General features: G+C 63.8%; 103 protein-coding genes, 1 tRNA gene and 2 pseudogenes (1 of these 106 running past the window's edge). 50 read left to right on the top strand and 56 right to left on the bottom strand.

The window, feature by feature from the left end; genetic code table 11:
- From ABD923_RS11995 to ABD923_RS11975, 5 genes are all read left to right on the top strand, one after another.
- Positions 1–1,329: the 3' portion of a glycosyltransferase gene (locus tag ABD923_RS11995; protein WP_345229487.1), read on the top strand. Its footprint begins 225 nt before the window's first position; 1,329 of the gene's 1,554 nt are visible here — the last part of the coding sequence; the start codon falls outside the window, past its left edge; its stop codon occupies positions 1,327–1,329.
- 8 nt (positions 1,330–1,337) lie between these two features.
- Positions 1,338–2,660 carry an HlyD family secretion protein gene (locus tag ABD923_RS11990; RefSeq protein ID WP_259548813.1) on the top strand — a complete coding sequence of 441 codons (1,323 nt, stop codon included), beginning with the start codon at positions 1,338–1,340 and terminating at the stop codon, positions 2,658–2,660.
- A complete protein-coding gene (locus ABD923_RS11985; RefSeq protein ID WP_259548820.1) occupies positions 2,657–3,844 on the top strand; it encodes an alginate lyase family protein in 1,188 nt (395 codons plus the stop codon). Before ABD923_RS11990 ends, ABD923_RS11985 begins: the two co-directional genes overlap by 4 nt.
- 223 nt (positions 3,845–4,067) lie before the next feature.
- On the top strand, positions 4,068–6,371 hold the full coding sequence (locus ABD923_RS11980) for a right-handed parallel beta-helix repeat-containing protein (RefSeq protein WP_259548823.1): 2,304 nt from the start codon (positions 4,068–4,070) through the stop codon (positions 6,369–6,371).
- Between the two features lie 179 nt (positions 6,372–6,550).
- Positions 6,551–7,459 carry a hypothetical protein gene (locus ABD923_RS11975; RefSeq protein ID WP_259548825.1) on the top strand — a complete coding sequence of 303 codons (909 nt, stop codon included), beginning with the start codon at positions 6,551–6,553 and terminating at the stop codon, positions 7,457–7,459.
- Positions 7,460–7,552: 93 nt separating this feature from the next.
- Here the strand turns inward: ABD923_RS11975 and ABD923_RS11970 are convergent, their stop codons facing one another.
- From ABD923_RS11970 to galE, 7 genes are all read right to left on the bottom strand, one after another.
- Positions 7,553–7,804 (bottom strand): hypothetical protein, encoded by a 252-nt coding sequence (locus ABD923_RS11970; RefSeq protein WP_259548827.1) that lies wholly within the window; start codon positions 7,802–7,804, stop codon positions 7,553–7,555.
- A 302-nt stretch (positions 7,805–8,106) separates the two neighbouring features.
- A complete protein-coding gene (locus tag ABD923_RS11965) occupies positions 8,107–12,717 on the bottom strand; it encodes an alginate lyase family protein (RefSeq protein ID WP_259548840.1) in 4,611 nt (1,536 codons plus the stop codon).
- On the bottom strand, positions 12,714–14,849 hold the full coding sequence (locus tag ABD923_RS11960) for a glycosyltransferase (protein WP_259548841.1): 2,136 nt from the start codon (positions 14,847–14,849) through the stop codon (positions 12,714–12,716). The genes ABD923_RS11965 and ABD923_RS11960 overlap by 4 nt, the downstream gene beginning before the upstream one ends.
- Positions 14,850–15,040: 191 nt before the next feature.
- The gene (locus tag ABD923_RS11955; protein ID WP_345229486.1) at positions 15,041–15,502 is read right to left on the bottom strand and encodes a hypothetical protein; all 462 of its coding nucleotides are present in this window, start codon (positions 15,500–15,502) and stop codon (positions 15,041–15,043) included.
- 24 nt (positions 15,503–15,526) lie between these two features.
- The gene (locus tag ABD923_RS11950; protein ID WP_345229485.1) at positions 15,527–15,763 is read right to left on the bottom strand and encodes a hypothetical protein; all 237 of its coding nucleotides are present in this window, start codon (positions 15,761–15,763) and stop codon (positions 15,527–15,529) included.
- 224 nt (positions 15,764–15,987) lie between these two features.
- Positions 15,988–17,010 (bottom strand): NAD-dependent epimerase/dehydratase family protein, encoded by a 1,023-nt coding sequence (locus ABD923_RS11945; protein ID WP_259548849.1) that lies wholly within the window; start codon positions 17,008–17,010, stop codon positions 15,988–15,990.
- Positions 17,007–18,029 (bottom strand): UDP-glucose 4-epimerase GalE, encoded by a 1,023-nt coding sequence (gene galE, locus ABD923_RS11940; protein WP_259549154.1) that lies wholly within the window; start codon positions 18,027–18,029, stop codon positions 17,007–17,009. Before galE ends, ABD923_RS11945 begins: the two co-directional genes overlap by 4 nt.
- A gap of 155 nt (positions 18,030–18,184) precedes the next feature.
- On the opposite strand from galE, the gene ABD923_RS11935 reads away from it, so the two are divergent.
- On the top strand, positions 18,185–19,342 hold the full coding sequence (locus ABD923_RS11935; protein WP_345229484.1) for a polysaccharide biosynthesis/export family protein: 1,158 nt from the start codon (positions 18,185–18,187) through the stop codon (positions 19,340–19,342).
- Between the two features lie 6 nt (positions 19,343–19,348).
- Here the strand turns inward: ABD923_RS11935 and ABD923_RS11930 are convergent, their stop codons facing one another.
- The gene (locus tag ABD923_RS11930) at positions 19,349–20,596 is read right to left on the bottom strand and encodes a glycosyltransferase family 4 protein (RefSeq protein WP_259548854.1); all 1,248 of its coding nucleotides are present in this window, start codon (positions 20,594–20,596) and stop codon (positions 19,349–19,351) included.
- Between the two features lie 152 nt (positions 20,597–20,748).
- Here ABD923_RS11930 and hslO point away from each other — a divergent pair, with 152 nt between their 5' ends.
- From hslO to ABD923_RS11885, 9 genes are all read left to right on the top strand, one after another.
- Positions 20,749–21,768, top strand: a complete 1,020-nt coding sequence (hslO, locus tag ABD923_RS11925) for an Hsp33 family molecular chaperone HslO (RefSeq protein ID WP_259548874.1) — start codon at positions 20,749–20,751, stop codon at positions 21,766–21,768.
- Positions 21,752–22,345 (top strand): CoA pyrophosphatase, encoded by a 594-nt coding sequence (locus ABD923_RS11920; RefSeq protein ID WP_259548876.1) that lies wholly within the window; start codon positions 21,752–21,754, stop codon positions 22,343–22,345. The genes hslO and ABD923_RS11920 overlap by 17 nt, the downstream gene beginning before the upstream one ends.
- Positions 22,342–23,490, top strand: coding sequence for a CCA tRNA nucleotidyltransferase (locus tag ABD923_RS11915; protein WP_259548878.1), 1,149 nt, complete (start codon positions 22,342–22,344; stop codon positions 23,488–23,490). Before ABD923_RS11920 ends, ABD923_RS11915 begins: the two co-directional genes overlap by 4 nt.
- A 94-nt stretch (positions 23,491–23,584) precedes the next feature.
- Positions 23,585–24,172 (top strand): LysE family translocator, encoded by a 588-nt coding sequence (locus ABD923_RS11910; protein WP_259548882.1) that lies wholly within the window; start codon positions 23,585–23,587, stop codon positions 24,170–24,172.
- Positions 24,173–24,214: 42 nt separating this feature from the next.
- Positions 24,215–26,065 carry an ABC transporter ATP-binding protein gene (locus ABD923_RS11905; protein ID WP_259548884.1) on the top strand — a complete coding sequence of 617 codons (1,851 nt, stop codon included), beginning with the start codon at positions 24,215–24,217 and terminating at the stop codon, positions 26,063–26,065.
- Positions 26,062–27,924, top strand: coding sequence for an ABC transporter ATP-binding protein (locus ABD923_RS11900; RefSeq protein WP_259548885.1), 1,863 nt, complete (start codon positions 26,062–26,064; stop codon positions 27,922–27,924). The genes ABD923_RS11905 and ABD923_RS11900 overlap by 4 nt, the downstream gene beginning before the upstream one ends.
- Before the next feature lie 58 nt (positions 27,925–27,982).
- Positions 27,983–28,408: a VOC family protein gene (locus tag ABD923_RS11895; RefSeq protein WP_259549156.1), complete on the top strand. Its 426-nt coding sequence runs from the start codon at positions 27,983–27,985 to the stop codon at positions 28,406–28,408.
- On the top strand, positions 28,398–29,633 hold the full coding sequence (locus tag ABD923_RS11890; protein WP_259548888.1) for a class I SAM-dependent RNA methyltransferase: 1,236 nt from the start codon (positions 28,398–28,400) through the stop codon (positions 29,631–29,633). Before ABD923_RS11895 ends, ABD923_RS11890 begins: the two co-directional genes overlap by 11 nt.
- 72 nt (positions 29,634–29,705) lie before the next feature.
- The gene (locus ABD923_RS11885) at positions 29,706–30,437 is read left to right on the top strand and encodes an ion transporter (RefSeq protein ID WP_405048300.1); all 732 of its coding nucleotides are present in this window, start codon (positions 29,706–29,708) and stop codon (positions 30,435–30,437) included.
- 36 nt (positions 30,438–30,473) lie between these two features.
- Here ABD923_RS11885 and dxs read toward each other — a convergent pair whose 3' ends face one another.
- Genes dxs through ABD923_RS11855 form a run of 6 tightly spaced genes read right to left on the bottom strand, consistent with a single transcriptional unit; the run spans position 30,474 to position 35,716 of the window.
- Entirely contained in the window at positions 30,474–32,393 is a 1,920-nt protein-coding gene (dxs, locus tag ABD923_RS11880; protein ID WP_259548906.1) for a 1-deoxy-D-xylulose-5-phosphate synthase, read from the bottom strand.
- 36 nt (positions 32,394–32,429) lie between these two features.
- Positions 32,430–33,296: a polyprenyl synthetase family protein gene (locus ABD923_RS11875; protein WP_259548911.1), complete on the bottom strand. Its 867-nt coding sequence runs from the start codon at positions 33,294–33,296 to the stop codon at positions 32,430–32,432.
- A 6-nt stretch (positions 33,297–33,302) separates the two neighbouring features.
- Complete coding sequence (locus tag ABD923_RS11870) at positions 33,303–33,548, bottom strand: exodeoxyribonuclease VII small subunit (protein WP_259548915.1); 246 nt, start codon at positions 33,546–33,548, stop codon at positions 33,303–33,305.
- The gene (locus ABD923_RS11865) at positions 33,545–34,480 is read right to left on the bottom strand and encodes a histone deacetylase family protein (RefSeq protein WP_259548917.1); all 936 of its coding nucleotides are present in this window, start codon (positions 34,478–34,480) and stop codon (positions 33,545–33,547) included. Before ABD923_RS11865 ends, ABD923_RS11870 begins: the two co-directional genes overlap by 4 nt.
- A 7-nt stretch (positions 34,481–34,487) precedes the next feature.
- Complete coding sequence (locus ABD923_RS11860) at positions 34,488–35,201, bottom strand: response regulator (protein WP_259548919.1); 714 nt, start codon at positions 35,199–35,201, stop codon at positions 34,488–34,490.
- A complete protein-coding gene (locus tag ABD923_RS11855) occupies positions 35,201–35,716 on the bottom strand; it encodes a MarR family winged helix-turn-helix transcriptional regulator (RefSeq protein WP_259548933.1) in 516 nt (171 codons plus the stop codon). Before ABD923_RS11855 ends, ABD923_RS11860 begins: the two co-directional genes overlap by 1 nt.
- 191 nt (positions 35,717–35,907) lie before the next feature.
- Between ABD923_RS11855 and ABD923_RS11850 the strand changes: the two genes are divergently transcribed.
- Both ABD923_RS11850 and ABD923_RS11845 read left to right on the top strand, forming a co-directional pair.
- Complete coding sequence (locus ABD923_RS11850; protein WP_259548940.1) at positions 35,908–36,777, top strand: branched-chain amino acid aminotransferase; 870 nt, start codon at positions 35,908–35,910, stop codon at positions 36,775–36,777.
- Between the two features lie 114 nt (positions 36,778–36,891).
- A complete protein-coding gene (locus ABD923_RS11845; RefSeq protein ID WP_259548943.1) occupies positions 36,892–37,227 on the top strand; it encodes a DUF2794 domain-containing protein in 336 nt (111 codons plus the stop codon).
- On the opposite strand, the gene ABD923_RS11840 is transcribed toward ABD923_RS11845, so the two are convergent.
- The 3 genes from ABD923_RS11840 to ABD923_RS11830 form a co-directional block, all read right to left on the bottom strand.
- A complete protein-coding gene (locus ABD923_RS11840) occupies positions 37,228–38,061 on the bottom strand; it encodes a C40 family peptidase (RefSeq protein WP_259548946.1) in 834 nt (277 codons plus the stop codon).
- The gene (locus tag ABD923_RS11835; protein ID WP_259548948.1) at positions 38,058–39,443 is read right to left on the bottom strand and encodes a leucyl aminopeptidase family protein; all 1,386 of its coding nucleotides are present in this window, start codon (positions 39,441–39,443) and stop codon (positions 38,058–38,060) included. Before ABD923_RS11835 ends, ABD923_RS11840 begins: the two co-directional genes overlap by 4 nt.
- A gap of 63 nt (positions 39,444–39,506) precedes the next feature.
- Positions 39,507–39,884, bottom strand: a complete 378-nt coding sequence (locus ABD923_RS11830) for a hypothetical protein (RefSeq protein WP_259548957.1) — start codon at positions 39,882–39,884, stop codon at positions 39,507–39,509.
- Between the two features lie 147 nt (positions 39,885–40,031).
- Here ABD923_RS11830 and ABD923_RS11825 point away from each other — a divergent pair, with 147 nt between their 5' ends.
- The 3 genes from ABD923_RS11825 (at position 40,032) to ABD923_RS11815 (ending at position 42,044) form a co-directional block, all read left to right on the top strand.
- Positions 40,032–40,682: a carbonic anhydrase gene (locus ABD923_RS11825; protein ID WP_259548966.1), complete on the top strand. Its 651-nt coding sequence runs from the start codon at positions 40,032–40,034 to the stop codon at positions 40,680–40,682.
- A 65-nt stretch (positions 40,683–40,747) separates the two neighbouring features.
- Complete coding sequence (locus ABD923_RS11820; protein WP_259548967.1) at positions 40,748–41,728, top strand: sodium-dependent bicarbonate transport family permease; 981 nt, start codon at positions 40,748–40,750, stop codon at positions 41,726–41,728.
- A 4-nt stretch (positions 41,729–41,732) separates the two neighbouring features.
- On the top strand, positions 41,733–42,044 hold the full coding sequence (locus tag ABD923_RS11815; RefSeq protein WP_259548969.1) for a P-II family nitrogen regulator: 312 nt from the start codon (positions 41,733–41,735) through the stop codon (positions 42,042–42,044).
- Between the two features lie 54 nt (positions 42,045–42,098).
- On the opposite strand, the gene ABD923_RS11810 is transcribed toward ABD923_RS11815, so the two are convergent.
- Together ABD923_RS11810 and ABD923_RS11805 are read right to left on the bottom strand one after the other, a co-directional pair.
- Positions 42,099–43,754, bottom strand: coding sequence for a DUF4139 domain-containing protein (locus ABD923_RS11810; RefSeq protein WP_259548971.1), 1,656 nt, complete (start codon positions 43,752–43,754; stop codon positions 42,099–42,101).
- 165 nt (positions 43,755–43,919) lie between these two features.
- Entirely contained in the window at positions 43,920–44,942 is a 1,023-nt protein-coding gene (locus tag ABD923_RS11805) for an aspartate-semialdehyde dehydrogenase (RefSeq protein ID WP_259548978.1), read from the bottom strand.
- 314 nt (positions 44,943–45,256) lie between these two features.
- Between ABD923_RS11805 and ABD923_RS11800 the strand changes: the two genes are divergently transcribed.
- Positions 45,257–46,552, top strand: a complete 1,296-nt coding sequence (locus ABD923_RS11800; protein ID WP_259548980.1) for a DEAD/DEAH box helicase — start codon at positions 45,257–45,259, stop codon at positions 46,550–46,552.
- A 37-nt stretch (positions 46,553–46,589) separates the two neighbouring features.
- On the opposite strand, the gene ABD923_RS11795 is transcribed toward ABD923_RS11800, so the two are convergent.
- Positions 46,590–47,765, bottom strand: coding sequence for an MFS transporter (locus ABD923_RS11795; protein WP_259548993.1), 1,176 nt, complete (start codon positions 47,763–47,765; stop codon positions 46,590–46,592).
- Positions 47,766–47,968: 203 nt separating this feature from the next.
- Here ABD923_RS11795 and ABD923_RS11790 point away from each other — a divergent pair, with 203 nt between their 5' ends.
- Positions 47,969–48,988 (top strand): extracellular solute-binding protein, encoded by a 1,020-nt coding sequence (locus tag ABD923_RS11790; RefSeq protein WP_259548995.1) that lies wholly within the window; start codon positions 47,969–47,971, stop codon positions 48,986–48,988.
- 66 nt (positions 48,989–49,054) lie between these two features.
- On the opposite strand, the gene ABD923_RS11785 is transcribed toward ABD923_RS11790, so the two are convergent.
- The 4 genes from ABD923_RS11785 to ABD923_RS11770 form a co-directional block, all read right to left on the bottom strand.
- Positions 49,055–50,743 carry an ABC transporter permease gene (locus ABD923_RS11785; RefSeq protein ID WP_259548997.1) on the bottom strand — a complete coding sequence of 563 codons (1,689 nt, stop codon included), beginning with the start codon at positions 50,741–50,743 and terminating at the stop codon, positions 49,055–49,057.
- A gap of 90 nt (positions 50,744–50,833) precedes the next feature.
- Complete coding sequence (locus ABD923_RS11780; RefSeq protein WP_259548999.1) at positions 50,834–52,138, bottom strand: mannitol dehydrogenase family protein; 1,305 nt, start codon at positions 52,136–52,138, stop codon at positions 50,834–50,836.
- Entirely contained in the window at positions 52,138–53,526 is a 1,389-nt protein-coding gene (gene uxaC / locus ABD923_RS11775; protein WP_259549000.1) for a glucuronate isomerase, read from the bottom strand. Before uxaC ends, ABD923_RS11780 begins: the two co-directional genes overlap by 1 nt.
- Positions 53,523–54,239, bottom strand: coding sequence for a GntR family transcriptional regulator (locus ABD923_RS11770; protein WP_222190194.1), 717 nt, complete (start codon positions 54,237–54,239; stop codon positions 53,523–53,525). The genes uxaC and ABD923_RS11770 overlap by 4 nt, the downstream gene beginning before the upstream one ends.
- 116 nt (positions 54,240–54,355) lie before the next feature.
- On the opposite strand from ABD923_RS11770, the gene ABD923_RS11765 reads away from it, so the two are divergent.
- From ABD923_RS11765 to uxuA, 4 genes are read left to right on the top strand one after another with little or no spacing between them, the layout of a single operon-like run.
- Entirely contained in the window at positions 54,356–55,414 is a 1,059-nt protein-coding gene (locus ABD923_RS11765) for a Gfo/Idh/MocA family protein (RefSeq protein ID WP_259549002.1), read from the top strand.
- Positions 55,411–56,418: a Gfo/Idh/MocA family protein gene (locus ABD923_RS11760; protein WP_259549004.1), complete on the top strand. Its 1,008-nt coding sequence runs from the start codon at positions 55,411–55,413 to the stop codon at positions 56,416–56,418. The genes ABD923_RS11765 and ABD923_RS11760 overlap by 4 nt, the downstream gene beginning before the upstream one ends.
- Positions 56,415–57,479: a Gfo/Idh/MocA family protein gene (locus ABD923_RS11755; RefSeq protein WP_259549010.1), complete on the top strand. Its 1,065-nt coding sequence runs from the start codon at positions 56,415–56,417 to the stop codon at positions 57,477–57,479. The genes ABD923_RS11760 and ABD923_RS11755 overlap by 4 nt, the downstream gene beginning before the upstream one ends.
- A complete protein-coding gene (gene uxuA, locus ABD923_RS11750) occupies positions 57,476–58,660 on the top strand; it encodes a mannonate dehydratase (protein WP_259549012.1) in 1,185 nt (394 codons plus the stop codon). The genes ABD923_RS11755 and uxuA overlap by 4 nt, the downstream gene beginning before the upstream one ends.
- An 11-nt stretch (positions 58,661–58,671) precedes the next feature.
- On the opposite strand, the gene ABD923_RS11745 is transcribed toward uxuA, so the two are convergent.
- The 7 genes from ABD923_RS11745 to ABD923_RS11715 all read right to left on the bottom strand — a co-directional run bounded on the left by ABD923_RS11745 (position 58,672) and on the right by ABD923_RS11715 (position 67,635).
- Positions 58,672–61,878, bottom strand: coding sequence for an efflux RND transporter permease subunit (locus ABD923_RS11745; RefSeq protein ID WP_259549014.1), 3,207 nt, complete (start codon positions 61,876–61,878; stop codon positions 58,672–58,674).
- A complete protein-coding gene (locus tag ABD923_RS11740; protein WP_259549016.1) occupies positions 61,875–62,882 on the bottom strand; it encodes an efflux RND transporter periplasmic adaptor subunit in 1,008 nt (335 codons plus the stop codon). The genes ABD923_RS11745 and ABD923_RS11740 overlap by 4 nt, the downstream gene beginning before the upstream one ends.
- 221 nt (positions 62,883–63,103) lie before the next feature.
- Positions 63,104–63,790 (bottom strand): ABC transporter ATP-binding protein, encoded by a 687-nt coding sequence (locus ABD923_RS11735; RefSeq protein WP_259549018.1) that lies wholly within the window; start codon positions 63,788–63,790, stop codon positions 63,104–63,106.
- Positions 63,787–64,536, bottom strand: a complete 750-nt coding sequence (locus ABD923_RS11730; RefSeq protein WP_259549019.1) for an ABC transporter ATP-binding protein — start codon at positions 64,534–64,536, stop codon at positions 63,787–63,789. Before ABD923_RS11730 ends, ABD923_RS11735 begins: the two co-directional genes overlap by 4 nt.
- A complete protein-coding gene (locus ABD923_RS11725; protein WP_259549020.1) occupies positions 64,529–65,512 on the bottom strand; it encodes a branched-chain amino acid ABC transporter permease in 984 nt (327 codons plus the stop codon). The genes ABD923_RS11730 and ABD923_RS11725 overlap by 8 nt, the downstream gene beginning before the upstream one ends.
- Positions 65,509–66,429 (bottom strand): branched-chain amino acid ABC transporter permease, encoded by a 921-nt coding sequence (locus ABD923_RS11720; RefSeq protein ID WP_259549021.1) that lies wholly within the window; start codon positions 66,427–66,429, stop codon positions 65,509–65,511. The genes ABD923_RS11725 and ABD923_RS11720 overlap by 4 nt, the downstream gene beginning before the upstream one ends.
- Positions 66,430–66,498: 69 nt before the next feature.
- Positions 66,499–67,635 carry an ABC transporter substrate-binding protein gene (locus tag ABD923_RS11715; protein WP_259549022.1) on the bottom strand — a complete coding sequence of 379 codons (1,137 nt, stop codon included), beginning with the start codon at positions 67,633–67,635 and terminating at the stop codon, positions 66,499–66,501.
- Between the two features lie 956 nt (positions 67,636–68,591).
- Between ABD923_RS11715 and ABD923_RS11710 the strand changes: the two genes are divergently transcribed.
- Complete coding sequence (locus ABD923_RS11710; protein WP_259549023.1) at positions 68,592–70,049, top strand: M81 family metallopeptidase; 1,458 nt, start codon at positions 68,592–68,594, stop codon at positions 70,047–70,049.
- 32 nt (positions 70,050–70,081) lie between these two features.
- Here the strand turns inward: ABD923_RS11710 and ABD923_RS11705 are convergent, their stop codons facing one another.
- Positions 70,082–70,987 carry a LysR family transcriptional regulator gene (locus tag ABD923_RS11705; RefSeq protein ID WP_259549024.1) on the bottom strand — a complete coding sequence of 302 codons (906 nt, stop codon included), beginning with the start codon at positions 70,985–70,987 and terminating at the stop codon, positions 70,082–70,084.
- A 73-nt stretch (positions 70,988–71,060) separates the two neighbouring features.
- Between ABD923_RS11705 and ABD923_RS11700 the strand changes: the two genes are divergently transcribed.
- Genes ABD923_RS11700 through ABD923_RS11685 form a run of 4 tightly spaced genes read left to right on the top strand, consistent with a single transcriptional unit; the run spans position 71,061 to position 75,486 of the window.
- Positions 71,061–72,377, top strand: coding sequence for a TRAP transporter large permease (locus tag ABD923_RS11700; RefSeq protein WP_345229483.1), 1,317 nt, complete (start codon positions 71,061–71,063; stop codon positions 72,375–72,377).
- A 26-nt stretch (positions 72,378–72,403) separates the two neighbouring features.
- The gene (locus ABD923_RS11695) at positions 72,404–73,381 is read left to right on the top strand and encodes a TRAP transporter substrate-binding protein (RefSeq protein WP_345229482.1); all 978 of its coding nucleotides are present in this window, start codon (positions 72,404–72,406) and stop codon (positions 73,379–73,381) included.
- Positions 73,382–73,435: 54 nt separating this feature from the next.
- Positions 73,436–74,032: a TRAP transporter small permease gene (locus tag ABD923_RS11690; protein WP_259549028.1), complete on the top strand. Its 597-nt coding sequence runs from the start codon at positions 73,436–73,438 to the stop codon at positions 74,030–74,032.
- Between the two features lie 29 nt (positions 74,033–74,061).
- Positions 74,062–75,486 (top strand): N-acyl-D-amino-acid deacylase family protein, encoded by a 1,425-nt coding sequence (locus ABD923_RS11685; protein WP_259549030.1) that lies wholly within the window; start codon positions 74,062–74,064, stop codon positions 75,484–75,486.
- A 256-nt stretch (positions 75,487–75,742) separates the two neighbouring features.
- Here the strand turns inward: ABD923_RS11685 and ABD923_RS11680 are convergent, their stop codons facing one another.
- The 8 genes from ABD923_RS11680 to ABD923_RS11645 form a co-directional block, all read right to left on the bottom strand.
- Complete coding sequence (locus ABD923_RS11680; protein WP_259549032.1) at positions 75,743–75,946, bottom strand: hypothetical protein; 204 nt, start codon at positions 75,944–75,946, stop codon at positions 75,743–75,745.
- A gap of 176 nt (positions 75,947–76,122) precedes the next feature.
- Positions 76,123–76,199 (bottom strand) — tRNA-Pro (locus ABD923_RS11675).
- A 55-nt stretch (positions 76,200–76,254) separates the two neighbouring features.
- Positions 76,255–77,226, bottom strand: a complete 972-nt coding sequence (locus tag ABD923_RS11670) for a DMT family transporter (RefSeq protein ID WP_259549033.1) — start codon at positions 77,224–77,226, stop codon at positions 76,255–76,257.
- Positions 77,227–77,283: 57 nt separating this feature from the next.
- A complete protein-coding gene (gene leuB / locus ABD923_RS11665) occupies positions 77,284–78,384 on the bottom strand; it encodes a 3-isopropylmalate dehydrogenase (protein WP_259549040.1) in 1,101 nt (366 codons plus the stop codon).
- A 99-nt stretch (positions 78,385–78,483) separates the two neighbouring features.
- The gene (locus ABD923_RS11660; RefSeq protein WP_345229504.1) at positions 78,484–79,392 is read right to left on the bottom strand and encodes an endonuclease/exonuclease/phosphatase family protein; all 909 of its coding nucleotides are present in this window, start codon (positions 79,390–79,392) and stop codon (positions 78,484–78,486) included.
- A gap of 110 nt (positions 79,393–79,502) precedes the next feature.
- Positions 79,503–80,249 (bottom strand): hypothetical protein, encoded by a 747-nt coding sequence (locus ABD923_RS11655; RefSeq protein WP_259549043.1) that lies wholly within the window; start codon positions 80,247–80,249, stop codon positions 79,503–79,505.
- 354 nt (positions 80,250–80,603) lie between these two features.
- Complete coding sequence (gene leuD / locus ABD923_RS11650) at positions 80,604–81,209, bottom strand: 3-isopropylmalate dehydratase small subunit (RefSeq protein WP_259549045.1); 606 nt, start codon at positions 81,207–81,209, stop codon at positions 80,604–80,606.
- Between the two features lie 69 nt (positions 81,210–81,278).
- Positions 81,279–82,076, bottom strand: coding sequence for a DUF4198 domain-containing protein (locus ABD923_RS11645; protein ID WP_259549047.1), 798 nt, complete (start codon positions 82,074–82,076; stop codon positions 81,279–81,281).
- A 55-nt stretch (positions 82,077–82,131) separates the two neighbouring features.
- Here ABD923_RS11645 and ABD923_RS11640 point away from each other — a divergent pair, with 55 nt between their 5' ends.
- Positions 82,132–83,220, top strand: coding sequence for a HupE/UreJ family protein (locus tag ABD923_RS11640; protein WP_259549050.1), 1,089 nt, complete (start codon positions 82,132–82,134; stop codon positions 83,218–83,220).
- A 53-nt stretch (positions 83,221–83,273) separates the two neighbouring features.
- A complete protein-coding gene (locus ABD923_RS11635; protein WP_259549051.1) occupies positions 83,274–84,491 on the top strand; it encodes an MFS transporter in 1,218 nt (405 codons plus the stop codon).
- Here the strand turns inward: ABD923_RS11635 and ABD923_RS11630 are convergent.
- The 3 genes from ABD923_RS11630 to ABD923_RS11620 all read right to left on the bottom strand — a co-directional run bounded on the left by ABD923_RS11630 (position 84,488) and on the right by ABD923_RS11620 (position 86,983).
- Entirely contained in the window at positions 84,488–85,285 is a 798-nt protein-coding gene (locus ABD923_RS11630; protein ID WP_259549053.1) for a hypothetical protein, read from the bottom strand. The genes ABD923_RS11635 and ABD923_RS11630 overlap by 4 nt on opposite strands.
- A gap of 104 nt (positions 85,286–85,389) precedes the next feature.
- A complete protein-coding gene (gene leuC / locus ABD923_RS11625) occupies positions 85,390–86,796 on the bottom strand; it encodes a 3-isopropylmalate dehydratase large subunit (RefSeq protein ID WP_259549058.1) in 1,407 nt (468 codons plus the stop codon).
- Between the two features lie 49 nt (positions 86,797–86,845).
- Positions 86,846–86,983, bottom strand: a complete 138-nt coding sequence (locus ABD923_RS11620) for a hypothetical protein (RefSeq protein ID WP_345229481.1) — start codon at positions 86,981–86,983, stop codon at positions 86,846–86,848.
- A gap of 57 nt (positions 86,984–87,040) precedes the next feature.
- On the opposite strand from ABD923_RS11620, the gene ABD923_RS11615 reads away from it, so the two are divergent.
- Positions 87,041–88,393, top strand: coding sequence for a mechanosensitive ion channel family protein (locus ABD923_RS11615; RefSeq protein ID WP_405048299.1), 1,353 nt, complete (start codon positions 87,041–87,043; stop codon positions 88,391–88,393).
- A gap of 93 nt (positions 88,394–88,486) precedes the next feature.
- Here ABD923_RS11615 and ABD923_RS11610 read toward each other — a convergent pair whose 3' ends face one another.
- Positions 88,487–90,112: a thiamine pyrophosphate-binding protein gene (locus ABD923_RS11610; RefSeq protein WP_259549060.1), complete on the bottom strand. Its 1,626-nt coding sequence runs from the start codon at positions 90,110–90,112 to the stop codon at positions 88,487–88,489.
- A gap of 54 nt (positions 90,113–90,166) precedes the next feature.
- On the opposite strand from ABD923_RS11610, the gene ABD923_RS11605 reads away from it, so the two are divergent.
- Positions 90,167–90,712 carry an NADPH-dependent FMN reductase gene (locus ABD923_RS11605; protein ID WP_259549061.1) on the top strand — a complete coding sequence of 182 codons (546 nt, stop codon included), beginning with the start codon at positions 90,167–90,169 and terminating at the stop codon, positions 90,710–90,712.
- Between the two features lie 11 nt (positions 90,713–90,723).
- Here ABD923_RS11605 and ABD923_RS11600 read toward each other — a convergent pair whose 3' ends face one another.
- Complete coding sequence (locus ABD923_RS11600; RefSeq protein WP_259549063.1) at positions 90,724–91,470, bottom strand: TSUP family transporter; 747 nt, start codon at positions 91,468–91,470, stop codon at positions 90,724–90,726.
- The gene (locus tag ABD923_RS11595; RefSeq protein WP_259549069.1) at positions 91,467–92,504 is read right to left on the bottom strand and encodes an NAD(P)/FAD-dependent oxidoreductase; all 1,038 of its coding nucleotides are present in this window, start codon (positions 92,502–92,504) and stop codon (positions 91,467–91,469) included. Before ABD923_RS11595 ends, ABD923_RS11600 begins: the two co-directional genes overlap by 4 nt.
- Before the next feature lie 59 nt (positions 92,505–92,563).
- On the opposite strand from ABD923_RS11595, the gene mnmC2 reads away from it, so the two are divergent.
- Both mnmC2 and ABD923_RS11585 read left to right on the top strand, forming a co-directional pair.
- Positions 92,564–93,241, top strand: coding sequence for a tRNA (5-methylaminomethyl-2-thiouridine)(34)-methyltransferase MnmC2 (gene mnmC2, locus ABD923_RS11590; RefSeq protein WP_259549071.1), 678 nt, complete (start codon positions 92,564–92,566; stop codon positions 93,239–93,241).
- Positions 93,238–94,113, top strand: coding sequence for a DMT family transporter (locus tag ABD923_RS11585; RefSeq protein WP_259549072.1), 876 nt, complete (start codon positions 93,238–93,240; stop codon positions 94,111–94,113). The genes mnmC2 and ABD923_RS11585 overlap by 4 nt, the downstream gene beginning before the upstream one ends.
- Before the next feature lie 77 nt (positions 94,114–94,190).
- Here ABD923_RS11585 and ABD923_RS11580 read toward each other — a convergent pair.
- Positions 94,191–94,876 (bottom strand): annotated as a pseudogene (locus ABD923_RS11580) (IS5 family transposase); the annotation flags it as partial.
- Positions 94,877–95,049: 173 nt separating this feature from the next.
- Complete coding sequence (locus ABD923_RS11575; RefSeq protein ID WP_259549080.1) at positions 95,050–97,002, bottom strand: lytic transglycosylase domain-containing protein; 1,953 nt, start codon at positions 97,000–97,002, stop codon at positions 95,050–95,052.
- A gap of 161 nt (positions 97,003–97,163) precedes the next feature.
- Here ABD923_RS11575 and dapA point away from each other — a divergent pair, with 161 nt between their 5' ends.
- The 8 genes from dapA to arfB all read left to right on the top strand — a co-directional run bounded on the left by dapA (position 97,164) and on the right by arfB (position 103,182).
- The gene (gene dapA / locus ABD923_RS11570) at positions 97,164–98,036 is read left to right on the top strand and encodes a 4-hydroxy-tetrahydrodipicolinate synthase (protein WP_259549082.1); all 873 of its coding nucleotides are present in this window, start codon (positions 97,164–97,166) and stop codon (positions 98,034–98,036) included.
- 1 nt (position 98,037) lies between these two features.
- A complete protein-coding gene (gene tsaA, locus ABD923_RS11565) occupies positions 98,038–98,526 on the top strand; it encodes a tRNA (N6-threonylcarbamoyladenosine(37)-N6)-methyltransferase TrmO (protein WP_259549091.1) in 489 nt (162 codons plus the stop codon).
- Positions 98,527–98,545: 19 nt separating this feature from the next.
- On the top strand, positions 98,546–99,022 hold the full coding sequence (gene smpB / locus ABD923_RS11560; RefSeq protein ID WP_259549095.1) for an SsrA-binding protein SmpB: 477 nt from the start codon (positions 98,546–98,548) through the stop codon (positions 99,020–99,022).
- Positions 99,023–99,102: 80 nt separating this feature from the next.
- On the top strand, positions 99,103–99,966 hold the full coding sequence (sseA, locus tag ABD923_RS11555; RefSeq protein ID WP_259549097.1) for a 3-mercaptopyruvate sulfurtransferase: 864 nt from the start codon (positions 99,103–99,105) through the stop codon (positions 99,964–99,966).
- Positions 99,963–100,532, top strand: coding sequence for a GNAT family N-acetyltransferase (locus tag ABD923_RS11550; protein ID WP_259549099.1), 570 nt, complete (start codon positions 99,963–99,965; stop codon positions 100,530–100,532). Before sseA ends, ABD923_RS11550 begins: the two co-directional genes overlap by 4 nt.
- 8 nt (positions 100,533–100,540) lie before the next feature.
- Positions 100,541–101,725 carry an amino acid aminotransferase gene (locus ABD923_RS11545; RefSeq protein WP_259549101.1) on the top strand — a complete coding sequence of 395 codons (1,185 nt, stop codon included), beginning with the start codon at positions 100,541–100,543 and terminating at the stop codon, positions 101,723–101,725.
- An 89-nt stretch (positions 101,726–101,814) separates the two neighbouring features.
- Positions 101,815–102,438: a queuosine precursor transporter gene (locus ABD923_RS11540; RefSeq protein ID WP_259549103.1), complete on the top strand. Its 624-nt coding sequence runs from the start codon at positions 101,815–101,817 to the stop codon at positions 102,436–102,438.
- Between the two features lie 324 nt (positions 102,439–102,762).
- Positions 102,763–103,182: an alternative ribosome rescue aminoacyl-tRNA hydrolase ArfB gene (gene arfB / locus ABD923_RS11535; RefSeq protein WP_259549106.1), complete on the top strand. Its 420-nt coding sequence runs from the start codon at positions 102,763–102,765 to the stop codon at positions 103,180–103,182.
- Between the two features lie 226 nt (positions 103,183–103,408).
- Here arfB and ABD923_RS11530 read toward each other — a convergent pair whose 3' ends face one another.
- The 4 genes from ABD923_RS11530 to ABD923_RS11515 form a co-directional block, all read right to left on the bottom strand.
- Positions 103,409–104,386: a hypothetical protein gene (locus ABD923_RS11530; RefSeq protein ID WP_259549108.1), complete on the bottom strand. Its 978-nt coding sequence runs from the start codon at positions 104,384–104,386 to the stop codon at positions 103,409–103,411.
- Positions 104,383–105,675: a nicotinate phosphoribosyltransferase gene (pncB, locus tag ABD923_RS11525; RefSeq protein ID WP_222190271.1), complete on the bottom strand. Its 1,293-nt coding sequence runs from the start codon at positions 105,673–105,675 to the stop codon at positions 104,383–104,385. Before pncB ends, ABD923_RS11530 begins: the two co-directional genes overlap by 4 nt.
- 63 nt (positions 105,676–105,738) lie before the next feature.
- On the bottom strand, positions 105,739–106,131 hold the full coding sequence (locus ABD923_RS11520; RefSeq protein WP_259549110.1) for a potassium channel family protein: 393 nt from the start codon (positions 106,129–106,131) through the stop codon (positions 105,739–105,741).
- Positions 106,128–106,757, bottom strand: coding sequence for a DUF2238 domain-containing protein (locus ABD923_RS11515; protein WP_222190273.1), 630 nt, complete (start codon positions 106,755–106,757; stop codon positions 106,128–106,130). Before ABD923_RS11515 ends, ABD923_RS11520 begins: the two co-directional genes overlap by 4 nt.
- Positions 106,758–106,857: 100 nt before the next feature.
- Between ABD923_RS11515 and ABD923_RS11510 the strand changes: the two genes are divergently transcribed.
- Positions 106,858–107,991, top strand: coding sequence for a THUMP domain-containing class I SAM-dependent RNA methyltransferase (locus tag ABD923_RS11510; protein WP_259549115.1), 1,134 nt, complete (start codon positions 106,858–106,860; stop codon positions 107,989–107,991).
- A gap of 240 nt (positions 107,992–108,231) precedes the next feature.
- Here the strand turns inward: ABD923_RS11510 and pncA are convergent, their stop codons facing one another.
- A complete protein-coding gene (gene pncA / locus ABD923_RS11505; RefSeq protein WP_259549119.1) occupies positions 108,232–108,837 on the bottom strand; it encodes a bifunctional nicotinamidase/pyrazinamidase in 606 nt (201 codons plus the stop codon).
- A 70-nt stretch (positions 108,838–108,907) separates the two neighbouring features.
- Between pncA and trhO the strand changes: the two genes are divergently transcribed.
- Positions 108,908–109,825, top strand: coding sequence for an oxygen-dependent tRNA uridine(34) hydroxylase TrhO (gene trhO, locus ABD923_RS11500; RefSeq protein WP_259549120.1), 918 nt, complete (start codon positions 108,908–108,910; stop codon positions 109,823–109,825).
- 68 nt (positions 109,826–109,893) lie between these two features.
- Positions 109,894–110,460: a hemerythrin domain-containing protein gene (locus ABD923_RS11495; protein ID WP_259549122.1), complete on the top strand. Its 567-nt coding sequence runs from the start codon at positions 109,894–109,896 to the stop codon at positions 110,458–110,460.
- Between the two features lie 9 nt (positions 110,461–110,469).
- On the opposite strand, the gene ABD923_RS11490 is transcribed toward ABD923_RS11495, so the two are convergent.
- On the bottom strand, positions 110,470–111,159 hold the full coding sequence (locus ABD923_RS11490) for a transporter substrate-binding domain-containing protein (RefSeq protein ID WP_259549124.1): 690 nt from the start codon (positions 111,157–111,159) through the stop codon (positions 110,470–110,472).
- 137 nt (positions 111,160–111,296) lie between these two features.
- On the opposite strand from ABD923_RS11490, the gene ABD923_RS11485 reads away from it, so the two are divergent.
- Positions 111,297–112,190: a DUF7946 domain-containing protein gene (locus ABD923_RS11485; RefSeq protein WP_476691408.1), complete on the top strand. Its 894-nt coding sequence runs from the start codon at positions 111,297–111,299 to the stop codon at positions 112,188–112,190.
- A gap of 5 nt (positions 112,191–112,195) precedes the next feature.
- Here the strand turns inward: ABD923_RS11485 and ABD923_RS11480 are convergent, their stop codons facing one another.
- Entirely contained in the window at positions 112,196–112,342 is a 147-nt protein-coding gene (locus ABD923_RS11480) for a hypothetical protein (RefSeq protein ID WP_259549127.1), read from the bottom strand.
- Between the two features lie 14 nt (positions 112,343–112,356).
- Between ABD923_RS11480 and ABD923_RS11475 the strand changes: the two genes are divergently transcribed.
- Positions 112,357–113,013 (top strand): DUF3800 domain-containing protein, encoded by a 657-nt coding sequence (locus tag ABD923_RS11475; protein WP_345229478.1) that lies wholly within the window; start codon positions 112,357–112,359, stop codon positions 113,011–113,013.
- 135 nt (positions 113,014–113,148) lie between these two features.
- On the opposite strand, the pseudogene ABD923_RS11470 reads toward ABD923_RS11475, so the two are convergent.
- Positions 113,149–113,327 (bottom strand): annotated as a pseudogene (locus ABD923_RS11470) (IS1595 family transposase); the annotation flags it as partial.

Genomic DNA, 113,327 nt, shown 5'->3' with positions numbered 1-113,327 from the left:
ACGCCGCTCGAGCATCTTTATGCCGTCGTTTTGTCTTACAACATCGACGAGGACGTGTTCGTGAAATGCTACACGTCGCTGATCGATGCGGCCGTCCAAAGCGGCGTGCCGACCACCATCGTGGCCTCGATCACGACCGATAGGGACAGGCGGCTTTTGTATCGGGTGTACATCGCCGCCGGGTGCCCCGATAGCGTTGAGATCGTTGCCCAATTCCAAAAGGGGGATGGTAAGCGCTCGGCAATCGGGGAAGGGCTGCGCGTCGTGGCGCGTGATGCCCCGCCGGACCGCTCTGTCACGATCCTGATGGATGGCGACACGGTGCTGGGCGATGGCGCGATCGCGCGCGTCTTGCCCTTCTTTGCCGCGGACCCCGAGCTTGCCGCGGCGACGACGAACAATGATGCGATCGTGCAGGGCACCTACCTCACGAAGAACTGGTATATCCTTCGGCTGGCGCAGCGGCATACCCTGATGGCCTCGATGGCCTTGTCGAGAACGCTGCTTGTCCTGACCGGGCGATGCTCTTTCTTTCGCACCGATATCGCCACGTCCCGCGAGTTCATCGCGCAGGTCGAGGATGACCGCATCTGGCACTGGCGTCTGGGCGAGATCAAGTTCCTGACTGGCGATGACAAGAGCACCTGGTTCCACGTGCTCAAGACCGGTGGAAAAATGCTCTACGTTCCCGACGTGGTGACCTACGGGCTGGAAGAGCTTCCGCCGCCCGGCCGGTTCTTTCCAGCCTCGACCAAGCTGATGCATCGTTGGTTCGGCAACATGCTGCGCGCGAATGGCCGGGCGATCGCGTTAGGCGCCCCGAGGCTTGGCTTCTTCGTCTGGTGGGCCCTCGTGGATCAGCGTGTTTCCATCTGGTCGTCGCTGGCGGGCCCGGTGGCAACGGTTCTGCTCGCGATCTTCCTCTCGCCGGTCTTCATCGTCTACTATTTCGCCTGGGCCATCTTCACGCGCACCGTGATGAGCCTTGCGGCTGCGTCGAATTACGGCCGGATCTCCCCGATCTGGCCTTTTCTCATGTATTACAACCAGATCTGGGGCGCGATGATGAAGAGCAAACTGCTTTTTCATCTCGACCGCCAGTGTTGGACGCGGCAATCCATCCAGCGGGGCGGCTCTGATCGGGCTGCGAAAGCGCTCAGCGGCACGCTTCTGCATGCCGCCGCGCTCTCGGTCTTCATTGTCGGAATAGGATTGTTCACCGGGCAACTTGGCGCCGCCAGCGACGCGGCGCGTTTCGATGCCCTGAGAGCTTTGGGATTTCATGCGCCGCACGGCGCGCCAGGCAGCATTACCAGGTTGGCGGAATGACATTAGAGATGAAACAGTACCAAGCGCCGGATCGCAAAGGCATCCAGACCATCAAGCGCAGTTCAACACTGTACCACGCGATACAGCTCCCTTTCTTTGTCGTGCTCAACGATGTGATCCTCGATGGCCATTCCCTGTCGCTGGAAGAATTCGACGCTCACCACGCGCCGTCGTGGCAGCGCGAGGGCGATGAATTCGCGATTGATGTCGGCACCAGGACCGAAATCCGGCTCAGGATTTCATTGTACGGGTTCGTGTGCGAGGTCACCGTGCTCGCCGAGGTGATCGAGATTATCGAGGACCAGGAAGACCGGGTCATTCGCTTCGCTTTCCGCGACATGTCGCGTCAGACGCGCGAGGCGTTGCGTCGAATTTCGCGAAGCTACCACGCCGGGTATGTGGCAAGCCCCAGCGACCTGTTGGAAAACCAGGATCCTCAGACACTGAACGAAAAGAAAGATGAACCGGCCGCCGAGGATGCAAGCCTGAAATGGCACCGCGTGGTCGGGATGGGCCTGTCTGTCGGGGTGATCGTCGGGACGTTCGCCTTCATCGGCACGGCCCTTTACGAGCGTTTCGTGCTGATCAACGCAAGTTTCGCCACCATCACGGCGCCCGAAGTCGAGATGATCAGCGCGGATATGGGGCAGGTACGCACACCGATCGAAGCCGTCGGGCAGATCCTTCAGAGGGATGACCCGATCTACGAGATCTCCTCGGCGGACCTGGCAAGTCAGGAAGCCTCTCTTGTGGCCCAGATAGATTACCTCACCGAAATCAACGAAGAGATGCAGAATGACCCCGAGATCTTGGCGCTGTCGCCCGCGGGCATTCCGTTCAGCTCGCCAGCCGAAGTGCGCCGCGCGCTGGCGCTGGCGGAGGGCGAATTGCGCGCCCTCCAGTTGCGGATTGCCGAATTGCAGGGGTTTTCGCCTTGCGACTGCATGGTGAGCTGGTTCCAGGAGGACGGCGCATGGGTCGTCCCCGGGGACACGGTTGCCGTCCTCGCGCGCACCGACAGCGAGGTGCTGAGGGTCGAGGCCCTGGTTCATGTGTCCCAGATCGAAGATGTCCATATCGGCCAGTCCGCCGTCGTGACCGACGAGGCGACGGGGCGAACCATCCCGGCCCGCGTCGAGCGGATCACACTTGACCCGCGCCAGCAGCCGCGCGTCGGATTTCCGCAGTGGCTGAGGCAGGAACCGACCGTGGCGTCGGTCATGTTGTCCATCGACGAGGCCCTTGACCCCGGGATGATCGGCCAACCCATGCAAGTCGCAATTCGCCGAGCCGACCTGTTTGGCCTTGGCATGGCTGCAGCTGACCAGTGAGCCATCTGCGCGCTTTCATATCGGCGTTCTTTGCGGTCGCTGCAGCCGTCACGGCCCAACCCGCGCGCGCGCTGACGGCCGAGGAGGCATACGCCAACTTCGTTCTCAACGATACATCCGGGTACACGGTCACCGACCCGCTTGCGGGATATTTCGACGTGGATGGCCGGCGTGACGCACTTTCCAGAACGCGCGATCCCATGCTTCTGGACTGGATCGACCGTCACCGGATGGGGGAAAGTTGCCAGGCGGCCATGGCCCTGCCCGTCCTGGATCACACGATCATCCTTCCCGGTTTCTACGTCGACAACGCCTCGTGGCGGCGCATGGTCGAGGTGTTCCTGGCATTCGAGGATACGATGAGCGGGCTGGCCGCAGCCGAAGTGGTGATTGGCGACGGGTACCATGCGAATTGCATCGTTGACGTGCTGTTGAACTGGGCAAGAGCCGATGCCTTGCTGGATTTCGACTATTCGACCGAGGACAGACAGGCGTGGTACACCACTGAAAGCACCATGTTCAGTGCATCGCTCGCCCTGATGGCCGTGCGATCGGCGGTCGCCGAAAGCCGGGCTGACGATCTTGGCGAGGTGGATGCCTGGCTGTTGGAATTTGCGCGGCTGCACTCCGGCATTTCCGGCCTTCCCGCCACATCCTGCTGCAACAACCACCTGTACCGGCGGGCTGTCTACGCCATGTCGATCGGCATCATGACCGAAGATGAAGCGTTGTTCGGTTACGCGGTCCGGGCCTTTCTTGGCGCGCTTTGGCAGGCCGAGGATGACGGGCACCTGCCGTTCGAGATCATCCGGGGCCGCCGCGCGGTGCATTACCAGAATTTCGCGGTCATGTACCTTGTCATGATTGCCGAGATGATGGAACGGCAGGGCATTGCAGCCTACGAGATCGAAGTCGATGGCGTGAGGTTGCAGCACCTGATCGATGTGGCGCTCGATATGTTGCTCGACCCGGTGCTGGTGCAGCGATACGGGGTTTTCGACGAACAGATCCTCCCCCACGAAGGGGATGGACAGTTCCTTGTGTGGCTCGAACCGTACTTTGCCCGTACCGGCGATCCCCGTGCCGCAGTGCTGATGGATGGTCGCAGGCCGTTCTACAATCGCAGCTTGGGCGGTTATCTCAGCCTCTATTTCATGGCGCCATCCGACGTGCCGCCGAGTTGAAGGCCGCAACGGGCGGATCCGGCTGCACGGCTGCGGCGATCCCGCCCTCGTTTGTAAGTCGCGACAAAAACGGGCGTTCTGCCAGCACAAGCGGCAATGCGTCGATTTTCACGTCACGCGATGCGAGCTTTCGTTGCCAGCGGGCACGCGCGTGCCACAGGTTCGGCACAGGAATTCCGCATTTCCAGACTATCACCCCTTTTGGCATTTCGGAGGGTGAAGATTGGCGCAAGAGATCTGGGTTTCTGCCGATGCGGCAGACGGTGGCGATGGGTCGCCCGAAAATCCTTACTCCAGCATCCAGGCCGCGCTTGATGTCGCCGGCCCCGGTGCCGTGATCAAGGTCGCTGCGGGCACCTACGAAGAAAACATCGAGATTTCGGTGAGCGGCCAAGACGGCGCTCCAATCACGCTGGTGTCGGCGGATGGACCGGGCGCAGCCATCATTCGCCCGGCCGATGATACCGACTCCACGATCCAGATCGACGGCAGCGATCACATCGTGATCGATGGCTTTGAAGTGCATGGCAGCGACACGGGTGATCGGCCCGTTGTCCACATCCACGCCGTCGATGGAAACACGGACCCGGCAAGCAACATCGTCATTGCCAACAATACGATCTTCAAGGGCGACGGCGACGGCATCAAGGTCAGCAAATCGAGCGATATTCAGATCCTCGGCAACACCATCGAGGGTGGGTTGGGTAACGAATCCGGGATCGATTTCGTCGGCGTCGAGAACGCGGTGATCGAGGGCAACACCCTGACCGACCTCAGCTATGTCGGCATCATGGTGAAAGGCGGCTCGAGCAACATCGCGATCCTGGAGAACGCGATTTCAGGCTCTGGCCACAATGCAATCGAGGTTGGGGGATACACCAACCTGGAGTCGTACCCTCCGGGGTTTCTCGAAGCGGGATTGGCCTATGAGGCGACCAATGTCCTTGTGTCCGGCAACACGATTACGGACTCAGGGAACTCGGCCATCCGCCTGATCGGGGCGACCCACGTTCTGGTGACCGACAACACGATCGGCGGCACCGGCGCGATCATCAAGATCGACGACTCGTCCAAGTTCCACGAGCCATGGTTCTCCGACGCGATCGGGTTCTTTGGAAACGATTTCGACCGTGACGACTGGCTTCGGGACAGGTCGGCGGAAGCCGAGTTGTTCTGGGGTGCGGATGCCCTCAGTCTTTTCGACGGGAGTTGGATGGAAGGGCTTGACCCCGAGCCGGTTCCGGACCCCATCCCTGAGCCTGAGCCTGAGCCTGAGCCTGAGCCTGAGCCTGAGCCTGAGCCTGAGCCGCAGCCCGAAAACCTGCTTGAAGGGACGGATGGTTCGGACCGCATCTACGGTTCCGCCGAAAACGATGTCATCGTCGGTTACGGAGAGAGCGACAAGCTGTTTGGCGAGGGCGGTGACGACCTGCTGGACGGAGGCTCCGGCGCGGACGAGCTCTGGGGGGGCTCCGGCAACGATAGCTTGATCGGTGGTGATGGCGACGACGACCTACGCGGCGGTGCCGGGCAGGATGAACTGTGGGGCATGGATGGTCGGGACGACCTGCGCGGCGGTGATGGCGACGACCTGCTTGTCGGCGGCTTGGGCGAGGATGACCTTGAGGGGAACGCCGGGAACGACTTGCTCGACGGCGGCGACGGCGATGACGAGCTCTCTGGCGGTCAGGACAACGATACGCTTTTGGGTGGCGACGGCGCCGATAAGCTGCGGGGCGACGACGGCTCGGACCAGATTTTTGGTGGAGCGGGCGAGGACGACGCACGCGGAGGTGAGGGCGACGACCTGATCATGGGTGGTCTGGGCGACGATGACCTTGAAGGTGAGGCCGGGAACGACGTGCTCGACGGCGGCGACGGCGATGACGACCTCTCCGGCGGTCGGGACAACGATACGCTGTTGGGTGGCGACGGTGCCGACAAGCTGGATGGCGACGAAGGCGCAGACCAGATTTTCGGCGGAGCGGGCAAAGACGACGCGCGCGGCGGCGATGGCGCTGACTGGGTCGATGGCGGTGATGGCGATGATCGTGTCAATGGCGAGGATGGCGACGACACGGTGATCGGCGGCGCCGGGAACGATGAACTGCGCGGCGACAAGGGCAACGATCTCCTGATCGATGGCGAGGGCGATGATCATCTGAAAGGAGATGACGGCCAGGATACCCTGATCGCGGGTGCCGGAGCCGACATTCTTGTCGGCGGCAATGATGAAGATGTGTTCATCTTCCGGGCGGATATCGGGTTCGATCAAGATATGATCGACGACTTCGATCAGGGTGAAGACCTTGTAGTATTTGAAGGTTTCGGATCCGACCTCTCGACGTTCGGAGACCTTGATACCAATGGCAACGGTATCCTTGACGGGGCAGATGCCCTCGTGTCCGTGACGGGTGGAAATACGACCATAGACCTCTCCGCGTTCTATGGCGCGCCGTCCGGAACGCATGCGATCGAGATCGGGGCGGATGACCTCATGGCATCGGATTTCGATTTCCTTCTGTGACTGGCAGCCGCTTTCGACTTCGGGGGGGCACTCCACATGGTCTCCTGCAACGCGAAATAGCCCCCATAGTGTTGCTGGACCACACCTGTTGAGGGAATTCACAGTGTAGCCCCAATATGTCGTGTTCTCATGAGCCTGGTTTGGTATCGAGTGGGTACCCGTCAGGAGGATTGAGACCGATGGTGAAGCAACTGTTCGTTCCTGTATCTGCGCTGGTCGTTGCAGCTGCATCTGCCACTGCGCAGGACTTCGGTAACGGAGTGGGCTATATTGGCGGTGGGCTGAGTTACGGAGAGGTTGTCGAGAACCGCTCTCCCGATAGTAATGTCTCCTACATGCCTTTCTATGTCGAAGGGCAATACTCCTTCCCGGTTTACGGTATGGGGTTCGTCGGGGCCGAAGGGTATTTCGGCTATGCTGACTGGGACGAAAGCCAAGCAGATTTCGACCAGGATAACCCGGAACGCGAGATGCGGGTTGCGTTGCACTACTCTCATATCGTCACGCCGGATCTTCGTGTCGGTGGGTTTGCCGCATATTCCCGGTCCGCGCTCGTTACCGACGATCTGCAACGGGAGCCTTACGAAACCATCTACGGCGGCATCGAGGCTCAGTACTTCTTGGGTGATGATTTCATGGTGTTCGGCCAAGCCGGGCTCGGGGATACTTTTGAGTTCCCGCCCGATCAGTCAACCGGAGACCCTGAAGGGTTCCGTGATGCGCGGTTTGTTCGCGCTGGCGTGACATGGTTCCCGCTTGATAGTACGGCGATCACCTTTGAGTACGAAAACGCTTCGGCCGACAGTTTTCTCAATGGTGGCGATGACTCGGGTAGTTTCCACTCAATCGGTCTGTCTGGCGAGACTGTCCTGCCGATGGATATTCCGCTCGAAGTCACCTATTTTGCACGCAGGGATTTCTACGAAATCAGTGTCGGCGACGTGGATCTTTCTGACCTGACCTTTGGACTTGGCGTTCGCTTCCTGTTTGGCGCCGAAACACCGCGCGACAGCTGGCAGAATGGCCGTTTGTTGACGGCGCCCAGGCTGCCGGCACGTTCCGTCGATTGGCTAGAGGCCCTGGACTGATACCGGCCCCTGCAATGGTTCGGAAGGACGAGGGTTTACAGACACAAAGGCCCCCGCACATGCGGGGGCCTTTGTGTCGTTATGCAAGCCTGCCTAGTAGGGGTCGGTAGGTGTGACCTGCGCCACCGGCGCTTCGCCAAGAATGCTGACGATGTAGTCCACACACACGTTGGCGGGATCTTCATCCAGCAATACGGAAAGCTCTGCCTGCAATGCGGCACGATCCATCCGGTCATAGATTTCACAAAACTCGGAGCCGACTTCTTGGGATTCACCGGGAATCGGTGAACTGATCGCAGCGCCCAGGACAGCCAAAGCTGTAAGCGTAGAGATTTTGCGTCCCATAATTCATCCCTGCGTCAAGCCGGATCGAAATGATTACGATCCCATGAAAAAAAAATTGATACCTGTTCACATGTAACACTGCGACATTAACGCCAATTTCAAAAAAAAGCCATAGTTTAGACACTTTCTCGCCAAGTGGTCAGATTTGGCCAGGCTATGCAACATGTAGGTGTATTGCTATTTCGCCATACCAAATATCAACAGAACGGGACGGCGCCCAGGCATGCCGCGGGCGGTCAGAAAGTTCTGTTAATGCGGGAAAACCCTACCAGAGTTGTCGAATCGGGCTCAAAAAGGAATCATCAGAGCGCGCGCCAAGAGAACTCGAAGTCGAAGACCGATTGGATCTCTTCCTTCGTCGGCATGATGCGCCGCACGCCTGTGTGGAACTCTGCCAAGTTCAGGCCGGGATCGCCCAGAACCTCGAATTCATCCACGTCGAACTCGGGCAACCCGTCGACCTGGTTATGGATGACATAGGGATTGCACAGGATAAGCCGCGATGCCGCGACGCGGGTGAACGCGCTGATCTGCGCCACCTGGCCGCCATCGACCATCTCGGCGATTTCCGGGTCCAGATCTTCGCGCCACGTGCTGTGATAGTCCGGCCAATTGAACAGCCCGACCTTCTCGCCATTGGCGACCCGCGCTGCAACGAAGGCGCGAAGCTCGTCTATGGCTGTTGCACCCTTCGAGAAATCGCCGACGAGCGCGCAATCCAGCTTTTCATCCACTGACAACGTTGGGAAAGAAATGGCAGCGGGCGGCTTCGCCTCGTCACTTTCGAACGCCAAATTGCGGGCGGCGCGCAGCAAGGCCCTCAGCCTGTCTCGACGGGGACCGTATGGAAACTCCAGATGCGTTGGGTCGTCGAAACTGGATTCTGCCACCGTCAAGATGATCGGCACGCCGGGTTGCACGGTTTCGACGGCGTCCTTGCCCTCCACATGTTTCAGGCGCCAGATGAGGTAATTCTCGGGATGAACCGCTGCATTGTCCCAGCCCCCGTAATCCCTGAGGCGCTCGGTGGACAGCATAAGGCTGTCGCGATCCGGGCCAACGAGGGAGAAATTGGGGAACCAGCCGCCCAACAGCTGCGCCTCCTTCGTCACACAGGCGCGCTGCACGACAACGGCCGGTACGTCCTCGTCCTCAAGGGCGGTCACCTGCAGTTCGAGGCGGGCCGGGTGGGCGATGTCCGTCGGGTTCTGCACGGTCACGAAGCGGCCGGTGGCATGGGTGAGGGCGATGTTCCGGGCTTCGAATGACGGGGTCGTGACTGGAAGATGAACTTGCAGGAAACGCGGGTCGTCGCCAATCGCGTCCGTGATCGCCCCTTTGACGCCGGGATCGCCGGAATGGTCGACGATAATCACCTCGATATGCGGCCAGCTTTGCAGACGCAGCGATTTGAGAGACAGGGGCAGGCTTGGTGACGGCGCATCTATCGGAACGATCACGCTGACCACCGACCCGGTTCGGCGGTGGCTGTCGGGCTGAGTGGCGCTTTGTTGCACGGTCTGACGCAGGGACAGTGCCGCGTCCGCGTCCTCCGCAAGGAAATCGGGCAGGCCGGCGTTCTTGTATGCCCTGTTGATCCAGGCCGAAAAGCCAAGGGTCCGAGCATCACCTTCCGTGGCGGTGTCGATCCCCGCCATCGCAAGGCAAAGACCGGTATCTTTCGGAAAGACACGCAAAAGTTCGCGAAGAAGTCCGGCCGCCTCGTCCGTGCGGTCCAGTTTCTGCAGGCAATAGGCCTTCAGAAGCGACCGTTCACGATCGCCGGTTGGCCCCAGCTCTCCGATCCGATCGACATTCGCGAGCGTCTCGGCGAAATCGCCATGGGTAAAATGCCATCGTGCCAGAATACGCGCTGCCCGGTTGACCTCTGCCTCGGTCGATTTCGGGTCGTCGCGAACTGTCTCCAGCGCGTCGATGGCGTTGGCCGAGAACCCGCCCCAAAGCTTCTTGTCCAATGTCGGAACGTCTCGTTCCTCGCGCGAGGCGCCTTTTGTTCCGGCGACCATCTCGAACGCCGACGGCTCCAGCCTGCGCAGCTTGCCGGCCAGAGTTTTCCACGCGCCGGTATCGCCCGTCTTGGACGGCGTTCTGCCCAGCATCCAGAACGGCTTGATCCCGTCATGCGGAAAGAACAGGGGCCGGGCCTGCATGGAGTCCGAAAGCTGCGCGCCCCCGGAACGACCGGCAGCGGCGCGCGCGGCGTAGAACAGCGGAAGAAAGCGGCCGCGATCGAAGGGCTCGATCTGTTGGTATTTCCACGTCGCTTGCGCCAAAAGCGGAAGCAGCCAGTCGAAGGCCTTTGCCATTCCTCGCCCGTCGGGGCCTTCGAACGTCCAGAGCGCGTGACCGCACGCATCGGCCAGCGACGCCAGGTTCACCCAGCTTTGCAGGTTGAAGCAGCAATAATGCGCGGTCTGGGTCCGCTTCATCTCGTGCGGTTGCTGACCATCCTTGGTGAATTGTTCGAGGATGCGTTCACGACTGGTGAAGAGGGTCTTTTGCAACAGGGCCGCATCGCCGAGGAACGCCGCGATCGATCCGACCTGCAAATCGTAGCAGGTGCCGTGGTTGTTCGACGTGTCATGTTCGGCCACGCCTTGGTCGCTGGTTTGCAGCCACTCGGCATACTCTCTCAGCCACGCGCGGAACGCCTCCTTTTCAGCATCTGCAAGTTTTCCGGCCCGTTCCACGAGGCGCACGGCATCGAGGAAATAATACAGGTCCTTCATTTCGATGAGGCCTGATTTCGACCCGATATCCCTCATCGTCTGTGATCGGATCTGCGCATACAGCAGGTGCGGGTTCATCCGCGTCGCAGGATCCAGGAACCATGTTCGGATCAGTTGTGCCGCGTGCGCGATATAGGCCTCGCGACCCGACGCCAACCAGGCCAAGCTAAGCGTGGTGGTGTCGTCGAACAGCTGCTGTAGCCGGGTGCGGTCGTATCGCGCGCTGTCGGGTTCATAGAGGCGCGTGCCGGGAATGCGCTCGCCATCCCGGAAGATGAACGGCATCCCGTTCGAGGTCGCCGGGTTGGGCCACCAGTAGGGCGCCGGGTGATAATAGTCATGCGGGTCACCGCTGGGGGCGACCGTCGTCTTTTGCGTGACCGAGTAGGGCCCGCGTTGCAGCGCCAGTTCTGCTTCGGCCAGCAACCGGTCCCGCACGCGATGCTCGGGCGCTTTCGGGTCGGCCGTGGCCAGGGCCTTCACCACCTCTTCGTCGTAGGCCACCAGGGTCGCGGGATCATAGACCAGCCGCATCGCCTCGATATCGAGGCGCTCGAGCATCTGGGAAATCGCGCTGATCCGCGCCTCGCCCCGTGATCTCAGGCCGGTGATCTTGTCGGCTTCCAACTGGGTCTGGCCCGAAAACAGTCGAGCGACCCAGCCGGCTTGTCCCGTCGTGCCGGCATCGGGCGAGCGGTCGGCGCGCGGCAGGTCCCAGGCATCGTCTGCCCATGCGTCCCATTTTCCCGGAATGGCCAGCCGATAGAAGAGTTCGACCTTGGGCCGACGTCCGTAATAGAAGGCCTCGTTGAACTCTTCCTCGCTGTCGCGCCGGAAGAGGATCTGCGGTTCTTCATCAGCTTCGGGGCTGTAGTGCGGGTCCAGCAGGTCCGCATTGTCGAGCGTGCGCGACATCGGGACGGTGAAATACTTGAGGTAGGGGCGGGTCGTCACGCCCTCGACGATCTCGTCCCAGGCCGCCTCGGTCAGGAAACAGTTTCCGTCCCAAGGAAGGACCCATTTCGCACGGTCACGCCCATCGCGCAGCGCCGCGTTTCGGGCCCCGTTGTTGTTGATAACATAGTTGTTCTTGAAGCGCTGGGCATGGGCCTCGGCGCGCTTCTGGTCATACTCGGTCATCCGGTCATATCGGCCATGCAGGAAGAAGGCCGGGTCAGGGAAACTGCACAGGTCCCAATCCGTTTCGGCATAATCCTCCAGCACGAACGGGATGTGCAGGTACGGCTGACCGTGCCGTTCCAACAGCGCGATAACCGCGGCTTCCTGGTCCGGGTCGGCGATCCTGTTCACGACCCAGCGCTTTTCGCACAGTTTCAGGGGTGGTTCGTTCTCGAGGATGAACTGGACGTTGCGCAGTGTCTGGCCAAGCTCGTGCCGGGGCGGAAGATCGTTGCCGATGATCCGGTAGAGCACGAAATTGTCTGGCTCCTGATCGAGCCCGCTGGCGCGATAGGCCGCTTGCAGCGCGATGACGTCCGTCGGCGCGGGTTTGGGCGGCGCGGGCCGGGCCTTGCGCGGGTCATAGCGGTTCTCCGGCGCCGTTTCCCGGTCGATAAGCTCTCCGTAGGTTGAAAGCCGCTGTGACAGAAAGCCTGCCTTGCTGAAATCGATGAGCATGCTCCCGCGCCATTTGCGCCACAGGCGCTGAAAGCGTGCCTCGAACAGGGCAATCCGATCCTCGCCGCCAAAGACCGATTTCGGAAAGTACTCATAGGTCAGCCCGGCGTGACGGAAGGCGGACGTGTCGGGATTGTCGGTCAGAAACAGGGGCCGGAAGTTCCGCGCGGTGCGATACCGCCGCTGGATGCTGGCGGTTGCGCCGGCGATCTGTTCGGCGTTCAGGCCGAACAGGGCCACGAACATCACACCCACGCTGCCGATCGGCTGGGGGCTGTTGTTCCCGGTTCTCGGGGTCAGGGCCTTTCTGGGATGTGGCCAGGTGGGCCAAGCGGCGGCCAGATCCTCGGGCACCGGCTCGTGGGCGCGGACGGGGGCGGGGGTGCGGGCGCTGGACCACCCGATCTCGACCACGTGCTCTTCCGACGCTTTCTCGGCCAGCTTGTAGTAGACGCCCGTGGTCTGGAAGCTGTGCGGCGATGGTTTGGCGGCGGGTGTTTTGCCCGATTTTTCTGACTTCGTCATTGGCCCAACACCATTTGCGAAAGGATGCGCGCAGCCTCGTCAGCGCCGTTTTCTGTCTCGAAGGTTCGGCTGGCCTGCCTGAGGAACGCGTTGGCCCTGGCATTCAGCATCGCTTCGCAAAGCGACGGAAAGAGGTGCATCTCGTCTTCCCGAAGGTCGAACCCAAAGCCGTTGTCTTGTGCGAACTCCGCGCGCGCGCCCTGGTCGTCCATCGACGGATGACGGTTCGCGACAAAGATGGTCGGCAACCCGAAGGCCGCGACTTCGTGATAGGTGTTGTAGCCGGCTGCGGAGACGGAGAAATCGAAGGCGTTGAAGACCTGGCTGATCGGGAATCCCCTGAGCAGCTTCGTCCCCGGCCAGTGCGGCATGCGCACGGCCGTGTTCGTCCATTCCGCGATGACGATCTGCACACCGTCGAACCGTTGCAACTCGGTGACGATACGGTCCGTAAGGTCGAGGATGTCGCGGTTCGCGCCCGCCCCGAGTTGCACCAACACCGCGGGCTTGTCGCCCGACAGGTTCAGCTTTGCGCGTGCCTCATCGCGCGACAGCAACTCTTCCTTGTCCAGAAGGCGGATCGGGGCGACCGGGACGCTTTCGTGCCGCCTGAGTGCGGTGGGGCCGGTGTCGTATTCGGTCGCCAGTTCGCCGGGTTCGATGATGCAGTCGAAAAAGCGCGAGTTTTCCAGATAGGGGGATGGCTTCTCGGGGCACATGCCACGCCTGACCCAGGCAAGCCTGCAATCTCCGCGCGCCAGCGCGGCATGCACAAGGCCGGGTGTCGGGTGGTTCCCGTCATAGATGACGGCGGCGGGGTCATGGCGCTCCAGCGCGTCGCCAAGCTCGTAGCGCAGCCACTCGTCCCAGTCGGCGATCTCCGCCCCGATATCCGAGTAGGACGGGCAATATTCGGCGGTGTAACCGAAGGACTCGAGCACTCCGGTAGCTTGGCCAAACCCCAGGAAAATCGGCTCGATCCCATCGCCCATGCGACGAGCGATGGCCAAAAGCCGGGTCGCGTGACCCAAACCGACGCCATTTGAGGGCACAAAGAGAACACGCGATTTCTTGGCTTGCGGCGTCCGCCGCGGCGCCTCGGCTGCAGGGCGCCCGATGAGGCGGGCAATGCGCCGAAGATAGGTGTCTTGCCCGAACAGCAGGGCAGCATAGCTGCGTGCCTGTTCGCTCAGGTTGCCTAGCTCATCTTCGTCTTTGAAAATCTGCTCGATCTCTGCGAGGGCGGTCTCGGGTTCGCAATACAGCACACCGGGACCGAAATGCGGGGAAAATCGGGGTGGAAGAACGACAAGCTTACCCGAAGCCATGGCTGTTGCGATCGCGGCTTCCGGGAATTCCGGGGTCAATGCGCTGGGAAAGTACAAGAAGACGTCAAGCGGCTCCAGGAACCGTGCGACCGTCGTGTCCGCCGAGCCGAGGACTGACCAATGCTTGGTGACCTTGCTTTTGGCAACGACCTCGGACGGCGGGGGGCCGATGACGCGAAAATCAAAGGATGCATCGTTGGGGTAGGTGGCGGCGATCTCTTTTGCCGTCGTGGGCCATTGAGCGCCGCCGGGGGCGCTGATCCGCCCCAGGACCCGAGTTCGCGCCGTGGGGCGGTGGTCACTTGCCGGTCGGATTGCGCGTGCGACGGAGCGCCAGTCTTCTTCCTCGATCTCGATGGGTAACTGCAACTCGTCCAGTTTTGCGCGCACCCACCGGTTGGTCGGCGCAAGGATCATCTGCCCGACATTGAAGCTCAGCCATAGCCCCATCTGGCCCAGATTTGGCGCGCGATCCAGAACCAGAACGACCTTGTCGGCCTTGAAGCCAGCAAGGTCCTTGACGGGCTCTTTTATCAGGCCAGGGGAGTAGACGACCGCCAGTTTCGCGCGAAGCTCTGCCCCTGGCGTGAGGGGGTCGGCCAGCCCTTCGCGAATGCACAAGGCAATATCCGGAAGAATGGGTTTGCGCCCGTCCGCTGGCGCAAGGTTGATCAAGCCGACGCGATACCCCTGGCTGCGCAAGGCCAGCATCTCATGGCGCAAACGCAACCCGGCATCGCTTGACCGCGCCATGTCCGCCAGCAGGACCACATCGTAATTCTGAAATTGGGCCTCGTCGGGCATTGGCGAATTGGACTTCGTTCAAAGGAAAAAAATAAGCTACCTTTCAAATGGTTGCCCGAGGTCGTGCGGACGTGTCAACGAATTTGGCATTGAACAGGCCCGCAGCCGCGACCCTGTTCCGCACATCTTGAGCGAATTACATGTACAAGATCGGCAGTTCCGCCGCCCTGCGCCACCGGCTGTGCGCGGGGTCAGCCCCGAATGTCAGCGGCTGCGTAACGGCGGCCTTCGCACGTCGGAATGAAGCGGGATGCGTAGGAATAGTCCATCCGCAACAGGCGCCGGGATAACCCACCGTGGGCCGCGATCCATGCCTGTACCCAGGACGGGTAGCGGTCCAGCATGTAGTTGGTGGCCCAGCGGTTGAAATCGGGATTCGAGCCGTAGGCCGCGTGGAAGGTGAAGGACGCGCCCGGCATGAGACAGACGTTTTGGCGTGGAGCCGACAGGTAGAGGGTGCAGGCAGATTGGCATCGGCCGGAAAACTGCACTGTTGCGCCCGTGGCGCGCACTTGAGAGGCGCGCCTGGCGTAGTCGATTACGCTTCCACCATTGCCGCTGGCGACGATCACGTAGTCACGGTTGAAGGTCACCCGGTCTGCTTCCGCAGGCACGCCGACTGCGAGGGTGAAACAAGCCGCAAGGGCGGCCAACAAGTGGCTTCTCATAAGCTCACCTCATTCAAGTTCGTATTGTTGACCGCTCCGCAGGATCCCTGCGCGGCCCATTTGTGACGGAACGCTCTTCGTTCCGGGCGAAAACTTGAATTCACGATAGGTGTCGATTGCGCCCTCAATCAGGCGCTCCTGTGAACTCGCGGTGTCGTTTTCTGGTCGTGGATGGGGGTGGTGCGTAATTGCTATGGGTGTCGTCCACCCGCTTGCGAAGATTTCATCATGCATTTCACGGTGCATGATACGGGCCGGTTCTTGACATGGTGTTACTTCACCTACCGAAGGTCGGCCGTTCCCAGAAGACACATCAACAATGCGCACAGAATTGCGCGATTGTTTGCCGTCTCAGGATCGTGATTAGGCGACGTTTCGCATGCTGGCATCCGCATCGCCGCCAGCGCTATGCGCTGGTTTCGGGGCCCGACCTCGGAGCAGTCAGGGCCGATTTGAAATGCGCGGCTGGGTCAGACCCCGTAATAGTCGCGATACCACGCCACGAACCGTGCGACCCCATCGCGGACCTGCGTTCTTGGTTGATATCCGGTCAATGCCTGCAAAAGGCGTGCATCGGCCCATGTCGCAGGAACGTCGCCGGGTTGCATGTCCATCATGGTCTTTTCGGCGGTCCGCCCCGTCGCGTCCTCGATGGCTTCGATGAATTCCAACAACGGGACGGGTTCCGAGTTGCCGATATTCACCACCCGGTAGGGTGCCACGGGCGACAGGCTGTCCCCTTCGGCGATATCGTCGGGGGTGCCGGGGCGGACCGGGGGAGAGTCGATCAACCGCACGATCCCGTCGACGAGGTCCGTGACATAGGTAAAGTCGCGGCGCATGTCTCCGTGGTTGTAGACCTCGATTGCGTCGCCCTCGAGGATCGCCTTGGTGAATTTGAACAACGCCATGTCAGGGCGCCCCCACGGCCCGTAAACCGTGAAAAAGCGGAACATCGTGACGGGCAAGTCGTAGAGATGCGCATAGCTGTGCGCCATCGCCTCGTTGGCTTTCTTCGTCGCGGCGTAGAAGGACATCTGGGTATCCGCCTTTGCCGTCTCGGCATAGGGCATCTCGGTATTCGCGCCATAGACCGACGAGGTGGAGGCCAGCAGGCTGTGCGCCGGGGGAAAGGCCCGCATCGCCTCCAACAGGCGGAAGGTGCCGATCAGGTTGGCCTCGACATAGCTTTCCGGTGCCTCGATCGAATAGCGAACGCCGGCCTGCGCAGCGAGGTGGATCACGGCGTCGGGCCGGTGCGCGTCCATCAGGTCATGCAGGACGCCCGGCGTTTCGATCCGCTCGTTCACGGCGGAAAACCCCTGAGACTGCAAAAGCATCGACTGGCGCCGTTCTTTCAGGGCGACATCGTAGTAATCTGTCAGTGCATCCAGCCCGATGACACGCCACCCGTCTTCCAGAAGACGCACGCACAGGTGGTAGCCGATGAACCCGGCTGCGCCGGTGACAAGCGCGGTGCGCGGCTCGGTCATGCGTCATCTCCGCTATGGGGGCTGTTGATCCATGCCCAGGAACTGGCGCACATCTCGTCCATGCCCTTTTCCGTTTCGAACCCGAGGATTTCGGCCGCCTTGCTGGCTTCGGCCACGTAGATCGGCACGTCGCCCGCGCGCCTGCCGACGATCTCGTAGGGCAGGTCCTTGTTCGACGCCCGTTTGTAGGCGTCGATAACCTCCAGTACGGAATACCCACGCCCGGTGCCAAGGTTGACGGTGTGACCCGTATCCGTCTCGAACAGCTTTTTCAGAGACAGCAGGTGCCCGCGCGCCAAATCCTCGACATGGATGTAATCGCGTACCCCGGTGCCGTCGGGGGTCTCGTAATCGTCGCCGAAGACCGAGACCTTCTCCAACGCGCCGGTCGCCACGCGCGCGATGTAGGGCATCAGGTTGTTCGGGATATCCCTTGGGTCTTCGCCGATCATGGCGGATGCATGCGCGCCGGCCGGGTTGAAGTAACGCAGGATGCCGATGGCCCATCGCGGGTCGGAGGCCGACACCCAATCCAGCACCTGTTCCGACGTGATTTTTGTCTGACCATACGGATTCATGGCGCGAAACTCGGCGCTTTCCGGGGTCGGTGTCACGTCGGGAACACCGTAGACGGTTGCCGATGACGAAAAAACGAGGCGACGACATCCGGCGCTGTCCATGCTGCGCAGCAGGGATGTCAGACCACCGACGTTGACATCGAAATAGTCCAGCGGTCGGGCCACGCTTTCGCCCACAGCCTTGAGCGCGGCGAAATGGACGACAGCGTCGAAATTCGTCTCGTTGAACAGGTTGCCCAATGCCACGGAATCGCGCACGTCGGCCTCGATGAAATGGACCGGCGCGCCGGTGATCATCTCCAGCCGGTTGATGACGCTGCGCCGCGCATTCGCAAAACTGTCGAGGATCGTAACGCGGTATCCGGCGTCGTGGAGCGCCAGATAGGTATGCGACCCGATATAGCCCGCCCCACCGGTCAAAAGGATGCGTCGTGCCGCCATGGAAATCACCGTGAACTTGAGATGCACGCGCTAAAAATCACGGAATTGCATATGAATCAAAGTCATTGAACGGCAGCACGACAAAATTGCACCGAACAACCTGTTTCGGTTTCGGACGATTGACCCGAAGAGAACGTCCGTTATCAAGGTGTCGCATGGTGCCGACAAGGGGATGCGTCGACCAGATGCCCGCAGCTTCGATCTTCCGACTGCTCACATCTCTCGTGATCGCCAGCTTCCTGGCCGCGTGCTCTGCTCTTCCGGGTGGTGCACCGGTTCAGCGCGAAATCGTCTCGGCCTCCGGAGAGGCGGAAACATCCGATTTTGCGGTCTATGCGGTGAACCGCGCCTTCCTGCCCATCGTGGCGGACTGGCCCGAAACCGGTGACCGCGCCCATGGCTGGATTTCCGCGTCGGGTGGCGCACGCACGCAAGTGATCGCCCCGGGTGACCGGCTGAGCGTGACGGTCTGGGACAGCATCGACGATTCGCTCATCACCAATGGCGAACCGTCGGCTTTGCTTGACTCCATCATTGTCGCGCCGGATGGCACGATCTTCGTCCCATACCTTGGGAACACGCGAGTGGCGGGCATGACGTTGCAGTTGGCGCGTGAGCACCTTCAGGACGAGATCGGCATGATCGTACCGCAGGCGCAGGTGCAGCTGACCGTCGAGGGCGGGCGCGGCAATTCTGTCGACCTTGTCGGCGGTGTCGGCGCGCCGGGGCGCTTCCCCATGCCTGACCGCAACTACACGATCCTGAACCTGATCGCCGATGGCGGTGGCGTCGCAGGCGGATTGACGAACCCGCAAGTGCGCCTGATCCGCAACGGCAATATCTATGGCACATCCGTGGATCGGCTTTTCGCGGAGCCGAACCTCGATACCCTGCTGCACGCGGGTGACCGCGTGATCGTGGAAGAAGACCGGCGGTATTTCCTGTCGCTCGGGGCCGCCGGCGACCAAAGCCAGCACGTCTTCCCGCGTGACGAGGTGACGGCGCTTGACGCCATGTCGATCATTGGCGGCGTGCAATCCAGCCGCGCCGATCCCGGTGGCATCCTTGTCCTGCGGGAATACCCCCAGTCGGCGGTGCGCCCCGACAATGCCGGGCCTGACCAGCAACGCGTGGTCTTCACGATTGATCTGACAACCGCCGACGGTCTGTTCAGCGCACGCAATTTCCAGATCAATCCGGGCGACCTCGTGCTCGTGACCGAAAGCCCGGTGACCCGGACGCAGACGATCTTTAGCCTGATCGGGTCTGCTTTCGGGCTCGTCGGGCAGACCAACGCGCTGGCCTCGAACTGATCGCGGTCAAGGAAGCGCGACGCGTTTCGCTGACGGCAAAAGGGTGTTGATCTGCTTGAGGTGTACGGGCAGGGCGACCGTCTGGAAGTCGTAGGTCTTCACCACATGCCGCCGCGCCGCTGGCCCCAGATGCGCATAGGTGCCCGGGCGTTCCAGCACGTCGGCCACCTGTTGGGCCAATTTCTCGGGCTGGAAGAAATCGACGAGCAGCCCGGTCTTCCCGTGGGTGATCGCCTCACGAACCGGCGCGACATCGGAGGCCACGATAGTCGCGCCCATGGACATCGATTCCAGCAGCGACCACGACAGGACGAACGGCACGGTCAGGTAGATATGGCACCGGCTGACCTGGATGATCTGCTGGTATGCCTCGTAGGGGACCCGCCCGAGGAAATGCACGCGGTCCCAATCCACCCGGTCGCCAACCTCGCGCTCCATCTCGGCGCGGTAGCCTCCTTTCCGGTCGCTCGCCTTGCCATAGGAAACCTCGTTTCCTCCGATGATGAGTGCGCGCGCGTTCGGTCGCGCTTCGAGGATGTGGGGAAGCGCCCGCATGAAGACATGGAAGCCGCGTGTTGGTTCCATGTTGCGGGCCATGTAGGTGAAGATCTCGTCCTCGCGGGTCACCGCCCGCCCCAATCGCCCGAGCGGCACAGAGGCCGTGGTGTTCGGAACCAGCTTGTCGGTGCGGATCCCGTCGTGGCAGACATAGATCTTGTCCCGGAAACTCTCGGGGAAGGTGTCGCGCTGCCATTGCGTGGGTGAGTGGCCCAGATCGACCGTCTGGATATTGGCGAAATTCACCGCGTTGCGGGCATGCATGATGAAGGGGGCGTGTTCGCTTGCCGGGAATTCCGGATCGAACCCGACCGATCCGCCACGCGCCAGAAAGTAGTATTCGAAAAAGCCGATGATCGGCACGTCCGGCCAGACCTCTTTCATGAAGGTCAACTCGCCCCAACCCACATGCCCCATGACGATGTCGGGCTTGAACCCGGCCTTGTCCAGCGCTTGGGCCGCCGTCGCCGCGCCGAAGCCCGCACCAACGCATTCCTCCCAATACTGCGTCAGGGCATAGGTGCCTTTCGGCGGCTTGTGATGCGGTTTGTAGGTGATGATCCTAGCGCCCTTGATCTTCGGCACGTCCTGCCGCTGGGTCAGAAAAACCACGTCATGCTCACCCTGTTCCACGAACCAGCGGAACAACTCGCGATACTGGCCAGGGAAATTCTGGTGAACGAATAGGATCTTCATGCTCTGCCCGGCCTGTTTGACCATTTTCGATATTGTCGTTGAACGGCATGTATCAAACAAGCCTGTGGCATGACCATGGCACCGGTTTGGGGATTGCGGGGCGCGCGCCTATATGGGAACGCAACCTCCGAAATGCGCTAGGATCTGATGCCATGACTTTGACAACCCGGATCGCCTGGGATGACACCGTGTTGCCCTTCCAACTGGACCGCTCTGACATTCGCGGCCGGGTGGCGCGGCTTGACCAGACGCTCGACCGTATCCTGACACAGCATGACTATCCCGCGCCGGTCGAGGCGCTGGTTGCCGAACTGACGTTGTTGACCGCGTTGATCGGCCAGACGATCGACCTGCGTTGGAAACTGTCGCTTCAGGTGCGCGGCGATGGGCCGATCCGCCTGATCGCCACGGATTTCTACGCCCCGTCGAAAGAGGGTACGCCAGCCCAGATTCGTGGCTTTGCCAGCTATGATGCAGAGCGGCTGACTGAAACGAGCGATGCGTTCGGCCAGATCGGCAAGGGCTATTTCGCCATCCTTCTGGATCAGGGCAAAGGGTCCGCGCCCTATCAAGGGATCACGCCGATTGCAGGCGGCTCGCTCTCGTCCTGCGCCGAGACGTATTTTGCGCAATCCGAGCAACTGCCCACGCGCTTTGCCTTGGGGTATGGCCGTTCGACCGAACCCGGCCACCCCGAGGCGTGGCGGGCTGGCGGCGTGATGTTGCAGCATATGCCCAAGGCCTCGCCCTTTGCCGCGTCGCCAGAGGGGGGATCGGGCGAGGGCGGATTGCTGTCCGGCGCAGACCTGCTTGAGGATGACGAGGGCGAGAACTGGAACCGCGCCAATATCCTGCTGGATACGGTCGAGGATCTCGAACTGATCGGCCCAACCGTTGCGCCGACCGACCTCCTTTTGCGGCTGTTCCACGAGGAAGGCCCCCGTGTCTATGACGCGCAACCGGTGCAATTCGGCTGCACGTGTTCGCATGCCCGGGTGCGTCAAAGCCTGTCCATCTACTCGGCCAAGGACATCGCCCACATGACCACCGAAGACGGCATCGTCACCGCCGATTGCCAGTTCTGCGGTGCGCATTACGAATTCGACCCCAAGACCTTGGGGTTCGAGGCCGAGCGCGCGCCCGAGGAAGGTGAGGATGGCCCCGATCATTGATCTCGAGACGATGGTGGCGCGGTTGGCGGAGCGCGCTGCCGCGCCATCGTCCGATTATGATCTCAACCGGGATGTCAGCTTGCCCGAGGGGCGCAAACTGCGCCCGGCGGCGGTGCTGATCCCGGTGCTGGGGGATCGCGTCATCCTGACCAAGCGGGCCTCGCATTTGAAACACCATCCCGGCCAGATCGCGCTTCCGGGCGGCAAGATTGACGCGACCGATGCCGATGCGGCTGCGGCAGCCCTGCGCGAGGCGCATGAAGAAATCGGCCTCGACCCGACCAATGTCGAGCTATTGGCCCACCTGCCGCCCCATGAAACGGTGACGAGCTATTCCGTGACCCCGATCCTTGCCCGTGTTCGCCATGCGTTTGAGGCAGTGCCGGAAGAGGGCGAAGTGGCCGAGGTCTTTCACGTGCCGCTTTCGTTCCTGATGAACCCGGACAGCTACCGCGTCGAGCGCCGTCGTTGGCGCGGCACGTGGCGGCATTTCTACGTCGCACCTTGGGGGCCCTATTACACCTGGGGGGCAACTGCGCGTATCCTCAAATCCCTTGCCGATCGGGTGGCGACATGAAGTTGACCCCCGATTGGCTTACCGCGCCCGGCACCCAAGCGGTGATCGACGCCATCGAAAGCGGCGGCCACCGCGCATGGTTCGTGGGCGGCTCCGTGCGGAACGGTCTTCTGGACCTCGATGTCTCGGATATCGACATCACCACCGATGCGCGCCCCGAACGTGTTGTCGAATTGGCGGAATCCGCCGGGATCAAGGCCGTGCCCACGGGGCTTGACCACGGAACCGTGACCCTGGTGGCCGATCACACGCCCTACGAGATCACGACGCTCCGCCGTGACGTGTCGACGGACGGGCGCCGCGCGACGGTCGCCTTCACCGAACGGCTGGAGGAAGACGCCCATCGGCGCGATTTCACGATGAACGCGCTCTATGCGATGCGAGATGGCACGGTCATCGACCCGACAGGCGAAGGTTTGGCGGACCTGAACGATCGGCGCCTGCGTTTCATCGGGAATGCCCGTGATCGTATCGCCGAGGACTACCTGCGCATCCTGCGGTTTTTCCGCTTTCATGCGTGGTATGCCGACCCAACGGGCGGGATCGATCCCGAAGGTTTGGCCGCCTGCGCCGAGATGGCGAGCGGCATCGACCGTCTTTCGAAAGAACGCATCGGCGCGGAAATGAAGAAACTCCTCGCTGCGCCGGATCCGGCCCCGGCCGTGGCTGCCATGGCGAAATCCGGTGTCCTGAGCCAGACCTTGCCGGGCGCGGACGCGCGCCTTTTGCCGGTACTCGTTGCGATCGAAGGCGGCTTGGCGCCCAACGCGATCCGTCGCCTTGCCGCACTGGGCGGCGAAGGCGTGGCCGACCGTTTGCGCCTGAGCCGGGCCGAAGCGAAAGAGCTTGAGACGCTGCGCGAGGAAATGGGCAGCGAAAAGGGGCCGGCCGAGCTGGGCTACCGCCATGGCTTCGAAGTTGCGCGGGATGTGCTGCTTTTGCGGGCCGCCCAGTTTGAAACCCCTCTCAGGCCGCAAGATCTGCACAGGGCGCAACTTGGTGGCCTAGCTGTTTTCCCGATCAAGGCCGCCGACCTCATGCCGGCTTTCGAAGGGCCGGAGCTTGGGCGCGAACTTGCACGGCTGGAGGCGCGCTGGATCGCATCCGGGTTCACGCTGACCAAACAAGCGCTCTTGTCCCTCTGAGCGTGCGTCGGCTTCGCCGCCGGCAGGCATATTTGAAGGATAAAGATGCATGGCGCAGAGCGCTTGACAGTCGGCCTTCGTCGGGGTCTTGGGCATGGCCATGGACCCGCTTTATGCCTTTGTCTTCCTTGGCCTGTTCACACCGGGTCCGAACGTCATCCTGTTGACAGCCTCGGGCGCGCGGTTCGGGTTCCGCGCCAGCCTGCCGCACGTCTTGGGCGTGGCTTTGGGAGTCGGTGTGCTGGCCGCCTTTGCGGGTCTCGGCATGGGGGCGTTGATGGCTGCGCTGCCGGGCGTCGAGCGGGCACTGAAACTCGTGGCGGCGGGCTGGATCCTGTGGATGGCGTGGCGGTTGTGGCAATCGCGACCGTCCGGCGCGCCCGACGCCCGTGGGGATCGGCCCTGGAGCATCGGGCGGGCTGTCCTGTTCCAATGGGTCAACCCCAAGGTCTGGGCCGTGATCCTGAGTGCGGCGTCCGGCTATGCGGCGGGATTATCGCCATGGGGAGAGGCGGCACGGCTTTCCACGGCATTTGCGGGCATCAACCTGTTCGTCTGCTTGTTCTGGAGCTTTGCCGGCTCGCTTCTGGGGTATCTTCTGACAACGCCCGATGCATGGCGCGTCTTCGCCCGGATCATGGCCATGGCATTAGCTGGTTCAGCTGTCATGGTTTTTGCCTAAGCTCTGACCTATATCTGATCTTCAGGATCGTGAGCCCCGTCAATGTTCCGCTTTTTCGAAAACATGGTCGACCCCTATGTCGACTACCCGGAAACCGACGCGCCGCCGCGTCGCCTGTTCGCGTTCCTGTGGGACTACTCGCAACCCTTCAAGCGGCTCTACGCGCTGACCGCGGCCATGTCCGTTGTGGTGGCGGCCATCGAGATCGGGCTGATCTGGTACATGGGGCGCATCGTCGATCTGATGGGTCAGGGTGAGCCTGCCGCGGTTTTGGCCGATCACGGCCTGGAACTGATCCTTGCGGCGCTCTTCATCCTGTTTCTCAGGCCGATGATCCAAGGCCTCGATGTCGCGCTTCTGAACAATGCGATCCTGCCGAATTTCGGAACGCTGATCCGCTGGCGGGCGCATAAACAGGTTCTGCGCCAATCCGTTGGCTGGTTCGAGAACGATTTCGCCGGCCGGATTGCAAACCGGATCATGCAGACCCCCACCAGTGGGGGCGAGGCCGTTTTCCAGATCTTTGACGCGATCACCTTCTCGCTGGCCTACCTGATCGGGGCTGCGGTGCTGTTGGCAGGTGCCGACCCGCGCCTTGCCATCCCGCTATTTGCGTGGTTCGGCCTCTATGCGCTGCTGTTGCGCTGGACGATCGGGCGCGTTGGGCCCGCGTCAAAGGCCAGCGCGGACGCCCGGTCTGCCACCACCGGCCGCGTTGTAGATAGTTACACCAATATCCATTCGGTAAAGCTCTTTGCCCATCACGAGCGTGAGATCGACTATGCCAAGGAGTCGATCGAGAATACACGCCGGACCTTTGCCGCGGAGATGCGGATCTTCACCGTGATGGACGTGGCGCTGACGGCCCTGAACGGCATCCTGATCGTGGCCGTGGTCGGCTGGGCCATCTGGCTGTGGTCCACGGGCGCGGCCAGCGTCGGTGTGGTCGCGGCGGCCACCGCGCTGACCCTCAGGCTCAACGCCATGACCGGCTGGATCATGTGGGCGGTCAGCAGCTTCTTTCGATCACTTGGCGTCGTGGCCGAGGGGATGGAGACGATCACCGCGCCGATCACCCTGACCGACACCCCCGGTTCGACGCCGCTGCGGTTCGAGAGGGGCGAGATCACCTTCGACGGGGTCAGCCACCACTACGGGCGCGGGGCCGGGGGGCTCGACAAGATATCGCTGACCATTCGCCCCGGCGAGAAGGTGGGCCTGATCGGGCGGTCGGGTGCCGGCAAGTCGACCTTGGTCAAACTGCTCCTGCGGTTCTACGACGCCGAGGGCGGCCGTATCCTGATCGACGGGCAGGACATCCGGCAGGTCACGCAGGATAGTCTCCGCCACCGGATCGGCATGGTTCAGCAGGACAGTTCGTTGCTGCACCGTTCGGTGCGCGACAACATCCTTTATGGCCGTCCGGACGCGTCCGAGGACGAGATGCTGGGCGCTGCGAAACGGGCCGAGGCGCATGAGTTCATCCTCGACCTCGAAGATCCGCAGGGGCGCAAAGGCTACGATGCCCATGTCGGCGAACGGGGCGTGAAACTGTCCGGCGGGCAGCGGCAGCGCGTGGCGCTGGCGCGCGTGATCCTGAAGGATGCGCCGATCCTTGTGCTGGACGAAGCCACCAGCGCGCTCGACAGCGAGGTGGAGGCCGCGATTCAGAAGACGCTCTATGGCGTGATGGAGGGCAAGACGGTTATCGCCATCGCGCACCGCCTGTCGACCATCGCGCAGATGGATCGGATCCTTGTGCTGGAAGATGGGCATGTGGCCGAGGAAGGCACGCATGATCAGCTTTTGGCGCGCGGGGGCCTCTATGCCGGGTTCTGGGCGCGGCAATCGGGCGGGTTCATCGGCACGGACGAGACCGAGGCCGCCGAATGACGCGTTTTGCCCCCGTTCTCAATTGGCTGTCCGGCCTGATCGAACCCTTTGCCCGGGCCGAGGGGCCGCCGCCGCGCACCTTATGGGCGTTCATCAGGTGGTGCCTTGCCGGGTCATGGCGCATCCTGATTCTCGCCGCGGTGCTTTCGGGGCTGGCTGGCGTGCTCGAAGTGGGCGCGGCCTATTTCCTGGGTGTCGTGATCGACACCACGGTGGGGGCCGACCCGCAGGGGTATTTCGCCGCGCATTGGGTCCTGATCGTCGGGTACGCCGCGTTCTACCTGCTGCTGCGGCCGCTGTTTTTCGGCGCATCGGCGGCCTTCAACGGGATCGTCCTGCCGCCCAACCTCGCCCCGTTGATCCAGAGCCGGCTGCACCGCTGGTCGCTCGGGCACGCGGTCAGTTTCTTCGACGATGATTTCGCCGGTCGGATCGCTCAGAAACAGGCGCAGACGGCCACCGCGCTGGTCAACGTGGTGACCGAGGTCATCAACGCCGCTGCCTTCGCCATCGCGACACTGATCGGGGCGGTGGGCATGTTGGCGCTGATCGACTGGCGTATCGCCGCCGCGCTGGTCCTGTGGCTTGGCCTTTACGCGGTCATGATCCGCTGGTTCATGCCGCGCATCCGCGAGCGGTCCAAGCGTCGGGCGGCTGCGCGCGCCAACGTCACGGGGCAGATCGTCGATACGATCACCAACATCAAGACGGTCAAGCTGTTCGGGCACACCAGCCACGAGGACGAGGCGGCGCTCGAAGCACTCGGCGGTTATCGCGAAGAGGCGCTGTCTTTCGGCTACCTGTCCACCGGGTTTCGCTTCGCGCTGATGACGACGGCGGGCGTGTTGCCGGTCGTGCTTGTCTTGGGCGCTGTGCTTCTGTGGCAGGTGGGCGAGGTCAGCGCGGGTCAGATCGCGGCCACCGGGGCCATCGCGATGCGTATCGCACAGATGACGGGGTGGGTGAGTTTCACCCTCATGGCCATCTACGCCAATGTGGGCGAGGTCGAGGATGGCATGCGTACCCTGACCCCGCCGCATGGGTTGACGGATGCGCCAGGTGCCCGGCCTATGGCGTCCATCGCGGGCCGGATTGCCTATGAAGGCGTCGATTTCGCCTATGGTCGCAAGGTGGGCGGTGTCCAGGGGATCGACCTGACCATCGAGCCGGGTCAGAAGCTGGGCATCGTCGGTGCCTCGGGCGCGGGGAAATCCACGCTCGTGGCGATCCTTCTGCGCCTCTACGATGTCGAGGCCGGGCGCGTCACCGTGGATGGGATCGACATCCGCATGGTCACGCAGGACAGCCTGCGCCAGCAGATCGCCATGGTCACGCAGGAAACCGCGATGTTCAATCGCTCGGCCATGGACAATATCCGGTACGGTCGCCCCGACGCGACCGACGCCGAGGTCATCGCCGCCGCCAAGCGGGCGGAAGCGCACGAATTCATCGAAACGCTGGCCGACCATCGCGGGCGGCGCGGGTACGACGCGCATCTGGGTGAGCGGGGCGTGAAACTGTCCGGCGGGCAGCGGCAGCGCATCGCGCTGGCCCGCGCCTTCCTCAAGGATGCGCCGGTTCTTGTGCTGGACGAGGCGACCAGCGCCCTCGATAGCGAGGTCGAGGCCGCGATCCAGAAAACCCTTCACGACGTGATGGAGGGCAAGACGGTGATCGCCATCGCCCATCGCCTGTCCACCTTGTCGGAAATGGACCGCATCATCGTGCTGGACGCTGGCCGTATCGTCGAGGACGGCACCCACCAAGACTTGCTGGCGCGGGGCGGTCTTTATGCGCGTTACTGGTCGCGCCAGTCGGGCGGGTTCATCCAGTCCGACGAGGCCGCAGCGGCCGAATAGGCTGGTGTTTCTTCGGCCTTTCCGGCAGCTTGGCGCGAGAAAGCAAAGAGGCGAGGCCATGGATCTAGATGCCGTCCCAGCCGAAGAATTCGGACGCAGCCTGAAGGGGATGGGCGTCAACCTTCTGACAGGTGATGTCCGCGAACTTGCAGCGTTTCTTGTCGAGATCTTCGGTTTGACGGTGTTTCGCCTGTCCGACGATTTCGCGATCATCCGCCACGACGGAACGATCCTGCAGCTTCATGCCGATCCGACCTATGGCAGCCATCCGCTGATGTCATTGGTGCCGGAAAATCCGCCACGCGGCGCTGGCGCGCAGTTCTATCTTTTCGGCATCGATCCCGATGCGGCCGTGGCCCGTGCCAATGCGGCCGGGCATCTCGTGATCGAGCACGTCGCGAACAAGCCCCACGGTCTGCGCGAGGCGACCATCCTTTCCCCCGAAGGCTATGCCTTTACCCCCGCCATTGCGCATGACGACTGAGCTCACCATCGACCGTCTTGGCCACCACGGCGATGGGGTCGGCGGCGGGCCGGACGGGGCTGTGTTCGTGCCGATGGCCCTGCCGGGCGAACGCGTGGCGGGTGAGGTCGAGGGTGATCGGATGGACGGGGCAAAGATCCTGTCGCCATCCCCCGAGCGTGTGCGCCCGCCCTGTCCCCATTATCGGCAATGTGGCGGGTGTTCCCTGCAGCATGCCAGCGACCGCTTTGTCGCCGACTGGAAGGCGCAGGTGATTTCCACCGCGCTTGCCGCCCACGACCTGACGGCGCCGATGCGGCAGACCCTGACTTCGCCGCCGCGATCGCGCCGCCGCGCGACGCTGGCGGGCAAGCGCACCAAGAAGGGCGCGCTGGTGGGGTTTCATGCCCGCCGCTCGGATGTCGTCGTCCAGATCACGGATTGCCATGTGCTGACACCGGCGCTCATGGCGACTGTTCCGGTCTTGGAGGAGATCACACGCCTTGGCGCATCGCGCTCGGCCACGCTGGCTTTCGCCTTGACGGAAAGCGCGACGGGTATCGACCTCGCCGTGTCCGGGGGCAAGCCGCTCGATGGGCCGCTACGTGCCGCCCTGCCGCAGTTCGCCAGCCATTTCAAACGCCTGACCTGGGGCGATGAGCCCGTCTTCATGGACGCCGCCCCGATCCTGACGTTCGGCCCGGCCATGGTCAGCCCGCCCGCTGGCGCGTTCCTACAGGCCACGGCGGAGGGCGAAGGCGCGCTTCTCGCCAGCGTCAAGGAGGCCACCCACGACGCCACGGTGATCGCCGATCTTTTTGCCGGTTGCGGCACCTTTGCCCTACCGCTCGCCGCCACAGCGACCGTTCATGCCGTTGAAGGGGCCGCCGACCTGCTGACCGCGCTCGATTCCGGCGCGCGCCATGCCCAAGGTCTTCGCGCGGTCACGACCGAGACCCGCGACCTGTTTCGCCGCCCCTTGTTGCCCGAGGAACTCTCTCGCTTCGATGCCGTCGTGATCGATCCGCCCCGGGCCGGGGCCGAGGCGCAAACCCGCGAATTGGCCAAGGCGCAGGTGCCCCGTATCGCCATGGTGTCCTGCAATCCCGTGACCTTCGCGCGTGATGCGGCGCTGCTTGTTGCAGGGGGCTATACCATCGATTGGGTGCAACCCGTCGATCAGTTTCGGTGGAGCGTGCATGTCGAACTTGCGGCGGCGCTTCGCCTTGCCCATATCCCGGCGTAACCGCGCGAGGGATAGATGAGCGATACAACCACGAACCAAGGGTTCCGGCAGCGTTTGGCCGATTGGCTGGAGATGCCCCAGATCCGTTACACGATCATTGCCGTGATCGTGTTCAATGCCGTCATTCTCGGGCTGGAAACATCCGACACCGCGATGGAAACCGCCGGGGCGCTCATCCTGACGCTGGATCGCATCTGCCTTGCCATTTTCGTCGTGGAACTGGCAGCCAAGATGATCGCCTACGGGACTCGGTTCTTCCGGTCGGGGTGGAACCTTTTCGATTTCGTCATCGTCGGCATCGCGCTGGTTCCGGCCGCGCAGGGCCTGTCCGTCCTGCGCGCGTTGCGCATCCTGCGTGTGTTGCGCGTCATCTCTGTCGCGCCGCGCTTGCGCCGCGTCGTCGAAGGTTTCGTCACCGCGCTGCCGGGCATGGGCTCGGTGTTCCTGCTGATGGGGATCATCTTCTATATCGGGGCCGTCATGGCGACGAAGCTTTTCGGGGAAACCTTCCCCGATTGGTTCGGAACACTCGGCGCGTCGCTTTACACCTTGTTCCAGATCATGACGCTGGAATCCTGGTCGATGGGCATCGTCCGCCCTGTCCTCGACGTCTACCCCTACGCGTGGGTGTTCTTCGTGCCCTTCATCATGATCACCACCTTTGCCGTGGTGAACCTGCTGGTCGGCCTGATCGTGAACTCGATGCAGGATGCCCATGCCGAGGAGACCAACGCCGCGACAGACGCCTATCGCGACGAGGTGCTGGAACGCTTGCGCAAGATCGAAGAACGGCTGGACCGGTAGGGCGGGAGGTATCCCGCCGCCGTTGGCGGTCGCGCCTCAGGCGCGCTTTACCATCCGCGCCACGCCCAACGTCTCCAGGACCTTGGCCTCGATATCCTCGGCGTTCAGCTTGGCCACCGCGTACATGTCGCGCGGGTTGGCCTGGTCGATGAAGATATCCGGCAGAACCATCGAGCGATACTTGATCCCGGTGTCGAAAACGCCCTTTTCCGCCAGGAGCTGCGCGACATGGCTGCCGAAGCCGCCAACAGCGCCTTCTTCGACCGTGATCAACGCCTCATGGTGCCGCGCCAGTTTCAGGATCATCTCTTCATCCAGCGGCTTCGAGAAACGCGCATCCGCGATGGTGGGCTTGATCCCCTTGGCCTCAAGCGCTTCGGCAGCGTCTCGAACCTCCTTCAGCCGCGCGCCGAAGTTCAGCAACGCGACCCGGTTGCCCTCGGCGATCATCCGGCCCTTGCCGATTTCGAGTGCGACGCCGCGTTCCGGCATCTCGACCCCGACCCCTTCGCCACGCGGGTAGCGGAAGGCCGACGGGCGATCTTCGATTTCAAGCGCGGTGCGGACCATGTGCACCAACTCCGCCTCGTCGGCGGCGGCCATCACGACGAACCCCGGCAGGTTGCTGAGGAAGGCCGTATCGTAGCTGCCGGCATGGGTCGCGCCATCGGCCCCCACCAGCCCGGCCCGGTCGATGGCAAAGCGCACCGGCAGGCGCTGGATCGCGACGTCATGCACGATCTGATCGTAGCCGCGCTGAAGGAAGGTCGAATAGATCGCGCAGAACGGCTTTAGCCCACCGGCGGCCATCCCGGCGGCGAAGGTCACGGCATGCTGTTCGGCAATGCTCACATCGAAGGTCCGCGCGGGAAAGCGCTTGCCGAACAAATCCAGACCCGTGCCATCGGGCATGGCGGCGGTGACGGCGGTTATATGCGGGTCGTCCTCGGCCTCCTGGATCAGGGCGTTGGCAAAGACCTTGGTATAGCTCGGCGCGTTGGAGGGCGCTTTCTTCTGTTCGCCGGTCCGAATGTCGAATTTCGCCGTGGCATGGCCGCGGTCGGGGCGATCCTCGGCATAGCCTTTGCCCTTCTTCGTGATCGCGTGGATCAGGATCGGTCCGTCCGCACGCGCCTTGACGGTGCGCAGGATGGCCAGAAGCTGCTCCATGTCGTGCCCGTCGATGGGGCCGATATACGAAAAGCCCAGTTCCTCGAAGAGCGTCCCGCCCACGGTCGCGGCCTTGAGCAGCTCCTTGGCGCGACGTGCACCTTCCTGGAAGGGTTCCGGCAAGAGGGACACCGCGCCCTTGGCGGCGGCCTTCAATTCCTGGAACGGGGCGCCAGCGTAAAGACGCGACAGGTAGGACGACATCGCACCGGTGGGGGGCGCAATGGACATCTCGTTGTCGTTCAGGATGACGATCAGGCGCTTTCCGAGGTGGCCCGCGTTGTTCATCGCCTCGTAGGCCATGCCGCCCGACAGCGCGCCGTCGCCGATCACGGCAATCGCGTCGCCATGTCCGGTGTCGCAATCGCCGCCCAACTCGCGCGCCATGGCGAAGCCGAGCGCCGCCGAGATCGAGGTCGAGCTATGCGCCGCGCCGAACGGGTCGTAGGGCGACTCCGAGCGCTTGGTGAAACCCGATAGCCCGTCCTTCTGACGAATGGTCTGCATCCGCTCGCGGCGACCCGTCAGGATCTTGTGCGGGTAGCACTGGTGCGAAACGTCCCAGATCAGCTTGTCGCGTGGCGTGTCGAACACGGCGTGAATCGCCACTGTCATCTCGACCACGCCAAGGCCTGCGCCGAAATGCCCGCCGGTCTGGCTGACTGACCAGATCACCTCGGCGCGCAATTCATGCGCCAGGCGGTCGAGGTCGGTATCGCTCAAGCCCTTGAGATCGTACGGGCTTTTGACGCGATCAAGGATCGGTGTATGGGGTCGCTCGCTCATCGCTGGCCTCCCGGGCCGTGAACTGTCAGGTCAAATTTACATATCGCGAGCGATAATGTAGCGCGCCAGCGCCTGCAAGTTCTGCGCCCTTTCGCCGTAGGGCGATAGTGCCGCACAGGCTTCGTCGACAAGATCGCCCGCGCGGGCCTTGGCCCCGTCGAGGCCAAGAAGCGATACGAAGGTGGCCTTGCCCGCATCGGCATCCTTGCGCAGCGCCTTGCCCGCCTTGTCCGCGTCCCCCTCGATATCGAGGATGTCATCGGCGATCTGGAAGGCGAGGCCGATTGCGCGTGCATAGGTCAAAAGCGCCTCGGGGTCTTCCCGGCCAAGGATCGCACCGGCCATCGCGGGCCATTCGATCAGGCGGCCGGTCTTGTTGCCCTGCAACTCGGTGATCTGGTCCAGCGTCAATGGGGCGCCTGCGCTTTCGGCCGCAATGTCCTGGGCCTGGCCCAGAACCATCCCCTCGGCGCCGCTGGCTTGCGCCAGTGTGGCGACCAGTTCGATGCGCTGCGCGGCATCGCCCGCGTCGGGGCGGGCCAGCAATTCGAACGCAAAGGTCTGGAGCGCATCGCCGACCAGGACCGCCGTCGCCTCGTCCCATTTCTTGTGGACGGTGGGCTGGCCGCGCCGCAGGTCGTCATCATCCATGCAGGGCAGATCGTCATGCACAAGGCTGTAGGCATGTACGCATTCCACGGCCCCGGCCGCGAACAGCGATTGGGCTGGCGGCACGTCGAACAGCCCGGCGGTTTCCATCACGAGGAACCCGCGCAGACGTTTGCCGCCGTTGGTGGCATAGCGCATCCCCTCGGAGACGCGGTCATCCCCAAGGCGTGCCAGTTGCTGGATCAGAAAGTCGCCAATGGCGCCTTGCGCCTCCGCCAGTGCGGTCTTGAACATCGGTCTTCAAAGCCCCTCGGTCGGCGTCGTCCCGGTGGGTTGGCCACCCGCGTCGAGGGTGATCTGTTCGACCTGTTCCTCGGCTTGCTTCAGCTTGGTTTCGCAATGCGTCTTCAAGGCCGCGCCGCGCTTGTAAAGGGTGATGGACTCTTCCAATGCGACATCACCACGGTCCAGCGCCGTGACCACCTGCTCGAATTCGCGGATCGCCTCCTCGAAGCTCATCTTCTCGATCGGCTTTTCGTCGCTCATGCGCCTCGCTCCATCAATTCCGTCACATGTCCCGCGACTGACGTCGCGAGCGCAGACAGATCATAGCCGCCTTCGAGTGTCGAGACCACGCGCCCGCCGCAAAGCTCATCGGCAAGGTCCAGCAGGGTGCGGGTGATCCAGTTGAAATCCTCGGTCGTCCAGACAAGGTTCGCAAGCGGATCGTCTCGATGCGCATCGAACCCGGCAGAAATGATGATCAGCTCAGGCTCGAAGGCCCGAAGTGCCAGAAATGCACGGCTTTCGTAGGCGGCCCGCATCTCGGCCCCGCCGGAATTGGGCGGCAGCGGCAGGTTGAGGATGTTGTTGCTGGCGCCGCGCTCCCCGGCGCTGCCGGAACCGGGGTATAGTGGCATCTGGTGGGACGACACGAAAAGCGTGCGGCCCTCGTCCCAGAGAATGTCCTGCGTGCCGTTTCCGTGGTGCACGTCGAAATCAACGACCGCGACCCGCGACAGACCGTGACGATCGAGGGCGTACTTGGCCGCAATCGCTGCATTGCCGAAAAAGCAAAAGCCCATGGCCCGGGTCTTTTCCGCATGGTGGCCGGGCGGACGGGTGGCGACAAACGCGTTGGTCGCCGCACCGGACAGGACGGCATCGACCGCCATCAGGCATCCGCCCACCCCCTTCAGTGCGGCGTCCCAACTTCCGGGCGAGGCGTGCGTGTCGGGGTCCAGAGACCTCAGACCGCTTTCGGGCATCGCGGCTTTGACGGCGGCCACGTAGTCGGCGGGATGACCCAGTAGCAGATCATCCTCGGTGCAGAGGGGCGCCTCGGCTCTTGTCAAAGCGTCGAAGACCGGGTCCGACAAGGCCGAGAAAACGGCCTCAAGCCGCGCGATCTGTTCGGGATGGCCCGGCGGCATCTGGTGTGACAGGCTGGCGTGGTTTTCTATGAGAAGCGTGGTCATCTTTGCCTCAATCCGGGGCCAGCATGTAGCCCGCGCCCCGCACCGTTTGCAGGTAGCGCGGCTGCTTCGGGTTCACCTCGATCTTGCGGCGAAGGCGCGTGATCTGAACGTCCACCGCACGTTCCTGAACCTGTTCGGCAGGCCCGCCCTTGTCGCGGTTCAACAGGCCGACAAGGTCCGCGCGGCTGAAGGGTTCGTTCGGCTGCCCCGCGAAGATCCGCATCAGGGCGGCTTCGGTCGCGGTCAGGCGGACCATCTCCTGTCCATGCCACATCTCGGCGCGCTCGATATCGTAGCGGATCGGTCCCAGCGACAGAACCTGCGGCACCTCGGTTTCATCCGGTTGGGTCGGCATCCGTCTCAGGATCGCATTGATCCTCAGCAGCAGTTCCTTCGGCTCGAACGGCTTGGGCAGGTAATCATCGGCCCCGGCTTCCAGCCCCGTGATCCTGTCGCTGGCCTCACCCTTGGCGGTCAGCAGCAGAATGGGCGTGTGGATCGTCTCGCGCAGCGATTTCGTCAGGCTGATGCCGTCCTCGCCCGGCATCATCACGTCGAGCACGATCAGGTCGAAATCCAGCCCGGCAAGAAGGCGCCGCGCGTGGGCCGCATCGCGGGCGACGGTCGTCATGAACCCATTGCGGATCAGGAACTTTTGTAGGAGCCCGCGAATGCGCTCGTCATCATCGACGATCAGAAGATGTGCACCGATTTCGGCCATCACCCGTTATCGACCCCATCGAGGTAGTGACGCCGCATTTCGGGGTCCATCATCTGTTCGAGCACGGCGCGAAACCCCGCAACGGCCTCGGGCCCGGCATTTCTGAACGCGGCCCGCATACGGGCGCGCTGCGCCTCGGATAATTCGCGTTCCAGCGCTTTGCCCTCATCCGTCAGGTAAAGGTGACGCTCACGCTTGTCGCGGGTGCCGACCCGGCTTTCGACCAACCCGTCCTCGACCAGCGCCCGAAGCACGCGGTTCAACGATTGCTTGGTCACGCCGAGGATCGACAGAAGGTTGTTCACCGTCGTGCCTGGCGTGCGGTTGATGAAGTGGATCGCCCGGTGATGCGCCCGCCCGTAGCCATATTCCTGGAGGATGCGGTCGGGGTCCGCCGTGAAACCGCGATAGGCGAAGAACATCGCCTCGATCCCGCGGCGCAGTTGATCTTCGGTCAGAAACAGCAGGCTTTCCCCCCTGCTGCCCATAGCGGGGCTCGCGTTGCGCTCTGCCATCGCCGGTCCCTTCCTTGCCGGTTGCGTTCGGCTTGTTGTCATCACTTTATGTCAGCCTTGTTGACTTTCCAAGAATCAATTGATAGCCACGACCAGATTTTGCGCAACTTTATGTCCGATGCGGACCGAATTTGCGCAACTTTCGAAAAGAAACCGCCGGACAGCCGGCCCACTGGCGAAGGAAGGGACCGATGGCAGGAGCTTATGACGATCGCGATGGCGTCATCTGGATGGATGGCAAACTGGTGGATTGGCGCGATGCGAACGTGCACATCCTGACCCATGCCATGCATTACGCGTCCAGCGTGTTCGAAGGCGAACGCGCCTATAACGGCAAGATCTTCGAATCCCGCCGGCACTCTGAACGCCTTGTCGCGTCGGGGCGGATGCTGGACATCGACATCCCCTGGACGATCGACGAGATCGAAGCCGCGAAATACGAGGTCATGAAAGCCAACGGCCTGACCGACGCCTACGTGCGCGCGGTCGCATGGCGGGCGTCGGGCGAGGATATGGGTGTAAGCTCTGCCAAGAACCCGGTGCGTCTGGCCATCGCGACCTGGGGTTGGGGCAACTATTATGGCGACGCCAAGTTCAAGGGCGCCAAGCTGGACATCTCGCAGTGGAAGCGGCCCAGCCCTGAAACCATTCCCTGCCACGCAAAGGCCGCCGGTCTCTACATGATCTGCACCATGTCCAAGCACGCCGCCGAGGCAAAGGGGTGTTCCGACGCCATGATGTTCGACTATCGCGGCTACGTGGCCGAGGCGACCGGCGCCAACATCTTCTTCGTGAAGGATGGCGAGGTGCATACGCCCACGCCCGATTGCTTCCTGAACGGGATCACGCGGCAGACCGTCATCGGCATGTTGCGGGATCGCCAGATCAAGGTGCACGAGCGTCACATCATGCCCGAGGAGCTGGAGAGTTTTCAGCAATGCTGGCTGACAGGGACGGCGGCCGAGGTCACGCCAGTGGGCCAGATCGGAGATTATAACTTCGAAGTTGGCCAAATGGCGCGGGATATCTCGACCGCTTACGAGGACCTTGTGCGCGCCTGACGGCAGCACCTGAGCCAACACCCCGGAAAGGCCCCGAAAAGATGCGGGGCCTTTCTTTTCAGGTGCGTTTTTCTTGATTTCGGTCCGCACCACCCCCACCATCGCAGGATGGTGATGCATTTTCAGCCCACGGGCCCGCAAACCCAGCCCGAGCAGGTGGCGTTCGATCGCCGCGAGTTGGGCGTGATCCTTGGTCTCTATGGGCGCTTCGTGGCCGCAGGGGAATGGCGTGACTACGGCATTTCCCATCTGCGCGATGTGGCCGTCTTCGCGGTATTCCGGCGCACGGCGGAGCATCCGATCTACCGGATCGAGAAACGCCCCAAGCTACGCGACAAGCAGGGCCAATACTCGGTCATCGGGATGGATGGCCAGATCCTGAAGCGTGGCCATGACCTGAAAACCGTTTTGCGCGTGCTCGACCGCAAGCTGATCCGCGCGGTGGAGTGATCAGCCCAGCGTGATGTGCTTTCGCGCGGTGATGGGACCGCCGCCATTGGCTTCGATCCGGTCCGCGGCTTCTTTCAAAGGCTCATAGGCCACGGCCATGTGATGCGCGTTGGCGTGCAGCAGCATATCGGGCCCGGCCATGAACCCGACATGCCCACCCCAGAACACCAGGTCACCGCGCTGGAAGGCCTCGTCGGGGGCGATCTCGTCTCCCAACGCTTCCTGCTGGTCACTGTCCCGCGGGCAGTCCACGCCACAGGCCACCAGCGCGGTTTGCACAAGGCCCGAGCAATCGAGGCCCCAACGGCTGGACCCACCCCAGAGATACGGCGTGCCAAGGAACAGGTCGGCCACGCCGACCGGGTCCGCAAAGCGCGCCTTGATGGGCATCAGGTGCTGACGGGGAATGAAATGGCCGGTGTGGATTCGCAGGTATTCGGGGCGCTCGCCGGTCACGCGCACCATGCTGCCGAAGAACAGCGCCACATCGGGCGGCGCCTTGAGGTCGGGCTTCGGGTAAAGGTGCGTCGCCGGCGCGACGACCCAATGCGTCGCCTCTTCGGGGCCCGTCAGGGCGCCGGACAGGACCCAGCCAACCTGACCGTCCCGTTCAGCCTGCCCGAAGGAGAACCCGTCCCGCGTTTCGAGAACGAGGAAACGCTCGCCGAACAAAAGCTGGCTGACGCGGGGGCCGCGCGGTTCCTGAGAGACGTTCACGATCGGCTGCTGAACCATCATCCAGCGGCCATCGGTGTAACGTTCGGCCTCGACCTCGCCCTTGAGCGAGCTGTGCGCGACCTCTCCGTTGCTGGCGGTGATGCGGGGATCTCTCATTGTTGCAACACCTCGGGAAGGGCTTCGTAGATCGCGCGGATGCCTTGGCCGACGCCGCCCTTGGGCCGCGCGGGCGCAGGGCTGGGTTGCCAGGCGTAGATGTCGAAATGGGCGTATCTCGTGACCGGGGCCGTGAAACGCCGCAGGAACAGGGCCGCGGTGATCGACCCGGCCATGCCGCCCTTGGGCGCGTTGTCCAGATCGGCGATGCCCGGTTCGATCATCGCCTCGTAGGGCGCGTGGAAGGGCAGTCGCCATACCGGGTCGGCGACCGAATGTGCCGCCGAGGTCAGCGCGGTCGCGAACCCGTCGTCATCGGTGAAGAACGGCGCGATATCCGGGCCCACCGCAACGCGGGCCGCGCCGGTCAGCGTTGCCATCGAAATCAGCAGGTCCGGCGGCGTCTCGGCGGCGAGTGCGAGCGCATCCGCCAGGACAAGCCGCCCTTCGGCATCCGTGTTGTTGATCTCGACCGTCATGCCATTGCGTGCCGTCAGGATGTCGCCGGGGCGGAAGGCATTGCCGGACACCGCGTTCTCGACCGCCGGGATCAGGACGCGCAGGCGCATCTTTTCGGCCCCGGACATGATCATGCGGGCAAGACCCATCACGTTTGCCGCGCCCCCCATGTCCTTTTTCATCAACCCCATGGAGGCGCCGAGTTTCAGGTTCAGACCGCCCGTGTCGAAACACACGCCCTTACCGACGAGCGTCACCGAAGGGCCGGTATCGCCCCAGGTCATCTCGATCAGGCGCGGCTCTTCGTCCGAGGCGCGGCCGACCGTGTGAATGAGCGGCAGGTTCGCGTCCAGCAGGCTGTCGCCGTGGGTGGCTGTCACCTCGGCCCCGAACTCGGTGGCAAGCGCGCGAACGGCTGCTTCCAACGCATTGGGTCCCATATCCTCGGCAGGCGTGTTCACCAAGTCGCGGGTCAGGGCTTCGGCGGCGGCGATGCGTTCCAGGCGCGCAGCGTCGACACCATCGGGCGGAGAAAGGCGCGCGAGTGTGGGCGATTGCGCGCGGTATTTTTCGAAACGGTACAGTGACAGCAGATAGCCGAGCGCGATTTCTTGGCCCTCGGTGCCGTCTGGCAGGGATTCGATCCGGTAGTCGCCTTCTGGCAAAGCGGCGATCGCCGCCCCCGCGGCAAAGCGTTGCCGCGCGCGGTCCGATGGGCCGCCCCGCCCGACAAGAACGGCCATTGGTTTGCCACTCTCGCCCGGCAAAGCGCAGGTTTGGCCAAGCGCACCGGTGAACCCATGATGCCGAGCCCAGGAGGCCGCGGCATCGGGCAGAGTGGCCAGTGTCTCTTCGCAATCCTCGGGCGCAACCAGGCGGATCGGGATCGCACCATCGACCGGTGCGGAAAAGGCAAGCGACATGAACGAACCCCACGGGAAAGACGGCGCTAACCTATCCTCTGGAAACAGCGCCGCAAGGGTCGATCAGCCGGAAAGATCTTCAAGGTCCCAAACCGCCTGGATCGAACGGTCGCCGACCCGCTCCAACCGCGCAAGCGCCGCCGAGAGAGACACGACATGGCCGGTGTCGAGGCAATCGAGCGCGTTGCGCGCCGCGCGGGCAAGGGTCGACATGCCGATCAAGTCGGCATCGTCGCGCAGGTTCGTGATCACCTGTCGCATCCCACCTGCGATCCGTTTGCTGTCGGGCAAGTCGGCCAGGGCCTTTGCAATGCGGTCAAGCGCAAGCGCGACCTCCGCCTCGGCCCGGTTTTCGCCGATGCGCAAACAAAGATCCTCGAGCTTGTCCGGATTGAACCGCGCAGGTTCTTCGGGCCGCAATTCTCGAACGAACGGCTTCATACCTCACTCCACTCCACCAACGGTCCCCACCGCGCGGGTGGTGATGCCACGCTTGCGTTGAAAAAACGATTGAGCGCGCGTCGAAAAGCACCTGCAATTTTCCCTGAATGCAGGCTAACACGTCCCGAGGTTGAAAAGAGGTTTGCCATGCACCGTGTAAAATCGCTGCCGAAATATCTGCTGGATCGGTACCACGACTGGATGGAGCATTCCTTTCCCGAAAGCCGCGAATGGTTTCGCAAGCTGGCCGAGGAAGGGCAAAGCCCCCGTGCGATGGTCATTGCCTGCTGCGACAGCCGCGTGGCGATTAACTCGATCTTCGGTCAGCGGACGGGCGAATTGTTCGTTCACCGCAACATTGCAAACCTCGTGCCGCCCTATACGCCGGACGGTCAGCACCACGGCACGGGCGCTGCCGTGGAATTCGCGGTCACGTCGCTGAAGGTGGAGCATATCCTTGTCATGGGGCATTCGAATTGCGGCGGGGTGCGCGGCTGCATCGACATGTGCACGGGCCACAACGAGGCGCTTTTAGAGCAGAAAAGCCTTGTTGGCCGCTGGCTCGACGTGCTGCGGCCTGGTTTCGAGCAGGTGAAGGATATCGAGGACAAGGCCATGCGCCAGACGGCGCTGGAGAAAGAGGGCATCCAGGTCAGCCTCGAAAACCTGCTGGGCTATCCTTTCGTCAAGGAGGCGGTGGATGCGGGCCAGCTCACGCTGCACGGGATCTGGGCCAATATCTCGGACATGGACCTGGAGACCTTCGACGGGTCCGTCCGCCGGTTCAGCCATGGCTGATTCTTTACCTTTTGCGCGCAGCGCATTAGGTCGATTGCAATGACCTGCCGAGCGATGAGGTTCCCATGAGTGACATGCTTGCCTTGGCCGTCGGCAACCTGCTTTCGCCGATCATCCTGTTCTTCGTGCTCGGGTTTGCCGCGGCGTTCGCGCGGTCCGACCTGTCGATCCCCGAGGCGGTGGCCAAGGGCCTGTCGCTCTACCTGCTGTTCGCGATCGGGTTCAAAGGCGGGGCCAGCGTCGCGGCGCACGGGATCGACGCCACGCTGCTCTTGTCGCTTGGGGCCGGGATTGTCCTGTCTTTCGCGATGCCGATCATCGCCTTCGGGCTTTTGCGGCTGATGTCCGGGCTCAGCGTGACGGATGCGGCCGCCGTCGCAGGGCACTATGGCTCCATCTCCATCGTGACTTTCGTGGCAGCGTCGTCCGTTCTGCAAGGCGCGGGCATCGCGTCCGAAGGATACATGGTCGCCGTCGCCGCCGTGATGGAAGCGCCTGCGATCCTGTCGGCGCTCTGGATCATTGCACGCTTCGGGCAATCCTCGGCCAAGATGGAAAGCGGCCTGATCCGCGAGATCCTTTTGAACGGATCCATCGTGCTTCTGGTCGGGTCCTTCCTGATTGGCTGGATCACAGGGGATGAGGGGCTGGACATGATCGCGCCCTTCATCGTCGCGCCGTTCCAGGGTGTGCTCTGCCTGTTCCTGCTGGATATGGGTCTTGTCGCGGGGCGCGGCCTGCGCGAGGCGCGGTCGGTCCTGCGTCCGGCGTTGTTCCTCTTCGGTGTGCTCATGCCCCCCATCGGCGCAACGCTTGGCCTTGGTTTCGGCCTCCTGCTGGGTCTCAGCCCGGGGGGCGTGGTCCTTCTGATGACGCTTGCGGCCTCGGCCTCCTATATCGCCGTGCCAGCCGCGATGCGCGTGGCCCTGCCCGAGGCGAACCCGTCGATCTATCTGACGCTGTCACTTGGCGTGACGTTCCCCTTCAACCTGACGCTCGGTATTCCGCTCTATCTTGCGGTTGTCCGTGCCCTGACCGGAGCTTGACCTCATGCAGACCCATCAGGCGAAACGCGTGGAAATCACGATCGAGGCGGTCATGGAAAACCGCCTGACCAAGGCGCTTCTCGACGCGGGGGTCACGGGGTTCACCATCCTGCCGGTTCTGGGCGGCTCGGGACGCTCGGGCCATTGGAGCCGCGAAGGCCAGGTCACCCGCGCTGGCGGCATGGTGTCGGTTATCTGCATCATCCGCCCCGATCGGCTCGATTCCCTGCTCGAAGCGGCCTTCTCGGTGGTGGACCGTCATATCGGGGTGGTCAGCGTCGTCGATTGCGAAGTGCTGCGCGCTGAACGGTTCTGACGCCGGGATGTTTGGCCGCCGCGCGTGGTGCGCGACGGCCCCAGTGTTTTCCGCTCAGGGACGCCAGTTCAGCATCATGCCCTCGGGCCAGCTCAGATCGACCGTCATGCGGATCACCTCGCGGGCCCCGGGTGCGACGTCCATGGTCCACGCGCTGACACCGCGCATGTCATCGACATCCCGTTCGTCCGGGCCGGGGTCGAGGGTCAGTTCCATCGAGATCTCTTCCTGCTCCACGAACGGTGTCGCGTAGAGAAGGCGAACGCTCTCGGCCTCGTCCGAGGTGTTCTCGATCCCGAACTCAATCTCTCGCAACTGCGTGTCGGACGTCACGAAGATCCCGCGATCGCCCTCGGCCAGCGACCTGTCGATCCAGACCAGCTGCAAGTGATCGAGCGGACCGAAACCCATCTCCATCTCGGCGCCAATGGCGACCATCGGCAGCCAGTCTTCCCCGACGAGGGCACCATCGCGATAGAAGCGCGCTTCGCCCGGCAGGATCGGCTCTCCGGTGTCGTTTTCTCCAAGGGCCATCAGGAAGGCGGTGTCGTCGTAGCGGGGCACGGCGCGGTTTTCGGTTTCCATGTCGATCACCAGTGCATCGAAGGGCAGGGTGACCTCGCCCGACGCGCCGACCGTTACCGGCTCACCATAGGCATAGCTGATCGACAGGCCGTCGACCTGCATTTGCGCCCTTGGGCGCATCTCGTCCACCATCACGCCGGCGATCACGGGGGCTGGCGCAGGCATCGCTTCGGCATCTTCGAAACGTCCACTGCCGCGCGGCTCGATCTGGATGGGTTCCATCACCCGCACCGGATCGGGCGACAGGCCCGAGGGGGTCTGCGCCCGGTCGGGCGTCGCGGTGGAGAACGTCACCGCCACATCGCGCCAGCGGGCTTGCCCGTAGGTGGCCAGCGACACGAAACGCTCGATCTCCATCGCGCCGCTTTCGGTGTCGAGGTCGATTTCATAGCTGGGCGACCACTGCGCCTCGGGCGTCAGGTAGCTGAGCGTGATCTCGGCCTCGGTTTCTTCGGCGGCGGTGACGGCGACCTCTAGCATATCGCTGCTTGTGCCAAAGGGGCGCAGACGTTGGAATGCATCCGTTGCCGTGCGCAGGTCCGTTTGTGCATCGGCCACCGCCTCGGCCAGATCGCGGCGTGCGATCTGTGCCGACTGCAACTCGGCGGCGACGCGGGCGGACTCCGCGCCAAGCGTGGCAAGGATCTGCGGCACCAGCGCGGGGTCGTCCGGCATGGCGGCGCCGCCGTCGCCGGGACGGGTCAGCGCGTTCAGATAGGCCATTTGCGCCTCGATCGCGCGCATCTCGCCGTCTGCTGCGGCCAGCGCATCCTGCGCCTCCATCAGGGCATCGCGTGCGGCCTCGACGGTGGCGCGCGCCTCGGCCTCGGCGTCACTGTCCAGCGCGCCCTCGGCCAGGGGCATGGCCTGCGCGATCTGCGGTTGCCCGATGGCAAGCCCGTCCGGCCCCGAAACCTGCACCAGCTCGGCCGACGCCTGATCGGGCATCGCGATCAGAAGGCGGTGCTGCCCGGCGGGGATGGTGACGGTTGCGGTCCTTTCGACGGCGGCACCGGACGCGTAGACCGTCGCGCGGGCGATATCGGCACGCAGCAGGATATCGTCGGCCAGGGCCGCGCAAGGCACACCGGCAACGAGGGCGGTGGTCAGCAACAAACGGATCATGGGAAGTGTCCTCATCTCTTCGATGAGGAGACCATCGGCCTTGCGGCGCGATCTGCCAAGACGGGGAAACCCCACCGAGGGGAAAGGGCGATGCTTTGCCGATGCCCGGAAATGCAAAAGGCCGCGTGACGTACACGCGGCCCTGCAAATTGAGATATCGGGCGCTCAGGCCTTCTTCAGCACGCGATTGCCCAGCGTCTCGGCGATTTGCACCGCATTCAGGGCCGCGCCCTTGCGCAGGTTGTCGGAGACGCACCACAGGTTGATGCCGTTCTCGATGGTCGAGTCCTGACGGATGCGGCTGATGAAGGTGGCGTAATCGCCGACACACTCGACCGGCGTGACGTATCCGCCATCTTCGCGCTTGTCGACGACGAGGATACCCGGCGCTTCCCGCAGGATGTCGCGCGCCTCGTCCTCATCGAGGAAATCCTCGAACTCGATGTTGATCGCCTCGGAATGGCCGACGAAGACAGGCACGCGGACGCAGGTGGCCGTGACCTTGATCTTTGGATCGACGATCTTTTTCGTCTCGGCGACCATCTTCCATTCTTCCTTGGTCGACCCGTCCTCCATGAACTTGTCGATATGGGGAATGACGTTGAAGGCGATCTGCTTGGGGTAGACGTTCGGCTCTTTCTCCTGACCGGGGACGTACATGCCCTTGGTCTGATCCCACAGCTCGTCCATGGCGTCCTTGCCGCTGCCCGAAACCGATTGGTAGGTCGACACCACGACGCGCTTGATCCGCGCGCGGTCATGCAGCGGCTTCAGCGCCACGACCATCTGCGCGGTCGAGCAGTTGGGGTTCGCGATGATGTTCTTCTTCGCGTAGCCATCGACCGCCTCGGGGTTCACCTCGGGCACGACCAGCGGCACGTCGGGATCGTAGCGGTAGAGCGACGAGTTATCGATCACGACGCAGCCGGCCTTGGCGGCCTTGGGCGCGTATTTCTCGGTCGCCTCGGACCCAATCGCGAAAAGCGCGATATCCCAGCCCGTGAAATCGAACGTATCGAGATCCTGGGTGGTGAGTGTCTTGTCGCCAAAGCTGCATTCAGTGCCGAGCGAGCGACGCGAGGCAAGTGCCGCGATCTCGTCAACGGGGAACTGGCGCTCGGCCAGGATGTTCAGCATTTCGCGACCCACATTGCCCGTGGCGCCGGCGACGACGACTTTGTAACCCATGGTCCTTGACCCTTTCGGATGATGGATGGGCGGCACATAGAGGAAGCGCCGCGCAAGGAAAAGGGGTGCCATGCTTGACAGGAGCGTCGCGAACGATCATGTGACCTGCATGTCGCTGCACTGCCGCGTGAGCAGTCGGTCGCCGGGCCAAGCCCCGACCTGACAGCGACAGACATATTCTCACAGGTCCCCATCACGCAGGGTTCTGACGATCGCGCCGATGAGCGGCCCGGTCGCACCCTCGCCCCGCTGCACGGTCTTCGTGCGGCCCATGACCCATGGCGCCCCTGTCGGGCTGCCTGAAAGGTAAACACTTGTTCGATTTCGATATGCTCGGGCTGAAGCCCGTGCTTCTCTCGGCCCTCAAGAAACAGGGCTTCGACACCCCCACCCCGATCCAGAACCAGGCGATCCCGCTGGCGATGGAAGGGCACGACATTCTTGGCCTTGCCCAGACGGGCACCGGCAAGACCATGGCCTTTGGCCTGCCGCTGGTGGAACACCTGCTGGATCAGCCGGGAAAACCCGCCCCCAAGACCGCCAAGGCGCTGATCCTTGCGCCGACGCGGGAACTGGTAAACCAGATCGCGGACAGCCTGCGCCTGCTGACCCATGATACACCGCTCAAGGTCACGACCGTGGTCGGCGGCCAGTCCATCGGCCGCCAGATCAGCGTTCTGTCGCGCGGCACCGACATCCTTGTCGCCACGCCTGGCCGCCTGATCGACCTGATGGATCGGGGCGCGGTCAGCCTGCGCACCGTGCAGCACCTCGTGCTGGACGAGGCGGACCAGATGCTGGACCTCGGCTTCATCCACGCGCTGCGCAAGATCGCGCCGCAACTGGGCACGCCGCGCCAGACGATGCTGTTCTCGGCCACCATGCCCAAGCAGATGGAAGAGCTGTCGGGGGCCTATCTCGACAATCCGCGCCGGGTGCAGGTCGCGCCGCCGGGTAAAGCCGCCGACAAGATCACGCAGTCGATCCATTTCGTGGACAAGCCGGGCAAACCGGGCAAGCTGCGCGAGATCCTGTCGCGTGACGAGGATGCCCTGACGCTGGTCTTCGCCCGCACCAAGCATGGCGCGGAAAAGCTGATGAAGGGCCTCGTCGCCGACGGGTTCAACGCCGCCTCGATCCACGGCAACAAGAGCCAGGGACAGCGCGACCGCGCCATCAAGGCATTCCGCGCAGGTGAGATCACGACCCTGGTCGCCACCGACGTCGCCGCGCGCGGCATCGACATTCCCGGCGTCGCCTATGTCGTGAATTATGACCTGCCCGAGGTGCCGGACAACTACGTGCACCGGATCGGCCGCACGGCCCGTGCCGGTCGCGAAGGGGAGGCGATCGCCTTCTGCGCGGCGGAAGAGGTGGATCTGCTGCACCAGATCGAAAAGCTGATGAAGATCGAGATCCCGGTGGCCTCGGGCGACCGCCCCGAGCCGGTCAGGTCCGACAAGCCGCGTCGTCGCGGTGGCGGTGGCGGTGGCGGCGGTGGCCGCAATCGCAAGGGGCCGGGCCAGGGAAAAGGCAACGGTCAGCGCTTTGACAAGCCCGCACAGGGAACCGGCAAACCACGCCGTCAGCGGCGTCGCCGGGCCGCCTGAACCGAACCCAAAAGGGGCGCTTTCCGCGCCCCTTTTCTTATCCGGTGCTGTCGCGGGCGAAGAGGTAGACGCTCAGCCCCAGCAGGATGACGAGGCCGAACAGGGCAAAGAGTTGCCCATAGGCCACGTTGGCCCCGCTATGGCCGACAAGCCCCGCATAGACCGGCCCCGATGCGAATTGCATCACCCCGGCCCCTCCCATGCCGAACAGATTCAACAGCGTCACACCCCGCCCTGTGAGGTGCGGCGGGCAAAAGCTCCGGCCATGGCTGATGACGATGGGGTAGGATGCGCCCAGCAGGCCGATCACGGCAAACAGGGCGACGGCGCCCCACAGCCCCGATGGCGGTAGAATCCAGAACGACAGGCATAGCAACGCCACGCCGAGATTGCCGATCAGGATCGGCCATTTTCGACTGTGAAAGATCCGGTCCGCAGGTCCATAGAGGAAATTTCCCAGAACCATGGCCAGACCCATGACAAGGGTCGCGGCGCCGATCTGGTCGAGCGCCGCCCCATGGATATCCGCGATATAGGGGCTGATCCACAGACCGCGCAGGCCTGCCGCCGGGGCGTAGCAGACGAACATCATGATCAGGATGGGCCACATCGCCGGCATGCGCAGCAGGTCGAGCAGCGATCCTTTCGCCTCGCCCTCGGGCTTTTTCGGATCGCGGACGAGCAGGGCAATGGCCAACGCGATCAGCAGGGTGAAAACGGCGAAACCGCCCACCGTCTCGCGCCACCCGAAATTCTCGATAGCCCAAGCCAGGGGCGCCGTGGACAAGATGTTGCCCAGTGAACTGACCCCGACGGTCACACCGGCAAGCGTGCCAAAAATCGCGGCAGAAAACTCGCGCGCGAAGATGTAGTAGGTTGACATGAGCACCGGGGCGCAGCCGATCCCGATCAGGATCATGGCAACAGTGATGGCACCAGGCCCCTGCGCCATGGCGAAAAGGGCGGCACCCCCTGCGCCCCCAAGGGCAAACAGGATCGAGGCCGTGCGGCGTGGCCCGATATGGTCGAGTGCCCAACCGACCGGCAATTGCATCAGCGCGAACGCAGCGAACCACAGACCCGAAGCGCGCGCCAGGTCGCCCGTGGTCGTCCCGATATCCTGTGCCAGGACCGGGGCCAGAACCGCAAGGAACGCGCGGTAGAACTGGCTCAGCATGTAGGCGACGATCAAGAACGCGATCCCGGCGCGCATGTCTGCTTCTCCCTCCCTGTTCTCGTCCGGTTGTGCCTGCCCGGTGCATCGATCACAACGCGAAAGGCATGGTGCCGATAGGAAAGCCCTATATCTGACAAAATTTATCAGTCTTTATTGACGGCGCGCCGATTCTCGGTTTTGAAGGCGCCACATCCGACAAAAATGGTCGGGAAATTGAACAGGACCCGCGAGGAAATATCATGACCAGAACGATTGCCGCCCTTCTGGGGACGACCATCGCTGCCTCTACCCTGACTGCTGCACAGGCGCAGGAACTCAACCTGTATTCGTCGCGCCACTACGATACCGACGAACGCCTGTACTCCGATTTCGAGGAAATGACCGGCATCACGATCAACCGGATCGAGGGCAATGCCGATGAGCTGATCGCCCGGATGCAAGCCGAAGGCGACAACTCGCCCGCCGACGTGTTCCTTACGGTCGATACCTCGCGCCTTCAAAGGGCGGCCGACATGGGGCTGCTGCAAGCTGTGGAGTCTGACGTGCTGACCGCGCGCATCCCGTCGAACCTGCGGGATGACGACAACCTTTGGTTCGGCTTCAGTCAGCGCGCGCGGATCATCTTCTACGACACGGCAGACGTGGAAAACCCGCCGCAGACCTATATGGACCTCGCCGATGATGCCTATGAGGGGATGGTGTGCCATCGCTCGTCGACGAACGTCTACTCGCAGACGCTGCTTGCGGCGATGATCGAGAACCACGGTGAAGAGGCTGCGCGCGAATGGGCCGCCGGCGTGGTCGAGAACTTTGCCCGCGACCCGCAGGGCGGTGACACCGACCAGTTGCGCGGCTTGGTGTCAGGCGAGTGCGATATCTCGATCTCGAACACCTACTACTTTGCCCGCGCCATCCGCACCGAGGTCGACGGCCTGTCGGAAGAACAGCGCGCGACTATCGGTTGGGTCTTCCCGGATCAGGGCGGCAACGGTGCGCATGTGAACCTTTCGGGCGGTGGTGTCGCGGCCCATGCCCCCCACCGGGATGCCGCCGTCGCATTCCTGGAGTATCTGGCCAGTGACCAGGCCCAGGATTACTTCAGCGCCGGGAATGACGAGTACCCCGTCGTCGCAACCGCGCCGCTGGCCGAAAGCGTCGAGGCCCTCGGCGAATGGGAGGCTGACGATGTCGACCTTGCCGCGGTTGCCGAGAATGTCGCCCTGGCGCAGCAGATCTTCAACGAGGTCGGCTGGGAGTGACCTCTTCCCCGCTTCCGGCTTTCAACGGGCGTCCCATCCGGGGCGCCCGTTTCGGTTTGCAGGGGATTATTCGGCGGCTTGCGCGTCCGGGTCCGGGATGAATCTCCGGCCGGTTCTGGTTTCCCGCCCCAGGCCCCAGCACAGCACGGCGACCGGCAAGAGGCCGACAGCAGCGATCACAAGACTGGGCACCGCAGCTTGGGCCAGCCGTTCATCGGCCGCCAGTCGGTGCGCCTGAACCGCCAGCGTGTCGAAGTTGAACGGCCGCATGATCAGCGTCGCGGGCAGTTCCTTCATCACGTCGACGAAGACGATCAGCAGCGCGGTCAGGATCGACGGGCGCAGGATCGGCAGATGGACGCCACGCAGCATGGATCGGGGCGTGCGCCCCAACGTGCGGGCCACGGCGTCGATATTGGGATTGATGGTGGCCAGTCCCGCGTCATAGGCCGACAGCGCCGCTGCCATGAAGCGCACCATGTAGGCCGCCACCAAAAGCCAGATCGACCCTGTGATCAAAAGCCCGGTGTCGATGCCGAAGCGTGTCTCCATGAAGGCATCGAGCGCATTGTCGAAGGCAGCGAAGGGCACAAGCAGGCCAACCGCGATCACGCCACCCGGAACGGCATAGCCCAGCCCGCCCAGGCGCACCGCCAGACGAGAGGCGGGGGTCGGGCGCAGCCGGGCGTTGAACCCCAGGACGATCGCGGCGCCGACCGTCAGCAGCGCGGCGATAGAAGCCAGCGTGAGCGAATTGCGCAGGAACCCAAGGTAGCGCTCGGTAAACAACAATTGGCCCGAGTCCCACGCCATGCTCACCAACAGGACAACCGGCAGAAGGAACCCGAAAAACACCGGGACCATGCAGACCGCCCATGCGGCCCAGGCCCGCCCGCCCGACAGGTGCACGGGCTGCATCGCCTCGAACCGCCGGCCCGCGCCGTGGTGGCGCTGGTTCTTGCGTTGTGCCCGTTCCAGCACGGCGAGGGTCAGCGCGACAACAAGCAGACAAAGCGCCAGCTGCGCCGCTGCGCCCCGGTCGAAGAAAGAGAACCAGCTTTGGTAGATCCCCGTCGCGAAGGTCTGCACGCCGAAATAGGACACGGTGCCATAATCGGCGAGGGTCTCCATCAGGGCGAGCAGGACGCCACCCGCGATGGACGGGCGCGCGATCGGCAGTGAAACGCGCAGGAACGCACCCCACGGCCCTTGGCCAAGGGTGCGTGCGGCGATGTAGGCGGTCGCCGATTGCTGCATGAAAGCGGCGCGAACCAGCAGGTAGACATACGGGTACAGCACGAGGGTCAGCATCGCCGCCGCCCCGCCGAGCGAGCGGATTTCCGGGAACCAGTAATCGCGCGGTCCCCAGCCGGTCAGGTCCCGCAACGTGGTCTGCACGAGACCCGGGTGGTCGAGGAAATCCGTATAGGCATAGGCCAGAACATAGGCCGGAAAGGCCAGCGGCAGGGCCAGCGCGACTTCGATCACCCTATGGCCGGGAAATCGCGTTGCGGTGACCAGCCATGCCGTCGCGGTCCCGATCACGCCTGTGCCAACCCCGACCAGCAGGATCAGCAAGGCCGTCGTGCCCGTGTAGCGCCACAACACCGTGTCAGCGAGGCGCGAGACCGTGTCGAACCCGCCTGTGACCGCGGCCAGAACGACCGCCGCCATCGGCAACAGGCAGATGCCCGCGGCAATCCATGCCAGCGTGCCCAGCAAGCCGGGCGAGGTGAATGCCGTCTTTCGGATCATTCCGGCTGTCCTGCCGTTGGGGGTAAACCTTGTCGAGCGTTTTTGTCGGGGATTGCGCCAAATTGCAATGAGGTGACGGGTCGGCGCAGATCACGTTCCGAAGACAGTGGCCGCCAGGTCCTCCGACCACGCCAGAGGGGCGTCGCCCTCGGCGATCCCGAGGCAGGCCAAGGCGCGATTGACCCGCTCCACTGGCGGGCGAGCGGGCGCGAAGGCGTCGCGCAGCGCATCCTCGGCAGGGTCATGTAGGCTGACGCGGGTCTCGACGCGCTTGGACACCAGAGCAATCCAAGCTGCAATCGCGCGTGTCGCGGCGGGTGCCGCGAACCCGTGGTGACGCAGGACGGGCAAAACCCGCAAGGGCAGCTTGAGCGATCCATCCATCGCGATCTGGTCGAGGCGATGGCGCACTCCGGGAACCGAGAAGCGATCGACCAGATCGCGGCCATGCTGGTCGAGGGCGCCTTGGTCGAACTGAGGCAAGAGCGGCGCGGCCTCTCGCCAGAAGGCGCGGATCAGGGCCGCCAAGCCGATGTCGACGATCGCCTCATGCACGCAGGTGTGCCCAGCCAGCAGGCCCGCATAGGCCAAGGTCGAATGTGCGCCGTTCAACATCAGAAGTTTGCGCGCCTCGTAAGGCGCGACATCAGACACGAAGCGTGCCCCGCACGTGTCCCACGCGGGTCGGTCTGCTGCGAAACGGTCGGCGATGACCCAATCGGTGAAGGCCTCCGTCAGGACCGGGGCGGCGTCCTTGCGCCCGGTTACCGCAGCGATGCGGGTTCGGGTGTCCTCCGTGGTGGCAGGGGTGATGCGATCGACCATCGAATCGGGAAAGCTGGACAAGGACAGGATCTTGGGGTCCTGTCCGGCCGCCGCGAGGTAGGACCCAACCGCCGCCATCAACTTGCGCCCATTGCCCGAGAGGTTGTCGCAGGACAGGACGGTCAGTGGCCCGGCCCGTTTCGAGGCGCGCTGGCGGAGGCCGCCCGCCAGCAATCCAATGGCCGTGATGGGCGCCTCTGACCCGAGATCCCGCTGAATGGCCGCATCGTCAAGGGCAAGCCTTCCATCGGGGCCAAGGTGATAGCCTTTCTCTGTCACGGTCAGGGTCACGACCTGAACATCAGGGTCCGCTATCGCTTCGATCACGGCGGCCGGGTCTTCGGCGGCGACCAGCAGGCGATCATGCACGGCGATCCGCTCGACCTGAAGGCCCTCGGGTGACAGGATGCCAAGGTCATAGGCAAAACCGGCTGGCGACAGGGCATCTCGAAGGGCGGCGGTACGCATGGACACGCCGGTGATTTTCCAGTCGCCCGGGGCATGCGCGGTATACCAGGCTTGGTGGGCCCGGTGGAAATTCCCGAACCCCAGGTGAAGGATGCGCGGCATCAGCCCTCCAACCGGTAGGCGTCGATGGCAAGGTCGTGGGCCAGAAGATGCGCGATGCGCGCAGAGTCGGCGGTGCGCAGAAGGCCGCGCTCCTCTTGGTCGGCAAGGTGCAGGGCGACGCCCCGCCGCCACAGGTCGTGACGCGCCGGGATCGACAGGAAAGCGCGGGTGTCGTCATTGAACCCGGCAAGGTTCAGATAACCTGCCGTTTCCACCACCTGGTCGAAATAGCGGCGGATGCCGTTCAGGCTGTCGTGGAACCACCACGGCGGACCAAGGCGCAAGGACGGCCAATGCCCCACCATTGGCGCGAGTTGGCGCGCATAGCTGGCCTCGTCCAGCGTGAACAGGATCAGGCGCAGGCGCGGATCGTTTCCGACACGGGTCAACAGCGCATCGAGGCCCGTAACCCAATCGACGGGCGCGGGGATATCCGCCCCCATGTCCGGGCCGAAGCGCTTCAGAAGCTGCGCGTTGGTGGAGCGGGTGGAGCCGACATGAAGCTGCATCACCATGCCGTCTTCGGCCGACATTTGCGCCATCTCGGTCAGCATATGACCGTAAAACCGCGCGGCCTCGGACGGGGTAAGAGTGCCACGCAGCGCCCGGTCGTAGAGTGCCTCGATCTGATCTCTGGGCAGCCACCGGGTCATCAGGACCGGCACGTCATGATCCGTCGCGGTCGCCCCACGCGCACGAAACGCCTCGCGTCGGGCTGCGAGTGCGTTCAGGAAGCCGGTGAAACTGGTGGTGTCGATCCCGGTCATCTCGCCCAGCTTCAGCAGGTTGGCGGCGTGCCCGGGCCTCGCCGGGTTCAACAAATCGTCCGGGCGGAAGGTCGGTATGATCCGACCGGTCCACCCGGAGGCGGCAATCGCATCGTGATCGCCAAGGTCGGACAGGGCCGGGTCGGTCGTCGCCAGGCATTCGATCCCGAAGCTGTCGAACAGGGCCCGGGGCCGGTTTGCCGGATCCTCAAGCCATTCGGCGATATGATCGTGCACGGCATCTGCCGTTTCGGGCGACAGGTCCACCGGCACCCCGATGACCGTATAGAGGGTATGTTCCAGCCATCCGCGCGTCGGCGTGCCAAGGAAAGCATCCCAATGCCGGGCAAAGCACCGAAACACGGCACGGCTGTCGACACTCCCCGGTGCTGCACCGATGCCCAGGTCTTCCAAACGCTCCCCCAGCGAATAGAGCATCCGGAACAGGTAGTGATCCGGGGTGACAAGCAATGCGGCAGGATCGGGAAAGGCGCTGTCTTTCGCCCACCAGGATGGGTCGCAATGCCCATGGGGCGAGATGATCGGCAGATCGGCAATAGCCTCGAAAATCGCCGCCGCCCGCGACGGCAGCACAGGCAGGCGCGGCTGCGGGGCGTTCATTCGAAATAGTCCCGATGCTCGGATTTCAGGGACTCCAGAACACCAAGAACGCCGCGCAGATGTGGCGTCAGAATCCTTTGCGCGCGTCCCAGGTTGGCCTTTCGGAGCGCGTTGGCGATGCGGCCATGTTCGTCGGCCAGCTGGCGCAAATGTTCGGTGTCGTTCAGGCGCAGGGCGCGCAGACGGTCGAGCGCGGTTTTCTCGCGCGAGACCAGTGTTTCAATCCTCGGCATGTTCGTGGCGGAGGCGATGGTTGCATGAAAAGCGTCGTCGGCGGCATGGAACGCCTCGGCATCGCTGTTTTCGATTGCCTTGGCCTGCGCCGCCAAGGCCTCTGTCAGGCGCTGGTCGTGTTCGGGCGACAGGCCGCTTTCGCAGATCAGGGTCACGGCCGCCATTTCAAGCGCTTCGCGGATGAACTGGGCGCTTCGAATGGCCGGCTCGGAAAAGCGCGTGACGAAATTGCCGCGCGAGGGAAAGGTCACGATCAGCCCTTCATCCCTGAGCCATGTCATGGCTTCGCGGACGGGGGTTCGACTGGCGCCAAAGCGTTGACCGGCCTCTGCCTCGGATATGCGGGTTCCCGGGGGCAGCGACAGGGACAGGATCGCTTTGCGCAGGGCCGAATGGATCTGTTCAGCCGTGGGCTGGGTCAGATCGAGCGGCGGGAGGTCGATCTGCGACAGGGGCACGGGCTCGGAGGTGGCGGTCATGGGGCAGGCCCTTTACACATTGTAGATCTAAATCCGGTATACTGGTGTGCGGGATTGTTGACAACGCTCTGACGCACAGTCAGTGTCCCGCAGGCAAGGCAGGAGGACGCGCCGCGATGGCCAGCAAGGATGCCCCGCTTGGCGTGGGGATGATCGGAACCGGGATGGTGGCGCGTACCCACCTTCTTGCGATCCGTGATGCCACCCCTGCACTCTCCCTGTCCGGCCTGCTGGCCCGTCATTCCAAAAGCGCAGAGCGCTTTGCGGATATGGCCGAAACCGAACTCGGCCAGCGGCCAAAGGTCTATGCCGATATCGCCGAGCTTGCCACTGACCCGGATGCCGATTTCGCCCTGATCCTGACGCCGCCCAACGCCCGGATCGAGTTGATTGAACCGTTGGTTGCCGCGCGAAAGCCAATTCTTCTTGAGAAGCCGGTCGCGCGCACCCTGGCCGAGGCCATCGAGGTCGTCGAGTTGTGCGAGGCAGCGGATGTGCCGCTCGGGGTGGTCTTTCAGCACCGCATGCGCGCCGCGTCACGCAAAGCCGCAGCTCTGATCGCCACCGGTGAACTCGGGGCGCTTGGCCTTGCCGAAATCTCTGTGCCGTGGTGGCGGGATCAATCCTACTATGACGAGCCCGAGCGCGGCACCTACGCCCGCGACGGCGGCGGTGTCCTGATCAGCCAGGCGATCCATACCATCGACCTGGCGCTGTCGCTGACCGGTCGGGTGACCGATGTCACGGCCATGTGCGCGACCTCGCGGTTCCATGCGATGGAGGCCGAAGACGTGGCCATGGCCGGGCTGCGCTTCGCCGGGGGCGGGGTCGGCTGGCTGACCGCATCCACCGCGTCCTTCCCCGGCGGGTCCGAGTCGATCACCCTTCACTTCGAAGACGCAAGTCTGCGCCTTGCCGATGGCACCTTGTCCGTCAATTGGCGCGATGGCAGGTCCGAGACGCATGGCGCTGTGGCAGGAACAGGCGGCGGGGCCGACCCGATGGCCTTCACCCATGACTGGCATCAAGCGGTCCTCGAAGACTTCGCAGCAGCGCTTAGCGAGGGGCGTCCCCCCGCCATCACAGGGCGGGACGCGCTCGCCGCACATCGCCTGATCGACGCCATCACCCGGTCGTCCGCCGAGGGTCGGGCCATTTCCATCGAGGGATCATGAGTATTCGTTTCGCCGGTATCGGCATCGATCACCGCCATATCTTTGGCATGGCCGCGAACCTCATGGCTGAGGGAGCGGAGTTCGTGGGGTGGTGGACCGAAGGGCATCCGGGCACCTTGGACGGGTTCGTGAAGCGGTTTCCCGATGTTCCGCGGGTTGAAGACTGGCGTCGCCTGCTCGACGATCCGGCCATCGACCTGATCCTGATCTCCTGCATCCCGCGTGACCGTGCGGAATACGCCATCGCGGCGATGGAGGCCGGCAAGGACGTGATGGTCGACAAGCCCGGCTGCACGACATTCGACCAGCTGGCCCGCATCCGCGAGGTGCAGGCGCGCACGGGCCGCATCTGGTCGGTCGATTTCTCGGAACGGTTCGAGGTGCCGTCCGTCACCGCCGCCGCCGATCTGGTGGCCGAAGGGGCGATTGGACGGGTCGTGCAAACCGTGGGGCTGGGGCCGCACAGGCTCAACCGCGCGACGCGGCCCGATTGGTTCTTCGACCGCGACGCCTATGGCGGCATCCTGACCGATATCGCCAGTCACCAGATCGACCAGTTCCTGTTCTTCACCGGCTCCGACAGCGCCGAGATCACGCATGCCGCGGTCGAGAATTACGCGAACACCTCGGACCCAGGGCTTCAGGATTTCGGAGAGATCGTTTTGCGCTCGAACCAGGGGCGCGGGTATATCCGGGTGGATTGGTATACCCCCGATGCCCTTCCGAACTGGGGGGACGGGCGGCTGACGATCCTTGGCGCCGACGGCTATATCGAGCTGCGAAAATACGTCGATGTTGGCGGGCGCGAGGGCACGGATTCGCTTATTCTCGCCAATGGCGACCGCTGCGAAGTGATCGACGCGCGCGAGGCCGGTTTGCCCTACTTCCCGCGGCTGATCGCGGATGTGCAGGACAGGACTGAAACCGCGATGGCGCAGACCCATTGCTTCACGGTGATGGAGCTTGCCTTGCAGGCACAGGCCATGGCCGAGGGGCGGGCATGATCCGCGTTGCGATCATCGGGGCGGGGATTGGGGCCGAGCATTTGCAGGGTTATCGCGCCCTGCCTGACCTGTTCCGCGTTGCCACGCTGTGCGACCGCGATCTGGGCCGGGCCGATGCAGTCGCGGGGAACGATCCGGATATCACCACAACGCCAGACCTCGACGCCGTTCTTGCCGACCCCGAGATCGACCTTGTCGATATCTGCCTGCCGCCGCACCTCCATGCCGAGGTGTCCATCGCCGCGCTGGCCGCAGGCAAGCACGTGGTGTGCGAAAAACCGATGACCCGGAACCTTGCCGAGGCTGATGGCCTCGCCCGCGCGATCAGGGCGTCGGGCAAGGTGTTCTCGCCCGTCTTCCAGTACCGCTTTGGCCCGGCGACCGCCGCACTGGACGCCTTGATCGCGGCGGGGCTTGCCGGCCCGCCAGTCATGGCGAGCGTCGAGACTCATTGGGATCGCGACGCCGCCTATTACGCCGTGCCGTGGCGCGGCACATGGGCGGGTGAGTCCGGCGGCGCCGTTCTGGGGCATGCGATCCACGCGCATGACCTGCTTTGCCGGTACTTCGGCCCGGTGGCCCGCGTGCAGGCGCATTGCGCAACTCGTGTGAACGAGATCGAGACCGAGGATTGCGCGGCGCTGGCCTTCGGGTTCGAGAACGGGGCGCTTGCGACCTCCTCGATCACGTTGGGGGCGGCGGGCGATGAAACCCGCCTGCGCTTCGTCTTTCGTGAGCTCACCGCCACCAGCGGAACCAGCCCCTATGCGCCTGCGGCAGACACATGGCGTTTCAAGGCCCGCGATCCGTCTCGGCAGGGCGAGGTTGATGCCATCGTGGCCAATGCCAAGGGTCATGTCGGTTTCGCCGGGTATTTCGAGGCCCTGGCCGCCGCGATTGCCGGCGATCCGTCGCGCTGTGTCAGCTTCGAGGATGGGCGCCGCTCCATCGAGTTGGTCAGCGCGATCTATGCAGCGGCCCGGTCCGGCAACACGATTTCCCTTCCCCTGCATGCGCAAGACCCGATCCGCGCCGGGTGGCAGCCGGAGGTGGTGGCATGAGACAGACCTGGCGCTGGTTCGGCCCGCCCGATCCGATCACCCTGCCGCAGGTGCGCCAAACCGGCGCCGTGGGGATCGTCAGCGCCCTGCACCACGTGCCGCCCGGCATGGTTTGGCCGGTGGACGAGATCGCCGCGCGCAAGGCGATGATCGAGGCCGAGGGGCTGACATGGGACGTGGTCGAAAGCCTGCCCGTTTCCGAAGCCATCAAGACGCGCGGGGTTGGGTTTGCCGAGCACATCGCCGCGTGGAAAGACAGCCTCGCCACCCTTGCGCAGGCGGGCGGCCCAAGGGTCATCTGTTACAATTTCATGCCCATCCTCGACTGGACCCGGACCGATCTGCGCGCCCCGGTTCCGGGGGGCGGCACGGCGATGCGGTTCGACCTGATCGATTTCGCGGTGTTCGACATCCATATTCTCGGGCGAGAGGGGGCGGCCGCAGATTATGACGTCACCACGCGCACCCACGCCAAAGCCCGCACCAAGGGGATGGATCAGACCGCGTGCGAGGCGCTGGCGGCGAATATCACCGCGGGCCTGCCCGGCGCGAATGACAGTTGGACGCTGGACGAGGTGCGCGCGCTTCTTGCGACCTATGACGGCATTGATGCCGAAACCCTGCGGGCCAACCTGATCGCTTTTCTCGAAGAGGTCGCGCCGGTTGCCGAGGGCCTCGGCCTGCGGCTTTGCTGTCACCCCGACGATCCGCCATTTCCCCTGCTGGGGTTGCCGCGCGTCATGTCGGACCTTGCCGACTACCAAGCAGTTCTGCAGGCCGTGGACAGCCCCGCGAATGGGGCCACGCTCTGCACCGGGTCGCTCGGTGTCAGGGCCGATTTCGACCCGGTCGCCTTTGTCGAGGCCCTGGGGGACCGCATCCATTTCGCCCACCTGCGCAACACCCGCCGCGAGCGCGACAATGGCGCAGTGCGGGTAAGTTTTTCCGAAGCGGCGCATCTGGATGGCGATACCGACATGGTTGCCACGATCCGCGCCTTGATGGCCGAGGAAGCGCGGCGGCGCGAGGCGGGGCGGGGCGACCATGACATTCCCATGCGCCCCGACCATGGGCATGACCTGCTGGATGACCTCGGCAGGGAGGGCCAACCCGGCTACCCGTTGATCGGGCGCTTGCGCGGGTTGGCCGAGCTTCGGGGCGTGATGGCAGCGCTGCGCTAGCGCTGCCCCCTTCAGGTCTTGAGCACGCGGTAGATCGCCGGGATCACCAGCACGGTCAGCAGCGTCGAGGTCAGCAGGCCGAACAGTAGCGACAGCGCGAGCCCCTGGAAGATCGGGTCGCTCAGGATCACGATGGCCCCGAACATCGCGGCCAAGGCCGTCAACAGGATCGGCTTGAACCGGATCGCCCCGGCCTCCAGCAGGATATCGAGCTGCGTCTTGCCCTCGGTATCGGCGTTCCGGATGAAATCCACCAACAGGATCGAGTTGCGCACGATGATCCCGGCCAGCGCGATGAACCCGATCATCGAGGTCGCGCTGAACGGTGCGCCCCACAACCAGTGCCCCCCCATGATCCCCAGGAAGGTCAGGGGCACCGGCGTCAACACGACAAGCGGCAAACGGAACGAGCCGAACTGGGCCACCACCAGCACGTAGATGGCCAAAAGCGCCACGCCGAACGCGGCGCCCATGTCGCGGAAGGTCACCCAGGTGACCTCCCACTCGCCGTCCCAAAGGACGGACGGATGGCTTTCATCCTCGGGCTGGCCGTTCAGCAGGATCTCGGGTTGGGGCAGGTCGCCCCAGTCGCGGCTGTCCAGCGCCTCGCCAACGGCGATGATGCCGTAAAGCGGCGCTTCGAACCGGCCTGCCAACTCGCCCATCACCATCTCGGCCGGGCGTCCATTGCGGCGGTAGATCATCGGCGAGGCGCTTTCCTCGATCACCTCGACCACGTCGCCCAGTTCGACCACGCCGCGCGCGCCCGGCAGCAGGTTGGCGGGCACGGGCGTCGACAGGAAGGACTCGTCAAGCACCCGGTCGCCCCGGTCGGGGCCTATCACGATGGGCAGCGGGTCACGGTCGAGGCCGCGATGGGAATACCCCACCACCTGCGCGCCGTTCAGCGTCGCGATGGTGTTCAGCACATCCGCTTCGGTCACGCCGTAGAATTCCAGGTCGTCCGGGGACAGCAGCAGGCGCATGCGCCGGGCGGGCGTGGCAAAGGTATCGTCGATATCGACGATGAAATCGACGCTTTCGAAGGCGCCGCGCACCTCGCGGGCAACGGCGCGGCGTGTCTCCGTGTCGGGGCCGTAAACCTCGGCCAGAAGCGTCGCCATCACCGGCGGACCGGGGGGCGGCTCGACGGTGCGGATGCGCGTGCCCTCGGGCAGGTCCAGCGCGGCCAGTCGCTCGCGCAGGTCCAGCGCAATGTCGTGGCTGGACCGTTCGCGGTCACCAAGGTTAATCTGGATATCGCCCATATGGGGCGATTGCCGCATGAAGTAGTGGCGCACGAGGCCGTTGAAGTTGAAGGGCGCGGCGGTGCCGGCATAGGTCTCGACCGAACGCACCTCGGGCAGGCCCATCGCGATCTCGGCGGCGGCCAGCGCGACGGCATCGGTGTCTTCCAGCGCGCTGCCCTCGGGCAGGTCGAAGACGACGGCCAACTCATCCTTGTTGTCATAGGGCAGAAGCTTGACCGTCACATGCTGGGTGTAGAGCAGGCCGAGCGATCCGAAGGACAGCACGATCGTCAGCAAGAGAAACAGCGCCGCTCCGGGCCGTGACTTGAGGACCGGGCGCGCGACGGCGCGGAAGATGCGCCCCAGCGTGCCGCCATGGGCCCCGTCATGGCCATGCACCGGCGCCTTGCCCGAAATCTTGATCATCAGCCATGGCGTGACCATGACCGCGATGAAGAAGGACAGGATCATCGCGGCGGAGGCGACGGCGGGGATCGGGCTCATGTAGGGCCCCATCAGGCCAGACACGAACAGCATCGGCAGAAGGGCGGCCACGACCGTCAGGGTCGCGACGATGGTCGGATTGCCCACCTCGGCCACGCCGTCGATGGCGGCGCGGATGCGGCTGCGCCCATCCCCCATCGCCCAGTGCCGCGCGATGTTCTCGATCACCACGATGGCGTCATCGACCAGGATCCCGATGGAGAAGATCAGCGCAAACAGCGACACCCGGTTCAGCGTGTAGCCCATCGCCCAGGCCGCGAAGAGCGCCAGAAGGATCGTCACCGGGATGACGATGGCCACCACGATGCTTTCCCGCCAGCCGATGGTCAGCAGCGTCAGAACAACGATGGAGAGCGTGGCGAGGAACAGCTTCAGCAGAAGCTTGTCGGCCTTGTGCGCTGCGGTCTCACCGTAATCACGGGTCACCTCGACCTGCACGCTGTCGGGGATCAATGAGCCCTCCAGCGCCTCGACCCGGTGCAGGATTTCCTCGGCCACGGTGACGGCATTCGCGCCTGCGCGCTTGGCGAAGGCCAGTGTGACGGCGGGGCGACGGTCAAGTTCGCCGTCTTCGCCCCGGGTGATCTGGGTCACGCGATGGTCCGACATATCCTCGACAAAGGAGATATCGGCCACGTCCCCGACATAGACGGGCCGTTCGTCCCGCGTGGTCAGCAACAGCCCCGCGATCTCGGTCGGCGAGACAAGGCTTTGGCCGGCCAGTAGGGTGATCTCGTCCCCCTCGCTATAGAGGGTGCCGGCATTCATCATGCTGTTCGCGCCGGCGACCTTCTGCGCCAGCTGTTGCAGGGTCACGCCGAACAGCGCCAGCCGCTCCGGGTCGGGTGTCACGCGGATCGCCTCGGACGCTTCGCCAACGATATAGCTCAGGCCGACATCCTCGATGCGCTGGATTTCCCCGCGCAATTCGCGCGCGATATCCGACAGGGCGTTCGCACCGACCTCGCTGCCGTCCGCGGCGCTGAGCGTCAGGGTCACGATGGCCACATCGTCGATGCCGCGCCCGATGATCAGGGGTTCCGGAATGCCCACCGGGATGCGATCCATGTTGGCGCGCACGCGTTCATGAACCCGCAAGATCGCCGCATCGGACGAGGTCCCGACGACGAAACGCGCCGTCAGCATCGTCTGGTAGTCATGCGTCTGCGAGTAGACATGCTCGACATCCGGGATTGCCCGCAGAATGCCTTCCAGCGGTTCGGTGACGAGGTTCACGACATCATCGGCCACCAGCCCCGGCGCCTGCACGATCACGTTGACCATGGGGACCGAGATCTGCGGTTCCTCCTCGCGCGGGACGGACATGAGCGCGATCAGGCCCATGGCAAGCGACGCCAGCATCAGAAGTGGGGTCAGCGGCGACTGGATGAACGCACGGGTCAGCGCGCCGGCGATGCCCAGCTTGGCGGGTTCGTATCCGTCCTCGGCTTCGGGCGCACTCATGGCAGCACCACGATGTCACCCGCCGACACGCCGGCGAGGATTTCCACCATCGTCTCGCCATCGACCACATGGGTGTCGCCGACCTGGACGACATGCTCGCGCGGATCGTTACCCCCGAGGCTCAGGTAGTCGAGGCCGAAACGGTGATCGAGCGCCGCTTCGGGCACGAGGAAGGCCTCTCGCGACCCGATCGGCAGACGCACCAGAACGCGCGCATCGACCAGGCGGTCGTCAACGCCTTCGACCTCGACATCGGCCAGCACGCGGCCATTCTCGATCTGCGGATAGACGCGCGCCAGCCTGCCCTCGATTGCGTCGTCCTCTGCCCCCGGGCTGATCTGGATGGTGTCGCCCTCGCGCATCAGGGTGGCATGACGTTCGGGCACCGCAAGCCGCAGAAACACGCCGCCCCCGCCGATCGTCGCCACGGATTCACCCGGCATCACGATGGCGCCGGCCGCGACCGGCACGGTGAGGACCCGACCCGCGATAGGGGCAAGGATATCCCCTTCGGACAACTGCTGCCCGATCACACGCCCCTCGGCCTCAGCCGCCGCGATCTGGTTGCGCAAGACCTCGACCTGCGTGCGCAGCCCGTCCAGCCGTTGAACGGTAGTGACGCCGCGCGCGAGCAATTCCTCGCCACGCGCGAGTTCGGTCTCGGCATTCGCAAGCTGCGAGCGGAGCGCTTCGAGTTGGGCATCGTTGGCCGCCAGGCGGAATTGCAACGCCACATCGACAACCCGACCGATGACCTGACCTGCCTCGACGCGATCTCCTTCGATCACGTCGAGCGTTTCCAGTGTCCCGCCGAGCCGCGCCCGGGCAGGCAGCATCCGCCGCGGCTGGATCTGACCGTAGACCGATTTCCACTCGGTGACGTCCTGCGGCTGCAGTTCAAGATGCGACTGCGCGCTTGCCATGCCGGTCCAAGGCAAGGCAGCCGTGAACAGGGCAACGATCAGGGAGCGGAGAGACCTCGACCGGATCTTTTTTAATGTCATGTCATGTTTCCTTGCACCGGAACAGCAGCCATTCGACGTCGCACTCGCGAACGATCCAAACCAGCATAGGACGAGCAGGCCGCGCCACACTGTTGCATACAATCAGGACCGATCTTCACGACACTGCGCATTGATCGCTGTCAAAGTCAGTTGGGATGAAAGATTGGCAATGTCAAGCAAACGAGTGAATTCCGCAGTGGCGCACTGCAAAGATTAACCCCTCACACACCGATGTAGCGCTCACTCGTTTCGGCATCCAAATCAGCCATAGCGCCCTCCCAGGCCACCTGGCCGCGGGTGATCAGGATAGCCCGGTCGGCAACTTGCCGTAGCTCCTTCAGCGTTTTGTCGATGACCAGAAGCGCGAGACCTGTCTCGGCCTTGAGACGCGCGACAGCTTCCCAGATTTCGGCGCGGATGAGCGGGGCGAGCCCCTCCGTCGCTTCATCGAGGATCAGCAGACGCGGGTTCGTCATCAGCGCGCGACCGATTGCGAGCATCTGCTGTTCGCCGCCCGACAGCGTCGAGGCGCGTTGCTTCTTCCGCTCGCCCAAGCGCGGGAAAAGCGCGAAGATGCGCGCAAGGTCCCAGTGTCCGGGCCGTGCGGCGACAAGCAGGTTTTCCTCCACGGTGAGGTCGCGGAAACAGCGCCGTCCTTCTGGCACCAGCCCGATCCCCAGCCGTGCGGCCTGATGGCTGGACAGCCGGGTAAGGTCGCGCCCGTCGAAACCGATTTGCCCCTCGGCTGGCAGCATCCGGCAGATCGTTTTCACCGTCGTGGTCTTGCCCATGCCGTTTCGCCCCATCATGGCGACCGCCTCGCTCTGATCGATGCTGAGGGTCATGCCAAACAGGGCCTGGCTGGTGCCGTAACTGGCCGTGACGTTTTCAAGGGTCAGAAGCGTCACGCGTCTTCTCCCAGGTAGGCGTCGCGCACGGCGGCATCGGTGCGGATCGCGTCCGGCGGACCACTGGCGATGATGCGGCCGTAGACCAGCACACTGATCCGGTCGGCCAAGGCAAAGACGGCGTCCATGTCATGTTCGACCAGCAGGATCGGCGCCTCGTGCCGGAGTTGGTCAAGCAGGGCGGTCATCCGCTGCCCGCCTTCGGCACCGAGGCCGGCCATGGGTTCGTCCATCACGAATGCCGACGGCTTCAAGGTCAGCGCGACTGCAACCTCTAGCTGCCGCCGTTCCCCGTGGCTGAGGTCGGACGTGCGCATCGCGGCCTTGCCCAGCAAACCGACCCGGTCGAGCGCCGCCTCTGCCGATGCGCGCAAGGCCTTGTCCGAGATCACCCGGCTGAACAGGCGCCACGGGTTGCCCGCCGCCCCCAGGGTGCCCAGCATCGCGTTTTGCAGGACAGAATCCTCCATCGCCAGCGCCGAAATCTGGAAGGTCCGCGCAAGGCCCATCCGGGCGCGGGCCCGCGTCGGCAGGCGTGTCACGTCTTGCCCGTTCAGGCGGATCACTCCGGCGTCGGGCGCAAGCGTGCCGCAAATCTGCGCGATCAGCGTGCTTTTGCCAGCGCCGTTCGGGCCGATCACGGCATGAATCTCGCCGGGCCTCAGGCTGAGGTCGATCTCGTCCGACACCACGAGCGCGCCGAAACGCTTCGTCAGGCCGCGAATATCGAGAACCGGTTCAGTCATGGCCTTTTGCCTGCCCTGCCAGAAGCCCGATCACACCCCCGCGGGCAAACAGCACGATGCCGAGCAGCACGGCGCCGAGGTAGATGTGCCAGTAGTCGCTCAGGTCGCCCAGGACATGCTCCATCGCGACGAACAGAACCGCACCCGCCACCGGCCCGAACAGGCGCGCCACACCGCCCAGGATCACGAAGATCATGATCTCGCCCGACATGTGCCAGCTGAACATAGTGGGGCTGACGAAGCGGTTGAGATCGGCAAAGAGCGCACCGGCCAGACCGGTGATCGCCCCCGAGATGACGAAGGCCAGCAGTTTCGCCCTTTGCCCGTTCAGGCCCACGGTTTCGACCCGGTGCGGCACCTGGCGGGCCGCGTTCAGCATGAGCCCGAAGGGCGAGCGCGCGATGCGGGCCGACAGCCAGAGCGCCCCACCGAGCAGCACAAAACAGAGGGCGTAGAACTGGATCGGGTCGAGCGTGTTCAGGCCGGGAAAGCTGTTGCGAATGTAGATCGACAGCCCGTCCTCGCCGCCATACGCGCTCCAGGAGATGGTGAAGTAGTAGAACATCTGACCGAAGGCCAAGGTGATCATGATGAAATAGACGCCGGTGGTGCGCAGGGACAAAAGCCCGATCACGAACGCCGCGAGCGCCGAGCAGAGGATGGCCACCAGCCAGATCACCGGCATGGATTTCGTCCCCTCGATCGCCAGCGTGTCGGGGAGCATCGGTGAATAGATCTGGGCGTGATAGGCGAGGATGCCCATGGCATAGCCGCCGATCCCGAAAAACACTGCATGACCCAGTGAGACCAGCCCGCCCAACCCGAGGGCAAGGTTCAATCCGACGGCTGCAAGCGCAAAGATCACCGCACGTGTGGCCAGCGTGATCGTAAATGGCTCGCCCGCGACATGCGCCCAGAGCGGCACACCGATCAGCGCGGCGACAAGGGCAGAGTTGACGTAACCTTCGCGGGTCATGTGCGCACCCCGAACAGGCCGGTCGGGCGCCAGATCAGCACGGCCGCCATCAGCAGGTAAATGGCCATCGACGACAGCGAGGCGCCGATCTGGGTGGCCGATGCCGGCTCCATGAACAGCTTGAAGACCTCTGGCAGGAAGACACCGCCCAACGTGTCCGTCAGGCCTACGATCAGGGCCCCGACGAAGGCCCCCTTGATCGAGCCGATGCCACCAATCACGATAACCACGAAGGCAAGGATCAGCACGGGTTCCCCCATACCGACCTGCACCGACTGAATTGCACCGACCAACGCCCCGGCCAAACCCGCGAGGGCGGCCCCCAAGGCGAACACGAAGGTGTAAAGCGTGCGGATATCCACGCCGAGGGCCGCGATCATCTCGCGGTCGTTCTCACCGGCGCGGATCTGGATGCCGATGCGGGTCTTCGCAATCAGCAGCCACAGGCCAAGCGCTACGGCCAGCCCCGCCGCGATCAGCGCCAGCCGATAGCGCGGGTATTCGATGCCGCCCGGCAGGGTTACCGGCCCCGACAGCAAAGCAGGCGTGTCGAGGTAGAGGGGGAAAGACCCAAACAGAGCCCGCGTCCCCTCGGAAAAGATGAGGATCAAGGCGAAGGTCGCAAGCACCTGGTCAAGGTGGTCGGTATGGTAGAGCCGCCTGATTACCGTCATCTCAATGAGGGCGCCTGCCATGGCCCCGGCTGCCATCGCCGCGACGACGGCCAGCAGAAACGAGCCCGTCAGCCCGGCAACCGTCGCAGCAATGAATGCGCCGATCATGTAGAGCGACCCGTGGGCGAGGTTGATCAGCCCCATCACGCCGAAAATCAGCGTCAGCCCCGCAGCCATCAGGAACAGCATGACCCCGAACTGAAGCCCGTTCAGCACCTGTTCGACGATCAGGATCGCGGACATATTGGCCTTACCTCACGCGTTGGGGCCGGCCCCTGCGGACCGGCCCCAGTGTTTCACTCTGATCGTGGATCACATCGAACAGTCGTCTGCATAGGCGTCGCCGCGATCTTCGAGGGCCACGCCGATGAGGCGGTTGGTGAAGATCTCACCGTCCTGCACCACCTCGCGGACGTAGATATCCTGGATGGGGTGGTGGTTCGGTCCAAAGGTGAACTCGCCACGGGTCGAGGCGAAATCGGCCGCGCGCAGCGCCTCGCGGAAGGCGTCCGGATCCTCGTTGGGGTCCGCGACCTCCAGCGCCGAGAGGATCAGGTTCGCGGTGTCGAAGCCCTGGCTGGCATAGAGCGACGGGATACGGCCATAGGCCTCTTCGAAGGCGGAAACGAAGGCCACGTTCGCTTCGTTCTCAAGATCGGGCGACCATTGCGAGGTGTTGACGACGCCCAGGGCATCCGCGCCGACCGCCTGCAAAATGCCCTGATCGAACGAGAAGGCCGGTCCGATCACGGGAATATCGAGCCCGCTATCCGCATACTGCCGCAGGAACGAGATCCCCATGCCACCCGGCAGGAAGAAGAACACGCTGTCCGCACCCGAGGCCCGGATCTGGGCGATCTCGGCGGCGTAGTCGGTCTGGCCCAACTGCGTGTACAGCTCCCCGGCCAGCTCACCTTCGTAGAACCGCTGATAGCCCGACAGGGCGTCCTGCCCGGCGGGGTAGTTCGGTGCCAGGATGAAGCTGTTGGTGTAGCCCGCCGTGTTGGCATAGGCGCCCGCGGCCTCGTGCAGATTGTCGTTCTGCCAGGCCACGTTGAAGTAGTTCGGATGGCAGCCGCGCCCCGCCAGTTGCGAGGGGCCTGCGTTGGGCGAGAGGTAGAACACATCCTGCGCCGTCACCGAGGGCACGACGGCCATGGCCAGGTTCGACCAGATGATGCCGGTCATGATGTCCACGTCCTCGGCCTGGATCATCCGATCGGCAAGCTGAACGGCGACGTCAGGCGCTCGCTCGTCATCCTCGATGATCATTTCGATATCATCTCGGCCGGCTTGTTCCAGCGCGAGCAGGAAACCGTCGCGCACATCGATGCCGAGCGATGCGCCCCCTCCCGAAAGCGTCGTGATCATCCCGATGCGTGTCTCGGCGGACGCCGCGCTTCCAAGCGCAATCATCGAGGCCAGGAGTAGAGTGGCTTTCATGGTCATCTGATCCGTCCCTGTTGTCGTGTTCTTTTTCCCGGTGCTGATCGTCCCCGTATCCGCGCCGGGGTCAACCCTGCAACCCGGTCCGGCGCCACCTTTGCCGCGTGGGACAGGAGATCGCCCCGGCCTTGGGTTCTGGTGGACAGCCGAAATAGGAAAAATGACCTTAGCCGGGCCGAAGCCCAAGGTTTCTGCGCATGATCCGCGCAGCAAACGCGGGAAATCATGATCGCATCTGGAGGCATGCTGCCAGTGCGCCGTTTGGCGATTCAGCCTTCTTTCATGCACCGTGGTTCGCCACACGTGAAGCCGTCAGGTGTGTGATACCTGTCAATCACGAGAAACGAGAAACGCGCATTGGGTCAAATCTGTCAACTGACCGCTCGAAAGGCCAGGTTTTATTGACGTTGCGGTTGTCGCGCAGGCGACGAAAAGTTGGCATCGGTTAACTTCAAATGGTGATTTTTCCCGACAGACGTTATCGCCGGATACCACGGGATAGAGGATGTCCGGCATTCTCGCTTCGGCCGACAGAGGCAAATTTGCGCGCCGGGGATCGGTGGCGCCAGAACACATCCCCATGAGCCGCTGTGGGATTTCCTGGGTCTTCTCCCATCGATCCTTCGGGCGATGGAGATCTGGCCATTCCTTGTCGTGTTCAAAGGCAGCGTCGGCGCCACGAATTCCCCATGTTGTGGCTTGGGCATTGGCACACCTGTTGGGGGGCTGCCTGATCAAAGTCTTTGGGGCCATGATCGGCACATGTGCGGTTGTGGGCGGCGATGACGATACTCTAACCTGTCGTCGTGTTTCGGTGGAAACACGGACCCTTCGGACGTCCCGGCTTGCGGTCGCCACTGCACAAGGCCCGCTAACATCAGTGGTCTTCGGCAGGTCGAGTTGGCGACGTCCGTGAACAGCGCTGACCTTTTCTCTCAATGGCCGCGAAAGGAAATGAAATGCGGATCGCACTCGCGGGTTTTCATATCGAATCAGCGGCGTTCCTGCCGCAAGTGTCGTCGCGCGCCGATTTCGAGGAAGCGGCGACCAGGGGGGCCGATCTGATTGCCGCGTGGCAAGGAACCAACACGGCAATCGGCGGCTTCATCGACATAGTCCGCGATGCGGAGATGGAGATCGCTCCACTGGTCTACACCTATCTCGGGGCGCTCGGACCGGCCTCTGATGACGCGGTACTCGCCTTCTCGAACGAGATCGCCGAAAGTGTTCGGCAGACTTCGCCGGACGGTGTGCTGCTGCACCTGCATGGCGCGTCTTGGGCGGAGGGATTCGAAGATGTCGAGCGGCATTTCATAGATCTGGTCCGTGACGCGGTCGGGCCTGACATTCCGGTGGTTGTCGCGCTGGATTATCATGGCAACATCGACAGCCGAACTCTGGCGCAGGCCGACGCGGCCTTTGGCTATCACCATTCGCCGCATACCGACATGGGCGAGACTGGCCGGCGGGCCGCGCGGTGCATCGTGCGTATGCTTAGGGACGGGGTGCGACCCGCGATGGCGGTGGCGCGACCGGGGCTGGCGGTGCCAAGTATCTTCAGTGCCACCGCGCGACCGCCTTTGGCTGGTATCATCGCGCGGGCTCGGCAGATGGAAGCAAGCTGTCCCGGTTGGCTCGACATCTCCGTCATGGCGGGCTTTTCCTACGCCGACGCGCACAATACCGGCTTCTCAGTCATCGCGGTTGCCGATGATGCCGTCGCCGCGGCGGCGGCCGCCGACGAGATTTCTGATCTTATCGGCGCGCAAAAAGAGGCCCTGTATCGCCCCGAGCGCGTGCATTCGGTGGACGAGGCAGTGGCGCTCGCTCTTGAACCGCCAGCAGCGCGCCCCTTGGTGTTATTGGAGCATGCGGACCGGACGAATGACTCAACTTACCTGTTGTCGGCCCTTGTCGACGCCGGGGCAGATGGGGTGGCTGTGCCGATGCTGTGGGACAGCGCGGCTGCGCAGGCCGCCCATGCCGCAGGGCAGGGCGCACGCGTGGAGCTGGAGATCGGCGGCTGGAGTTCGCCCGCGGCAGGGCCGCGCCGGGTGTATGAATGCGAGGTTCTGCGCTGCGGTCCGTTGCGCTACGAAATGTCGGGACCGATGCTGACCGGTATGGAGGTCGATCTGGGCATGACGGCCCTGGTGCGGATCGGTGGTGTCACGGTCAGCCTGGTCAGCGCCTTTGCCTTTGCCGTCGATGAAGATGCCTTTACGATCTTTGGTCAGGAAATGCGCGATTTCTCGACCATCGTTCTGCGTTCCAAGACGCATTTTCGCGCCGTTTATGAACCGCTGGCAGAGCGCATCGTCATTGTTGACACGCCGGACCACGGCCCCGCTGATCTGACGCGATTGCCCTATACGCGCCTCGACCGGGCCAATACCTACCCGTTCGCCGCGCGGTAAGCATCAGGGGGTCACTCTGCCGCCTGTTGGGCCTATTGTGTCTCGGCCAGTGTTGTCGTCATCGCTGTGATCAGCCGCGCCGGCATGCCCATGCTATCGGGTGGGCGGCGGGAAAAGGCGTAGACATTGAACTCGGGTGCTGGATCTAGGGGGCGCACAACCAGAGGCCCATCGGGCGATATCTGCGCGGCCGTGAAGGAGTCGACGACGGCGGGTCGGCCAAGGGCAGCACACAGGGGCAGCATCGCTTCGAGCGAGAAACAGGTGATCGATCCTGCGACCTCCTCGAGATCCGGCAGCAAAGTTCGGGCAAGTTTCCCCAAGGGTCGATCGCCCGGCATTGCGATGCAGTCCGTCAATTCGCGCACCGCTGCCTCTGGGACGCTGGACTGGCTTGCCAGCGGGTGGTCGCGGGGCAAGAGCAGAACCAGTTTGCCACGACCGATGCGGGTTCGCCACAGATCAGCGGCTTCCACCAGCCCGGCGCAGAATCCGAGGTCCGCCTGGCCCGAGCGAAGGGCGGCCAGCTGCTCCAGCGCATTGCCGAGCGTGATATCGAGCGACAGCGCAGGGTGCGCCGCCCTGAGCGCGGCAAGCGCGCGCGGCAGGTGGCGCTGTGCCAGCAATCCGACGCTGATTACGGAAAGCCGCCGTCCAGCACCGGTGTGCAGGTCCTGCACCGTGGCACGCAATCGTCGCAACCCCTCGCCGATAAACCGGCTATCGACGTAGAGGAAATCTGCCTCGGCCGTGGGCACCACCCGACCGCGCTGCAGCAAGAACAATCCAACCCCGAGCGCCGCCTCCAGGTCACGCACATGCTTGCTGACCGTCGGCTGCGAGACCGACATCGCCTTCGCCGCGCCGGTAATCGACCCGCACTCGTAGACAGCGGAAAACGCTTGCAGTCGTTGGAGCGTGATGGCGCGTTCATCCATGCCCAAGGAATAGCCATAGGCTATGGGTTGAGCAAATTCTTTTTGTTTTGGATGAGATGTCCTGCGCCTAGCGTTGAAAACCGGTGAGACGCAAAAAAGGCGCATCATGCAAGTAGCGATCGTTCTGGGGTTTGTGGTTCTGGCGGTACTCTCGGGCGCGGCCATCGCCTATGCCATCGGCGCCGCCGCGGTGCTGACCTTTATTCTGTCGGACAACGTCCGTTACATGGCAGTGCTCCCGCAGCGTCTATTCAGCCAGCTCGACGTGTTCGCCTTTCTGGCGATGCCGCTCTTCATCCTGGCGGGCGACCTTATGAACCGGGGTGGTTTGGCGCGCGCCTTGATCGACTTCTCCATGTCCTTGGTCGGCCGGCTGAAGGGCGGGCTGGGGCATGTGAATATCCTGACCAGTGTCTTTTTCGCCGGCGTGTCCGGCTCGGCGGTGTCGGATGCAGCGGCCCTGGGCAATTCCCTTGTCCCCGAGATGCGCCGGCGCGGCTACTCGCTCGACTATGCGGCCGCCATCACCGGTGCCTCCTCCATCATCGGTCCGATCATTCCGCCAAGCTCGATCCTGATTTTCTACGGCGCGTTGATGGACACCTCGGTCGCCGCGTTGTTCGCGGCGGGCGTCGTGCCCGGGCTCTTGCTGGCGGCCGTGTTGATGGTGATGAACGCCTTCTACGCCTGGCGGGATGACCATCCTGGAGGCAAAGACATGGAGTTGCCCAGAATTCTGCCGTCTTTCCTGAAGGCGCTGCCGGCGCTCACCTTGCCGGTGATCATCCTCGGCGGCACCCTGTTCGGTCTCATGACGCCGGCCGAAGCGGCGGCTGTGGCCGTGGTCGCGTCACTGCTGATCGGGATAGCCTACGGTCTCCTGGGGCCCGCCGACATCGTCGCCAGCCTGCACCGCACCGGCGTCTTGCTGGGGGCGTTGTTTATCATCCTGTGCGCGATCTCGACCTTCAGCTACCTCGCCGCGCTGATGCAGTGGCCGCAGGCCATCGCGGGGCAGATCGACGATTGGGGCGTTGGGCCGCTGCAATACCTAATGATGATCAACGTCCTGTTCCTGCTGGCTGGCATGGTGATGGATGTGAAGGCGGCGGTGGCGCTTTTTGCGCCGATCTTTGTGCCGGTTGCCATCGCCATGGGGATCGACCCGGTGCATCTGGGCATCGTCATCTGCTTCAACATTACCGTTGGGCTTTTGTCGCCGCCCTTGGGGGGTGTGTTGCTCATCCTCGCGACCGTCGTGCGCATGGATTACTGGCGCTTGATCCGGGTCACACTGCCGTTCTTGCTGGCCGAGATGGGCGTGTTGATGCTGCTGACATTTAATCCCGAAATCAGCCTCTGGCTCCCGACGACGCTTGGGCTGAGATAACGATCACCACAGGAGAGGAAAGAAAGATGAAACATCTCGTAATGACGACCCTCGCGGGTCTGCTTGTCGCGGCGCCAGCCTTTGCCATCGACGTCAAGATCGCGCTTAACGGAGCCAACGATCCCGAGACCAACGCCGAAGCGGCGTTCATCGAAGGCTTCTCAGAGGCGCTGGACGGCACCGAGTTCACCGTGTCGGTGTTCCCTTCGAATACACTGGGCAGCGAGCGTGAGCGTTTCGACCAGATCGCCCAAGGCCTGCTGGAAGTGAATCTCGCAACCGCCTCAACGCCATACGGCATGAGCCCGATGATGCGCGGCGTCGCACTCCCCTTCATGTTCGAGAGCGCGGACGAGTTCGACGCGGTGATGGCCCAGACTGACCTGTTGCCAATGATGAATGAACCGCTGCTTCCCAACGGCATTCGGCTGGCCGGTTTCAATTACATCGGGATGCCCATCGGCATCCACAACACCTCGGTGCCGGTGACCACGATGGAGGATCTTCAGGGCCTGCGGTTGCGCGCGTTGAACGCCGAACAGCTCGCATACATCCAGGCGCTTGGCGCCTCTGGCACGGTCGTGTCCTGGGCCGAAGTGCCCAACGCCATCCAGACCGGGGTGGCGGATGGCTACCTCAACCCGCCGAACTCGGCCATCCGGACCGGACATACCGAGTTTCTGCGCCATTTCACGCAGGCCAGCATCGCACCATCGACCCGGATCATCCTGGTCTCCGAAGACTGGTATGGCGCACTCTCCGATGAGGAGCAGGCCCAGATCGACGCCGCCATCGAGGCAGGTATCACCGCCAACCGTGAATGGATCGAGAACTGGTCGGGCATCGTCGAGCAACGGCATGTGGATGCAGGCGTCACCCTCTCCACCCTAGAGGAAGGCGAGCGAGAAGACATGGTCGCCGCCACCCGCCCCACGTGGGATGACGTGATGGAGCCTGATCATCTGCAGGCCTTCATCGACGCCGTCGCATCCGTGCGAGACTGAGCCAACTCGCCGGCTCCCGTATAGCGGGAGCCGGCCTCACCGGAGGCCGCCATCATGCTGCGACATGTCAAGACAGGTGTCTTTGCGCTCAGCAACGGGATCGACCGGCTGGCCGGTGCCGCTGCCATGTTCTTTCTCGTGGCGCTGGTCGTCGTCGTAATGATCCAGGTGCTCGCCCGCTATGTCCTGAATGCACCGCCGCCCTGGACTGAGGAGCTGGCGCGATATGCCATGATCTGGGCCGGGCTGATGGGGGCCACGCTATCCTTCAAGCGCCGGTTTGATCCGGCGCTGTTCTCGGGGGCATCGGCACGGGGGCCTGGAACCTCACCGCTGTTGGCGGTGGCCGCTGGCATGATCCAGGCCATGGTGGTGCTGGTCTACCTTTTGCCGATCCTGTGGCACAGTTTCTATGGCCCGGGCATGAACCCGGAACGCAGCTTTCTGGTCCGGCATTCGCGGATGATGGCGCAGACGCTCGATTTCCCCACCATTCTCGTCGCGGTTTCGGTGCCGCTGATGATCGTCTTCGTGCTGATCCATCTGGTCGCGCGTGTGCTCGGTGATCCCGGGCCGCAGGGCGAGACACCCCCGGAAGACGCGATGGCGGCGGCACCGCACTCGGGCGACATGCCGCCGCCGCCGCGCTGACTTTTTCAACAACCGCTATCGGAGACCCCATGCAGGCCGACATCGTGTTCCGCAACGCCACCGTCATCGACGGCACCGGCGCGCCCCGTTTTACCTCCAGTGTCGCCGTTAGGGATGACCGTATCGTGGCCGTCGGGACGCTGGAAGAGTGGAGCGGCGGCACCGAGCATGACTGCACCGGTTTCGTGCTTGCTCCGGGCTTCATCGACCCACACGTCCACCACGACGAGATCGTCCTGACGGACCCCGACATGGCGTGCATGACCAGTCAAGGTGTGACCAGCATCATCAACGGGAACTGCGGCTTCTCGATCGCGCCCCTGACCGCGCGCGGATCGCTGCCAGCGCCGCTCGGCCTGATCCTGACAGCGCAGGCACCTCGCTTCGCCAGCTATGGCGATTATCGCCGCAGGCTCGACGATGCGCCGCCAGCGGTCAACGCCGCTTGCCTCATCGGCCACGGCACTTTGCGCATCAACGAGGTTGCGGATCTCGGGCGCGCTGCCGATGCCGCCGAGTTGGCCGCGATGCGCAAGAGCCTCGACGACGCTCTGTCACAAGGCGGCGCGGGGCTGTCCACCGGAACATTCTATCCGCCGGCCCGCGCTGCACCGACTGCGGAGCTGATCGCGATGGCGGAGGTCGCGCAGGCGCATGGCAAACTCTACGTCACGCACATGCGGGACGAAGGCGACAGGGTTGTAGAGGCGCTGGAGGAAACGTTCGAGATCGGTCGCAAGGCCTGTTGCGGGGTTCATGTCTCGCATCACAAATGTGCGGGCCTCGCAAACCACGGGCTCTCCGAGACGACGCTCGGGATGATCGATGCCGCCCGTTTGCATCAGGATGTCGGTCTCGACACCACGCCGTGGATCGCATCTTCGACCATGCTCAACTCAGGTCGGCACAGGCAGGCGACACGGGTGATCGTGGCAGACAGCGAGACCCATCCCGAGCACTCCGGCCGCGACCTTGCTGACATTGCCCAGGACTGGGGGGTCGATCTGGACACGGCAGTCGAACGGCTGCTGCCGGCCGCCGGAATCTTCTTTGTCATGGACGAGGGCGACGTGCGCCGGATCCTTACCTATCCGGAGACAATCGTTTGTTCTGACGGGATCGCGCGCGGCAAGCATCCTCATCCGCGGGTCTGGGGCACGTTCCCCCGCGTTCTGGGCCACTATGTGCGCGATGTCGGTCTGTTCCCGCTTGAGACCGCTGTTCAGCGCATGACCTCGATGCCGGCCGATCGGTTTGGTCTGACAGGGCGTGGGCGCATCGCCGAGGGTCAGTTCGCTGACCTTGTGCTGTTCGATGCCGATCGCATTGCCGAGGCCGCGACCTTCGAAAGCCCTGTTGCGCCTGCCCATGGTATTCACGGGACGTGGGTCAACGGCCGCAAGGTGTGGTCCGACGGCGCCCCTACGGGGGCACGTCCTGGCCGCACGCTCTGACAGGGCGTGCGCCCGGTCATTCGACGCCAAGAACCCCGCCGAGTGTCTGAATTCGGTGCCGCGCAGGTGCCGGATCGGAGGTGTTAGCCAGGAGACGGATGAACGCAACCCACGCCTTTTCGTTCTCGGTCAGGCTGCTCTCGTCTGGCAGCCTGACGTCATCGACTACGCGATTATCCGTCAGTTCCCAACGATGCCCCCAGCTCTCCAAGGGGCGTAGAAGCTGGGTCTGTTGACGAGGCCGGGGTTGACGCAGTTACGTCTGCGCGCGCCAGAACCGGAAAATGCCGATCACGGTGGCCGGGATTGAATCGGCGGCCACGTCCAGTGTTCTGGCAAGCTCGTCCTGCGGTATGCCGAGCACCGAGTTTCCGTCAGCGCCGATCAGGTGGCAAAGGACGGGGATCTCTCGTCCCAAACGCGCGGCAGCAGCATGTTGAGCACTGGCCCACGTCATCATGTGACGGGGCTGGGCGGGTCACCGCTTCGACCTATGCACGCTTCAGCCCGCAGCACCTCAGGAAGGCAGCGGACGTGCTAGGCTTCGGCAAGCGATGATGTTGCACTCAAGGGGTGGCCCAAGGTTCATTGAACCTAAGAGCACTGTCTTTTTGTGCTGAAACTCACTGTGAAAACTGGTCGGAGTGAGAGGATTCGAACCTCCGACCCCTGCCTCCCGAAGACAGTGCTCTACCAGGCTGAGCTACACTCCGACCGTGCCGCGCGGGATAGCGCCGTGCGCAGGCCTTTGCAAGGGGGTTCGCACCACTATGCTTCGTGGTCGTCGTCGCGCCGCTTATCCCGCAGGAACGGCGAAATTCGGGGCGCGCCAGGAATGCCCGGCCGCTGGCGTGTGCGCAGAACGGGCGTGGAGGAAGACGCGCCGCGCCGTTCCTCGCGCAAGACGATGTAGAGTCCGGATGCGATGATGATCGAAACCCCGATCAGCGTGGCCCGATCCAGTGCCTCGTCAAACAGGAGAACCCCGTACAGCGTGGCCCAAAGGATCTGCGAGTATTGCATCGGCGCGACCATGATCGCTGGCGCGTGGCGATAGGCGAAAATCAGGCAACTGGACCCGATCAGGGCAAAGGCCGCGATCACGGCAAGCCCGGCCACGTCCTGCCCTGCCATGGGCTGATAGACGAAGGGCAGGGCCGCCCCCATCAGGATGAAGTTCGCCATCATCGGGTAGAGGATCAGAACGACGGGCCGTTCCTCGCGCCCGATCTTCCTCACGACGATCGAGGCGAAGGCACCTGTGCATGCCGCCAGCAGGGCCGCGCCATGCCCGGCGGTCAAGTCGGTTTGACCCGGTTGCAGAACCACGATGACCCCGGCAAGCCCAACGGCCACGGCTAGACCACGGCGAATGCCGACGCGTTCCCCCAGCAGCGGAATCGCCATCACCGTGATCAGCAGGGGCGAGGCGAAGAGAATGGCATAGACCTGCGCAAGCGGCAGCACCGAAAAGGCGTAGAAGGCGCAGGCGCCCGTGACGACTGCTGCCAAGGTCCGCGCTGCGGCCCAGACGGGATGCTTGGGGATCAGGTTCGCCTCGGCCCGGTCCCTGAGAAGCATGATCGTGACCAGCGGGAACCCGAACAGCACGCTGAAGAACACGATCTGAAAGGGCGAGTACGACCCGCCAAGATATTTGACGACCACGTCATGGGTCGAGAAAACGCCGAAGGCGACCAGCGCCAGCAGAACGCCTTTGAGATGACCGTTGTCGGACATCGTGGCCCGAGCCTTTCGCAGGTGGGCAGGGGCGTAAACCCCCGCCCGCCGGAAACATCAGCTTGCGGCCAGTTTCGCGACGATGGCGTCGCCCATTTCGGCAGTGCTGACCGGGGTGGTGCCCTCTTCGCCCAAAAGATCGGCAGTGCGCAGACCATCGGCCAGAACGGCCTCGACGGCCTTCTCCACCTTGTCGGCCGCGTCGCCGAGGTCGAAAGAGTAGCGCAGCGCCATGGCAAAGCTGAGGATGCAGGCAATCGGGTTCGCCTTGCCCTGACCGGCTATGTCGGGGGCCGAGCCGTGCACCGGCTCGTACAGCGCCTTGGGCCGGCCATTGGCCATCGGCGCGCCAAGGCTGGCCGAAGGCAGCATGCCAAGGCTGCCGGTCAGCATTGCCGCAAGGTCCGAAAGAAGGTCGCCGAACAGATTGTCGGTCACGATCACGTCGAACTGCTTGGGCCAGCGGGTCAGCTGCATGGCGCCGGCGTCGGCGTACATGTGCGACAGCTCGACATCGGGGTATTCGGCATCGTGCACCTCCTGCACCACGTCGCGCCACAGGATGCCCGATTCCATCACGTTGGCCTTCTCCATCGAGCAGACCTTGTTGCCGCGCTTGCGCGCCAGTTCGAAGGCCGAGCGGGCCACGCGCGCGATCTCGCTTTCGGTGTAGCGCTGCGTGTTGATGCCGACGCGCTCGTTGCCTTCCTTGTGGATGCCACGCGGCTCGCCGAAATAGACGCCCGAGGTCAGTTCGCGCACGATCATGATGTCGAGCCCGGCAACGACGTCCTTCTTCAGCGACGAGAAATCCGCCAGCGCATCGAAACACTGCGCCGGGCGCAGATTTGCGTAAAGGTCCATCTCCTTGCGCAGGCGCAGCAGGCCGCGCTCGGGCTTCACGCTGAAATCCAGCACATCGTATTTCGGGCCACCCACGGCGCCCAGCAGGACGGCGTCGACCTCCTGCGCCTTTGCCATCGTGTCGTCATGCAGCGGTGTGCCATGCGCGTCATAGGCCGCGCCTCCGACGAGGTCCTCGCTGACGTCGAACGCGATGCCCTGCGTCCCGAACCAGTCGATGATCTTGCGCACCTCGGCCATCACTTCGGGGCCGATCCCATCGCCGGGAAGGATCAGGAGAGAGCGGTTCGTCATGGCGCGATGTTCCTTGTTCAAGAAGCGTTGCTGTCGCCTAGCCTGCCGCGTCGGAAGGGTCAAGAAACGCACGGGCCGAGGAAGTGCCGAAACGAGAGGTCAGAAATCGATATCGACGAAGACAAGCCGGTGGTCAGACGGCGTTTCAACGGCCTCGCCCAGATCGTCCGGTTCCGTGCCATCCGGCCAGAGGACACGCGCGGCGCCAACTGCAAGATTTGCGGACGGCAGGATGTAATCGACCCGCAAGTCACCGGGTACCGGGTCGGTCCAATCGGCGGTTGCGGTGCCGCCATCGGCCCGCGTCGGCCGTGGGTCTTGCAGTGCGCGATGCGCCAGCAGATTGCGCAAGGTCTCACGCTGCCCCTCTCCGCGCTCGGGGTCGACATTGAGCGTTCCCATCAACGCGAAGTCCGGCGAGCTAAAAGCAGCGCCATTGGGGGACCATCCATCCAGGTATAGCGACCAGAATCGCAGTTCATCCGCGTTGCGCAGGCCGTTGCGATCCTCCGGCCCGTCAAAGACAGGCGTCGAGGCGTGGCTTGCGAGAATGTGGAATGGCCTGCCGTTGACCAGAACGGCCACATCCCAAGCCGCGACAGAATGCAGTCGTAAGACATCCAGTGCCTCGTCTGGTGTGACCAATGCGGCTGAACTGTCCGGAAGGTCCGCCCAAAGAAAGCTGCTGAAGTCGCGGACGGCTTCGACCGGGAACCGGGACAAGAGCATCATGCCGCCCTGCCCGGTGAACCAGCCATATCCATGGGCATCGCGTGGCCCGGTCGATATCCCATCCCCGTCAATGTCGTGGCCCGTCGGCACGCCTGAATTCACCGGCAAGGACAGGTGATGCGGATAGGCGAGGCCACGCTCGGCCAGCACCCCGGCCAGCGCGCCTGCAGTTGCGCCGCCAGCGTCGCTGTCGATGCCCTGGAGCAGGAGTATATCGGCTTGGGCAGCGGCGATCACCGAGAGCGTTGCCAGAACCTGAGGGTCATCGCCGGACAGGATATCGCGCAGCAGCAGGCCCGGGCCGCGGCGCGACAGGTCGGTATGGTATTGCGCGAGTCTCAGATCTTCGGCTGTCGTCGGGCCCGCGGTCAGCAGGAGTGCAACCGTTAGCCAGGCATAGCGACCGATTTGGGCGCGTCGGCGCCGATGGCTGCCGTCAGCCGGGCCCGGCGCTGTGCGATCATGTCCGCGATCCGACCCATGGCGAGGCCGCGCATCAACATGCTGAGCGGTATGAATGTCCACAGCGTCAGACCCCAGACCAAGGTGTGCGGCGACGAGAGCACGGCCGCGTCGATATGGTTGGCCGCAAGGACCGCCACCACCGGCAGAAGGAAAGGGGTGCAAAAGCCTAAGATAAGGTTAACGCGGCTGTCCCGGCGCAGGCGCTTGATGATGTCGCCACCGGTCGTCGGATCGAAGGTCGGCAGATTCACCCAGACGTTGAAGGCGAACCCCCGTGCCGGCCATTGATGCAACCGGACCAGCAGCGCGAACACGATCATGGAGACCACGGCCACCAGTAAAGAGATGCCGGCCATTCCGCGGATCTTGTCCAGCAGGAACGGGTCGATGCCCTCGGGCAGTTGCTCGATGATCAGGTTCATCGGACTGAACGGAAAGTCGAGGGCGCGAGAAATCATCAGGCCAAACGCGTTGACGATCAGCGCGAGGCTGGATTGCCCCTGCTCGGCCGTGACCACGATGCTGAGCAGGAAAAGGGACAGAAACAGCGACAGGATGCGTACGCGGTTGAAGGGCGGGGCATCGCGAAACTCGACGAGGCCCGGAAAAACCGCGGCGTATTCGACGCCGATGAAAACCGACAAAGTCAGGCCGACCAGCATGACCATCTGGGCGCCCTCGGTCGTTGTGCCGGGGATCATAAGCGCGGGGGTCGCGATCACGATCAACGTGATGAACGCCCTCAGCACAGCACCTGCAAGCTGAGAAATCACTACCTCTACCTCAACATCAAGAGCCGGTTACCCCGACTTCTCGCTAACAATTTGGTCAAGCAAATGTCCTGCCAGGTCCAATTTTGCGAAAATTGGCCACAGTGCAGTTCATCCTGCCCGATTTTTGCCACAAAGCTGCCCAGATTTGCCTTATTTTGGCAAGCAAACCCTTGGATTCAGACGCAAACGCCCCGCGCTTTGGCGGGGCGAGTGTCACCGAATTGCATCAGGTTAGATGTGCAGGGGGCGTTACACCCACGGGCGTTCCTGCGCGGATTTCGTCTCGAACGCGTCGATGGACGGCGCTTTTTCAAGGGTCAGCCCGATATCGTCGAGGCCGTTCAACAGGCAATGCTTGCGGAAGGGATCGACGTCGAAACTGATCGAGCCGCCATCAGGGCCGGTGATCGTCTGGTTCTCGAGATCGACACTGATGATCGCGTTCGCGCCGCGTTCGGCATCGTCCATCAGTTTGTCGACCTCTTCCTGCGGCAGAACGATCGGCAGAATGCCGTTCTTGAAGCAGTTGTTGAAGAAGATGTCCGCAAAGCTGGGCGCGATCACGCAGCGGATGCCGAAATCCAGAAGCGCCCAGGGCGCGTGTTCCCGCGAGGACCCGCAGCCGAAATTGTCACCGGCGACCAGGATCTGGGCGTTGCGATAAGCCGGCTTGTTCAGCACGAAATCGGGGATTTCCTCGCCGTTGTCGTCATAACGCATTTCGTCGAAGAGGTTTACACCAAGGCCCGAGCGCTTGATCGTCTTCAGGAACTGCTTGGGGATGATCATGTCGGTGTCGACATTGATCAGCGGCAGCGGCGCGGCGATTCCGGTCAGCTTGGTGAACTTTTCCATCTGGCACTCCTCTCGGTCCGGCGCTTCGATAGCGTGCGCGCGGGGGATCGGCAAGGGATCGGCAGCGTCTTAGGGCACCTCGAAGGTCAGGCTGGCCCATAGGGTGCGCCATTCCGCGCCTTCCGCCGGGTCCATCGCTTCGATCGCGACCGCATCGACCAGGTATTCGTGTCCGGCTTCGACCGGCAGAACGGCAATGCCCACCGCGTCGGTTCGATGCAGCGTGATCTCGACCTCGCCATCCGGGCCTTGGCTGAACAATTCGATCTGGGTATTGGCCCTGACCGCGCCGTCGAGCCAGAGTTGCACGGGCATCCCGTCCGACAGATCGTCGGTGTAGGGGTTGGCCAAGGCGACAAGTTCCGTGCGCAAGCCCATCACCCGGTCTTCACCTGCGCCGTCGCCCACGGCGACCAGCGATTTCGCAAAGCGGAAGTAGTGTTCCTGGACAGCGATCTGGTCGAGCCCGCGCTCGGCCTGCATCGTCGCGGCATCGCCGAGATCCTTGTGTTCGACGAAGCTGACGAACTGCTCCCACGTTTCCCAGGTCAGATCGAAGGCGGTGGTCTCATAGACGAGAACCGCCAACCCCTCGGGCATCTCGGCCATCGAGAAGGCAGGCATGTCGCCGATCCGCGCATCGACGGGCCGGACCTCATCGCCTGTGACAACATCCAGCCGGACCGCGCGGCGGGGAATATAGGCCTGCGGCACGCCTTGAAACTCCGTCCCGACGCGCAATTGCGCCTCGACCGTGCTGCCGGGATCGACACGATAGGCGGCCGGGTCGATCCACAATTCATGCGCCGCGACCTTGCCGCCGAGGGAAATCGCGGCAAGTGTCAGGGCGAAAACAGATCTCATCATCGGGAAATCCTTTTTCATGTCGGCTATGAAGGTCGTTCGCCACGCGCTTGTGTCAATGGCATTGCTTCTCACGGTTTTGCCAGCCGCATCACACGAGATCCGCCCCACCATAGCCGATGTCGAAGTGGGGGCCGAGCGTGTCACGCTGCGCCTGATCGTGACCCTGGAAAGCCTGATCGCAGGGATCGATCTGGCCGAGATCGACAACACGAACACCGCGCCCGAGGCCGCGATCTACGACCGCTTGCGAACCCTTGGCCCGGAGCGGCTGGAAGCCGCCCTGCGGGACGCGTGGCCCCGGATCCAGCGTGGCTTTCTGATCGAGGTCGAGGGAGAGCTTGTAACGCCCGACATCGTTTCGGTCGAGATCCCTGCGGTCGGCAACCTCGACCTGCCACGCGACTCGATCCTGACGGTCGGGGCCGAACTGCCACCGGGTGACGCGGGCGTGCGGGTTGGCCTTGCCCCGCAGTTCGGGACGTTCATTCCCCGGCAGGTCGGCGGAGGCGAGGACGCCTACGAGGGGTTCCTGGGGGTGGGCGAAATGACGCCCGAACTGCCCCGCGCCGCTGTCCTGACAGAAACCGCGGGGGCCGTTTTCCTCCGCTATATCGGTGCGGGCGTCGAACACATCGTCCCGCTGGGGCTGGACCATATCCTGTTCGTGTTGGGCTTGTTCTTTTTCGCGACGCAGCTTGGCCCGCTTTTGTGGCAGGTGACGGCCTTCACCGTGGCCCATACCATCACGCTGGCCCTGGCGGCCACGGGTGTGGTGACGGTCCCGGCCAGCATCGTCGAGCCGCTGATCGCGGCGACCATCGTTTTCGTCGGTATCGAGAACACGCTCGGCTTTGGCACGATCAAGGGGCGCACGGCGCTGGTCTTCGTGTTCGGCCTGCTGCACGGGCTGGGGTTTGCATCGGTGCTGGGGGATTACGGCATCGCCTCGGGTCGGTTCCTTTATGCGCTGGTCGGTTTCAACATCGGCGTCGAGATCGGGCAGTTGATGGTCATCCTCATCGCGTTTTCGCTGGTGGGTTGGTTCATGTCGCGCGCATGGTATCGCAAGGCGATCGCCATCCCGGTCTCGCTGATAATCGCCTCCATCGGCGCCTATTGGGTGGTCGAGCGCACGATCCTCTGAGCTTCTTCTGACGGGGGTTTCGCCCGCCACGCGACAGGCGTATGGCGAAACACATGCGCGCGTTCCTGTTTGAAAACCGACGCTGGCTTGCCACCGGCGTGTTGCTGACCTTTGGGTCCTCGTTCGGACAGACCTGGTTCATCTCGCTTTTCGCAGGCGGCATCCGCGACGCCTACGGCCTGAGTGACGGGGGCTGGGGCGGGATCTACACCCTCGCGACCCTTTCCTCGGCGGCCCTGCTGCTCAGCCGGGGCGGGCTGGCCGATACCATGCCGCTCTCGCGCCTCGTCACGCTGATTTCCGGCCTTTTTGCCCTGGCCTGCCTTGGCATGGCCCTGGGGCAGTCTGTCTGGGTGTTGGGCGTGTCCGTCTTCTTGCTGCGGTTCTGTGGGCAGGGAATGTTCACCCATATGGGCATCACGGCCATGGGCCGATGGTTCGTCAGCACGCGGGGCAAGGCCGTATCCATCGCCAATCTGGGCCATCCGCTGGGAGAGGTCGCGCTGCCGCTTGGCGTCGTCCTGTGCATCGGCTGGATCGGCTGGCGCGCGACCTGGGGCGTGACGGCCCTTGTCATCCTGGTGATCATGTTGCCGCTGCTTCTGTGGTTGCTGGCGCGGGATCGCGCACCGACCGGTCAGGTCAGCTTCACCGGTAGCCCGGGCTTGGGCGCGCGTCACTGGCGGCGTGCCGAGGTGCTGCGCCACTGGCTGTTCTGGGCGCTGATCCCGATGATCCTGACGCCGGGGTTTATTGGCACGGTCGTGTTCTTCCACCAGGCCCATGTGGCCGAGGTGAAGGGCTGGAGCCTGATCTCCATGGCCCCGGCCTACCCGGCCTATGCCGGCGCTACCGTGGTGATGTCACTGGTCGCGGGTTGGGCGGCGGACAGGTTCGGACCGGAGCGGTTACTGCCCGTTCTCTTGATCCCGATGGGGGTGGCGATGTTCCTGATCGGACCGGCCACTACCCCGATCCTTTGGGTTGTGGCCCTTGGCATCCTCGGCATCACCCAAGGCATGTCCGGCGCGCTATGGGGTGCGTTTCTGCCCGCCGCCTACGGCACCGACAATCTGGGAGCGGTGCGGGCGACGGTGACGGCGGTGATGGTGCTGTCCACCGCCATCGGGCCGGGGATCACCGGCGTTCTGATCGACCGCGGCGTGACCTTCCCGGAGCAGGGCGTCGCGATGGGCCTGTGGTGCCTCGGGCTGTCCGTGGCGATGGTTCCGGTGCTTCTGCGCTATCGCCGCGAGGGGCGGCCCGGCTAACGGAAATCATCGAACCCGATGCGCCGGGCCATCCGCGCGAGAGGGGAGCCTTTCGGCGGCCGCCGCCGTTTGAAAAACGGGCGGAGGCGCGACGCATAAAGGTGCAGGCAAAGCGTGTTCTCGGTCACCCAATGGTCGAGCGTGCCGCGCGGGTCGAAATACAGATCGCCCAGCCACCACGGGATCGGGTTCAGCGCCTCTTGCGGAAGGGCGTGGTCAATTTCACCGGTCTGTTTCATCGCGTATGTCTGCGCCAGTGGGCCGAAGGCGTTGCCGACAAGGCGCGCGGTTTCGGCTTGCCGTCGCTCGGGTACGATCCGGCGGATCTCCTCCTGCTGTGCGGACTCCAGCCAGGGAAAGACCGCCGCAGGATCGTCAAACGCGGCGCGCAACATCCTGAGCGCCGGCGAGGTGGGCGGAAGCCGCATGACCGCGCCGTTCACCCAGTCCCCTTCCTGCCGCCCGATCAGGTAGCCCCCGGATGGGCGCAGCGGGCGCAGAGCGATCACATCGGTATCCACCCAGATCATCTCGCTGCGGTGCATGAGGTGCAGACGGAAGACATCCGACAAGGGGGCAGGCGGCAAACCCGCGATAGACGCTCCGATCTCCGGCCAGATTTCCTCCGCACGGACCAGATCGGCGCCCGTGGGCACCGCAGGCGCAGGCCCCTCCCCGGCGTGAAACAGCGTCACCGGATGCCCGAGCGCCGCGAAACTGGCGAGCGACAGCTTGTCGATCCAGCGAAGGCGCGGGCCGATCCAGAAACTGGCAATGCCGGGGAGATCAGCCATGTGCACCGCCCGCAAACGTCAACGGGGCCGCAAAAGGGCGGCCCCGTTTCTTGGACTCGGTGGAAGAGAAGGTGCCGGTCGAACAGCCCACGACCGCGCGCGTCTCACATCAACTCGCGCACATCCGTCAGATGGCCCGTCACGGCGGCCGCCGCCGCCATCGCCGGGCTCATCAGGTGGGTGCGCCCGCCGCGGCCCTGACGCCCCTCGAAATTGCGGTTCGAGGTGGCCGCGCAGCGTTCACCGGGGGCCAACTGGTCGGGGTTCATGGCAAGGCACATGGAACAGCCCGCAAGCCGCCATTCGAACCCGGCCTCCTTGAAGATGTCGGCCAGCCCTTCTTCCTCGGCCTGCGCACGGACAAGGCCGGACCCCGGCACGACCATGGCGCGGATGCCGTCCTTGATCTTCTTGCCTTTCAGCACGGCAGCAGCGGCACGCAAATCCTCGATCCGGCCATTGGTGCAAGACCCGATGAAGACCGTATCGATGGCGATGTCCTTGAGCGGCGTGCCCGGCTTCAGCCCCATGTAATCGAGCGAGCGCTTGGCCGCCTCGACCTTGCCGCCTTTGAAATCCTCGGGCGCGGGCACGACATCGGTGATCGCCAGCACATCCTCGGGCGAGGTGCCCCAGGTCACGCTGGGGGCGATATCCTCGCCACGGATGGTCACGACCTTGTCCCAATGGGCGTCGTCGTCTGAATAGAGCGTCTTCCACCAGGCCAGCGCGGCTTCCCACTGGGCGCCCTTCGGCGCATGGGGGCGGCCCTTGACGTAGTCGAAGGTCGTCTCGTCCGGTGCGATCAGGCCGGCGCGGGCACCACCCTCGATCGCCATGTTGCAGATCGTCATCCGCCCTTCCATCGACAGCGAGCGGATCGCCTCGCCGCAATACTCGATGACATAGCCGGTGCCGCCTGCGGTGCCGGTCTCGCCGATGATGGTCAGGACGATATCCTTGGCCGTGACGCCCGGGGCCAGTTGCCCGGTGATCTCGACCTTCATGTTCTTCGATTTCTTCTGGATCAACGTCTGCGTGGCCAGCACGTGTTCCACCTCGGAGGTGCCGATGCCGTGCGCCAGCGCCCCGAAGGCGCCGTGCGTCGCGGTGTGGCTGTCACCGCAGACCACGGTCATGCCCGGCAGGGTCCAGCCCTGTTCGGGGCCGACGATATGCACGATGCCCTGGCGCACATCCGTCACAGGGTAGTAGTGGATGCCGAAATCCTTGGCGTTCTGGTCCAGCGCGGCCACCTGGATGCGGCTGTCCTCGGGCATCTTCTCGGGATCTTCCCGGCCCATCGTGGTGGGCACGTTATGGTCGGGCACCGCGATCGTCTTTTCGGGTGCGCGCACCGTGCGGCCCGTTATGCGCAGCCCTTCGAAGGCCTGCGGGCTGGTCACTTCGTGGACGAGGTGGCGGTCGATATAAAGCAGGCTGGTGCCATCCTCGGCCTCATGCACGAGGTGAGCGTCCCAGATCTTGTCATAGAGTGTTTTGGGGGCCATCGGTCAGTCTCCGGATGGGCGGGAAATGGTCGTCGGTTCGGCTGAGCTGTCAGGCCGTGCCTAGGTGCCCGAGGACGCTGCAACGCGCGCCGAAAAAGCGCCACGGCAGGCGCGCCCGGTCGTCCATGTCGAAAACCCGTGTCATGCCGTCGAGATACACATGCACTTGCCCCTTGCCAAGGGTCACGCTTGGCGAAGACCCGAGCGCGCCCTAGGGTAATCGCACATATCCGAAAGGACCGCGATGGAGCCCGAGACAGAGACGCCGACCGACGCCCTGCCCGATGCAACCCCGATGGAGGGGCTGACGACGTCGGTCGAGGGCTTGTTTGCACAGGGGCGCGTGTTTCTCGAAGGCCTTTTGCGGCCCTGGAATGCCTATCAGGTCGCCATCCTCCTGGGCCTGGTGCTTGTCGCGTGGTTTCTGACGCGGGGCTTCGGCCCGCGCATCCGCGCATGGATGGCCTCGCGCGAGGGGTGGCCGACATGGCGGATGCGCATTCTCGTGATCGTGCATCGGCGGCTGTTCCTGATCTTCTTCGTTGTGCTCGTCTGGACGATGGTCCTGGTGATGCGAGAGGTGACATGGCCATCGCGCAGTTACCTTCTGTCCGTCGTGGCCGAGCTTGCCACCGCATGGCTGTTCGTAGCTGTCGTCGCGCGGCTGATCCGCTCGCCCGTTCTGCGCAGCCTCGTGCGATACGGCGCGTGGATCTACGTCACCATCGCCATTCTGAACCTGCAGGAAGAGATTGGGGCGATCCTCGATTCGGTGGGCTTCAACCTCGGCGGGATACGCCTGTCGCTGCTTGGGGTGCTGCAGGCCGTGCTGATCGTCGCGCTGCTGATCATGGCGGCGCGGTTCCTGACCCGGACCACCACCGCGCGGATCGAACGGAACGAGGACCTGTCCCCTTCCATGCGGGTGCTGGTCGTCAAGTTCATGCAGGTCCTGCTCTACGGCGCGGCGATCTATATCGGCCTGCGGGCCTCGGGTGTGGATCTCACCGGTCTGGCGGTCCTGTCGGGCGCCATCGGCGTGGGCCTCGGCTTTGGCCTGCAAAAGGTGGTGTCGAACCTTGTCTCAGGCGTGATCATCCTGCTCGACAAATCGATCAAGCCGGGCGACGTGATCAGCCTTGGCGATACCTTCGGCTGGATCCAGACGCTTGGCGCCCGTTATGCCAGCGTCGTGACGCGGGACGGCAAAGAGTACCTGATCCCGAACGAGGACCTGATCACCAACCAGGTGGTGAACTGGTCACATACGAACGAGTTCGTGCGCCTCGATATCCATTTCGGCACCTCCTATGGCGATGATCCGCATCTGGTGCGCCGCATCGCCATCGAGGCCGCGATGGGGGTGGACCGTGTGCTGACCGATCGCAAGCCGGTCTGCCATGTCACCGGCTTTGGCGATTCCAGTGTCGATTACATCCTGCGGTTCTGGATCCGTGACCCGACCGGGGGGCTGACCAATATTCGCGGCAACGTCTTTCTCGCGCTTTGGGACGCGTTCCAGGAAAACGGGATCTCGATCCCCTTCCCGCAGCGCGAGGTGCGGATGCTTGGCGACAAGCCCACGCCGGAGGTCTGAGCCGGCGGCGCGGCTGTCGCCGCATTCTCTTTGGAAAGAGGATGGGGGCTTTGCCCCCAAACCCCCAGCATATTTCCCCGGATAAAGATCGGGTCAGAGAGACGCCGTCGTGCTCAGCATCTGCGGGTCCAGCCGCAGTTCGATGATGTGAAGCCCGCCTGTCCGGGCGGCCTCGAACGCCTCGGCGAATTGCCCTGTTTCGGTAACCAAGTGCCCTGTGCCGCCATAGGCCCCGGCCAGCGCGGCCCAGTCGGGGTTGAACAGTTCCGTGCCGGAGACGCGACCGGGGTATTCCCGCTCCTGGTGCATGCGGATCGTGCCGTAGCGCCCGTTATTGGCGACGATCACGATGATATCTGCCCCGTATTGGCGCGCGGTGGACAGCTCCTGCATCGTCATTTGCAGGCAGCCATCCCCGGCAAGGCAGACGACCGTGCGGTTCGGGTGCTGCAACTTGGCCGAGACGGCGGCGGGCAGGCCGTAGCCCATCGACCCCGAGGTGGGGGCGAGTTGCGTGCCGTGCTGCCGGAACCGATGGTAGCGGTGCAGGAAGGCGGCGTAGTTGCCCGCCCCGTTCGTGATGATCGTATCCGGGCCTGCGTGATCGCGTAGCCAGCAGATCACCTCCTCCAGCTTCACCGCGCCCGGTGTTTCCTGCGGGGTCTGCCACGCCTCGTACTCTGCCCGCGCCTCGATGGCGCCGCGGTCGGAGTCCGGTTCCTCGGGCAAGCGCTCCAGCAGCAGGGACACGGCGTCGCGCGGATCGCAGACAAGCGACAGCGCGGTCGGATAGACCTTGTTGGGCATCCCCGGGTCCGGCGCGATCTGGATGATCTCCGGCGCGGTCGCCGGATCGAGCAGGGTGAAATCCTTCGTGGTGATGTCGTTCAACTCCGCGCCCAACAGCAGGATCGCGTCGGCCTGCGACAGGCGCGCGCCGAGCTTGGGGTTCATGCCCACCCCCAGGTCGCCCGCGTAGTTCGGATGATCGTTGTCGATATAATCCTGGCGACGGAACGTAACGGCGATGGGCGCGCCAGTCCGTTTCGCAAGTTCGGCGGCCTGTTCGGCGGCCCCGGCGCTCCAAAGCGAGCCGCCTGCGATGATCATCGGTCGGTCGGCCTTGCGCAGCGTTTCCACAATCCGATCCAGATGGGCATCGGACAGGCTGCTTTCAGGCTTGGCCCCGATGACGGGCGCGGCGGGTGCCGATGCGTCGGCCGACAAGACATCCTCGGGCAGGGCGATGACGACGGGGCCGGGCCGGCCCGAGCGTGCGATGGCAAAGGCACGGTCCACGTATTCGGCCAGACGGTCGGTGCGCTCGACCTCGGCCACCCATTTCACCAGCGAGCCGAACACGTCGCGGTAGTTCACCTCCTGGAACACGTCGCGGTCGCGGTGCTTCAGCGGCACCTGGCCCACGAAACAGACCAGCGGCGTGGCGTCATGCATGGCGATGTGCAGGCCAGCGCTGGCATTGGTGGCCCCCGGCCCGCGTGTCACGAACACGACACCCGGTTCGCCCGTCATCTTGCCGTAGGCATCGGCCATCATCGCCGCGCCCCCCTCCTGCCGGCAGACGATATTCTGGATGTCATGGTCGTACAGGCCATCCAGCGCGGCCAGGAAGCTTTCCCCCGGAACCGAGAAGACCCGTTTCACCCCGTGGCTTGCCAAACGGTCCGCCAGGATTTTTCCGCCGTGGTGCTTGGACATGTCCCTCTCCTGCCATAGCTCTGACGGGGTGGTTTGTGATCGGAGGATGGGACCTTGTCCAGTGGCAGGCTCTTGGGAATTTGCGGCTCGCTTCGGGCGGGATCCTACAATCGGAAGCTGATGCTCGAGGCCGCGCGGCTTTACGACCCGGAGGAGTTCGTGGTCGGCAACCTTCGCCTGCCGCTCTATGATGGGGATCTCGAAGACGCCGAGGGCATCCCGCCCGAGGTGCAGGCGCTGGCCGACCAGATCGCGCAGGCCGATGCGGTGGTGATCGCTGGCCCCGAATACAACAAGGCGCTGTCGGGTGTTCTCAAGAACGCGCTCGACTGGGTCAGCCGGGCCGAGGGCAATCCGTGGAAGGACAAGCCGGTTGCGATCATGTCCGCGGCGGGCGGGCGCGCGGGCGGTGAGCGTACCCAGTTCTCATTGCGCCTTGCCCTGGTCCCGTTTCAGCCGCTGATCCTGCAAGGGCCCGAGGTGCTGGTGGGCAATACCAATGCCCAGTTCGACGATGAGGGCCGCCTGATCAACGAGATCAACCTCAAGGCGCTTGAGGGGCTGATGACGCGCCTCAAGGCCGAGGCGACGCGGGCGTGAACAAGGGGGCTCTAACCTGCTGCCAGTGACCGGATCAGCAGGATCGTGGCGGATGCTCCGGCAAGGCCAAGGGCAATCGGTCGCGCGGGCGTCTTGCCAAGAAGGCGCGAAAGCGGTGTGGCCACCCAAAGCCCGAAAAGGGTCGCAGGGCTCAGAACCAGCGCGGCCACCATGTGTTCGGCGCGCACCAGCCCCTGCCACGCCAGGGCTGCGAGGCTGACGATCATGCCGAACATGAAAAAGCTGTTCTGCATCGCTGCCGATCTGGTTCGCTCTTCGTGCTGGTAAAGCAGCGCCATGGGCGGTGCGCCGATGGCTGTCAGCGTCCCCATCAGCCCGGCGGTCAGCCCCGCGCCGAAAAGCGATTGGGGCGATATGGCGATCCGTATGCCAATCAGCGACAGCGCGATGGCGAGATAGACGATGCCCGCGATGGCAAGCCCTATGCCCTCCGATCCGATCAGGGCCGCCGCCAGCCATGCCGCCAAGACCGCGCCAAGCGCCCGCCCCGCGAAGCCCGGCGGCAGTTCGGCAAGCGTAATGGCGCTTCGATCGGCCCGCACGGCGCGCCACCCGACAAAGGCCCCGAGGATGAGGAGGAGCGTGGGCAAAAGCTCCGGCACGATCAGCGCCAGAAGCGGGGCGGCGACCATCCCGAAACCCTGCCCCGTGATCCGTTGCAAGGCGGCGGCGAGGGCGACGGACAGCGCTGCAAACGCCCAGCCAGATGCCGACAGGTCCGGCAGAAGCGCCGTCACCGAAAACTCGCCTCGGGTTTGAAGAGATCGGGGATGGTGTCCCTGCCATCAAGGACAAGATCGGCCATCATCCGGGCCACGATGGGGGCCATGCCGAAACCGATCTTGAACCCGCCATTGGCGATGTACTGGCCGTCATGGAGCGGATGGGCGCCAAGCATCGGCGCGCGAGACCGGGCGCGCGGACGCAGGCCTGCCCAACGGTCGATCACCGGGGCGTCGGCCAGCGCCGGGCAAACCGCGCGCGCCTTGGCGATCACGGCGTCCAACTGTTCATCGGTGGTGTCAGGCGCATCGAAGTCACGTTCCGAGGTGGAGCCGACCCCCGTCGTGCCATCTGCGTGCGGCACGATCAGGACGGTTTCCGCGAATACCTGGGCACAATCCCGCAGGTCCGCATCCAGAAGCGCGGCCTGTCCCTTGACCGGCGAGCCGATGGTCTTTTGCCCTGCCAGCCCGTTCAGTTCCAACAGCCCGGCGATGCCGGTGGCATGGATCACGGTGCCCTCGGCCTCACCCTCGGGCAGGATTTCCGCCCCCTTGCGGCGCAGCGCTTCGGCCAGAGTGGCGGTGGCGCGGCGCGGATGCATTCGGGCGGTCAGCGTGTCATGGATCACCAGACCGGTGGGCGATGCAACCGGGATGCCTGCGTCATCGGCGGGGATGACAGTCCAGTCATAGCGGCCTTTCCAAAGCTCTTTCGCCGATTCCGCGCGGGCGCGGGCAAGCTCCACCGCGCGATCATCCATCAGGGGCTGGACGCGGCCAAGGCGGGCAAAGCCCGCGTCCTGACCGGCGACCTCGGCCGCCTCGGACCAGAAGGCGTCGGCCATGTCGAGGCTTTGGAACTGGATTTCCTTCTTGTCGTTCCAGTTCTCCGGAACATGGGGCGCAAGCGCGCCGACCAGGCCGTTCGACGCACCTTTGCCCACGCCATTCGGGTCGATCACCCGCACCGACGCGCCGCGCGCCGTGCAGGCCCAGGCGATGGCAAGCCCGAAGGCTCCCGCTCCGAATATGGTGATGTCCCTCATTGCGCATGGTCTCCGTTCGGTTAAGTCTCCGCGCGTTGGGCCGGGTTGTAGGCGAGCCGATGGCGGAGAACCAGAGAACGGATGGGCACAGGCTGGACTGGCGCGAGGGCGTGCCGGTCTCGACCTTGTTCGACGATCCGTTCTATTCGCTTGAGAACGGCCTGGCCGAGACGCGGCACGTGTTCCTGTCCGGCAACGACCTGCCCGCGCGGTTCGCGCCGGGGTTCCGCGTGGCCGAGCTTGGGTTCGGAACGGGGTTGAACCTGGTCGCCGTGCACGAGGCCTGGGTGGCGTCTGGTACTGCCGGCCCGCTAACCGTCACCAGTTTCGAGGCATTTCCGGTTTCTCCCGGAGGGGCGCTGCGTGCCTTGGCTCATTTCCCCGAAGCCGAGGGTCTGGCCCCGCTGATCGCAGGGGCGCTGTCCGGCTTGGGGCGCATAGAAACCCCGACACTGGATTTCACGCTGGTCGTGGGCGACGCACGAAAAACGGTGCCGGCGTGGGGTGGGGTTGCCGATGCCTGGTTCCTCGACGGGTTCTCGCCCGCCAAGAACCCCGAGTTGTGGGAACCGGGCCTGATGCAGGCGGTCTTCGATCACACGGCACCGGGGGGCAGTTTCGCCACCTACTCCGCCGCCGGGGCGGTGCGGCGCGCCTTGGGCGACGCCGGGTTCCGCGTCGAGCGCCGGACGGGCTACGGGCGCAAACGGCACATGAGCATCGGGGTAAAGCCATGAGCGCGGACAACACGCGTCTGGGCATCTGGCTGATGGTGGCCACGACCTTCGTCTTCGCCATGCAGGACGGGATCAGCCGCCACCTTGCCGGGGAATACAACGTGCTGATGGTCGTGATGATCCGCTACTGGTTCTTCGCGGCCTTCGTCATTGCCGTCGCCGTGCGCAAGGCAGGCGGCGTGCGTGCGGCCGCGGCGACCGAACAGCCGATCTTGCAGATCTTCCGGGGTGTCTTGCTGGCGACCGAGATCTGCGTGATGGTTTTGGCCTTCGTCCTGCTGGGTCTGATCGAAAGCCACGCGGTGTTCACCTCCTACCCGCTCTTGATTGCCGCGCTCTCGGGGCCGGTGCTGGGCGAAAAGGTGGGCTGGCGGCGGTGGGCCGCCATCGCCGTGGGCTTCGTCGGCGTGCTGATCATCCTGCAACCGGGTATGCGCGTCTTCCAGGTCGAGGCGCTGGTGCCGCTGGCCTCGGCCTTCATGTTCGCGCTTTACGGTCTGCTGACGCGCTACGTCGCGCGCAAGGACTCGGCGGCGACCAGTTTTTTCTGGACGGGGACCACCGGGGCCGTCGTGATGACCGCCGTGGGCCTCTGGTTCTGGGAGCCGATGACCGGCCCCGACTGGGCGTGGATGGCGCTGTTATGCGTGACCGGTGCGGGCGGGCATTTCCTGCTGATCAAGACCTATGAACTGGCCGAGGCGAGCGCCGTGCAGCCCTTCGCCTACCTGCAACTGGTCTTCGCAGCCGCCCTGGGGTTGATCGTCTTCGGCGAAACGCTGGAGGCGAACGTGGTGATCGGGGCCACGCTGGTGGTTGCCGCGGGACTCTTCACGCTATGGCGGCAACGTCAGAAAGAACTCGGCGCCTAGGGCGCGGACTCAATTGATCGCAACCAAATGCGAGCGGATGCCAGGGCGACCGCTGCTAGGAAGTTGACTGCGTGCTTTTCGAAGCGTGTGGCGATACGGCGGAATTGCTTGAGTTTGCAGAAGTATCGTTCAACGAGATTGCGACGGCGGTAGAGATCAGGCGGGACGCTGCGTTGCAAGCGGACGCGGCTCTGTGTCGGGATATGCGCCTCGCCCCCCCCCCGCGCCGCCACCCGCTCTACCAGGGCCAAGCTGTCGTAACCCCGGTCTGCGACGACGATGCCGGGGGGCAGTTCGTCGAGGAGCAATGGAGCCACCGTCTTGTCGGAGGCCTGCCCGGCGGTGATGTGCAGCCGGACCGGCAAACCGTCCTGATCGACGACGGCGTGGATCTTGGTGCTCAGTCCGCCACGAGAACGGCCAATGGCGTGATCCTCGCCCCCTTTTTTCCGCCTGCGGCGTGCTGATGGGCGCGGACGATGGAACTGTCGATCAACTGCAGCGACTGCGGCGATCGTCGTGCCAGTTCCTCGAACACTTTCAACCAGATGCCGCGCTTGGCCCAGCGGTTGAACCGGTTGTAGACAGTGGTGTAAGGGCCATATCGCTCCGGCAGGTCGCGCCACGGCGCGCCGGTCCGCAACACGTAGAATATCCCGTTCGTCACCCGCCGGTCATCAACACGACGCCGGCCCTTCCCGGGGCGCGGCAACAACGGCTCAACAAGCTGCCATTCCTCGTCACTCAAATCGTACCGTGCCATCAAACCCTCCCGATTTCGCCAGAAGTGAAGCACGACAAGGCACAAACGGGAATCCCATTATTGAGTACGCGCCCTAGGGATTGCGCCGTCTTCGACGCCGCCGGGGGGAGGCGCGGCCTCACGCCCCCTTGGGGCGATCGCCCGCGCCTTGGGCGCTAGCTTCCAGTCGCCGATTACTGCGCCAGACGCTCGGCCAGGCCGAGAGTCGGAAGGGCACCGGTCAGTTGCGCCTCGTAGATCGGCAGGCTTTCGGTCACGCGCATGATGTAATTGCGGGTTTCGGAAAACGGGATTGCCTCGATCCAGTCGATGATCGCGTCCTCGTCCAGTCCGCGGGGATCGCCGAAGCGTTCGACCCACTGGTTCGCCCGCCCCGGCCCGGCATTGTACCCCGCCGAGACCAGAACGGGGTTCCCGCCATAGCGCTCGATCAGGCCGGCGATATAGGTCGATCCGAGCAGCAGGTTGTAATCCGGGTCGGTCCGTAGCCGCGCTTCGGAAAACGGAATGCCCAGCAAGGCTGCCGTGTCCGATCCGGTGCCGGGCATCACCTGCATCAAGCCGATGGCGCCTGCGTAGCTGACCACGTTCGGGTCGAACTCCGATTCGCGCCGCGCGATGGACAATGCGAAGGCTGTGGGCACGGGCAGATCCACCTCGGCCAGATCGGCAATGGGGTAATAGGCGCGCATGATCTCGTAGCCTCCTTGCGCGGCGCGCTTGGCGATCATTAGCGCGAGATGCGGTTCGCCAAGATCGAGGGCGAAATCCCCAAGCATCCCGGCCTCGTCCCGCGTCAGGCTTTCGGTCAGATGCGTCAGGAACCGCTCGCTCAGGTCGCGCTGGCCGGCCTCGTACAGGATCAGCGCGGCATGAAACACGGTGGAGGCGGTGAAATCCGCGCTGCGCCAATCGCCGTAGTCCTCGTCGGCCAGAAAGGCGGGGTCGACGGGCAACCCGCCGCGCTCGGCGGAAAGCTGGCCGTAGAAACTCGACTGGTAGTCGGCACCCAGCGCATAGGCTTCGGCTGCCTCGGCCTCATTGCCAAGCGCCTCATGCGCGCGGCCCTGCCAGTAGCCGGCCCGACCCGCCGAGATGGGCGAAAAGACGGTGTCGCGGAAGGCTTCGAAATGGCCGATCGCGGTTTCGGGAATCCCGGCCCGCAAGGCGCAGTATCCCGCGATCCATTCGAGATCGGCGAAGGCGAGGTAATCGACGTCGCGGCTCAGGAAGTGGTTGGCGGCGTAGTCGTAGCAAAGGTCGAACTCCCCTTCGCGGGCAACATCGCGGGCCAGGTCGGCGCGCCTGTCGGCCCATGCAGACGGTCGCCCCAAAGCCTCGGCGGAGGTCGAGCGTTCGGCCATCAGGTCCCCGGCGGTGTCCCAGAAGCCCGACCGGACCCGCCAGAGGAACCGCTCGAAGGCCAGCCCCGGATGCGTGCGCAGGTCCGAGGGGACCGCTTCGATCAGGTCATCGACTCCGGGGCGGCGTTCGCGCAGGGCAAGCCGTGCCTCCGCCAGGGCCCGCCATCCCTCGGGAACCAGGGGGAACATCGCGCGGGCGCGATCCTCGGCCCCTTCCCAAAGCAGGTGATCGAGGCGGCGCAGATGCAAGCTTTCGTCGTTCAGGACCGATCCGTAGGCGTCGCGCAGGTTGCCGGCTTCGGTGCCGGTCATCGTCATCGTGGTCCAGGCGCGGATGGCCTCGGCATGGGCGGCCTCGGTATCGCCCGCCGCTTCCAGTGCAAGGGCAAGCGCCAATGCGCCTGCGCCGGTCTGGGGTGCCTGATCTTCGAAATAGTCCAGCACTGGCGCGGGGTCGCCATCGACCGGGATGGAGGGTTCGCCCCGCGCACGCAGGTATTCCAGCCCCGGCCAATCTGGGTTGCGCTCCAGAAAAGCGACGTAATCGGCAAAATCGGCCCCGCCACGGCGCAGCCGCGTCCATTCCACCACGTCCAGCGCGACGGGGTCGTCAATGGCCTCCACCGCTTCGTCCACCAGAGCGAGATCGCCTTGGGCAAGCGCATCGAGAGCGAGGCCAAGCGCCTCGGCATCGGCGAGGGCAGGGGCCGCCGAAACGGCAGCGCCAAGCGCAAGGCAGGTGGCACGGATCAGGCGGCGCATGGTCTCCCTCCGCAAATTTTCAGCGCTGACAAAAGGATAAAGGCAAATGGGTGCCATGCAACTCACGAACTTGGCAATTCCGGATGGCGCGGGTAGGTTCCGCGGCAATTCGCCGACGGGGCGCACTCCCGCACCCCCGGATCAGGAAAAGGACCAGCGCGATGTTCAAAGGCTCGATGCCCGCCCTCGTCACCCCGTTCACGGACGGCAAGGTGGATTTCGAGGCGCTCAAATCGCTGGTGGAATGGCAGATCGCCGAAGGCTCTCACGGGTTGGTTCCGGTGGGCACGACGGGCGAGTCGCCCACGCTCAGCCATGACGAGCACGAGCAGGTGATCGAAGCGGTCGTGCAGGCCTCGGGCGGCCGGGTGCCCGTGATCGCCGGGGCCGGGTCGAACAATACGGTCGAGGCCATCCGTTTCGTCGAACATGCCAAGGCGATCGGTGCGGACGCGGCGCTGGTCGTAACCCCCTATTACAACAAGCCGACGCAGAAGGGCCTGATCGCCCATTTCAGCGCGCTGAACGAGATCGGCATCCCGATCATCATCTACAACATCCCGCCGCGTTCGGTGGTCGACATGCTGCCTGCGACGATGGGTGAGCTGTCCAAGCTGCCCAATATCGTGGGCGTCAAGGATGCCACCGGCGACCTGGCCCGCGTGCCCAAGCAGCGCATCACCTGCGGCAGCGATTTCATCCAGCTTTCGGGCGAGGATGCCACGGCGGTGGGTTATAACGCGCAAGGTGGACGAGGCTGCATCAGCGTCACGGCCAATGTCGCGCCCAAGCTCTGCGCCGAGATGCAGGAAGCGACGCTGGCCGGCGATTTCGCGGCTGCGCTGGAGTATCAGGACAAGCTGATGCCGCTTCACGAGGCGATCTTTGCCGAACCGGGCGTCTGCGGCGCGAAATACGGGCTGTCGGTTCTTGGCAAATGTTCCGACGAGGTGCGCCTGCCGCTGACCGGCCTCGACGATACCACCAAGCAGAAGATCCAGGCGGCCATGCGCCATGCCGGGATCATCAGCTAGGATGGGCGAGCGCCGCGGGGGCGAGGTTGCGTTGCCCTTCGACCCGGCAGACCGGGTAGAGGCGGGCGTCACCTTCATCGGACATATCCGGTCGAACTGGTCCAAGGGCAATGCGCCCCGAAACCTGCGCGCGGCCCGCGACACGGGCGAGGCCGCGCGCATCGAACTGTTGCCCGACTATGTCGAGGGGCTGACGGGCCTTGAGGTCGGGCGCGCCATCCAGGTGATGTACTGGGTCGATCGGGGCGAACGCAGCCTGATCGTGCAGTCCCCGCGCCATACCGATGGGCCGCGCGGCGTTTTCGCGATCCGCAGCCCCGTGCGCCCCAACCCCATCGCGCTTGGCTGCGTGGTCATCACGTCGATGGATCGGGAGGCCGGGGTGATCGGCATCGACGCCACCGATGCCTTCGACGGCACGCCCGTTCTGGACATCAAACCGTGGATTCCGACGGTCGACGTGCCGCCGGGCTGGCAGCCCGAGGGCTGAGCGCCTATATCCGCCTCCCATGGCAAAGAAACCTGACAACCCGAATTACAAGGTCGTCGCCGAGAACCGGCGCGCGCGCTACGATTATGCCATCGAGGATGATCTCGAGGTCGGGATCGTCCTGGAAGGGTCCGAGGTCAAAAGCCTGCGCGAAGGTGGGGCGAACATCGCCGAAAGCTACGCGAACGTCGAAGATGGCGAGTTGTGGCTGATCAACAGCTACGTCGCCCCCTATGCCCAAGCCAAGACCTTTGGCCACGAGGAAAAGCGCCGTCGCAAGCTGCTGGCGTCGAAAAAGGAACTGTCGAAGCTCTGGAATGCTACGCAGCGGCAGGGCATGACGCTGGTTCCGCTAGTGCTCTATTTCAATCACAAGGGCATCGCGAAGATGAAGATCGGCATCGCCAAGGGCAAGAAAACCGCCGACAAGCGCGAAACCAGCGCAAAGCGCGACTGGCAGCGGCAGAAACAGCGCCTGCTCAAGCAGAATGGCTGAGGCGCGGCGTCCCCTTGCGGAGTCGCGCCGTGCCGCGTAGGCCTATTCCACGGTGAGAGACAACACAGACGAGGGCCGACATGGGCAAGCCGATCACGGGGGACGACCCCAAGACCCTGGTTTCGACCGACTGGCTGGCCGCGCATCTGAACGACCCGGATCTGCGCATCCTCGATGCCTCCTATTACCTGGCCGACATGGGCCGCGACGGGAAGGCGGAGTATGACGCCGCGCATATCCCCGGCGCGCGCTTCTTCGACATCGATGACGTATGCGATGCGCGCAGCGATTTGCCCCACATGGCCGCGCCCGTCGAGAAATTCATGAGCCGGATGCGCGCGCTTGGCGTCGGCGACGGGCACCAGGTGGTGGTCTATGACGGGGCCGGCCTCTTCTCGGCCGCTAGGGCGTGGTGGAACTTCCGCCTGATGGGCAAGACCGATATCGCGGTTCTGGATGGCGGGTTTCCCAAGTGGCAGGCCGAGGGGCGCCCGATCGAGGATATGGCCCCGATCATCCGTGACCGCCACATCACCGTGCAGCGCCAGGCGCATATGGTGAAGGACGTGACGCAGGTCGCTGCCGCGTCCAAGCTGGGCGACTGGCAGATCGTCGATGCCCGCTCGGAAGGCCGCTTTCGCGGAACCGACCCCGAGCCGCGTGCGGGCCTGCGCTCGGGTCGGATTCCCAACTCGCTGAACGTGCATTACGCCAGCTTGCTGAACGAAGATGGCACGATGAAAGAGGGCGACGCCCTGCGCGCCGCCTTCGAGGCCGGCGGCGTGGATATCGAGAAGCGAACCATAACAACCTGCGGCTCCGGCGTGACCGCCGCGATCCTGATGCTGGGCCTTGCGCGCCTCGGAAACGAGGACACCGCGCTTTATGACGGGTCCTGGTCGGAATGGGGCCAGTTCGAGCAACTGAAGGTCGAAACTGGATGAGCATCATCCCGGCGGGAACCGAGGTTGCCTATACGGTCACCTATCTTGAAATGACCGACCGGCCCGATTGGGCGGTTCCCGCATTGCCCGATGGCGTGCGGCTTGAGCGCGCGATCAATCCGCCGGTCTGGTATTTCCTGTCGCTCTACGACGCCGTGGGCCGCGATTACGAATGGCGCGACCGGTTCGATCAGGCCGAGCAGAACCCGGCCGCGCTTGCGTCGTTCGTCGCCGACCCAAACGTGATGCTCTGGACCGCACTGGCCGATGGCTGGCCGCAGGGGTTTTTCCAACTGGATGCGCGGCAGAACGGCACCTGCGACCTCGCCTATTTCGGGATGGTGCCCGAGGCGGTGGGGCGCGGCCTTGGCGGTGTGCTGCTGAAGACCGCGATTGCCATGGGCTGGTCCTTGCCCGGTGTCGAGCGGATGACCGTGAACACCTGCACGCTGGACCACCCGCGCGCCCTGGACCTGTACAAGAAGATGGGCTTCCGCCCCATCCGGACCGAGGACTGCACCCGCGTCCTTCACCGCGCCCGGGACACGTCCCGCCATCCCGCCTGAGGCCCCTCATGTTCAAAACGCTGACCGCGCCGCCGCAAGACAAGATCATCCAGATCATGGGTCTCTACGCGGCCGACACCCGACCCGAAAAGGTCGATCTCGGCGTCGGCGTCTATCGCACCGAGGATGGGCGCACGCCCGTGATGGCGGCCGTGAAAGCCGCTGAGGCGCGGATCCTTCAGGCGCAGGAGAGTAAGGGCTATGTCGCGCTTGCTGGCGATGCCGGGTTCCACGCCGTCATGCGCGGCCTGATCCTTGGCGACGCGGTCGCGCCGGAACGGGTTGCCGCCTGTGCAACGCCGGGGGGCACCGGTGCCGTGCGCCAGATCCTCGAGATGGTGCAGCGCCTGACGCCCGAGGCGCGCATCTGGGTGCCCAGCCCCAGCTGGCCCAACCATGCCGCGATCACCGGGCATCTCGGGCTGGCCCAGGTCGATTACCGCTATTACGATGCCGACGCTGGCGGGATCGATCGCGACGGGATGCTCGCCGATCTGGCCCAAGCACAGAAAGGCGACATCGTCCTTCTCCACGGCTGCTGCCATAACCCCACGGGCGCTGACCTGAGCGCACAGGACTGGGTCGATCTGGCGGGCGTTTTCGAGGCGACCGGCGCCATCCCCTTCGTCGATATCGCCTACCAAGGCTTCGGTGAGGGGTTGGAGGAAGACGCGCAAGGCCTGCGGTCGCTTGCCGCCCGCGTGCCCGAGATGCTGGTCGCCGCCAGCGGGTCCAAGAATTTCGGGCTCTACCGCGAGCGTGTCGGTATCATCCTTGCCGTGACCGACCCCGGCAAGCCGCGCGATGTCGCCGCCGCGATGTTGGCGCATCTCAACCGGCAGTCCTTTGCCTTCCCGCCCGACCACGGCGCGCGGGTGGTCGAGACGATCCTGACCGATGCCGAGCTGACCGCCCAATGGCAGGCGGAACTGGATGCCATGCGCAGCCGCATGACCGCCAACCGCCGCGCGCTGGCCGAGGCGCTGCGGGCCGTGACCGGATCGGACCGCTTCGGCTTCGTCGCGGCGCAGCGGGGGATGTTCTCTCTCCTGCCGGTGACCGAGGCGCAGGTGGCGCAACTGCGCGAAGATCACGCGATATACCTCGTCTCGGATGGGCGGATGAACGTGGCGGGCCTGACCGAAAAGACCATCCCGCAGGTCGCCCGCGCCATCGCGCAGGTGCTGGGCTAGGGCTTGTCAGACCGTTTGCAGGGGCGTAAGGGGGCCGCTGTCCCCGCTGGGGCCAAGTCTCCGAGCACCTTGTAAAAACGGATCAAAACATGACCTCCCGTTACCTTCCTGGCATCCTTGCCATGGCGGCGATTGTCGTCGCGTCGAATATCCTCGTTCAGTTCCTCTTCGGCCAATGGCTGACATGGGGCGCGTTTACCTATCCGCTGGCCTTCCTCGTCACCGATATCATGAACCGCGTTTACGGCGTGCAGGCCGCGCGGCGCGTTGTTTTCGTTGGCTTTCTGACCGGCGTCGCCTGTTCGCTGATCGGCACGCAGATCATGGGCGAGTTTGGCCCGCTGGTGACCCTGCGCATCGCACTGGGCAGTGGCCTTGCCTTCCTGACGGCGCAGCTGCTGGACGTGGCCATCTTTGACCGTCTGCGCGGCGGGAAATGGTGGCAAGCGCCTGTTTTTTCTAGCATTATCGGGTCGTCCGTCGACACGGCGCTGTTCTTCACCATCGCGTTTTCGGCCAGCCTGACCTTCCTTGAACCCGCCAATGACGTGTCCTGGGCGGGGGAGATCCTGCCGATCCTGGGTGCGGGCCCCGAGGCCCCGCTTTGGGTGTCGCTGGCCATCGCGGACTGGGGTGTCAAACTTGCCCTCGCCTTGATCGCGCTGGTGCCGTTTCGCCTGATTACGCGCCGTTTGATGGCACAGGTTGCGTAAAAAGTTTTGACAACCACGAAATCTGTGGCAGGCTGAGCTTAACAGCAACGTAGTGAAAGGAGGTGATCCAGTGTCTAGAGAAGCATTGGAGAAGTGGGTCGGGACAGCTTGGGAGGTGCGCCTTTAAGGCAACCCTTGGGGGCAAGAACCCCTCTCAAGTGGGCGTGTCCTAACCGCACCCCACCTCCGGATTCTCGAAAGGGCCGTGTCGGATGACGCGGCCCTTTTTGGTGCGCGCGGGGGCTGAATCCGCACGTCACACCCGGTACACACCCTGTACACAGCCCGTACATACACGCGCCCGCACCCGCCCCGGAGGCCCCGATGCCCCTGACCATCACCGACACGATGCAGATCGAGGATTGGGAGATCACCGAACAGTTCATCCGCGCGGGCGGGCCGGGCGGCCAGAACGTCAACAAGGTGTCGAGCGCGGTGGAACTGCGCTTCGAGGCCGCGCGCTCGCCCAACCTGCCCGAGCCGGTCAAACGGCGGCTGCAACGGCTGGCCGGGCGGCGCTGGACGAAAGAGGGCGCGCTGGTGATCCAGGTGACCGAGGAACGCTCCCAGGCCCGCAACCGCGAGATCGCGCGCGAGCGCCTGGCCGAGCTGATCCGGCGGGCGGCGGAAAAGCCCAAGAAACGGATCAAGACGCGCGTGTCGCTCAATCAGAAGCGCAAGCGGGTGGAGGCGAAGAAGAAGCGCGGCGAGGTAAAGGCGTTGCGGGGGAAGGTGGAGGAGTGAGGGTGTGGTCTAGCGTACTGTCACGGTTTCAGAAGCTATAAAAACCGAGTGAATTCAACTAGCGAAGCGCATTCTAGCAGGTTTCGAAAGTTGCTCCTTCTCACGAGCCAACCTAGTAGCACGCGTAAGGTACGCCGGATCTCCAGTGCGATGGTACTCTAGCGTTAGCTTGTCAATTTCGCGCTGAAGTTCGCCAACTCTGCTCTTCGAATCATTGATAGGCGCGTCATGCGCTACCTGCGTCATCGCTGTCATGGGTTTGGCCTCCGTGGATATTAGCAGCGTGAGTCATGCGGAGAATAATTGCAAGACTTTCCGCAACCTCTCGTAAGGACCCTGTGTTTTCCCAGTCATCATCCGTGCGCTCCTGATCACTCTTATAACGACCTGCACGGTCACTGGTTGCAATCAGCACACCTAGCGGGTTCTCTCCGTCATTCGATATCGGGATAGATGCTAACGATTTGTAGCGAGTGTAGTCGTACTCACGAAAATTTTCACCAGTAGCTTCCAAGACAGGGCGCAGTTCAGGGACCGTTGCATCGGCAAAAATGATCTCAGTGGCGCGGCTGAAAGCAAGGCCGACATGACCGTTTCCCGGGGCCCATTCTCGATGCTCTTCTTCCTGATCCTCCTTTCGATCCCGTCGGCACGCTACGCAAACAAGACTTTCTTTTTTTGAGTCAAATATATAGACAGCGAAATTCCAGTATTCGTCGCCGATCCCGAACAGCGACTGGCGCCTCTCGGCGAAAACACCGAGAATGCTTTGCGCATACTTTGAAGCCTGCTCTCTCGTCGAGCAGCCTTCGGAAACCGCTTCCTCAACTAGTTTGTTCACCTGTGAACTAACCGTGATGCGGGCCAGCAAGTGATCTTGGTAGCTATTTGCGTACCTGAGCTCAGACTTAAGGTCTTCATTTTCTTTAAGAACACTAAGGTTCTCGGCAACCAAGTCCGGCGTTGTCTGATCCAAAAAGATCAGCGCAAGAGAGCTTAACACTGCTATACACAAGCCGCCAAAGAGCATGATGGGTTCGATGATGACAGCTGCCTCGAAATTCTGCCCTCCGATCCATGGGCTTGCAGCCACGAGACTTGCACCAACGACCGTGCCAGCGATCTTCAAGATCCGGATAAGGCCGCCATACTTCCGGAAATTCTTGAGGGCGGTAGCAATCACCTGCGATTCCAAAACGCTCACACCACCACCTCAACTCGTTCCTGCTCACCCACGCCAAACACCCGCTTGTACCGGGCGATCTGATCCTCCGGCCCCATGGCCTTCTCGGGGTTGTCCGAGAGTTTCACCGTCGGGCGGCCATTGGCGCTGACAGCTTTGCAGACCAGTGAAAACGGTGCAAGCGCGTCATCCGGCACCAACCCTCGGAAATCATTGGTCAACAGCGTGCCCCAGCCAAAGCTGACCCGCACGCGGCCGGCGAATTGGGCGTGAAGCTCTTCGATCTTGTCCACGTCCAGGCCGTCGGAGAAGATCACCAGTTTCTCGCGCGGGTCCTCGCCTCGGGATTTCCACCATGCGATGGCGGTCTCGGCCCCCTTGGCGGGGTCGCCGCTGTCGATGCGGATGCCTGTCCATTGCGTCAGCCAGTCGGGCGCGTGGGCGAGGAAGCCGCGCGTGCCGTAGGTGTCGGGCAGGATGATGCGCAGGTTGCCCGAATGCTCCTCGTGCCAATCGGACAGCACGTCATAGGGGGCGCGGGCGAGTTCCGCGTCGCTGTCGGCCAGCGCGGCATAGACCATGGGCAGTTCGTGGGCGTTGGTGCCGATCGCCTCGAGGTCGCGGTTTTTCGCGATGAGGCAGTTGGAGGTGCCGGTGAAGGCGTCGCCCAACCCTTCGGACATGGCCTGCACGGCCCAGTCCTGCCAGAGGAAGGAATGGCGGCGGCGGGTGCCGAAATCGGCGATGCGCAGCCCGTCGATGGCGCGCAGGCGTTCGACCTTTTCCCAAAGCTTCGTCATGGCGCGGGCGTAGAGCACCTGAAGCTCGAACTTGCCCATATGGGCGAGGACGGCGCGGCCGCGAAGCTCCATCAACACGGCGAGGGCGGGGATTTCCCACAGCATGACCTCGGGCCAGAGGCCTTCGAATGTCAGCTCGTACTGGTCGCCGACGCGTTCGAGGTGGTAGGGCGGCAGTTGCAGCTTCTCGAACCAGTCCATGAATTCGGGCGTGAACATCTGGCGCTTGCCGTAGAAGGTGTTGCCGCGCATCCAGGTGCTTTCGCCGCGCGTGAGGCGCAGGGTGCGGATATGGTCGAGTTGCTGGCGCAGCTCGCCCTCGTCGATCAGGTCGGCCAGCGGAATGCGCGTGGTGCGGTTGATGAGCGAAAAGGTGACCTGCGTGTGCCGGCGGTTGCGGAACACCGACTGGCACATGAGCAGTTTGTAGAAATCCGTGTCGATGAGAGACCGGACGATGGGGTCGATCTTCCATTTGTGGTTGTAGACACGGGTGGCGATATCGACCATGGGGGCGTCTCCGGCTGGTTGGGGACGTTAGAGCAAAGGGCGCGGGTTGGATGCAAGGCCCCGTCAGTGCCGGGCGCGCGCAAAGAGCGACACGAGAAGCGCCGTGCTCATCCCGAAGGTGAGGATGCCGGCCATGGCCGAGATAGCGCCGAAGATGCGCAGCCCCTCAGGCAGGGTCACGTCGCCATAGCCAAGCGTGGTGTAGGTCACGAGCGAAAAGTAGAGCGCATCGCCGAACCGGGGCAGCCCGTCGAAGGTGACGATCAGGATGGCCCAAAGCGCCACCTGCAGCGTGTGCGACCCCGCGATGACGAGAAAAAGCCGCGCGGCAAGGGCAAGGCGCATGGTGGGAGTGGCTGCGACGACCCGCGACAGCCGCAACAGTACCAGCAGGTGCAGAAGGCAGGCGACGAGGAAGACCGACAGCCCTGCGAGGATCTGGCCGGACAGGGTCACTTTCCCTCGGGTGGACGCGGGCCGAAGCGGCCGTTCGCCATGCGGGCGATCGTGGCCGACAGGCCGCGGTTACGCCCCTTGAGAAATCCGTACCCCGCCGCAGCGCCGATGGCGCCCCCTGCACAATCGACGATCAGGTCCGCCATCGTGTCCACCAACCCCGATTTCTGCATGTTCGTGCCGAAGATCTGGTCCATCGAGAACTCGAAGATTTCCCAGATCGCCCCGATGGAGACCGCGAAGGAAAACGCCAGAAGCGCCGCGATGGCGGGTGGCACCGCGACGCGGTCGCCCTTCACGAGGAGAAGCACGATCAGCGTTCCGATCATTCCGAACCCGACGGCCGAGCCCGAGTGCAACAGGATGTCCCACCACCAGAACCGTTCGTAGAAATCGCCCACCTCGCCAAGAAACAGCGTACCGGTAATGAAGAAGACAACGGCGGCGACGAAGCCGGATGGCAGGTTCACGCCAAGCCACCCTTGGCCGAGGACCGGCACGAGTGTCAGTCCGAAGGTGACCAGAGCGATGAACAGGACGCTCCATGTACCGTTCAGGATGGACAGGACGGCCCCGAGGCCGAGCAGGCCCCACATCAGGTACGTGACGGGATGTTGTCTGGTCATGTGCGTGCCTTCGTGATCTGCATCAGCTTACGTCATTGCAATGATATCTCAATCTCTGCGAAGCCTCGCAAAACGGAGTGGCGCAGGATAAGGCGACCTCATGAGCCAATCGAACGAAAATGGCCTGTTCCTGGTGGGTGTGCCGGGGCTGGAAGGCGCGCTGGAGGCCGAGGCGCGGCGGCTGGGCTTAGCCGGTGTGCGGCGCGTGGCGGGCGGGGTCGAGGCGGCCGGCGGGCTGGAGGAGGCCGCGCGGGCCAACCGGCAGATGCGCTGTGCGGTGCGCGTGCTGATGCGCGTGGCCGAGTTCCGGGCGATGCACCTGGCGCAGTTGGACAAGCGGGCGCGCAAGGTGGACTGGCGCGCGTGGCTGCGGCCTGACGTGCCCGTGCGGGTCGAGGCAACCTGTCGGCGGTCGAAGATCTACGTCAACAAGGCCGCCGTTCAGCGGGCGAGCGGCGCGTTGGAGGCGGCCGGCGTGCCGGTGGCGAAAGATGCCGAGATCGTGGTGAAGGTGCGGATCGACGATGATCTGTGCACGATTTCCCTAGATACGACCGGCGAGGCGCTGCACCGGCGCGGGCACAAGACCTTTGTCGGCAAGGCCCCCCTGCGCGAGACGATGGCGGCGGCGTTCCTGTGGGAGATGGGCTTTGACGGGAGCCAGGCGGTGGTCGATCCGATGTGCGGGTCAGGGACGGTCCCGCTGGAGGCCGCCGAGATCGCCGTCGGGCTGGTGCCGGGGCGGTCGCGCAGCTTTGCCTGGCAGGGGCTTGTGGGGGGCGAGGCCCTGTCAGCGGCGGGCGACGTGCCTGTGGCCGAGGCCGTGCAGGCATATTTGAAGGATAAAGATGGGGCGGGTCGGTTCCTGGGATTCGACCGCAATGACGGGGCGATCCGCGGCGCGCGCGAGAATGCCGAGCGGGCAGGCGTGGCCACGCTGTGCCGGTTCGAGCGGCAGGCGATCAGCGATTTGCAGCCGCCCGAGGGCGTCGCCCAGGGGATCGTTCTGGTGAACCCGCCCTATGGCGGGCGGATCGGAGACCGGAAGATGCTGTTCGGGCTATATGGCGCGCTTGGGGCGGTCCTGGCCGAGCGGTTCGCGGGCTGGTCCGTGGGGATCGTGACCAGTGATGGCGGGCTGGCCAAGGCGACGGGGCTGGGCCTGGAGCCGTTCGGGCCCATCGATCATTCGGGAACCAAGGTGACTTTGTGGAAAAGCCGTCTTGTCGGCTAACCCTTGGCCTTCATGTCCAGTCCTACCCGTGTTGTCCTCGGCTGGCCGGCATGGCCCCAATCGCCCGACTTGATCTCGTGCACACGCACTGAGGTGTTCTGGCGCAAGGTTTCGCCGGCCGCCTTGCCGAAGGCCGCGGTGATTGTCTCGATCGGCGCGGCTTTTCCCTCGCTTGAGAGCACGCCGTCGAGAACCTGATGTCGATAGCAGGCATGGGGGCCTCCTTTGCCGTGGAGCCGGTCAGGTCAACCGGACGCCAGCTTCTTTCAAGCCAGCATTCGCGGCAGCCAGCGACCCGTTCAGGTCGATGGCGCGGCACAGGTCCTGACGCACTTCAACAGCGAAGCCGAGTTTCGCCGCATCCACGGCCGAGAAATTGACGCAGAAATCCGTGGCGAGGCCGACCATGGTGAGCTGCTCGATCCCTCGGGTGCGCAGGTAGCCTTCAAGCCCCGTGGGCGTGGTCTGGTCGTTCTCGAAGAAGGCGGAGTAGCTGTCGATGGCCGGGTTGGTGCCCTTGCGGATGATCAGGTCGGCGCGGGTGGTATTCAGATCGGCATGGAATGCCGCGCCGTTCGTGCCCTGAACGCAATGGTCGGGCCACAGCACCTGCGGGCCGTAGGGCATCTCGGTCATTTCCATCGGGGCTTTGCCGGGATGCTGGCTGGCGAAACTGGAGTGATCTGCCGGGTGCCAGTCCTGCGTCAGGATCACGGCGGGAAACGCCTCCATCAGGGCGTTGATGCCGGGCACGATCCGGTCGCCCTCGGGCACGGCCAGCGCGCCGCCGGGGCAGAAGTCGTTTTGCACGTCGATGACGATGAGGGCATGGGTGGCGTCGCGCATCTTGGGCCTCCTTTCAGGTGTGGCCAGCCTACGCCTTGAGCGCGGGCATGCAACGGCGTATCTGGCGGGCATGATGATCGTGGCCGCCCTCTACAAGTTCACCCCCTTCCCTGACCCTGCCGCGCTGCGCGGGCCGTTGAGCGCCGTGTGCGAGGCGAATGGCGTGCGCGGCACGCTTTTGCTGGCGCGCGAGGGGATCAACGGGACGATCGCGGGCAGCCGTGCCGGGATCGACGCGGTGCTGGCGCATATTCGCGCGCTGCCCGGCTGCGCCGATCTGGAGTGGAAGGAATCGACCGCTGCCGAAATGCCGTTCGGCCGGATGAAGGTGCGGCTGAAGCGCGAGATCGTGACCATGGGCCAGCCCGACGTGGACCCGCTGGGCTCGGTCGGGGCCTATGTGGATCCGGCGGACTGGAACGATTTGATCTCTGCGCCCGATGTCGCCGTGATCGACACGCGCAACGATTACGAGGTCGCCATCGGCACGTTCGCGGGCGCGGTGGACCCCGAGACGGACACATTCCGCGATTTTCCGGTGTGGTGGGCGGAGAACAAGCACCGGTTTCACAACAAGCGCATCGCGATGTTCTGCACCGGCGGCATCCGCTGCGAGAAATCGACAGCCTTCCTGAAGCAGGAGGGGATCGAGGAGGTCTACCACCTGAAAGGCGGTATCTTGAAATACCTCGAAGAGGTGCCGGAGGAAGACAGCCTTTGGCGGGGCGGGTGTTTCGTTTTTGACGAGCGCGTGGCGGTGGGTCACGGGTTGGCGCAACTGCCCTACACGCTCTGCCGGGCCTGTCGGCGGCCACTGGCCGAGGCCGATACGGCGCGGCCCGAGTATGAAGAGGGCGTGCAGTGCCACCATTGCGTGGACGAGTATTCCGAGGCTGACCGCACCCGGTTCCGCGAGCGTCAGCGCCAGATGAAACTGGCCGAGGCGCGGGGTGCGGCGCATATCGGGGCGGATGCGCGGCCTGAGTGACGGCCCGCGTGAGTTTTCGCACAGCGCCTGTGCCTTGCGGTGCGTGCGGGCGCGGCTAGGTCTGCGATATGAGCCCGCTTTCCCTCGACACCCGATCCGGCCTGCCCGACGCCCTTCAGGTCCTGTTGCAGGACTACCCGCGCGAGGCGTGGGAGGCTGACCCGAATTTCCACGGGCTGGTCAGTTTCTGGCTGGAGCGTCACATGATGTTTCGCCAGTTGATGGCGCATATGAAGGCCGAGACCGAGGGCTTCCTGACCGGGGAACGCGACCCGCAAAATTTCGCGCGGGGGATCGGGCGCTATGGCGGCGTCTTCGTGCAGCAATTGCACGGCCATCACCATATCGAGGACCACCACTATTTCCCGATCCTGCGCGAAAAGGATGCGCGGATCGAGACGGGGTTCGACCTGCTGGACGCGGATCACCACGCGCTCGACGGGATCCTGAATCGTTTCGTCGAACAGGCGAACGGTGCGATCCAGGGCATCGGCGGCGCCGATGCGCGCACACCGGCCGGGGCGCTCCGCGAGGGGTTGATCGACCTTGAACGGCTGATCGGGCGGCACCTCGACGACGAGGAAGACCTGATCGTGCCTGTTATCCTGAAATACGGGGCCGCGGGGCTCGGGTAGGGCTTCGGGCTACGGCCCGGTTTTCGCCAGTTCTTGCGCAACGAACCCATCCGCGATGGCCTGTTCGACGAACATGTCGAGGGCGGCAATGCGCGGGTCCTTGGGGCGGGGCAGGACCATGGCCTGATCGACCGCCGTCAGGGTGCCGTTCATCACCTCGATCCCGTCCTCCCCCGCAAAGGCCCGGTGCAGCGACGCGCGGATGCCCGCGACCACGTCGCCCTGGCCTGCGCGGAACGCCTCGAAACTTTCGCCCGGCGTGGCGGCATGGTCGAGCGTGGCGTAGCGCAGGTTGCCCTTGAGCCAGAGGTCATAGGCCGAGCCGACGGAGCTGAGGATCGTGACGCCGGGCTGGTCAACCTCATCGGGCGTGGCGAAGGCGCTGCCGCTGCGCTTGGCATAGGTGGCCTCGATCCGGTGATAGGGGCGCGTGAAGCTGACCTTGCGGGCGCGGATCGGGTCGATGGCGAGAAAGGCCACATCCCACAGGTCCCTGTCGGCGTCCGCAAAGACATGGCCCGCGCCGGAATAGATCACCGGGACCATCCTGGCCCCCAGATGATCGGCAAGGCGGCGGGCGAGCGCCGGGCTGACCCCGGTCAATTCCCCGTCCACCTGTTGCACCAGCGCGCGGTTGCCGGTGTTGATCGCGACGCGCAGGTGCCCGTCATCCACGAGGCTTTCGAGATCGATTTCCATGCTCCCCCCCCCTCGGGTCCCTTTCGCGCCAACTTAGACCGTTTGACGCCAAACGCGCAGAAAAAGGCGATTGTATATTTGACAAACCCTATGTGTCGGCAGAGTATCCGCCAAGTAAACGGTAGGGAGCATATGGGATGGTTGAAGTCTTTCACGTTAGATACTTCGCCAGGGACGCAGACAAGCACTACCTGCCAGCACGGCACTTGGCGTCATCCCTAGAGGGCTTGGACAAAATTGTCGTTCGGTTCCTCTGGGCGATAGAGACAGAAGCACAAGCAACGCGATCACCATCCCCTACAACGGTTAGTTTGGACGTTTTCGCGCCAGAGGCTGGATGCATCGACGTTTCCTTGTTTGCGGGCGTTGCCTCTGGCTTCATGCCGTTTGTCGCAAGCATGCAGGAGGCGGTTCGAGCCAAATTATGTGAACACATCGTCAGCTACGTGATGTTAAGATGGGGTGGCAGGCGAACCGAAGCAGAAGATCACTTGAAAATGGCCTTAGACATCATCGAGAATCAGAACGAGCGGTTTGCGGAAGATCGTCGGCACGAGCGGGAAACCACCGCTATGGACCGTCAACGTGAGCGTGAGCACATTGAAGCACTTTTCAGGTCGCAAGCCGACCTGCACAAGGCAGATGCAGCAAAGGCAGCAAGACCGGTAGGGGAATCGTGTCGCTCCATGACGATCACCAACGGCGATACAAGCGTTGAAGTTGATGAGGCCACAGCAGAGGCAGTCAAGGCCAAGGAGGAACTTGAAGTGAGCGACATAATAGAGATGACGTTTCAGGTTGACGGTATTGAGTTAAGTTCAAAAACCCTCAAGGTTTTTGATCCGGAAACGCCGACACGTCGCGTCAAAGTGCACATATCGGACCCTGCGTTCGATCCCCTGCACCAGAGCGAAAATCCTTACGAAACCGCCGTTCAGCGCCGCAGCCGCATTAAGCTGACTGGCAAAGCCACACGAAAGCCAGACGGCACCCTCAAGACTTTCCACGCTATTAGTGGGCAGGCGCTTTAGGTCTGCTATTCGTCGCCTGACGTATTTCTATCATCCGGCTTCTGCTTCGCCAGCCGCTTTAGCTTCTCGTCAAACCGCTCTTCGTCGTCGTCCGTCTCTAGCTGGCGGGCGGCTTCCTTGAACTTGTCGAGTTGACTCTTTCCTTCCGGCATACGATTTTCCCTTAATGACTAGAGCTTACGTGTTTTCCGACGAGGCTGGCTGTTTTGCGTTCGCTCGAAACAATCGGGCCAGCAAATACTTCATGGTCTGCACCGTCGCGATGGATTCTTGCGCAATCGGCGACGGCCTCCAAAAGCTTCGCCGAGATATGGTTTGGCGCGGGTTGCCCGTCCAAGAAGAATTTCACGCGACGGAGGATAAGCAAGAGGTGCGCAACGAGGTCTACAAGTACCTGGCTAGCCAAGATTTCCGCGCCGATGTTACGATTCTCGAAAAGTCGAAAGCCCAGCCGCATACGCGAGCGACCAATGATGCGTTCTACAAGTATGCGTGGTTTTACCATTTCAAGCACGTCGGCCCCAAGTTGTTAAAAGACCGAACAGAGGCGATGATAACGGCGGCAGCACTCGGCACCAAGAAAGGTCAAGCGGTCTACACATCTGCGGTGAATGATGTATTGCAGCAGACCGTTCAGCGTCAACAATGGCGCACCTTTTTCCCTAGGGCTGTAGCAGACCCATGCCTTCAAGTTGCTGATTATTGCGCGTGGGCCGTCCAGCGGAAATGGGAGAGGTCAGACACGCGCTCATATGATATTATCTCCGATAAAATCGCTTCGGAGTATGACCTCTGGCGAACCGGCTCGACGCACTACTACTAGAAAAAAAGTGCGGCCCGCTATCTCAGCTATCCCGAGGGAAGCGCCCGAGGGGGCTTGTCACTGAGCAAGGGCCGCAACAAAGAACATAGTGCGCGCCCTCGAATCTGTCAATAGAATCAGTCACTTTTAGCCGTTTTAGTGGTTAGGTCCTTGATATGTAAGCCTCTTGCCGACTACAGCCCGCAGCGCGATCTCGCCCCGCTCCGCATCCTCAACACCGTTCGCAGAGCGGTTGTTGTATCGGAACTCGAACTCAGCCGCGTAGCGGTGCAGGTGCTTCTTCGCGCAGTGCTGGTAGACGCCCTTCATGCCGC

Source organism: [Roseibacterium] beibuensis (assembly GCF_039542305.1).
Classification (GTDB): Bacteria; Pseudomonadota; Alphaproteobacteria; order Rhodobacterales; family Rhodobacteraceae; genus Roseibacterium; species Roseibacterium beibuensis.
The sequence above is the reverse complement of the archived record's forward strand: the minus strand, read 5'-3'. Positions and strand labels throughout refer to the sequence as shown.

Coding starts and splice junctions, on each gene's coding strand:
- ABD923_RS11550 (WP_259549099.1), top strand. CDS start 99,963: ATGAGCATCATCCCGGCGGGAACCGAGGTTGCCTATACGGTCACCTAT.
- ABD923_RS11780 (WP_259548999.1), bottom strand. CDS start 52,138: ATGCCGCGCATCCTTCACCTGGGGTTCGGGAATTTCCACCGGGCCCAC.
- ABD923_RS11915 (WP_259548878.1), top strand. CDS start 22,342: ATGAAGTTGACCCCCGATTGGCTTACCGCGCCCGGCACCCAAGCGGTG.
- ABD923_RS11935 (WP_345229484.1), top strand. CDS start 18,185: ATGGTGCCGACAAGGGGATGCGTCGACCAGATGCCCGCAGCTTCGATC.
- ABD923_RS11855 (WP_259548933.1), bottom strand. CDS start 35,716: ATGGCAGAGCGCAACGCGAGCCCCGCTATGGGCAGCAGGGGGGAAAGC.
- ABD923_RS11920 (WP_259548876.1), top strand. CDS start 21,752: ATGGCCCCGATCATTGATCTCGAGACGATGGTGGCGCGGTTGGCGGAG.
- ABD923_RS11630 (WP_259549053.1), bottom strand. CDS start 85,285: ATGGCTGATCTCCCCGGCATTGCCAGTTTCTGGATCGGCCCGCGCCTT.
- ABD923_RS11680 (WP_259549032.1), bottom strand. CDS start 75,946: ATGATGACGTGGGCCAGTGCTCAACATGCTGCTGCCGCGCGTTTGGGA.
- pncB (WP_222190271.1), bottom strand. CDS start 105,675: ATGGTCGATATCGCCACCCGTGTCTACAACCACAAATGGAAGATCGAC.
- ABD923_RS11860 (WP_259548919.1), bottom strand. CDS start 35,201: ATGGCCGAAATCGGTGCACATCTTCTGATCGTCGATGATGACGAGCGC.
- ABD923_RS11540 (WP_259549103.1), top strand. CDS start 101,815: ATGACCTCCCGTTACCTTCCTGGCATCCTTGCCATGGCGGCGATTGTC.
- ABD923_RS11575 (WP_259549080.1), bottom strand. CDS start 97,002: ATGCGCCGCCTGATCCGTGCCACCTGCCTTGCGCTTGGCGCTGCCGTT.
- leuD (WP_259549045.1), bottom strand. CDS start 81,209: ATGGAAAAGTTCACCAAGCTGACCGGAATCGCCGCGCCGCTGCCGCTG.
- ABD923_RS11990 (WP_259548813.1), top strand. CDS start 1,338: ATGAAACAGTACCAAGCGCCGGATCGCAAAGGCATCCAGACCATCAAG.
- ABD923_RS11490 (WP_259549124.1), bottom strand. CDS start 111,159: ATGGAAATCGATCTCGAAAGCCTCGTGGATGACGGGCACCTGCGCGTC.
- ABD923_RS11885 (WP_405048300.1), top strand. CDS start 29,706: ATGCCCCAGATCCGTTACACGATCATTGCCGTGATCGTGTTCAATGCC.
- ABD923_RS11615 (WP_405048299.1), top strand. CDS start 87,041: ATGGAGCCCGAGACAGAGACGCCGACCGACGCCCTGCCCGATGCAACC.
- leuC (WP_259549058.1), bottom strand. CDS start 86,796: ATGGCCCCCAAAACACTCTATGACAAGATCTGGGACGCTCACCTCGTG.
- ABD923_RS11745 (WP_259549014.1), bottom strand. CDS start 61,878: ATGAGTGCGCCCGAAGCCGAGGACGGATACGAACCCGCCAAGCTGGGC.
- dxs (WP_259548906.1), bottom strand. CDS start 32,393: ATGAGCGAGCGACCCCATACACCGATCCTTGATCGCGTCAAAAGCCCG.
- uxaC (WP_259549000.1), bottom strand. CDS start 53,526: ATGAACGCCCCGCAGCCGCGCCTGCCTGTGCTGCCGTCGCGGGCGGCG.
- ABD923_RS11765 (WP_259549002.1), top strand. CDS start 54,356: ATGGCCAGCAAGGATGCCCCGCTTGGCGTGGGGATGATCGGAACCGGG.
- ABD923_RS11510 (WP_259549115.1), top strand. CDS start 106,858: ATGAGCCAATCGAACGAAAATGGCCTGTTCCTGGTGGGTGTGCCGGGG.
- ABD923_RS11795 (WP_259548993.1), bottom strand. CDS start 47,765: ATGCGCGCCGGGATCGCGTTCTTGATCGTCGCCTACATGCTGAGCCAG.
- ABD923_RS11475 (WP_345229478.1), top strand. CDS start 112,357: ATGACTAGAGCTTACGTGTTTTCCGACGAGGCTGGCTGTTTTGCGTTC.
- ABD923_RS11760 (WP_259549004.1), top strand. CDS start 55,411: ATGAGTATTCGTTTCGCCGGTATCGGCATCGATCACCGCCATATCTTT.
- ABD923_RS11890 (WP_259548888.1), top strand. CDS start 28,398: ATGACGACTGAGCTCACCATCGACCGTCTTGGCCACCACGGCGATGGG.
- ABD923_RS11485 (WP_476691408.1), top strand. CDS start 111,297: ATGGTTGAAGTCTTTCACGTTAGATACTTCGCCAGGGACGCAGACAAG.
- ABD923_RS11715 (WP_259549022.1), bottom strand. CDS start 67,635: ATGACCATGAAAGCCACTCTACTCCTGGCCTCGATGATTGCGCTTGGA.
- sseA (WP_259549097.1), top strand. CDS start 99,103: ATGGGCAAGCCGATCACGGGGGACGACCCCAAGACCCTGGTTTCGACC.
- ABD923_RS11635 (WP_259549051.1), top strand. CDS start 83,274: ATGCGCGCGTTCCTGTTTGAAAACCGACGCTGGCTTGCCACCGGCGTG.
- ABD923_RS11480 (WP_259549127.1), bottom strand. CDS start 112,342: ATGCCGGAAGGAAAGAGTCAACTCGACAAGTTCAAGGAAGCCGCCCGC.
- ABD923_RS11810 (WP_259548971.1), bottom strand. CDS start 43,754: ATGATCCGTTTGTTGCTGACCACCGCCCTCGTTGCCGGTGTGCCTTGC.
- dapA (WP_259549082.1), top strand. CDS start 97,164: ATGTTCAAAGGCTCGATGCCCGCCCTCGTCACCCCGTTCACGGACGGC.
- ABD923_RS11895 (WP_259549156.1), top strand. CDS start 27,983: ATGGATCTAGATGCCGTCCCAGCCGAAGAATTCGGACGCAGCCTGAAG.
- ABD923_RS11695 (WP_345229482.1), top strand. CDS start 72,404: ATGAAACATCTCGTAATGACGACCCTCGCGGGTCTGCTTGTCGCGGCG.
- ABD923_RS11840 (WP_259548946.1), bottom strand. CDS start 38,061: ATGAGAGATCCCCGCATCACCGCCAGCAACGGAGAGGTCGCGCACAGC.
- smpB (WP_259549095.1), top strand. CDS start 98,546: ATGGCAAAGAAACCTGACAACCCGAATTACAAGGTCGTCGCCGAGAAC.
- ABD923_RS11790 (WP_259548995.1), top strand. CDS start 47,969: ATGACCAGAACGATTGCCGCCCTTCTGGGGACGACCATCGCTGCCTCT.
- arfB (WP_259549106.1), top strand. CDS start 102,763: ATGCCCCTGACCATCACCGACACGATGCAGATCGAGGATTGGGAGATC.
- ABD923_RS11900 (WP_259548885.1), top strand. CDS start 26,062: ATGACGCGTTTTGCCCCCGTTCTCAATTGGCTGTCCGGCCTGATCGAA.
- ABD923_RS11725 (WP_259549020.1), bottom strand. CDS start 65,512: ATGACCCGCGAAGGTTACGTCAACTCTGCCCTTGTCGCCGCGCTGATC.
- ABD923_RS11655 (WP_259549043.1), bottom strand. CDS start 80,249: ATGGTCATGCTGGTCGGCCTGACTTTGTCGGTTTTCATCGGCGTCGAA.
- ABD923_RS11610 (WP_259549060.1), bottom strand. CDS start 90,112: ATGTCCAAGCACCACGGCGGAAAAATCCTGGCGGACCGTTTGGCAAGC.
- ABD923_RS11690 (WP_259549028.1), top strand. CDS start 73,436: ATGCTGCGACATGTCAAGACAGGTGTCTTTGCGCTCAGCAACGGGATC.
- ABD923_RS11645 (WP_259549047.1), bottom strand. CDS start 82,076: ATGATGAGATCTGTTTTCGCCCTGACACTTGCCGCGATTTCCCTCGGC.
- ABD923_RS11495 (WP_259549122.1), top strand. CDS start 109,894: ATGAGCCCGCTTTCCCTCGACACCCGATCCGGCCTGCCCGACGCCCTT.
- ABD923_RS11685 (WP_259549030.1), top strand. CDS start 74,062: ATGCAGGCCGACATCGTGTTCCGCAACGCCACCGTCATCGACGGCACC.
- uxuA (WP_259549012.1), top strand. CDS start 57,476: ATGAGACAGACCTGGCGCTGGTTCGGCCCGCCCGATCCGATCACCCTG.
- ABD923_RS11705 (WP_259549024.1), bottom strand. CDS start 70,987: ATGGATGAACGCGCCATCACGCTCCAACGACTGCAAGCGTTTTCCGCT.
- ABD923_RS11820 (WP_259548967.1), top strand. CDS start 40,748: ATGAGTGACATGCTTGCCTTGGCCGTCGGCAACCTGCTTTCGCCGATC.
- ABD923_RS11770 (WP_222190194.1), bottom strand. CDS start 54,239: ATGACCGCCACCTCCGAGCCCGTGCCCCTGTCGCAGATCGACCTCCCG.
- ABD923_RS11815 (WP_259548969.1), top strand. CDS start 41,733: ATGCAGACCCATCAGGCGAAACGCGTGGAAATCACGATCGAGGCGGTC.
- ABD923_RS11830 (WP_259548957.1), bottom strand. CDS start 39,884: ATGAAGCCGTTCGTTCGAGAATTGCGGCCCGAAGAACCTGCGCGGTTC.
- mnmC2 (WP_259549071.1), top strand. CDS start 92,564: ATGGCGGAGAACCAGAGAACGGATGGGCACAGGCTGGACTGGCGCGAG.
- ABD923_RS11515 (WP_222190273.1), bottom strand. CDS start 106,757: ATGACCAGACAACATCCCGTCACGTACCTGATGTGGGGCCTGCTCGGC.
- pncA (WP_259549119.1), bottom strand. CDS start 108,837: ATGCGCGACGCCACCCATGCCCTCATCGTCATCGACGTGCAAAACGAC.
- leuB (WP_259549040.1), bottom strand. CDS start 78,384: ATGACGAACCGCTCTCTCCTGATCCTTCCCGGCGATGGGATCGGCCCC.
- ABD923_RS11945 (WP_259548849.1), bottom strand. CDS start 17,010: ATGACCGAGCCGCGCACCGCGCTTGTCACCGGCGCAGCCGGGTTCATC.
- ABD923_RS11825 (WP_259548966.1), top strand. CDS start 40,032: ATGCACCGTGTAAAATCGCTGCCGAAATATCTGCTGGATCGGTACCAC.
- ABD923_RS11910 (WP_259548882.1), top strand. CDS start 23,585: ATGGCCATGGACCCGCTTTATGCCTTTGTCTTCCTTGGCCTGTTCACA.
- ABD923_RS11730 (WP_259549019.1), bottom strand. CDS start 64,536: ATGACTGAACCGGTTCTCGATATTCGCGGCCTGACGAAGCGTTTCGGC.
- ABD923_RS11965 (WP_259548840.1), bottom strand. CDS start 12,717: ATGACGAAGTCAGAAAAATCGGGCAAAACACCCGCCGCCAAACCATCG.
- ABD923_RS11595 (WP_259549069.1), bottom strand. CDS start 92,504: ATGAGGGACATCACCATATTCGGAGCGGGAGCCTTCGGGCTTGCCATC.
- ABD923_RS11740 (WP_259549016.1), bottom strand. CDS start 62,882: ATGACATTAAAAAAGATCCGGTCGAGGTCTCTCCGCTCCCTGATCGTT.
- ABD923_RS11905 (WP_259548884.1), top strand. CDS start 24,215: ATGTTCCGCTTTTTCGAAAACATGGTCGACCCCTATGTCGACTACCCG.
- tsaA (WP_259549091.1), top strand. CDS start 98,038: ATGGGCGAGCGCCGCGGGGGCGAGGTTGCGTTGCCCTTCGACCCGGCA.
- ABD923_RS11835 (WP_259548948.1), bottom strand. CDS start 39,443: ATGTCGCTTGCCTTTTCCGCACCGGTCGATGGTGCGATCCCGATCCGC.
- ABD923_RS11960 (WP_259548841.1), bottom strand. CDS start 14,849: ATGCCCGACGAGGCCCAATTTCAGAATTACGATGTGGTCCTGCTGGCG.
- trhO (WP_259549120.1), top strand. CDS start 108,908: ATGATGATCGTGGCCGCCCTCTACAAGTTCACCCCCTTCCCTGACCCT.
- galE (WP_259549154.1), bottom strand. CDS start 18,029: ATGGCGGCACGACGCATCCTTTTGACCGGTGGGGCGGGCTATATCGGG.
- ABD923_RS11865 (WP_259548917.1), bottom strand. CDS start 34,480: ATGACCACGCTTCTCATAGAAAACCACGCCAGCCTGTCACACCAGATG.
- ABD923_RS11845 (WP_259548943.1), top strand. CDS start 36,892: ATGCATTTTCAGCCCACGGGCCCGCAAACCCAGCCCGAGCAGGTGGCG.
- ABD923_RS11720 (WP_259549021.1), bottom strand. CDS start 66,429: ATGTCCGCGATCCTGATCGTCGAACAGGTGCTGAACGGGCTTCAGTTC.
- ABD923_RS11930 (WP_259548854.1), bottom strand. CDS start 20,596: ATGAAGATCCTATTCGTTCACCAGAATTTCCCTGGCCAGTATCGCGAG.
- ABD923_RS11870 (WP_259548915.1), bottom strand. CDS start 33,548: ATGAGCGACGAAAAGCCGATCGAGAAGATGAGCTTCGAGGAGGCGATC.
- ABD923_RS11640 (WP_259549050.1), top strand. CDS start 82,132: ATGGCATTGCTTCTCACGGTTTTGCCAGCCGCATCACACGAGATCCGC.
- ABD923_RS11970 (WP_259548827.1), bottom strand. CDS start 7,804: ATGGGACGCAAAATCTCTACGCTTACAGCTTTGGCTGTCCTGGGCGCT.
- ABD923_RS11670 (WP_259549033.1), bottom strand. CDS start 77,226: ATGTCCGACAACGGTCATCTCAAAGGCGTTCTGCTGGCGCTGGTCGCC.
- ABD923_RS11755 (WP_259549010.1), top strand. CDS start 56,415: ATGATCCGCGTTGCGATCATCGGGGCGGGGATTGGGGCCGAGCATTTG.
- ABD923_RS11805 (WP_259548978.1), bottom strand. CDS start 44,942: ATGGGTTACAAAGTCGTCGTCGCCGGCGCCACGGGCAATGTGGGTCGC.
- ABD923_RS11850 (WP_259548940.1), top strand. CDS start 35,908: ATGGCAGGAGCTTATGACGATCGCGATGGCGTCATCTGGATGGATGGC.
- hslO (WP_259548874.1), top strand. CDS start 20,749: ATGACTTTGACAACCCGGATCGCCTGGGATGACACCGTGTTGCCCTTC.
- ABD923_RS11710 (WP_259549023.1), top strand. CDS start 68,592: ATGCGGATCGCACTCGCGGGTTTTCATATCGAATCAGCGGCGTTCCTG.
- ABD923_RS11585 (WP_259549072.1), top strand. CDS start 93,238: ATGAGCGCGGACAACACGCGTCTGGGCATCTGGCTGATGGTGGCCACG.
- ABD923_RS11975 (WP_259548825.1), top strand. CDS start 6,551: ATGGTGAAGCAACTGTTCGTTCCTGTATCTGCGCTGGTCGTTGCAGCT.
- ABD923_RS11875 (WP_259548911.1), bottom strand. CDS start 33,296: ATGTTCAAGACCGCACTGGCGGAGGCGCAAGGCGCCATTGGCGACTTT.
- ABD923_RS11785 (WP_259548997.1), bottom strand. CDS start 50,743: ATGATCCGAAAGACGGCATTCACCTCGCCCGGCTTGCTGGGCACGCTG.
- ABD923_RS11545 (WP_259549101.1), top strand. CDS start 100,541: ATGTTCAAAACGCTGACCGCGCCGCCGCAAGACAAGATCATCCAGATC.
- ABD923_RS11950 (WP_345229485.1), bottom strand. CDS start 15,763: ATGCACCGTGAAATGCATGATGAAATCTTCGCAAGCGGGTGGACGACA.